We start from the raw sequence: 115,343 nt of genomic DNA, 5'->3' as shown, positions 1-115,343 counted from the left end.
AAAATTAAATTCTCGCTTAAACTCTCTCTTGAACTACTTCCTGCAATTGATATGAACCTCCATCCTGTTGGCGAAATCCTTGATAACCACGTTCTGCTAATTGCGCTATGTTCTAGCCTAACTGCTCAAATTCTGAAGCTATTTATTGAGTTAGCTCAGTTTCGTAAGGTGAGATTTAAGGTGCTATTTGAAACAGGTGGTATGCCTAGCTCTCACTCAGCGTTAGTTTCGGCTCTAGCCACAGGTATTGGGCGCACTCAAGGATGGGATACGCCTCAATTTGCGATCGCAACCGTGTTTGCTTTTATCGTGATGTACGATGCCGCAGGTATCCGCCGCGCCGCAGGTAAGCAAGCTAAGGTTCTCAATCAAATCATGGTGGAAGTTTTTGAAGAAGAGCATGATCCACTCAAGGAACTGTTAGGACATACACCCGCTCAGGTTGTGGCTGGCTCAATTTTGGGAGTCTTGCTGATGTGGTGGTTTTTGTAAATTTGCCGTCTTGATTATTATTCTTTCGTTTTACTCGTTGAGATAATATGAATATCCACATTTTTGAGTAATCGTAAAATCCTTTGCGTCAGCGATCCCTTAAACAAAATCTGCCAGCGTGACTTTTGGCTTTCACCCATCACAATTTGGGTAATCCGATAGTTTTGAGCCGTTTCCACGATCGCTCTTAAAGCATTGCTATCTCGCACACGAATAAAAGTACCGTCAAACTCTTTACATAAACGTTCACAAGTCTCGATATGTAAGCTTTCAGCTTTGGTCAAAAAGCGATCGGGATCATCGACAAATAAGATATAAAGCTGGGCGTGCATATAATTAGCCAGTCTTGCCCCCCTGCGTAGCAACTGAAGGGAATTGGGATAAGTGGAAACGCAGACTAAAATCCTTTCGTGAATATTACAAACGAGGTTCGTTGCCGAACCTGACTGATCGTGAGCTTCTAGATCATCTTCGATATTGTCAGCAATTTCCCTTAGTGCTAGTTCTCTTAGAGCAATTAAATGGCGACGCTGAAAAAAGTTGTTTAGCGATTGATCGATTTTTTCAGGCGCGTAGATTTTACCTTCCCGTAACCGTTCCTGAAGGGTTTCAGGCGTAACATCAACCACCACCACTTCATCAGCATCTTCTAAAATGCGATCGGGGATGCGCTCGCGCACGATCACCCCTGTAATCTTGGCGACCGTATCATTTAAGCTCTCAATATGTTGAATATTTACAGTGGAATAGACATCAATTCCTGCTTCGAGTAGAACCTCTACATCCTGATAGCGCTTTTCGCGATCGGTATTGGGGACATTAGTATGGGCTAGTTCATCGACTAGAGCGAGTTGTGGTTGCCGCTTCAGGATTGCATCGGTATCCATTTCTGTGAGCGATACTGATTCCCAATTAATCTGTTGACGGGGAATTAGCTCTAAACCTTGAGCTTTTTCCGCAGTTTCAGCCCGATTGTGGGTTTCGAGTAAACCAATTACCACATCAATACCTTCAGCTTTTAAACGATGCCCTTCCTCCAGCATTCGATAGGTCTTGCCTACCCCCGGACTCATGCCAATGAATATCTTATGTTTGCCGCGCCGATGGGTTTTAATCATAAAGAATCTAAAGCCAAGTTAAGCTTTAAAACATTCACACCATCTTCACCAAATATACCGAGAAAACGGCGATCGCTATTTTGATCGATTAGCTGCTCGAGTTGGCTAGGTTCAAGTTTACGGACTTGAGCAATTCTGGTAATTTGCGCCTTTGCAGACTCAGGAGTGATGTGGGGGTCAAGACTAGAGCCAGAAGTATAGACCAAATCAGCAGTTGGAGAGATTCCTGATTGTTGGAGTTTAGATATATCCGTTTTAATTCTCTTTAGCAAGTCAGGATTGCTTGGCGCGAGATTGCTTGCACCTGAAACACCTGTTTTGAGAATATTCGCTGTATCTGCTTTCGGATCAGCGGTGCTGTAGTTGGTAGTACTGGGGCGGCTGTGGAAATAGCGATCGCTTGTAAATGGTTGTCCGATTAGAGACGAACCGATAACTTGCTCTTGAGCATTGCGGATGAGGCTACCATTGGCTTGATATGAGAGGAATGGCAACTGTGCGATCGCTAGCATTCCTAAAGGATAGATCACAGCAACGAGTACCCAAAGGACAATGGTGACGCGGATAGATTTAATGATTTCGTTCATAATTGGGGGATTGGTAATTGGGGATTGGTAATTGGCTTTTGGCTTTTAGCTTTTGGCTTTTAGCTTTTGGCTTTTTAAAGTTTGTTAGCTAACAGCTAATCGCTAACAGCTAACAACCCAAAACTAAAACTTCTCAGGCTGAAACATGACGACAAATAGATAAATTGAGAAGGCAAAGGTGACAATTCCTAGAAGTCCTAGAGCATAGGCTTGGAATTTAGTGAAGCTTTCGGCATTGGCGGCATAGACCGCAGGAGCAATGATGAGATTAAAGCAGATCGCTAGAAACAGATAGATAGGATATTTCTGTTTAAGAGAGTGTTGCCAGAGATCGCTAAGATCGTCTATGGGGAAGCTTGGAGAAATGTGGGAAGTAGTTTTTTTCATAGTTGTGGAGACATTTTTTGTATTAGGCAATTGGCAGGAGAATATCAATGAATTTGATGGCAATAAATGGAGCGATTACACCACCTAGCCCATACAGCAAAATGTTCCGCTGTAATAGCTGATCGGCAGTAAGAGGTCGGAATTTTACGCCTTTGAGCGCAAGGGGAATTAAGGCAGGAATAATTAAGGCATTGTAAATTAGAGCCGAGAGAATTGCCGATTGGGGACTTTTTAGACCCATTACATTTAGAGTGCCAATCCCTGCGGTGGCAAAGATGGTGGGGATGATCGCGAAGTATTTGGCGATATCATTGGCGATCGAGAAAGTGGTCAATGCGCCACGAGTGATCAGTAATTGTTTACCGATCGCTACAAGATCAATCAACTTAGTCGGATCGCTATCCAAGTCCACCATATTTGCAGCTTCTTTGGCAGCCTGTGTACCTGAGTTCATGGCAACACCGACATTTGCTTGGGCTAGGGCTGGTGCGTCATTGGTTCCATCACCTGTCATGGCAACTAGCTTGCCCTGAGACTGTTCTCGACGAATTACTTCGATCTTGTCTTCGGGTGTGGCTTCAGCGATGAAATCATCAACTCCCGCTTCTTCGGCAATCACCGAAGCTGTAATCTGGTTATCACCTGTGAGCATGATTGTGCGGACACCCATGCGTCGTAGTTGATCGAAACGTTCGCGCAGTCCTGATTTGACAATATCTTTGAGATAGATCACACCATAGAGATCGCCACCCTGACAGATTCCCAAAGGTGTGCCGCCCAGTCTTGAGACTTTCTCATAGGCTGCTTCAAATTCTTCTGGAACATTTCCAGAACGCGATCGCACAAAGCCACGAATCGCATCCACTGCGCCTTTACGAACTTCGATACTTTCGGGCAAATCCGTTCCACTCATGCGAGTTCGAGCTGAGAAATCTACTCCTTTAGCTTGGTTGCGATCAAATTTGACAACGGCTCCTGATTGTTCCGCGAGTTGAACTATGGAACGACCTTCTGGAGTTTCATCAAAAATGCTTGCAGCAAGAGCAACCGTGGCAACTTCCGCCAGAGTATGTCCATTCGCAGGGATAAATTCATCAGCGAGGCGATTGCCCAGCGTGATTGTGCCAGTTTTGTCTAACACCAGAGTATTGATATCACCGCAAGCCTCAACGGCGCGACCTGATGTGGCGATTACATTAAACTGAGCGACACGATCCATGCCTGCAATACCGATCGCGCTGAGCAATCCGCCAATCGTGGTAGGAATCAGGGCAACCAATAGAGAAACTAAAATTGCGATCGTGGTGGGTGTATTTACATAATTAGCGATCGGCGTAATTGTGGCGACGACAATTAAGAATACCTGAGTTAGCACCGTCAGCAGCACCGTCAATGCAATTTCATTCGGTGTTTTAGAGCGCTCGGCTCCTTCAACTAGGGCAATCATGCGATCGATGAACCCCTGTCCGGGGTCAGCCGAAATCTTGATTGTTAATTCATCGGAAACTACGCGCGTACCGCCTGTAACTGAACTGGAAATATCTGTACCAGCTTGCTTGAGAACGGGAGCCGATTCGCCTGTGATCGCGGACTCATCGACTGAGGCTAGTCCCCCAATCACCTCACCATCGGCAGGAATCATTTCCCCGATCGCTACTTTGATTAAGTCACCACGCCGCAATTCTGTAGAACTAGTTGGCTGAATTGTGCCATCGGGAAGCATTTTACGAGCGATCGTGTCCGATCGCGTTGTGCGTAATGAGTCGGCTTGCGCTTTACCTCGTCCCTCAGCGATCGCCTCAGCAAAGTTGGCAAATACTACCGTAAAGAAGAGAATTATCGTAATTGAGCCGTTGAGAATTCGCTCCTGAGTGGGGTCGCCTTTAACTGTTCCAAAGAGATTGGGATCGATTGTAACTAGCAAAGTCACAATTGTACCGACCCAAACCATAAACATGACAGGATTTCGCACCGCAATCTTGGGATTAAGTTTACGGAAAGCATCACGAACAGCACGTTGATAAAGTCCCACCATTGAGGCTTTGGGCGTATGTTTACGCGAGTCGCGAGTGCCGCTAGGCATCGATTTGGTTGAATTATTCATACGCCACCTCTAGCAATCAAAAAAGCTTCAGCTACTGAACCAAGAGCCAATACAGGAAAGAAAGTCAATGCACCCATAATTAAAATCACGCCTGCGGTAACGCTCGTAAAAAGAACAGTATCGGTACGCAATGTTCCTGTTGTCATCGCCACAGGTTGCTTACGCGATATGCCATCGGCTAACAGCAATAAAGCAATTAAAGGAATATAACGCCCACCCAACAAACTAACGGAAGTGCTGAGATTCCACCAGAGCGTATTATCCGCTAGTCCTTCAAATCCAGAGCCATTATTTGCGGCTGCCGAAGCATATTCATAAACCACCTGTGAGAGTCCATGAAATCCTGAATTGCTAATTCCAGCTAACTGATCAGGAAATGCTAAGGCGATCGCACTGGGAATGAGAATAAAAATAGGATGGATTAACAAAATCAAAAAACTCGTCAAAACCACTTCATTCTTCTCAATCTTGCGCCCTAGAAATTCGGGAGTTCGACCCACCATTAAGCCAGTCACAAATACTGCCAAAATCGAATAGGCAAATAGATAAGCAGTTCCCGTTCCTTGCCCACCCCATATAATTTGTAGAAACATATTCGATAAAGTTATAAAGCCGCCGCTTGGCATTAGGGAATCATGCATTGAGTTAACCGCACCAGTCATCGTTCCCGTTGTCGTCACCGTAAATAATGCCGATTGCGCCCAACCAAAGCGAACTTCTTTTCCTTCTAGATTGGGACTTTGCGAACCTAATACTGCATTTACTAAAGGATTGCCCTGATATTCGCCAATGGCAGCTACAGCAATAAAAATGACATAAAGAGTGAACACCATGCCAAATATCAGCCATGCTTGCTTGCGACTATTGGCAATTTCGCCATAGGCAAAAATCAACGCTGTAGGTATGGAAATCATTGTCAAAATCTGAATCAGATTTGTGAAGCCATTGGGATTCTCAAAGGGATGGGCAGAATTAGAACCAAAAAAACCACCGCCATTTTCGCCGAGTTGCTTAATGATCTCAAAATGCGCCACTGGACCGATCGCGATCGCCTGACTGATATTTGCATCTTCTAAAGTTGGAACAATTACAGGCGCTGACAAGGTTTCAGGAACACCTGCGGCGATAAAAATTATTGCTCCAACAATGCTAATTGGTAATAGGATTCTCGTAATCGCCTGAGTTAAATCTCTATAGAAATTACCAAGCGATCGCCCAGTTAAACCTCGAATAAAGGCGATCGCTACCGCAATTCCAGTTCCCGCCGAGGTGAAAAATAGAAATCCTAAACCTAGCATCTGGGTAAAGTAGCTAAGGGTAGTTTCACCAGAATAATGTTGTTGATTGGTATTGGTAATAAAGGAAATCGTCGTATGCAAAGCGAGATCCCAACTAGGAGCGCTCAAGCCTGTCGGATTTAGCGGTAAGGCTCCCTGAAACATGAGCATCAGGAATAGCATGATTGCCATTACTAAATTGCTATACAAAATCGAACGGGCATATTGCCAACCTGTCATTTGCGTTTGAGAATTAACTCCACTAAGAGTAAATATCAAACTCTCCAGTGGGTTCAAAGCTCTATCCAGTAAAGTCTTTTGTCCTAAGAAAACCCTTGCGATGTAGCGCCCAAAAATCGGGGCGATCGCTACAATCAGCACCAGCGTAATTCCTATCTGAATCCATCCTTGTAGCATGGAAATTTCTGCTTCCTTTTGAGTCGATGAAGTATCAAGCAATTGCTGTGATAGTCAAATCATCAACCTATTTCTCTACTCTGACAAGGTATATCTTTTTGTTTAGAATCCTTGTGCTTACTTAAGCATAGGTTTTAAACACTTTCGAGATTGCGCTGTTTAGATAGCGTTTAGATGGTGTTTAGTTAGCGATCGCCCCGCCATTTCATGGTTAAGTGCACAGGCGATCGCTAAATCTATATTTGACTTATTATATAAAATTTTATATAATTTACTAGTATTTTAGGTATATGTAATTCAAAACTATGTCGATCAAGTTTTACGAAAGTCCGTTTCATGCGATCGAGGAGCCTGAAGTCGCTAGTAAGTCAGTTTTGAAGGCTGACTTGACGATCATGATTCGAGACATAATTGAAAATAAAGGTTGGACTCAAAAGGAAGCGGCTGAAAGGTTAGCGGTTACTCAGCCGCGTGTATCTGATATTGTGAATGGAAAAATTGATAAATTTACTTTGGATATGCTTTTTTCAATGTTAGATAAGCTCGGATTTAGGACTGAGTTTACTTTTAGCAGTTTAGAAAGTGCTTCTATTAAAATCCAAACAAGAGGTTTAGCTAAAGTTGCTTAGTTGTTTTTTGATGATAGCCATCACTTGACTATAGTTGCTAAAATATCTACTAACTAAACTGGCTTTTAATCAAAATATAATTACTGGTAATAAAGACTATGAATAAAAGAAACAGCTATTTCTTTTTGCAAGCTGAAAAGAACTCATCTAATTCAGATTTCATAAATGAAGTTGAGGATTACGCAGAAACTCGCAAGAAACAATTCTACGTTATTGATAGACCTTTGGGTGATAGTAAATACTCTTATAAAGACACAAACCACTTAATAGTTTTAACGCCAAGTACCAAGATACTCTTGATTAACTTCGGTTCACCAAATAGTTCATTTGAAGAATTTTGTGAAGATTTCCTTGAAGATCTTGCCGCAATTGCAGATAAGTACAGATACAAAGATATTATCGGAAGGGCTAGATATTGGAAAGAGAATCTTATTGCAGAACATGATTATACGGATGAAATGCTTGATCTCGATATGTTTATTGCTGAGAATTCTGTTATAGATAGTAAGCAAAAGCGAAGCATTGAACTTCTAATATCTCTTTTAACTGGAAGCATCAATGATGTAGAGAAAGTAAAAGCAAATATCCCTGATAATATTCTTGATAAGATTAAACAAAAAATAGTCCTCTTTGATGGTGAACAGACACGCTTTATCTATACAAAACCAAACAAAAAAAGGATTTTGATTCAAGGACTTTCGGGAACTGGAAAGACGGAGCTATTACTTCATAAGCTTCGGGAGTTATACACATCAAGTAAAGAAAATAGAATTATTTTTACTTGTCACAATAAAATACTAGCCGACAAACTTCGTATTCGCATACCTGACTTCTTCGATTTTATGAAGGTTGAAGAGCAAATCCAATGGGAAAAAAGATTGTGGTGCGTTCATGCATGGGGATCTCACGCTCAAGCAAATTCAGGAACATACAGTTATATTTGTAAGTACTATGGGATAACGTTTCTGCCTTGGTCGAGAACTCAGCCATTTGATTACGTCTGTAAGCAAGCTATATCTCAGTTGACTGAGCATAAGTTAAGTGAATTTGGTTATGCCTTTGACTATATGTTAATTGATGAAAGTCAAGATTTTCCCGAATCATTCTTTGACCTATGCGAAATGGTAACAAAAAAATCTGTCTATATAGCTGGTGATATTTTTCAAAGTATTTTTGATGTCGTAATTATTTCAGATATTGACCCAGATTATCTTCTAAGTAAATGTTACAGAACAGATCCTAGAACACTTATGTTTGCTCATGCAATTGGGATGGGTCTATTTGAGTCTCCACCAATTAGATGGTTAGAAGAAAATGAGTGGACTGCCTGTGGCTATCTTGTTGATTATAATCAAGAACATACTCAGATCACATTAACTAGAGAGCCTTTGAGCAGATTTGAAGACCTTAAGCAAGAAGGGATTCCAAGTGTTTCAATTGTAAAAACTGGGGTAAGCGATAACGAAAATGAAGTTGTAGCCATAATCAGAATCTTAAATGAGATTAAACAATCTCATCCAACAGTATTACCAAGTGATATTGGAATCATCTTTATTAATTCAGGTTCGCAAACTTATGCAACAGCAGATTATTTAGAGCGTGCCATCCCAGAATCTCTTGGCTGGAAAGTTAATAAAGCCTACGAGACAAAACAAGCTTCACAGGATGCAATATTTATTAGTAATCGTAACAATGTCAAAGGGCTAGAGTTTCCGTTCGTTATTTGTGTAACAGGCAAAATCATGAGCGCTCTAAATTACCGAAACTCTCTTTACATGATGCTTACACGCTCATTTATTCAGTCATATTTGCTTGTTTCTGGTGAACTAAATGAGCCTAATCTTCTTCAATGTATTGAAGAATGTCTAGAGACTATAAATTCCAAGGGATTTCTTTCAGTCGATGTACCTTCTGATGATGAAAAGAAAAAGCTCCGTATGCGAATTAACTATAACGATACTAATCTCTCTTATATTGACTACATATACCAAGAGTTTGAGAAACAAAATGTACCCCAACCTTTACAAAAACGTCTGTATGAGACTGTTAAGCTTATGACTGGAGAAAATATTGACTACAACAAGTTTCCAATTGCAGATCTCATAATGGATCTCTACCAAAAGATGAACAAAGATGAACTAATTAGTACTTAGCATGAAGCGCCATAATTTTGATATTGGGAACTGGGAGCTAAGCAATTTCTTTTCACCTATTAGAGATAAGCGTGATGTTATTCTTCTTTTAATGAAGACAGTCAAGCTGATTAATTCAAAAGTACCCGTTGATCCGAACCGTAAGGGGGGCGAAATTACTCTGCTTGTCTCGAAAATGAGTAGGTTATTCTTTGAATCTGAGGCAAAAATATTTTCAATTCGCTTCCCATTTGTTATTAGAGAAAGTGAAGAAGACCTTTCTATTAGTTCAGTATATGTTGAGAATATAGACAGTACAGTGACTTCTAGCGTTATCTCGATATTCTCATCAGAATTTGATTTTCCAGATATCCTTGATTTTGCTGAGTATATTGATACCAATGCAAATACAGATAAGCAAATCTGGCATTTAGTTAGAGAGCTTCTTTTCTTTGAAGATGGCTATATAAGGTTTGATCATGATCCTAAAAATGCCAATGCTACATATCATCCATTGAACCATTTTGATGTCTTTTATACTGATCAATGCTCCTTTAAAGTTGGTACTCATAAGAAGCTATCAATTGAGGATATGATTGATGTATTAGATCGGGAAACACCATGTCGCTATCTTACTTAGGAGCAATCTCTAGGGAGGGAATAAGCGATTAATTAGAATAGAAATAATCCTTTAAAAAGATAGAACTAACTACAACTCAAAAAAATGGAAAAAGTAATCACCAAAACTAATATCAAACAACAAAATAGTGATTTTCAATATTGGCAGCAACAAACGCCCCAAAAGCGACTAGAAACCCTTGAACAAATTCGCCAAGAATACCATCAGTACAAATACAATGCTCAACCAAGATTTCAAAGAATTTATACAATTATTAAACGACAACCAAGTTAATTATTTAGTCATCGGCGGCTATGCCGTTGCCGTACATGGACATCCACGATATACCAAAGACATCGATATTTGGATAGAAATCAGCGAAGAGAACTCACAAAAAATAATTACTGCTTTAGCAGAATTTGGCTTTGGTAGCTTAGGACTGACTGCCCAAGACTTTCAAGAACCACATCAAATTATTCAACTCGGTTATCCTCCTAACCGAATTGACTTAATCACCAGTCCAGATGGCATTGACTTCCAAATCTGTTACGCATCTAAAATAGAAGTAATGCTTGACGATATAGCCGTTAAATTCATCGATCTTGATAACCTTAAAAAGAATAAATTAGCATCTGGCAGACTTCAAGATCTAGCAGACTTGGAGAATCTTCGCTAGAGGAGTAAATGAGCGCTATTTAATTAATTTTTGAGAAAGGCAAATGGTTGTGGGAAATTCGACATACATGGCTAAACAAGCATCACCTTGGCGATCGCCTACATTTTGGATGATTGTAGGATTGATTTGGGCGGTGATTGTTTTAGAATTCTCTACACCGCCAGACTATGTGATGGGTTATCTCTACATCAGTCCGATTCTGATCGCTAATTCCCAATTGAGCCGTCCTAGTACCTTTCTGTTCACACTTGCATCGGTGGTGTTGACGCTCATCAATATCTGGATTCCTTATCATCAGACAATTCAGGTTTCCATGATTGTCAATCGCTTGGTGACTATCTTAGCTCTAGTCGTGACCGCGATCCTCTGCGATCGCAATCGACAAACACAGCAAATTTTAGTGCAGCAACAAGCCAAACTTCAAGCGCAAGAGAAAATCATGAATGTGCGCGAAGACTTTGCCTCTACATTAGCTCATGATTTAAAAACTCCCTTACTTGGTGCGATCGAAACTCTCCAAGCTTTTGATCGTGAACAATTTGGAACTATTGATGCTAAACAAAAAACTGTGGTGAACATGATGATCCGTAGTCATCAGAATAGTTTGCAACTAGTGGAAACTCTCCTTGATGTCTATCGCTATGAAATAGAAGGCTTACAATTACAATTAGAACCAATTAATTTAGCCATTCTAGCGGAAGATGTGGCAACTTCACTTTTGAGTCTCTCTACCAGTCGTCGCGTTTATTTGAACCTACATTATGGAGAATCAGACTTTCGCAAATTCCTGTGGGTGAATGGTGATGCCTTCCAATTGCGGCGAGTTTTTACAAATTTACTGACCAATGCAATTAATCATTCTCCGCGAGGTGCAAAAGTAGAATTAGTGCTAGAAACCCAATCTTCGCACCAGATTGTCCAAGTAATTGATGTTGGTGCAGGGCTTAAGCCTGACGAGCAGCCGCACTTATTTGAGCGATTCTATCAAGGGCAGAGCGATCGCTTAGCTACTGGTTCTGGGCTAGGCTTGTACCTAACTCGCCAGATTATTGAAGCCCATGGCGGTACAATTTGGGCAGAAAATCGTATTCCCAATGGCGCAATCTTTGGATTTCGTCTGCCAGCTTTGCCCTATTCATCCCATAACATTACCTAAACGACCGCCACACCGAAGTTTATTCTAAAAAAATGACCTTAGATCACCTCAAAATCCTTTTAGTTGAAGACGACGAACTCTTTCGCCTCGGTCTACAGGTGCGCTTGCAACAGGAAACTAAAATTGCAGTTTTAGCAGAAGCAAATGATGGAGAAACAGCGATCGATCTTGCTAAACAGCAGCCCTTTGATCTCGTGCTTCTTGATATTGGTTTACCAGGGTTGGGTGGACTAGAAACTTGTCGCCAAATCAAGATCAATCATCCGAACTTACCAATTTTAGTACTCACTTCACGTAATGAGCGATCGCTTATTTCCCGTTTAGTCACCGCAGGCGCACAGGGTTACTGTCTTAAGGGAGTTGCTGCCGAGACGTTAATTCTGGCAATGCGATCGGTGATTGCTGGGGCTTCTTGGTGGGATGCTACTGCTACCGCTGAAATCCAGCATACTTTTCAAAATCAATCTTCTGAACTTACTTTAGATGATTCATCTGGAGCAAAAATTGATACTTTGACGCGAAGAGAAAAAGAGATTCTCGTTTTAATGTCTGAATACAAGACCAATCAAGAAATCGCGGAGATCCTTTATATTTCGTCAGGGACAGTAAGGGTGCATATTCATGCAATTTTGCATAAGTTAGGAGTAAGCGATCGCAAACAAGCGATCTCAATTTATTTCAATAATGGCTGCTAATTACCGCGCACTAGCATTATTAAAAAGCAACTTACTTTCTTTATCCCAATTACGATACATCCAGATTACGGTGTACCAGTTCATGTAAATACGGAATATTTCCATGGCGACTTCGGACTTGCCTTGATCGCATAGCCATGTTAACAAGGGCTTGAGAGTGCGATCATTGAGCGTGCCGCCAAGAGTCAAAATTCCCCATAGAGCTAAATGCAACCAAGTTTTTTGAATCATTAACTTCACTTCCCATGTGGGATGCTTCTGATAAAAGATAATGCTCATCCTGCCGCGTTGTTCTTCAAGATCTAGCAAGCGTGGCATTTTATCGATGGAGAACGGTGCATGGTAATGAAATGCGATCGCACCTGCACAGGTCACCCGCTTGAGTCCTAACTTTTTGACGCGCATCCCTAGCTCAAAGTCTTCCCAACCATACTGAAAGAAGCCCGTATCAAATTTTCCTGCTTCTATTAGCCATTTACGTGCGATCGCTAAATTGCAGGTATCAAATAGAGCCGCCGTAAAATATGGCACAGCCGATACAGGCTCAGAATCGGGAGCTTCAAGGTTACTAGTATCGATAATGCGTCCGTAACTATAAACTTTTTCGCCTTGGGCAAGAGCTGCAGTATGAGCTTGAAGATATTCAGGATTAACCGTAATGTCACTATCAACAAAGGCAATATATTTACCGATCGCAGAGTCGATGCCATAATTGCGAGCAGTGGCGGCAGCGGCATGGTCTTGAGTCAATAAGCGCAAATGGGGATAGCGATCGCAGTTAGACCGCAAAAATTCCACTGTACCATCCGATGAACCATCATCAATGACCAGAATTTCGTAGGGTTCAGTTATGGTTTGCTTTTCTAATGCTGCTAGACACTTTTGCAAAATAGGAAGACGGTTATAGGTTGGCACAACCACAGACCACAACATTTCCGACACAATCTTCTCCTAAATACTTTGCCGCCCGCTATCTTTTGAATTATAGCTGTAGCCAGTTATGTTATGACAAACCCAAAACCAAAAATAGAGTTGCAACGTGAAGCGTCGCAACTCTATTTTTGGTTTTGGATAAAATCACCAAAAAAGGGACGCTAATCGTCCCTTTTTGATGTTGTAAGAATAAATTATTCAACAACTTTTTCTTTGAATTGCTTACCAGCTGAAAATGCAGGAACGCGAGTAGCAGCAATGACCATTTTTTCGCCAGTGCGAGGGTTACGACCTTCACGCTCTTTGCGTTCACGCGCCTCGAAAGAACCGAAACCAACTAAAGTAACGCGATCATCTTCAGCTACAGCATCAACAATTGATTCGAGGGCAGCAGTAACGATCACTTCAATATTTTTCTTAGATACATTTACCTTTTCGGCGATCGCATCTACTAATTCACCTTTATTCACAGATGTAGCTCCTATGTGGCTTGAGATTAAGACTTGATTTTTTAGAGATTGCAGTCATTTAGACGGAATCAATACTACAGCACCTATGGCAGCCGTCAAGCGCTTTTGACAAAACTTTTGAAATTTGTGGCTCAGAGCAAAGCAATCAATAGGTATTTACTCTATTGCGATCGACTTTGATTAACGCACAGCCCTACTCATATACTCGCCCCAAACCTTTGCCGCAACTGCACTTGAGCCATTAGTCACTCCCTCATCATTACCCAGCCAGACGGCTGTCACCAAATTGCGACTTGGCACTGCACCAATAAACCAAAGGTCCCGTCCTTCATCGGTAGTTCCTGTCTTGCCGATCGCCGCTGCTTGAGGAATCGCGGCTGAACTGCCTGTGCCATTTTGGACGACACCACGCATTAACTCGACCATCGTATTTGCCACCCCTGCATCAATGACCTGACGGGGCTGGATAAAAGCATTGGCATCGAAAATAACCCGACAGGTTTTACGATCTTTCGGATTTTGACAATCGGCACTGTCAAGGATGCGGCGGATGGCGTGGGGTTTAATATACTTCCCCTCATTAACGACGGTGGCATAGGCTCCTGCCATTTCGAGGATCTTTACCTCATTGCCCCCCAATACCATATTGCTCGAAGGATCAAGATTGGCGGTGATCCCCAAGTTCTTAGCAGTCTTGATCACATTATTTAGCCCTGCACTTTCGGCAACTCTTACGGCTACAACGTTTTCAGATAGGGCAAAGCCCCGATACATATTGACTGCGCCACCACCACCACGGCAACCCACAATTCCCGATAGAGGGCTACAGGAAAAGGCAGTATTGGGAGATATACCTTGCTCTAGAGCCGAGGCATAGCTAAATAGCTTAAAGGTGGAACCTGGTTGACGTAATGCTTGGGAAGCACGGTTAAATTGGCTCGCCTTGTAATCAACGCCACCAGTCATCGATAACAATGCACCATCGCTGGAGTTGACAGTGACAATCGCACCTTGGCTAAATCCAAAGCTGCCACCATCACGATCTACCGCGTCGCGTAAAGCTTTGTCTGAGGCTTGTTGCATGGCTAGATCGAGATTGGTCTCGACGATTAGATTTCCCTCTCGCGCAAAGTTATCACCAAGAATTTCCTGTAACTCCTCAAAGACATAGCTGTAGTAATAGGGGGCAACTGAGCCTTGGAGGTTAGTTTTCGCCGCTTCGTTGAGAATTAAGACCGATCGCCTTGCCCGTTCTGCATCCTTGTCGGTGATCATGCCCAACTCTGCCATGCGGTTGAGAATGCGATCGCGATATTCGATCGCTAAATTTTTATTTCTAAAGGGATTAATCGTTTCAGGAGAGGGCAGTAACCCAACCAGAGTTGCAGCTTCAGAGAGTGTTAATTCTGAGGCTTCTTTATTAAAATAGAGTTTGGCGGCATCTTTAAATCCATATACCCCGTATCCTGTATAGGCTCGATTGAGATACAGGCGCATGATCTCATCTTTGTTGTAGGTAAAAGTGAGCTTAATGGCGGCGGCGGCTTCGCGCCATTTGCGTCCCGCCGAGTCATCTGTACCCACATAGGTTTTACCCAACAAGTTGCGCGATAACTGCTGCGTAATTGTGCTAGCCCCTTCTAGTCTTGTTCCCCGACTACTGACGTTGGTAACTAAGGCTCTGGCGACACCCACAGGGTCAACGCCAATATTCCAATAAAAGGAAGTATCTTCAGATGCAATAACTGCTTTGGGAATAAATTGCCCAAACTCAGCGAGGGTTGAGTATTCGGTGTGATTGGCGATATCTGTGGGATCAAGGCGCTTGATTCCATCTCCTGCAAACACTTCTACGGGGCCTTGTTGAGTGACGGGCAAGGGTTTGAGTGACGGCACGCGACTGAGTTCGTAGCCGATTGCCAATACAAATAAGCCTACGATCGACCCTACGCCTATGCCTGCATACTGCACATAGCGAACGTACCAAGGTGGCGGATCAATATAACGAATACTTGCCGCTTCGGCGAGTTCGGGGGGGCCAAGCGTAATTTTCATTTTGTGACGCATTGGCACGGATTTTAAGCGTTGTTTATCACGATAAATACCGTTGGTGGAGTCTTGGTCTTGGAGAATAAATTGTGCTTTTTTCTGAGTGCGATCGCGAACTAGTTGGGCATGAATTTGGCTAACGAGTGGTGTCTGCACGACAATATCGCATTTACCTGTATTGCGTCCTAGCACATAGCGATCGCCAACGAGGTCATAAATTTCGGGTTTATCTTTTTGCGATCGACGTACTTCTAGCTTGGGAACTCGCTCTTTGGGGTTGATCTTTAATACGCCATTAACCACCTGCGTCAGTTGATTGAGCTGGGTCATCAACTTGGATTTAGGCGGCTTGGGCTGCGATTGCGGTTGTGGTGGTTTTGACGATTTCATAGATGGCTAAGACGTATTTTTGGAGAGCGTGGTTTCCAGTAGTCAAGACAAAGATGATAGGATGGAAAAGTATAAATCTCAATGTAAAAGTAATTTATACAGAAAATAAGGGGTTAACTTATGCGAACAATCACCTTACAAATTGATGATAGCGTTAGCGACAAATTTCTATGGTTGCTTGACAGATTCTCGAGAGATGAGATTAAAATTTTAGACCAATCTGATTATGCCAGTGATGACGAGTATTTGAGGGGAATTGAGGGAATGGTTCAAAGTATCAAAGCCGCCCGTGCTGAACCCATTGAACAAGGTATAACCATAGATAATCTAGATTGGTAATGTACAAAGTAATTTTCATGACGCAAGCTCAAAAAGATGCTAAAAAGCTTGCTTCCAGTGGACTCAAAGCAAAAATCCTGCAACTTATCAAAATAATTGAAGAAAATCCATTAAAGTACCCACCAGACTATGAGTTATTGAAAGGAGATATGAAAGGGTTAATCAGTCGCCGTATCAATAAACAACATCGGGTAGTTTACGAAGTATTTGAATCAGAAAAATTGATCAAAATCTATCGAATGTGGTGTCATTATGAATAGTGATAGCCGACTTGCATCTAGCGATGTCATAAAATGGCAATATGGCTAGCAAGAAAAAAAGTGAATTAAAGGGCAATAAATCCCTTAAAAAGTCGTTCCGTAAATCCCTATCGATATTTCGCTATGGCATCAAGGCATTAGGTCTAGTCTGGACTACTAGCCGAGCATTAACCATTGCGATCGCAATTTTTACATTGGTAAATGGGTTGTTACCTGCGGCGATCGCCTATGTGGGCAAATTGATCGTCGATAGCGTCGTCTTAGCGGCGAATAGTAGCTTAATTAGCGATCGCAATTCAGCACTGAGCTATGTAGCGATCGAAGCAGTTTTAATTATGGGATTAGCGGCTTCGCAAAAGGGCTTAACCGTCTGTCAATCGTTGCTGCGGGTTTTATTAGGACAGCGCGTTAATGTCTTAATTTTAGAAAAAGCGCTCACCCTCGACCTTGCCCACTTTGAGGACTCCGAATTTTATGACAAGATGACACAGGCGCGATCGCAAGCCTCTAGTCGTCCCCTTGCCCTGATTAGCCGCACCTTTGGCTTAGGACAATCTGCCCTAACCCTGATTACCTTTAGTGGTTTATTATGGAACTTCTCAATTTGGGCGGTAATTGTGTTGGTATTAGCCGCGATTCCTTCCTTTATTGCCGAAACTCGATTTTCAGAACATGCGTTTCGATTGTTTCGCTGGCGCTCGCCTGAAACCCGCCAACAGCATTATCTAGAAACATTACTGGCAAGAGAAGACTATGCCAAGGAAGTCCAACTTTATCAATTGGGAGAAATGCTTTTAGAGCGCTATCGAAATATATTTGATCGGCTCTACGATGAAGATCGCAACCTCACCATCCAAAAGGGATTTTGGGGCTATTTATTGGGATTATTGAGTACGGGCGCATTTTACGCAGCCTATGCTTGGATTGTGATGGAGGCGATCGCAGGGCGTATTAGTCTTGGGGAAATGACCATGTATCTAGTCGTGTTCCGCCAAGGGCAAGCCACTTTTTCCGCCGCATTAACTTCCATTGGTGGCATGTATGAAGACAACCTCTATTTAGCCAATCTCTACGAATTCTTAGAACAGCCAATTCCCCAATCTCAGGGCAGGATGATTCAAGGAATTGCCCTAGAGGGAATTAGATTTGAGAATGTTTCCTTTTGCTATCCCGACAGCCAAGAACCAGTGTTAAAAGATATTTCTCTGCATCTCAAACATGGCGAAAAACTGGCAATTGTGGGCGAGAATGGTTCTGGTAAGACTACATTAATTAAGCTGTTAACTCGTCTCTATACGCCTAGTAGCGGTCGCATTCTCTTAGATGGCATTGATTTAAACGATTGGGATCTGGATACATTACGTCGCAGAATTGGAGTAATTTTTCAGAACTTTGTGCAGTATCAATTCACCGTCGGAGAGAATGTCGGAGTCGGTGATGTGGAACGCCTCAATGATGCTCAAGAATGGGACGTTGCATCGGAAAAAGGCATGGCAAAACCCTTTATCGAAAATATGCCCCTCAAATTTGGGACACAGTTAGGAAGATGGTTTAAGGGTGGTCAAGAGCTTTCGGGCGGTCAATGGCAAAAGATTGCGCTGTCACGAGCCTTTATGCGATCGCAAGCGGACATTCTCGTTCTCGATGAACCAACTGCGGCGATGGATGCCGAAGCAGAGATGAACATCTTCAATCATTTCCGTTCGCTCACTAAGGATCAGATGGTAGTGTTAATTTCCCATCGTTTTTCCACAGTCCGCATGGCAGATAAAATTGTGGTGATGGCAAATGGTCGAATTATCGAGCAGGGCAGTCATGAACAGTTATTGGCAGCAGATGGACGCTATGCCCATCTTTTTTCGCTGCAAGCAGCAGGTTATCGTTAATCTCCAAATCATAAAAACTTGATGTGGAGTCAATGGGGATCAATGAATTGCTCTTACTATGTTTTAAGTAATTCAGCATAAGTAACACTAAAACCTAGAGATTTGGGCTGCCCGCTACGCGGGCAGCCCAAACAAAATTGGTTTTTAGTTTTTAACTATGCTGAGCTACTAAGAAACTGCTGTATTAAAAAACAATGACTCAAGATTTTAATTGGAAAAAGCTGCAAAATGGCTCAGATATTCGTGGTGTGGCGATCGCAGGTGTTCCCAATGAAGAGGTTAACCTCACACCCATCGTTGCCAAAATTTTAGGTCAAGCCTTTACCACTTGGCTATCTCAGCAATTAAATAAACCCACCAGCGAACTATTAATCTCTGTGGGTCGGGATAGTCGGCTATCAGGCTCCGAACTAATGAAAGCAGTAATGACAGGGATTAATTCCCTTGGTACTCGCGTGTATGATTTTGCGATCGCATCCACACCTGCCATGTTTATGAGTACGATTACCGATGGCTTTAACTGCGATGGTGCGATTATGCTCACCGCCAGTCATTTACCCTTTAATCGCAATGGCTTAAAGTTTTTTACCGCGCAGGGTGGGCTAGAGAAAAAAGATATTACGGATATTCTCAATCTTGCTGAAAAAAATGAATTTGCGATCGCCGATGCTCAAGGAAATATCACTGAGCATGATTTTATCTCGATCTATGCTCAGCAATTTGTGGATAAGATTCGTGTTGCCGTCAACCATCCTGAAGATTATGCACAACCATTAAAGGGCTTAAAAATTATCGTTGATGCAGGTAATGGTGCTGGCGGATTCTATGCTAATAAAGTCTTAGAGCCTCTGGGTGCAGATATCACAGGCAGTCAATTTCTTGAACCCGATGGTACGTTTCCCAATCATGTTCCCAATCCTGAAGACAAAGTAGCGATGGCTTCCATTTGTGAAGCCGTAATTAAACATCAAGCGGATTTTGGAATTATTTTTGATACCGATGTTGACCGCAGTGCAGCAGTTGATCAATACGGTAAAGAGCTAAATCGTAATCGACTAATTGCTCTTATTTCTGCAATTGTTCTCAAAGAGCATCCCAAATCAACTATTGTCACTGATTCCATCACTTCCGATGGATTAGCCAAATTCATTGCCGAGGATTTGCAAGGTGTACATCATCGCTTCAAGCGTGGTTACAAGAATGTGATTAACGAGTCAATTCGACTGAACCATTCAGGGCAAGAGTCTTGGTTAGCGATCGAGACTTCAGGACATGGCGCAATGAAGGAAAATCATTTCCTTGATGATGGTGCTTATTTGGTAAGTAAACTCTTGATTGAATTAGCGAAGTCAAAACTGGCAGGAAAATCGCTCACGGATTTAATCATTAATTTGCAAGAACCGATGGAGAGTGAAGAGTTTCGGATCAAGATGCTAGTGGAAGATTTTAAAACTTTAGGCGAGAGTGTGATTAAAGATTTGCAAACCTTTGCCAATACTCAAACTGACTGGCAAATTGTCCCCAATAACTATGAGGGTATCCGCGTTTCCTGCACTTCTGACGATGAGAATGGTTGGTTTCTACTGAGGCTCTCATTACATGATCCTGTGATGCCTTTAAATATTGAATCAAATATTCAAGGTGGCGTTGATAAGATTGCGAATCGGTTATTCACTTTCTTGCAACCCATTGATGGCTTAGATCTTTCTACATTCCAGAAATAAAAGAAATAAAAAAGAAGCGGCACAATGTGCCGCTTCTTTTTTATAAAAGACTCGAGGAAAAGAGGCTAGCAATACATACCATACTGACCACCCACATCGGCGATCGCAACCAAGGCAAATCGAGAATATAAAACAAACTAAATAAAAACCTTGCGGCTAAAAATGCCAACACATAAAGAGAGGTTTTGTCAGAAGCAACATTGGTCACATAAGCCGTGAGTGCTGCTGCCGCAAATAGGGCAAAGACTTCAAAGGAGTTTTGATGCGCCCATGTGGCACGTTTGGCATAGTCGGGTAAGCGATCAAACATCGCTCTAGGCGCACTCATATCGATGCCAATGCTTACTCTTGCATAGGCAACTACCGCATAGGGCAAATAAATCAGCCCTGCTGCGATCGCAATTCCATAGAGCAGTACCTGTGAAGGCGGAATAGGTAAATTCATCGTTGATTAAATTAAGATTGACTTAATAAAGTTAATTTTTGTTAACTTTAATCCTACATGCTAATGTTTTCTGAAAGCACTGCTTTGCGATCTTTACAACCCATGACCTCACTCCAATTTACGATTCATCCTGCCACCATTAGCGATGTCCCTGCTATATTTTCCCTAATTGAGTCACTTGCCGATTACGAAAAACTGTCAGATCAGCTCACAGGTAGCATTGAGGCTTTACAAGTCGATTTATTTGGCGATCAGCCTTGCATTGAAGCGATTGTTGCAGAAGTAGAATCCTCTCAGGTTGTCGGATTTGCCTTGTTTTTTACGAGCTATTCCACATTCTTAACCCGCCGTGGCATTTATTTAGAAGATCTGTTTGTCTTGTCGGAATATCGCGGCATGGGGATCGGCAAAGCCTTGATTGCGAAACTAGCTCAAATTGCCATAGATCGCCAATATGGACGATTTGAGTGGTCAGTTTTAGATTGGAATGAACCTGCGATCGCATTTTATAGACGCATGGGTGCAGAAGTGCTTCGCGATTGGCGTATCTGCCGAGTTATGGGTGAGGCCCTCACCAATATGGCAATGAATCTCAAAACTGAGAATAAATCTGAAGCACAGGAAGAAATCCTTTGCCCCCATTGTCTGCGGACTGCTAGCAATGGCATCAAGTGCCAAGGTATTTGTGTGGCAGATAGTGGCTATTGATCGCCATATAGCTGTTCAGCAAAACCTAAAAGAGAGGTGCGGCGCTTCACGCCGCACCTCTCTTTTAGGTTTTGGTTTTATCCTAACTTAACTGGCTGTAGCTATATTAATTAACAACAACCTCATTGCGATCGCGATCTTGCCAAGGAGTTTCGGCAAAGAGCGGATTAAATGACTTAGGCAATCCCCATTTATTTACAAGAACTTGTAATACGCGCTCTTGCGATCGGTGAAAAGCATCAATATCCCCCTCACCACGATTGACGATCGCAAACCAAATTGCTCCATGCTCTTGGGTTTGGACAATACCTGACAACGCACTCACATCCGAGAGCGTCCCCGTTTTCACAATTGCACCTTTCGTAATTTTGCGACCCTCAATCGTGCCACAGTCACAATTGCCAAGGGGATATAAATCGGCAAGGGTCAGCCCTTCCAATTGAGCGCGATTATGGATTTCCATCAAAATCGCCACACTCGCACGAGGGGAAATTTGATTAGCTTGACCCAAGCCTGAGCCATTAATTAATTGAATTTCTGAAATGGGCATACCCGTAGCACTAGCGGCGATTTGTGCCACCTGTCTTCCTCCGCCCAATTGAGCCGCAAGCATCTCAGACATCGCATTATTACTAAACGTATTCATTCGTTTGAGCAATTGCCACAGCGGTAATGAGGAATGCTGAATCACTAATTTACTAGTAGAATCATTGGCGATCGCGAGGTTACGGACTATTCTCGTATCACCCGAAATCATTACCTGTGGCTTGGGTGTTCCTATGGGCATGGCAGCATATTGTTGACTCACTTCGCCTTCCCATTGGCTACTATCAAGGGCAACACGCAATAGATCCGCAGATTTCTGTAAATCAGTTTCAAAGTTCATCGCAAAGTTACCAGTGACGATGAGATTCCCGCTAACGCGCTTAATGCCTAGCTGATTGAGTTTATTACCGAGGGCGATCGCTTCTTCCCAAACAAATAAGGGGTCGCCACCACCTTCAATAATCAAATCCCCTGCGAGAGTGTCCCCCGTCAATTTACCCGTTGTCCTGATTTTGGTAATAAAGCGATGATTTGAACCCCATGTTTGCAGAGAGGCAAGTGTCGTCGCATTTTTTGTGAGCGAGGCAGATGGTAAGGCTCGATCGGATAGACGACCTGCGGCGATAGTCCCATCATTGGACTGAATCCATACCCCCTGATTGGGATTAGTTAGCCCTGCTTTCTGGAGATCGGCGAGCATTGCCTCAATTGCTTGTTTGGCGACAGGGTTGGCTTGGGTGACATCTGCTGCAAAAACAGGGCGATTTGCATAGCTCATCACCGCACGGGGAACTGCCCCCACCTCGCGCCCATCGAGTACCTGAGTCGAAACCGATAGCAACAGAGCGCCCACAAAACTCCATGTTGTCATACACAAACTCACAACTAAAAATAAACTAGCAATAAATATGCCTTCAAGCACAATCATTCTAGTCAAACATGGCGCTTTCCAGTTGTTGCAAGGCAATCTCTAGATCATCATTAACGATCGTAATGTCAAACTCAGAGGCGGCGGCTATTTCCAATTCGGCATGATGCAATCGTTTGACAATTTGTTCATCACTGTCGGTACTGCGATCTCGAAGTCGACTCTCTAACACAAGCATCGAAGGTGGGGCAATAAAAATTCGCTTGGCACTGGGAAATGATTGCGCCACTTGTCGCGCCCCTGCCAGTTCAATTTCTAAAAGGACAATTCGCCCTAGAGCAATTGCCTGATCAATCGCCTGTCGTGGTGTACCGTAAAGATTCCCAGCATATTCTGCCCATTCTAGAAACTCGCCATCATCGCGTTTCTGCTCAAATTCGGCACGGCTCCAAAAAAAATATTCCCGACCATGCTCTTCTCCAGTACGCGGCAATCGGGTGGTTGCCGAGATTGAAAAGAGAATGCGATCGGGATAGCGTTCTAGTAGTTTTTGGAGGAGAGTTCCTTTGCCAACTCCGCTGGGGCCAGTGACAACGATTAATCTGCCTTCTGATTGACCTTCACTCAACGTTTTGTAAATTCCTGTGAAATTGATAGCGCTTTACTTAGGATTCAAATTATATTTTAAAATCCTTGTAAAGCAAGGATTTTAAAAATCTGGTTAGTCAGGTGGTTAGTCAGCAGCACCTTCTTTACTGATCACAAAACGATTCGCAACAGTCTCAGGTTGGATTGCCGATAAAACTACATGACTAGAATCGGTGACAATTACAGCTCTGGTACGTCTGCCATAAGTGGCATCTACTAACTTGCCATGTTCGCGGGCATCGCTAATGATGCGCTTGATTGGTGCAGATTCGGGGCTAACAATTGCCACAACTCGGTTTGCGGAAACAATATTGCCAAAGCCAATGTTGATGAGCTTAATATCCATAATTTTATCGATCTAGAATCGACTTAGAGGTGATGTAGCTTCATTTTTTCAAGCATTATCTCATTAATGCGGAATCTCCAACTATTTGCGATATATTTCGTCACGTAACACTTTTTCTATCGAAGTTTGTGCTGTTCAATACGCAGTTGGCGCAGATTTTTGCACTTGTTTAGACTGGTATAAGCAAAAGAAAAGGGACGCTCTGTGTCCCTTTTCTTTTGGATGTCTAGAGATTTAGATATTGGATGACTGTGTTCACATCTTTATCGCCACGACCAGAGCAGTTAATGATAATGCGTTGATCGGGAGTGAGCTGTGGACAGAGCGTTTCGAGATAGGCGATCGCATGGGATGTTTCTAATGCAGGAATAATTCCTTCCAAGCGAGATAGACGTTGGAATGCATCTAGAGCCTCTTGGTCAGTCACGCTGTAATATTCAGCACGACCAAGATCCTTGAGATAGCTATGCTCAGGGCCAACACCAGGATAATCGAGGCCAGCGCTGATCGAGTGGGCTTCTTGGACTTGTCCTTGGTTGTCTTGCAATAGATAGCTCATTGCACCATGGAGTACGCCAACACGTCCAAGGGTCAGGGTTGCGGCGTGGAATTCGGTATTTGTGCCTTTACCTGCGGCTTCGACACCAATCAAACGCACGGTTGGTTCATCCACAAATTCATGAAATAGCCCCATCGCATTGGAGCCACCACCAACACAAGCCAACAAAATATCGGGTAGTCCGCCCCACTTTTCTTGACTTTGACGACGGCTCTCTTTGCCGATCACAGCATGGAAGTCACGCACAATCATTGGGTAGGGATGGGGGCCAGCCACAGATCCAAGAATGTAATGGGTATCGACAACATTGGTTACCCAGTCACGAATTGCTTCGGAAGTGGCATCCTTGAGAGTGCCAGTGCCAGCTTCAACGGGACGGACTTCTGCTCCCATTAATTTCATGCGGAATACATTGAGGGATTGCCGCTCCATATCCTGCACACCCATGTAGATCACACATTGCAAGCCGAATCGGGCGCAAACTGTGGCGGTGGCGACACCATGCTGTCCTGCGCCTGTTTCCGCAATTACGCGCTTTTTTCCCATGCGGATGGCAAGGAGAACTTGAGCGAGGGCATTGTTGATTTTATGTGCGCCAGTGTGATTCAGATCTTCACGTTTGAGATAAATTTGAGCAGTGCCGTAGTGCTGCGTTAGTCTTTCAGCAAAATAGAGTGGGCTAGGTCTGCCGACATAATCGCGTAAATATCCATCGAGTTCGCGATTAAAGTCGGGATCATTTTTGTAATGATAAAAAGCCGTTTCTAGCTCAGTGAGAGCACTCATTAGGGTTTCGGGGACATATTTGCCACCAAAGATCCCGAAACGTCCGAGGGCATCGGGACGATTGCTGGTTGATGCAGTATTTGGGGCAGTGGGTTGGGGAGCGATTGGCGTTGTGGTCATTGCGGTGAGTCTTGGTTGGAGCCTAGTTGGCAATACTTGTTGTCTTCTTGCTAGGATAACAAAATGAAGGGTTTTCCGATCATTGATCGTTTTCCACCTTTCAGTGTCCCTAAACCAGTTAAGCGCTATGGGTAACTCATTTTCACAATCAAATACTTTGAGTCGTCGCTATGAGTTACCAACTTGCTTGCTAGAGGTCTGGACTGAGCGCTCGCCTTTGTCCGATTGGCAATCGCAGGTGGTGGCGCAAAATCTGCATTTTCGATTGCAATTAGCCCATGGTCGCAAGGTCATTAAGGGCAACCAGCAACAAATTTTGAACTTGATTGAGGCGATTACTGCTTACTGCGATCGCTGGCTAGCTCAAGATGAGTTGGTGAGTCTCAATCATGATATTAATATCCCCAAACTGCCCAAACTCAGACTTTCAACGCTACAACTATTTGATTTATACGAAAGTCTAGAGCTTTGCGCCAATGAGTTTGTGATTTTGCCTAGTCTGGTGCTAGAGGTGCGCCGCCTCAGTCCTAATTGGCTCAAGGTTGTGGCAGGTGCGATCGCAATTATTGGTTTGAGCATTGGCGCAATTCGGCTAGTCTCCCGTGAGCAACCCAGTTGGCAAATGGCGGTGACTCCTGCCGCCTCGGAGCAACCCCTTGGGCAACCCCTTGAGTCAATTCCTCCAGTTGCAGTTTTAGAACCCAACATAGCTGCAAAATCTGAGTCAAAATCTGCCCCGAAGGCAGAAATTAAAACAGGAAGACAAGAAGTATCTCCCAGCGCGGCACAGCCTAATTTTGCGATCGCACCGATTACTCCAGCTACTCCAGCAGCACCGACTCCCTATCGACTTGAGCAATCACCATCAGCGACCCAAGATCTGGATGCTAAAAATAATGCGGCTCAAAACAATCAAGTTGCGTTAGCTACTCCTGATTTGAGTCGAGGACGTGAATCTACGGCGGACTCGTCAGCTTTGCCTTCGGTTGCAACCAGTGCCACAAAGCCGAGTCCATCATCGAGCATTGTAGGAACTATCGCTAATGACAAACTCCAAATGGATAGAACGATTGCCCTAGAATCTGCGCCATCTGCTCCTGCCGCCATTAATCCATCTTCGAGAATGGCAAGTCCCTCAACCCTTGGGGCTAGTGGTAATGCACCAAATAATCAGGTAGCACTCACCACAAATATCAAAGTTTTACAAATCCAGTCGGCATTGCCCAATGAAGTCAATACAGCCTTAGTTAAATATCTCCAAGAACAACGCTTTACGACGATCGCAGGAGTGGTTGCCCTTGATTTGGTGGCGACCAATGATCGAATTAGTCAGATTGAAATTGATCGCCAAGTGACTACGCTAGAAGATAAAACTGCGATCGCAAAGTTAGAAAAGTTATTACAGCAATGGCGTTCACCTCAAGCAGTTACAGGCAAAATTCGCCTAGTCTTACAGTTTTCATAGATGAAATATATGTTTTAAAATGGGAAAATAAATTCTCAATCATGAATAATTTACCTAATCAGGAAGGCGATTCCGAGCGTATCGAGTCTAGCAGTGTCAATATTCGTGAAATGAATATTGACGATATTGCACCAATTTTTCACTTAGGTGAACAATTATTTACGAGTGACCTATACCCCTATCTATACCGCACATGGGATGAGTGGGAGGTGATCGGTATGTATAACACCGATTCAGAATATTGCTTAGTCGCAGAAATTGATGATCAGTTAGCGGGTTTTGTCCTTGGCACAATCATCAACAAAGCTTCATGGAAATATGGTTACATCACTTGGCTAGGTGTTAGCCCCAACTTTCAGCGCCGAGGCATTGCTGATCGCCTTGTTGATAAAATCATTGAGCGGATGATTGAAGACAATGTTCGCTTGATGCTTGTTGATACTGATCCTGCGAATACTCCAGCAATTAATTTCTTTAACCGTAAAGGGTTTGGCAATGCTAGAGAACATGTATTTTTATCGCTCAATTTAGCCAAGCATGAATATTACGGCAGACTAATCAATTACGAACGCGATAAGGCTGAGCGTAACCGCCCAAAGCTACGGAAACGCACCTGATTTGGCTAGCAAATATAACTATAAGAGAAGACGAGTGGCGGCACGAAGTTCAGTCACTCGTCTTAAATATCTAACAAATGAGGGTTGGTTCCGCAACTAAATATCTTAGTGCTGTCTGGCAATCCTTCTGAATCTGGGCTTTGAGAAAATCAAGTGAGTCAAATTTCTGCTCAGGACGAATAAATTGAACTAGGTTGACGCTTAGTTCTTGACCATACAAGTCTCCTTGCCAGTTAAACAAATGTACTTCTACAGAACGCTGAGTACCATCTACTGTTGGTCGCAGACCAATATTCATCACCCCGAAAGCTGGTGCTGAGGCATTGCCTTGGTTAACCTGTACTTGGACAGCATAGACTCCATCACGGGGTAAGCATTTTTGAGGTGGCAGTTCTAGATTTGCAGTGGGGAATCCAATCGTGCGCCCCAGTTGCTTACCGCGGATGACCTTACCAACCAAATTGTATGGACGACCCAACAGGGCATTGGCTAGGTCAATTTCGCCTTGGGCTAGTGCTGTGCGAATGTTAGAACTACTAATCCTGACAGGTGCTTGATCGGTAATACCCACATTCATTTTTTGTTCAGGAATAACTGTGAGCCGCTCGCCCCAAATATTTTTTAGATCGTTAACATTGCCTTGTCTTTTTCGCCCAAAATGAAAATCAAAACCAACACTGATTAACTGGACTTGCATGGAGTCAATCAGTATTTTTTGCATAAAATCGGCGGCACTTAGCTTCGCAAGCTCTGCATCGAAGGGCAGCAACACTAATTGCTCGACACCAAGAGATTCTAATAAAGCCACTTTTTCATCGAAGGGGGCAAGTAGCGATCGCAATTTACCGCTAAAAAATTCTTGGGGATGGGGCGAAAAGGAAACAACGGTACTCGTTAGCCTTGGATTGCGATCGCCTAGAGATTGAGGCAAAATCGGCGCGATCACATGGCGATGTCCTACATGTACGCCATCAAAGTTTCCGAGGGCGATCGCAGTAGGACGAGAAATTTGGGTTGGGTCAAAAATTACTCTCACGCTTAACATTTTGACACAATAGAACCAAAAAATTGTAGTCATGCAATGTAATTGCAGTTACTTTTTGTGGTGGCGCAAAGCTACCGTAGCGTCAGACAAACTGTTCAGAAGTTTTGCAATGTGAGTGTGATGGGTAGTGGTGAATAATTATTGGAGAAAATAGAGGACGATCGCCCAGACACCATTTATTCGTTTTTTTATGAATGTCGGCACTGGACAGTTAAAGTGTGATCAACGTATTTGCGCCTTTTTTGTCGGAATGAAATGGGCATTTCAGCGCTTATCCTCGATTAGCTGACCAGTGCCCCAGCGATCGCCTAGCTAGTGTGGTTAAAATAAAATCATGCTATCAACAGTTTATGAAAGAAATTCGATTTAGCGAACACGCTCGATTAAAAATAAATGTTTTAGCAAGTCGTGGCGTAATTATCGATCTCGATTTTGTTACTGAAACAGTGCGATCGCCAGATAAATTAGAAACTGGAGAAGAAGATAAACTGATAGCGCAACAAACTCTAGACCCAAGTTTAGTGCTTCGAGTTGTTTATCGAGATTTTGGCTCATTCATTTTAATTATCACCCTTTATCCTGGTAGGAGATCTAGATATGAAAAAGATTAGCTATAGCAAAGATGTTGATGCGCTCTTGATTGAAATCTCTAATGATGCGATCGCCTATGCAGAAGAAGATGGTCAAGTGATTTTGCATTATTCACCAGACGATAAGCTGGTTCTAGTTGAAATTCTGGATTTTCGTCGCTTTATGTCTAAGGATTCTGTAGCTGCTATGTTAGCTGCTTAATGATTGTGTTGGAGATTAATTGTGAGAAAAACAAACGGCAATCGCCTATCCATCCCATAAACAGCGATTGTCTATTCAATCACCAGATTAACAACTCAGATCAGTAAGTCTCACAAGTAGTAAAAGCGATCGCAATTTCCTCCATTACCCTTAACTCTTCCCAAATATCTTAGGCTAATGAGAAAACGTCAATAGCGATCGCTCTAACTGGTTTTGCTTGGCTGTGAAGCATTAGGCGAATTTGTTCTGTTGTTTGGCGGCTAAAGGTTTGTTCTCCGCATTGACTGCAAACTTTTGTGGGAATATGCTCGACTAAAACGGGTTTGCCTGAAATATAGAAAATTTCATCAATCAGTTCGTTGTGAATTTCATTTGAGCCGCATACATGATATTTATTCATTTTATTTTCTCCCTGTAAATTGAATCCATTGATTAGGATCTACCTTTCATAATGGAATTTACAACTAAATAATTGTCAGAGCATCTTCATTAATCCTATAAACCAAGCGATGCTCATCAGTAATTCTCCTTGACCAACATCCCTTTAACTCATATTTAAGCGGCTCAGGTTTACCAATACCACTAAAAGGATTGCGTAAGATGTCATCAATCAAGCCAACAATTTTGCCGTAAACTTTCTTATCTTCCTTTGCCCAGTTATTAAAATCCTGAAACGCTTGCGGCTCAAATACTATATTTCTCATGCCATTCTTCAGCCGAGAACGTTACCAATCCTTCACCCTTTTCTACATTGGCGATCGCTTCTAATAATCTTTTGGCATTAGCAGCATTGGAGAGCAAATACTCCGTTTCGTCTTGATGATCAACCAATAAAATCACCTCAACTTTTGTACCTTCTATTAACTCTGGAGTATAAAGTTCAATTTTGCCATCTTTGCCCACAGTTCCTATTTGCTTAATTGCTGTTACCATTGGCTTCACCTATCCATAGTATTTGCATTATAACGGAAAATGCTTGGATTTACATGAAATTTTAGTCTTGTGTATCACATGGTAAATCTCGTAAGTAGTAAAAGCGATCGCAATTTCCGCCAGCACCCTTATCTCTTCCCAAATATCCCGCCAATGGCGAAGAAAGCTCGATTAAAATTTCTTTAGTGGAATCAAGACTAACGTTAGCACCTTGTTTTCTAGCGTTGTAATGAGTCCGAATTTCGATTGGGCTAGGATATTCAGAGTCTGCATCTTGAAGTTCCTTAACTGTTTGAACAATCCGAGATCGTATTTTAATTTTGCCTTCAACTTTCTGGATATACTCATCAATCTTGTCGTCAATTTGCCCTGCTTGCAAATAATCTTTGAGTTCAAATAGATTGATCGCACCATCATATTTAGCTTTGAGTTCAACGAGTTTTTGTAATGTCATAGCTTTGATAATGCTTACTTTCCATTCGTGAGCGGCTGTAATTACATCTTTGCTGACTTTACCAGCACCAACAATTAGTTTCTTAGATTCTAAAAATCTTTCTCTACCTAATCTCATACCTCCAAGCTTAAGTAATTCTTCAGTTGTGCGACTAGGAACACTTTTCCCTGCTTTGCATTCTCCTGTTAATGGATAAGGCTTTGAACAAAATAAATCTAATCCCCCTGCGCCTCCTTTGTGAGCCTCATCAATTGTAAAACCTAGAAATTCTAAGCTTTGTTTTGCGATATTTTCAAAATCTGTACCTGCTTGCCAGTTATTTCTACCTGTATCCGTCTCAATACTGCGATCGCCATACTTAGAGATATCTTCTATCCAGCTTAGATCTTTGATATTGAGCCAAGTTTTTTTTGTCTCTTTTGTTTTATCTTCATCATTATTATTTAGAAATTCTTCTTTGAGTTGCAAAAAAATTTCATTTTGATCAATGATTGTGTCTTCACTTTCTAAAGTAAACTCTGGCACAATAGTTAGCTCTAGCTCTTTTGTCTCATTTATAAGTTTATTAAAATCATGATCACTAATCACAGAAAACAGTTCATTGATATTAACTATTTCTGACAAAGGTATAAAATTACCTGTGGATTGATATACAACTTGTAATGAATTAGGTAATTTATAAGTTCGCAATGATGTCAGGAAAATATTTTTGCGCTTCTGGAAAATTTCGGTAATTTCTTCTATTGATATACCTATTAAATTTGACAATCTTGGTATTGAGAAATCTTCACCAATAGCTTTGCAATCTGTACACTCTGCCCAGTAATCAATATCTATAAAATCTAATTCTTGAGATTGTATATCTGGATAGAGTGCAAAACAACGATTAGTTACAACAAACGTCTTAGATAAGCAGTTGATAGATTTACCATTCACCAGTAGCTCTAAGTTTTTCTGTGGTAATCTTAGAGCGTTATTAATAGATACCATGCTAATTTCCTACAATAGAAATATATTTGATCATCTTAGAAAACTCTCTAGATCAATACTGCTATCATCAGTAATATCTAAAAATACAGGACTTTCTTCGATTTTTGGCTTGTCTTCTGGGGAGTCAGATTCAATGTCTTCGGCAGTAATTACACTAGATGGATCGCTCAAAATCTCTCTAATCAATGGATTATTAAAGGCAATTCCAGAGTTTGTAATGTACTCTAAAACATCAGTTTGATTGACTCCATAAGTCTCATATTTATCATAGACAAACAGAATAGCTAAAAGTGGTTCAATTTCCTCATTTTTCAAATGAACATATTCTCCTCCCATATCATTAACTAACCAGCCTAAATAAGTAAGTGCTTCCCATTTCTTCTTGAATTGTCGCTCTGGTGAACGAATCAAACAACCTCTTGTTAGGTTAAAAGTTTCATACGAAACCAAGCGCCACAGTTTCGCCCATACAGTACCGCCATGAGTTTGCTGGACTACGCCTACACCGATCCGTTGTTCTACTCCATCTTCAACAGCAATAATTCTAAATTGCAGAGCGCCTTTGTTTTCAGCTAGTGGTCTAACTTTATCTTCAACATCTGTAATCAGAACATTTTCAACTGTCTGTCCCTTTAGTGTTGTTAGACTTAGATAGATTGCCTTAGCGATCAGATCACTGTCATCCAGCCAGTCTTTCTCTTTGTCATTTTCAAGAATAGATTTTTCACGCTCATAGGCTTTCTGTAATACCTCTTGAGGGTCAATAACTACATCAGATATAACAAAATTGTCACGACACCATTTTAATAGTTGTCTGATGGTTGGTCTTTCATTGCCCAAAGATCTTAATTTCTCTTCTTCAAAAGGAAATACAGGAGTTGGAGGGACAAGGTTATGAGACTGATAAAAATCCTGAAGCCAGAGAGCAACAATCCTAACAACAGTTTCACCATCCGCATACTTTAGTTCAATAGGTTCTTTATATTTTGAAGATAGCCTATCGCTTATTCCAATTAAAGACGCTCCCTTAAACAGGTCTCGCAAAACAGCAGGAGGTATTACAGATAAAATAACTACTCCTTTCGTTACATCAGACTGTTCGATAGCATCAAACAAATCTTTGACTAATCCTCCGACAACTTGCGACTTAAAATAGCCAGACTCATTGACTTCTAACCCTTCTAGCTCATCAAAACAGACCATAATAGGATTGTAGTCCGAAGCAAGACTAATAATTTGTAAAGAAGCACTTAGCGCATCTGCTTCTAGGAGTTTAATTTCCTTGGTTGAGTTGGGTAGTCCTAATTCTTTTGCTTTTGCGTCAGCCAACTCTTTACCTGCAAGCCATCTAATCGCAAAAGGTGCGTGGGCAGAACTTCCCAATGTCCATAGAATTGCTCTAACAATGTCAGGATCGCTTACTTTTGGCTTTACGTTGAGAATTGCATTGGTAAGTCTATCAATCAGATCATGATTTCTTCCCAGTGCTTGAGGAACCCTCTTGACCAGATCCAATGCTGTATTCTGTTGAGCAACAACTTGGTTAACCATTGCCGCCGCTAATTCCTGCCATTGGGTAACGCCATGACCATTAGACTGCTTAAAACTGTCTGCTAGAATCTGGCGAAATTGATAATGAATCAGGTTTAAATCACCATACTTGTTAGCGTAAACAAAAAAAGCTTTGTTTTCTGCTTGTAATCCTCGGCGAATTCGTCTAATTAAATGACTTTTACCAACGCCAATTTCAGCACTAAAGGCAAGAGATGTTACTTTAGGCTTACCAGAACGAACTTGCTCAATTGTCTCAAATACGGCATCCGAAGCATGGGCATTTAAAGTCGTCAGATCGGGAAAACTACCATTCCAAATATCTTGCCCTGTGATGATTGGTGGTACGTCGAATGGATTATTTTTCTTGATGAGCGCATTAAGTTCCTCAAGAGATGACGCTGTAGACATTACAAACCTCTTTAAATTATTTTTTATTTGGCTACATTAGCCCAGAGCAATATTCATTTACAAAAGTTTGGCGTAGTAACGCAAACCGCCGAGTTCGGTCGTGATCGAGTCTTCTTCCTTGTCTGGCGTGAGGTCTGTAACTAAACCAGTTACAAGTTGCAAAATTTCATTTGATTGCATTTCTAGCATCCAGTCGTTAAACTGAGTACGAGTGACGCGCTCACCGATCGCCCGTCTAATCCGATAAATAGGGACAAGATTATCAAAGTTGTAATCACGGTTAAGTTGATCGTAAGTTTCTAAAGCCACAACCTTAAACTCATCGTAAGACAAGATCTTCGGCGCAGACTCAACATCCGCAACCTCACCCGAATTTTGCTGAAACCATCGCAAAGCTGCATTAGCCAAACGACTGCTGACTAACGTTGCCCCTTGAAAACTAAAATCAGGCGATCGCAACCCATCAGCCAAACTTTGCAAACCCGCATCCGTCAGTGAATACTTAGTAGACGCAGTGATCGCCCCACCATCGATCAAAGCTTGCAAAGCATTTTTATACTCAGCTTTCTTGACATCCTTATCCTTACCACTAAAAGACGGTAAGACCTTGCCCTTATTCACCATGCCCTGACCTGCCCCCAAATCCCATAGATTTAGAAGCAAACGAATCTCAATATTGTTAATAGACATCTTGAATATACTCTTGATTGATTTTTAGGGCTATTCCCCAGAAATTTGTAAAATTTGCCGCAACATGAAACCTAAAACGCCACACCTACTATTTTTAGGATAATACTTTTATGTCCTTTTTTCTAAATTTTCTAAGGATTAAAAGCTTTTAAAATAAGTATAAACTCACGAAATTAATAAATTAGTTGATGTGATAATGAATCCTACAACTTGCAATCTTGTAATCTGATAGAGAAGTAATTATGCTGGATTTACAGAAATTGATGGGACAGATGCAAGGCATGTCTGAACAATTGCAAAGAGAAGCCCAGCAATTGACCGTCAAACTCGATCGCGCTGAAACTGTTTTCCAGCAAGCTACCGTCAACCAAGCCAAACTTTGTCAACATAGCCAACAGTTTCGCGATCGCAAAATTTTTAATTGTGCCGAACCCGTCGAGCATCTGTCGCAAAGACAGGAAATCATACCCATAACTACACCACATATTGTCGTCGCTACCGATGGTTCACAAATTGCACCGAGCCGCCATGAAATTGCCTATTGCTATTTAATTAATATTGGTAGAGTCGCGATTTTCTACAATTCGGGAATCTATCCCTTACTCGATCATCTTCCTGAAGTATTTTATAAAACTGAAGATCTCTATAAGGCTCGACAATGGGGCATCCAGACTGAGCAATGGATGACTTTGCGGCGGACAGTTGCCGAAAATGTGGCGCTGGTAAATCTAGCAATCGAAACACGATCGCGATCACCTTTACCAATGCTCGCCTTTAGCGATGGGGCATTAATTCATTGGGAACTTGATGATATTCCTGCCGAAGCGCGATCGCAATTGTTGCCAGACATCATCGCTGCATGGGACAACTTGAAATCGCAACGAATTCCCCTTGCAGGCTATATCAGCGCCCCCCGTGCGACGGAAGCAACTAATTTTTTGCGATTACAACTTTGCCCCTTTGAGCAACCTGATTGCGTGACCTATTGCGCGGCTAATCCCTTAGATGTTGCGCCTTGTAGCCAACTTCAGCCTTTGCGCGATGGCGCATTGTGGCAGCGTTTATTAAAAGTGGGCGAGTGCAGTCCGCTTTGGCAAAGTCAAGCGCGGATTTTGCAAGAATATGGAGAACATCATATTTATTTTTGTTATCTCCATGTCGGTACAGAAATAGCAAGAGTGGAGATGCCTGCTTGGACAGCCCTAGATGCAGGATTGCGATCGCAAGCTTTACAGATCATCCTCGCACAGGTACAAAAAGGCTATGGCTATCCTGTCGCCTTAGCAGAAGCCCATAATCAAGCGGTGGTAACAAGTAGCGATCGGCGGCGCTTTTTTGCGATCTTGGAACAACAAATGGTGAAGTCTGGGTTACGCAATGTGACGACTTCCTATAAGGAGTCACGGAAGCGTAGTAGCATTGCTTAAGTAGTTCAAAATCAAAATCGGAGCTTGCGCTAATTACTAGTGTTTAGCACAAGTTTCAGAGCAGATTCAGAGGCTTGTAATCATGAATAGTAAGCAGACTTCTAGTACACGTAACATTGCTTTAGTCGGTTCTTATCTGAGCGGGAAAACGACACTTTTAGAAAGTCTTCTCTTCGTAACCAAGACTATCTCTCGCAAGGGTAAAGTAACCGATAAAAACACAGTGGGGGATAGTTCCACCGAAGCTCGCGATCGCAGTATGAGTGTGGAGGTAAATGTTGCCAGCATCGATTATGAAGGAATTCACTTCAATTTGATTGATTGCCCTGGTTCGGTGGAATTTCTCCAAGAAACCTATCATGCACTGATGGGGGTGGATTTGGCGATTGTGGTCTGTGAACCAAATGGAGATCGCGTCAATACAATTGCCCCATTACTAAAATTCCTTGACGACTGGAAAATTCCCCACCTGATTTTTATCAACAAAATGGATCGGCTGACTGGGGATACCAACCATGCCCAAGCTTTGCGATCGCAATTGGCAGCTCTCAAAACCGTCTCTAGTCGTCCCCTTGTCGCCCAACAATATCCGATTAGCTCTGGCAACGACTTGATTGGTTTTATTGACCTCGTAACCGAGCAAGCCTATCAATATCACGTCAATGCTGCTCCCGATGCGATCGCCTTATCCGAGGAACTGGCAGCACAGGAACAGGTGGAACGGGAAGCCATGCTAGAAACCATTGCCGATTTTGATGATCATCTCTTAGAAGAATTGCTGACGGAAATTAAGCCTTCCCAAGCAGAAGTGCTTGCCGATTTGCAAAAGGAACTGAGCGAAGACCAGATTGTACCAGTCTTTTTTGGGGTTGCTGAGCAAGATTTTGGGGTGCGTCCATTGCTCAAAGCCTTGGTGATCGAATCTCCTCAACCTGAAGCCACAATCGCCCACCGTCAGCAACTTGCTAGTTATGTACCCACTGATGCTGCTGCGCCTGTCGCCCAAGTCCTGAAGACTTACTACACACCACAGGGTGGCAAGCTCTCACTGGTACGTCTGTGGCTCGGCAAGCTCACCGATGGCACGGTACTGAATGGTAGTCGTATTGGCGGCTTGTATCGACTCATGGGTGGGCAACAGCAGCCCATCACCAGCGCCGAGGCGGGCGATATTGTGGCAGTTGCGCGATTGGAAGGTGCAAAAACTGGCGATACCTTGACCACAGGACAAAATATTGAGCCACTTGCGATCGCAAATTCCCTAGAGCCAGTATTTGCTTGGGCAATTGCTGCCGAAAAGCGTAATGACGAAGTGAAACTCAGCAACGTTCTCAACAAGCTCTGTGAAGAAGATCCTGCCCTGCGGTGGGAGCAACGCACGGAAACCCATGAAATTGTGCTCTTGGGACAGGGCGAAATCCATTTACAAGTTGCCCTTGATCGAATGCGGCGCAAATATAACTTACCAATTAGCCAACATGCACCCCAAATTCTCTACAAAGAAACTATCCGCAAATCCACCAATTCCCACGGTCGCTATAAGCACCAATCGGGCGGACATGGACAGTTTGGGGATGTTTATCTCGATATTCAACCATTGCCAAGGGGTGAAGGCTTTAAATTTGCGGAAACGATTGTTGGTGGCGTTGTGCCACGCCAATATATTGCGGGTGTCGAGACAGGTGTCCGCGAATATTTGCATAAAGGCATCTTAGGGTTTCCCATTGTCGATATTGCGGTCACTTTGACTAATGGTTCCTATCATTCCGTTGATAGCTCTGAGCAAGCTTTTAAACAGGCGGCAAGACTGGCGATGCAAGAGGGTATGGCTACCTGTGAGCCAATTCTCCTTGAACCGATCAATCTTGTAGAAATTTCGATTCCCACAGAATATACATCCAGTGCCTTGCGTTTGGTAAGCGGTCGGCGCGGACAGATTCTCGGCTATGAGTCCAAAGCTGGCTGGCAACGTTGGGATAAGGTTTCGGCATATATTCCTGAAATGGAGATGCAGAGTTTAATCCTCGAATTGCGATCGCAAACCATGGGTGTGGGCTTCTTCAGTAAAACCTTTGATCGCTTGCAGGAAGTTCCCGAAAAATTAGTCAGTCAGGTTGTTTCCGCCAGCTAAATAGCTTGTACCGTCCGTCTAGCTGACGGTACAAGCTATTTAGCTACTAGGTTGCAATTCTTCCATTGCTTCCATGACATGGGTTGCATACATCAAGGCTGGCCCTCCACCCATAAACACCGCTACTCCTAAGACTTCGATAATTTCTTCTTTCGTTGCCCCTGCCTTCAGCGCAGAATTGGTATGAAAACCGATGCAGTCATCACAATGGATTGCCACTGCGATCGCAAGGGCAATGAGTTCTTTAGTTTTGCCATCAATCACACCATCGGTAGATGAAGCTTTGCTGAGAGCATAGAAGTTTTTCATTACTTCTGGTAAAGCGCTAGAGAGCTTGCCAGTTTGGTTACGCACTCGCTTCATTTGATCGGTATAAGAAGTCTTGGCAATAGATTCAGACATAACACACCTCTCATTGAATCCTATGACTTGATGACTTGCAGATTCTATCTATAACCTTATTGTCTTCTAAATTGCCTCTAAACGTCAGATTATCAAGATGTGTGACATTAATTATTTTCGTTTGTAAATGTGGAGTAGTCTAAGGATGAGCCTATACATATTTAAGCTCTATTAACTTCATAAACTTACACAAATAGCTTTTCAGTAATTTAGCTACTAATCTTATACAGATAGGCTTAACACCCTAACGTCCCTTATCTGTTAAGGGCATGAGTGGAATGTTTTTTGTGTAAGAACCCATTTAAGAATTACTTTATCTATAAATTCTGATTATCTATAGGTGCGAGTTTTCTATTTTTGCTCGGAGGTGAACTGAGTATGGACTGGAAACCCATTCACAAGCCCCAATCAGCAGGATCTACGCCGCCCAACTTGTCAGACTACGATACAGTGCGGCGTGATTTTTCTTGGGAAACGATCGCGAAGGAATTAACAGGTGCAAGCGATCTCCGTGGACTCCATCGAAATATTAATATTGCCGATATTGCGATCGAGCATCATGCCACAGAAGCTATAGCCCATCGCATTGCCCTGCGTTTTATTGATAAGGATTGGACAATTAGCGACTTTACCTATGGCGACCTGAAGGCGCACAGTAATCGCTTTGCTAATGTTTTGCAAGGCTTAGGTGTGACCAAAGGCGATCGCGTATTTGTCTTGGCAGGAAGGATTCCTGCGTTGTACATCGCCGCTCTTGGTGCATTGAAGAATGGCAGCGTTTTTTGTCCACTGTTTTCAGCCTTTGGTCCCGAACCAATTTATCAACGCATGGATCGCGGTGATGCCAAGGTGCTGATCACCACCAAATTACTTTACAAACAAAAAGTCGAGTCTTTGCGATCGCGATTACCCAAGTTGCAATACATTTTGTTAGCTGATGCGGAAGAAGATGTTGATGATGGCTTGCTGTCATTACCAAAACTGATGCAATCCGCATCGACGGAATTTCGCACCGTCGTGACAGAACCAGAAGACATGGCATTGCTACACTTTACCAGTGGCACAACGGGAATGCCGAAGGGGGCAATCCATGTGCATCAAGCGGTCTATATGCACTATATGACTGCTAAATATGTCCTCGATCTGCACCCCAATGATATCTATTGGTGTACTGCCGATCCAGGGTGGGTGACGGGAACTTCCTATGGCATTATCGCGCCGTTGACCCACGGCATCACCAGCATCATTGATGAAGCAGAATTTGATGCCGATCGCTGGTATAAAATTTTGGAAACCCAAAAAGTGACGGTCTGGTATACCGCTCCGACTGCGATTCGGCGCTTGATGCGAATGGATATGGAACCACGTCAACAGTATGACTTGAGCCATCTCCGTCTCGTTTGTAGCGTTGGTGAGCCGCTCAATCCTGAAGCTGTAGTCTGGGGTCAAGAAAAACTAGGTTTACCAATTCACGATAATTGGTGGCAAACGGAAACAGGCGGCATTGCGATCGCAAATTACGCGGTAATGGATATTCGCCCTGGTTCGATGGGTCGTCCTTTGCCAGGAATGGAAGCAGCCATCGTGCGGCGACATGAAGATGGCACGATGGAAATCATCGATAAACCGAATATTGATGGCGATCTTGCCTTGCGAACTGGATGGCCGTCGATGTTTCGGGGCTACCTCCATGATGATGCTCGCTATCGTAAGTGCTTTGTCAGTGACGTTCTGAATGATTCTGTAAGCGAAGCTACGGGTGACTGGTATATCACAGGTGACTTAGCGATGCGTGATGAGGATGGCTACTTCTGGTTTGTCGGACGTGAAGATGACATCATCAAAACCTCTGGACATATGGTTGGTCCTTTTGAAGTAGAAAGTGCTTTGATGGAACATCCTGCCGTTGCAGAAGCAGGAGTAATTGGGAAACCAAATCCCACAATTGGCGAATTGGTAAAAGCCTTTGTATCCCTAAAACCTAGCTATCAACCCAGTGAAACCTTAAAGCTTGATTTAATCGGGTTTGCCCGTAAAAAACTTGGCTCGGCGATCGCACCCAAAGAGATTGAATTTCAAGACAACTTGCCAAAAACCCGCAGTGGCAAGATCATGCGGCGCTTGCTCAAAGCCCGTGAGTTGGGCTTACCTGAAGGCGATTTATCGACATTGGAGACAAACTAATGAAGAGTAAAAATGCTGTGGAGCCGCCTGTGGCAAAGGCTCCCATAATTGATCCCGATCAGAGTCAGCATTTACGCGATCTGCTCCAGCAAATGTTGCGGATTCGGCGCTTTGAAGATCGCTGTGCTGAACTGTATAGCGCCATGAAAATTCGTGGTTTTATGCATCTCTACAACGGTGAAGAGGCGGTTGCTGTCGGTGTGATCCAAGCTTTAAAACCAGAGGATGCAATTATCGCCACCTATCGCGAACATGGACAGGCTTTGGCGCGAGGAGTATCCATGAATGCGGTGATGGCGGAAATGTTTGGCAAACTGGAAGGCTGCTGTCGTGGTCGTGGCGGATCGATGCATCTATTCGATCAGGCTAGCCGCTTCTATGGTGGTAATGCGATCGTCGCCAGTGCCTTGCCCATTGCCGTTGGTCTTGCCTTAGCCGATAAAAAGATGGGTAGAAACCAAGTTACCTGTTGCTTTTTTGGTGATGGAGCCGCCGCCGAAGGTGAATTCCATGAAGCCCTGAATTTAGCCGCCCTGTGGCAAGTTCCTATTCTATTTATTTGCGAAAACAACCAGTACGCTATGGGTACGGCGATTAGATTTTCGCACTCCGTGAATAACTTTCCCGAAAAAGCCCGTAGCTATGGCATCGATAGCCAATCGGTCGATGGTATGGATGTATTAGCAGTGGAAGCGGCGGCTCAAAAGGCGGTGGCGGCAGTGCGCGAAGGAGTCAAACCATTTTTCTTAGAATGCGTTACCTATCGCTTCCGCGCCCATTCTATGTTTGATGCTGAGCTATATCGTGATAAAGCTGAAGTGGAACAATGGCGACAACGCTGCCCGATCGCAAATCTCACCCAAAAACTGCAAGCTCAAGGGTTACTAAGTGATGCTGACCTCACAGCCATGCAAGAAGCCATCGATCGCGAAATTGAAACTGCGATCGCCTTTGCCGAAGCTGGTACTTGGGAACCCGTTGAGGACTTGACCCGCTTTGTTTATTCCGAATCGAGCGATCGGCAGGAGGTTTCAGTATGAACGCATTTACGGATATGTTTATGGAAACAGAACCCAAGGTCAATCCTGAAGCTCCCAAAACCATACATATCACCTATCGGGAAGCCGTACGTGAAGCGATGCGTGACGCAATGCGTAAGGATGAACGGGTATTCCTCATGGGTGAAGATGTGGGGCGCTATGGTGGTGCTTTTGGCGTGAGTAAAGGATTGCTGCAAGAATTTGGTTGCGATCGCATTATCGATACCCCCCTATGCGAATCAGGATTTACAGGTGCAGGGATTGGTGTAGCACTAGGCGGAATGCGTCCGATTGTGGAAATCATGACCGTGAACTTTAGTTTGCTCGCCGCCGACCAAATTCTCAACACTGCTGCTACTTATTTGCATATGTCAGGCGGCATGTTAAATGTGCCACTGGTAATCCGCATGGGTACGGGCGGCGGTAAGCAACTAGCCGCCCAACATTCCCACAGTTTGGAATGTTGGTATGCCCATATCCCCGGCATTAAAGTCCTCGTCCCTGCGGTGTTAGAAGATGCTAGAGGAATGCTCTGGACAGCTCTGCAAGATCCCGATCCTGTGCTGATATTTGAGAATACTTTGCTCTACAACATGGAAGGCGAAATTGCCGCCGATGCAGGAGCCGTGGACATCGATCGCGCTTGTGTACGTCGGGTTGGTCGTGATATCACCTTGATTACCTACAGCATGAGTCTATTTAAAGCCTTAGAAGCCGCCGAAACCCTTGCTCAAGAAGGTATTGACGCAGAGGTGATCGACTTGCGAACTTTGCGCCCCCTCGACGATGCCACAATTGTTGCTTCGATCGCTAAAACCCATCGCGCTCTGCTCGTAGATGAAGGTTGGCGCAGTGGCAGTATCTCGGCAGAAATTAGCGCAAGGATTATGGAACAGGCTTTTTATGAACTCGATGCGCCCGTTGAGCGTATTTGTGCGGTAGAAGTGCCAATTCCCTATGCCCATCACTTAGAGCAAGCGGCTCTGCCCCAAGTTGAAACGATTGTCAAAACTGTACGCAAAATGGTGAGTAAACATGGCTGATTTTTGTATGCCTAGTCTGGGCGCAGATATGCGAACAGGAACGCTAGTGGATTGGAAAGTCAAGCAAGGCGATCGCCTCAAACGTGGCGACATCATCGCTGATGTGGAAACCGACAAAGGGATTATGGAGATTGAAATCTTCATGGATGGCGTGGTTGAAGAGTTATTGCTAGAGACAGGGACAAAGGTTCCTGTGGGAACGGTGATGGCAAAAATCCACACTGAAGAGACTGTCAAAAATGAGGTTGTACCAGTCACTTCTTCAGCACCTTCTATACCTGCACCAAAAGAAATCTCTCAAGAGGTTTCTCAATCAACACCTGCACCTGCGATCGCAAAATCCGAACGTCTGCGCGTCTCTCCGCTTGCACGAAAACTAGCTACTGAATTGGGAGTTGACCTCACGACGGTCAAAGGTACTGGTGCTGATGGCGCAATTGAGAAAGCCGACATCGAACGGGCGGCGACTTTGCAAAAACAACCCGTATCTGCACCATCGCCAACTGTTATGCCGCCTGCCGAGAAACCTGCTGCTAAATCCACTTCTACCAGCGATTTTCAATCAGGAATGCGGCGAGCGATCGCGGCGGCGATGTCCTTAGCAAATCGGGATATCCCCCATTACTATTTGGAAACTCGCATCGATATGAGCCATCCCTTGCAATGGCTAGAAGCAGAAAATCAACGGCGATCGATTAAGGATCGGATTTTGCCCGTAGTCTTGTTGATTAAAGCCGTAGCCAAGTCCCTAGTGGATGTTCCTGAACTCAATGGCTATTGGGTCGATGATCATCTGCAAGTGCAGGAAGGTATTCATATTGGTTTTGCGATTTCCCTCCGTCAAGGTGGATTAGTCACCCCAGCGATCCACCACGCCGATCTAAAAAATCTTGACGAACTGATGACCGCGATGCGCGACCTGATCGCCCGCACCCGTAGCGGTCATCTCCGCAGTTCTGAGCTATCCGATGCCACGATTACACTTACCAATCTCGGTGATATCGGCGTAGAGAAAGTCTATGGTGTCATCTATCCGCCACAAGTGGCAATTATTGGTTTCGGCAAGATAGCGGAACAACCTTGGGCAGAGCATGGCATGGTCGGCGCTCGTCCTGTCGTGACTGCAACGATCGCAGGCGATCACCGTGCCACCGATGGCATGGTTGGCGCGAAGTTTCTACAAGCTTTAAATGCTCATTTGCAAGCAGTGGAAGCACTGTAATTAACTAGAAAATAATAAGAGGTGATTTCTCTATGACTATTACTAGCGAACTCCAAATTAAAGAAACCATCGGTAATCTATTGGGCAATATTGCGCCAGAAGCCGATCTCGATAGCCTTGGTGAGGACGAAGATATCCGCACCACTTTAGGCATTGATTCCTTTGATTTTCTAAACTTGTTAATTGGCCTCAGTGAGGCATTTAGCATCGAAATCCCCGAAGCTGACTACGGTAAATTGATTTCCCTAAAAGACATGATTAGTTATATTCAACGCAAATTGATTTAAGGTTGAAGTCGTTCTATTTTTGGCAGTTATGCTAATATATTAGTGGAGTCGTAGTAAACTTCTTTCACCATCAACCGTAGTAGTGATACTCCTTCTAAAGAGTAGAGCTAGACCACAATCTGGTAAAGAGACCGATGAGAGAAAATCGCTAACTTCTCCATTCCGAGTTCGCTTTAGATTGATCAATGGAGGTTATTCTGAAAAATCAAAACGACGGTTAAAGGACTATGTTCAGAGAGCATAGTCCTTTAATTTGTTTGAGCGCAAATCGCTGTAGACCGTGATTAGACCGCAACAGGGGAAAGTAATTCCGCAACTCGATAAGCAGATGCAATCGCACCCTCATGTAAACCATCACCAAGATAAGCCCCTGCATGATAGGTTTTGTTTTCACCATTAGTCTTTACAACTTCATCACGGTATCGAAAAGCAGCCGTAGTATAGAGCGGTGTATGATGTGCCTGTTTATGAATTAGTCGTTCTTTGGCAATTAAATCTTCCAGTTGAAATGAAAGAAAATAATGCTCTGGAGCTGTAAATCCACAAAGATCATTTAAGTAACTGTTGTATCCCCACTGATGATCGGTTTGGAAAAAGTCAAATTCGGAAGGATTATGAATGTCATGGCGATCATAAATGGATGAATCACAATGCACAATCGTATGCATATGATTCGCTTGCCATGCCGAAAACCGTCTGACCTCCGCTTCGGTGGGATCGCTCAGTAGCGCCAAGACCTGATCGGGTGGTGTCGCAAATACGACGCGATCAAATTTCTGTACTTGATCTTGCGATCGCAAAATACTGACACCATCATGACTGCGGGAAATCGATTGGATATCAGCATTTAGGACAACTTCGCCCTGAAAACGTTGGAGCATCTTCTCAATATAAGAATAAACGCCACCTTCCACCCTAAGCCACTTGACGGCAATATAATCGCGCAACATTGGCATAGCTAGTTCGGCAGGAAAATCGTCAATCAGCTCAAAGGGCATGGAATAGCTGTACATAGTCAATAGTTTCAGCCAAATATTACTGATGCTGTGATTGTGAACATACTTTGACATCGGCTGATCATAAAAGTCTTCCATCTCGGCAAATCTGGCTTCTAACCACAATCCCACGGAACTTGCATGAACTAGATCAAATCGGAGATATTCCAATAATTTTTGAAAACCCTGATAATTTTTATCAATGGTCGCGCCCGACAAAAAACGACTGCCATCCTTAGGAAATAGAGCTGAACCAACATTAATCGGTTTTAGCTCAACGCCTAGCTCCTGCATCAGTTTCACAAAGCTGTGAAATACGGTGGGAAACTCTAAAACACCACATTCCAACATGCGATCGCAATTCGATAAATTTGGCTGCACATTTTTGGTTAAGGTGCGAATGTGACCGCCCAACATCGGTTGTCGTTCAAAGACTGTGACCTGATGTTGTTGCTGATCGAGCAAGTAAGCGGTAGTCATACCGCTTGCACCACCACCGATGACCGCGATTTTCATAGCTAGACTCCAAATTACTTGTTTTTGAGATTACTTCCTCCGCTATGCGGAGGAAGTAAAGTATTAAGCTGTTAAAATTGCATCGCCCGATAATCTCTGATACAGCAGCGCTCCTGTCCAAAAGGTGGGCGCAAATCCGGGATAACCCGATGATGCATTACAGAAATAGAAATTCTTAAGCGAAGTTTCATGATTTAACCGCCCCAAACCCATATTGCGAGGCGTGAGACTAGAGCCGTAGGAATTACCTTGGGGACAACCACAAAAACGCTCATTAGTAGTGGGGCTACCCGTGACATGAAAGACCAGATGTTTCCTGAAATCAGGGATATATTGCTTCTCGACGACATCCACAATCGAATCAAAAATTTCCTGTTTCTTCTGATTGTAGGCTTTGCGATCGCGATTCAGTAATTGCTGAAAGTAGCCATAATTGGCAACGGTCAAAAATTCTACAATCTGGCAATCCTCTGGACAGTCGCCACCCACTTCCGTCAATAAAGTTGGTGTGGTAATCGCAAAGCTAGGATTAGAGAAGTCATGATGTTCATACATCTGCGTAAAGGACTCATTTAAACTCTCATGCCCCGAATGGAAAACATTCCAATTTCCAAATCCGTAGTTTCGCAGATCCAGATCTTTGACCACACAGTAAGCCATGTAGTTCGATGGCGAATAGTCATAATTGAGCTTTTGACGCACCGACTTCGAGAACTTTTCCTCACCTATCATTTTGGCGGCTTTTTTGGGGTCAATATTGCAGATGACATTCTTACCTGTAAATTCTTGACCTTCATGAGTGACGAGATTCATCGCCTCCACACCCGTAACACTGCGATCGCAAACCTTAAAACTAATCACCTCATGATTCAGCAACACTCGTCCACCGTGGGATTCAATCACCTTAACCAGTGAATTAATCACATGCTCAAAATGCTGTGTCGGATAAAATGCCCCCGACTGATAGCCCTTAAAAAGCGCGACCCAAGCATAGAAAGACAGTTGATTCGGAGGCAGTAAAAAATCTGGCCATTGCAGCGCCAACAGCGTTTGGGCAGCCTGTGGCAGTTGAAATTTATCAAATACATCTTGCAGCGTACTATTGAGATACTGAATTGCGCACAGCACTTCACGGGCATGTTTAAGCAGTTGCATCGGTCTCACAGGTGGCGCAAGATTTTTAAGACCAATGCTCGTCTTCTCCACTTCATGCACAAAACCACGAATGCGATCGCCAGCCTCTGGAAACAATTTAATCAATCGCTGAATCAATTCCTCAGGCTCAGACGGAATATCTAGGGCATAGCCCTCCATCCGCATATGATCAAAGCCATGAGGGTCATATCGCTCAAAGGTTACCTCTTGGTCTAGCCCCAATTTCTGGAGTACCCGATTTACCGTCTGACCTTCGCCACAATCCCAAACATAGTGAAATTGAGCATTGAAAGTATATTTCTTTGCCAGTGTAAAAGTATGCCCAAATCCACCAGGATGCTCATGGGCTTCTAGCATTTGCACACGCTTACCAGAATTTGCCATCAAAGCCCCAAAAACCAGCGCTGATAAGCCACTGCCGACAATCAAGTAATCGTAATCCGATCTCATATCCGATCTCATAACGAACTCCTTGCACTTCAGTTATTTTCTCGTAGCAATCTCCATAGTCTATAGCGAAGATTTTGTTGTGATCGCCGTTGGCAATTTCTTCACAACAACAAAACCCAAATTTTAAGAAGTCATTGCTGGTGACTGTGTATACCCCAGTGGCTTCTGACAGCTAATGGAAATCTCTGGATATCACTACAATAACTTTTACATTTCTTTATCACAAAGCTCACAAAATGTAACAAAATATAAACAAATCAATTTCAAATTATTGCATTTACTGCCCAAAATCAACCACTGCAATGGTTGTCTGGTATTAAATAGTGAATAGGTATAAATCTTTAATTGCCAATTGTTACGGTATGTAACAAAATTGACATCATATAACCAAACGCAATATATATCCCCCCAAAAATCAGGACAGTAATTTAAGGAGACTGCATGTTCACTTCTATGCCACCGATCGCAACCGTATCTGGTAGACGTATTATTCCCGAAAACTTACAGGGTCGGGTTTTAATGAAGTTGGTGTATGTGGTGCTTGAACCTCAGTACCAGAGCGCCATGTCGGCGGCTGTCAAGTCGATTAATAAAAATAATCCTAACCTAGCGATCGAGGTAAGTGGATATTTAATTGAAGAGCTACGCAGCCCTGAAAATTATGAGGCATTTAAAGAAGATATCGCGGCAGCAGATATGTTTATCGCCTCGCTGATCTTCATTGACGATATGGCAACCAAGATTGCCCAAGCAGTGCAACCCCACCGCGATCGACTAGCTGCCTGCGTTGTATTTCCATCCATGCCAGAGGTAATGCGTCTCAATAAATTGGGCAGCTTTAGTATGGAAAACCTAGGGCAGTCCAAAAGTGCGATCGCACAATTTATGCGGAAGCGTAAAGAGAAGTCGGGCAGTTCTTTCCAAGACAGTATGCTCAAGGTCGTACAGACTCTGCCCAAAATCCTCAAATACATGCCCATGGAAAAAGCGCAGGATGCTCGTAATTTCATGCTGAGCCTGCAATATTGGCTAGGCGGATCAACCGAGAACCTCGAAAACTTCCTGTTGATGCTTGCTCAAAACTATCTGCCCACCGCCAAAGAACGCGCCAAGGAAAATGGATACGAACGGGTACAGATTAAAGATCCCGTCACCTTTCTTGATATGGGGCTGTGGCATCCCCTCGCTCCTAAAATGTTTGAGTCCACAACCGAATATCTAGATTGGTTCAACAGCCGTACCGATATTCCTGACGAAATGAAAGATCCTCTCGCACCATGCGTGGGTCTGCTAATGGCAAGGACTCACCTAGTCACAGGCGATGACGCGCATTACGTGGCAATGGTACAAGAACTAGAATCCCTTGGTGCAAGAGTAATTTCCGTATTCAACGGAGGCTTAGATTTCTCGAAAGCAGTGGAAGAATATTTCTACGATCCCCAACAAAAAGATCGCGCAATCGTTGATAGCGTTGTCTCCTTAACTGGTTTTGCCCTCGTTGGGGGGCCCGCAAAGCAAGATCATCCTAAAGCGATCGAAGCTCTCGCCAAGCTCAACCGCCCCTACATGGTGGCACTACCCCTAGTTTTCCAAACTACTGAAGAATGGCAAGATAGCGACCTTGGTCTGCACCCTGTACAAGTTGCCCTGCAAGTTGCTCTACCCGAACTCGATGGCGGACTTGACCCCATCGTTCTCTCTGGTCGTGATAGTGCCACAGGTCGCGCCCATGCCCTCGGCGATCGCGTCGAGACTATCGCTAACCGTGCAATCAAGTGGGCAAACCTGCGCCGCAAACCTCGCCATGAGAAGAAGTTAGCAATCACCATCTTTAGCTTCCCTCCCGATAAGGGTAATATCGGAACTGCCGCCTATCTAGATGTTTTCTCTTCCATTCATAAGGTTGCGGAAGCATTGCGCGATAACGGTTATGACATTACCGATCTGCCGAAGACTTCCCACGAAATGATGACGGAAATCTTGCATGACCCTGAAGCAATGGTTGGTAGCCCCGAATTGAACATCGCTTACAAGATGCCCGTCAGTGAATATGAAGCCAACACTCCCTACGTTGATGCGATTACCGAGCAATGGGGAGCTGCTCCTGGACATCTCAACTCCGATGGACAGAACCTACTGATCTTCGGTAAGCAGTACGGAAATCTATTCGTAGGTGTGCAGCCCACCTTTGGCTATGAAGGCGACCCCATGCGCTTACTCTTTAGTAAGTCCGCATCTCCTCACCACGGCTTTGTCGCTTACTATACCTACCTCAACCATATTTGGGGAGCCGATGCCGTTCTCCACTTCGGTACTCATGGCTCAATGGAATTCATGCCTGGCAAGCAAGTCGGTATGTCTGGTGATTGTTACCCCGATAGCCTGATCGGTGGATTGCCTAATATCTATTACTACGCAGTTAACAACCCATCAGAAGGCACGATCGCTAAACGTCGTGGTTATGCCACAATCATCAGCTACATCACTCCTGCGCCCGAAAATGCAGGCTTGAGCCGCAACTTGCAAGAACTGAGTGAATTGATTGCGTCTTACAAAGACTTGCGTACAGGTGGTCGTGGCGTGCAGATTACCAACACGATCATGGACAAGGTAAGGTTGGTCAACCTAGACAAAGATGTGGCACTTCCTGAGCAAGATGCCAAGGAAATGTCTCTCGAAGAACGTGATAACGTCATCGGTCAGGTTTACAACAAACTGATGGAAATCGAATCCCGCGTTCTGCCATGTGGTCTGCATGTGGTTGGCGAACCTCCGAAAGTGGAAGATGTGACCGATGTTTTGACTAGCATCGCCAGCTTCGATCGCCCTGAAGACAACATGAAATCCCTTCTGCGAATTATGTGTGAAGCGATCGGTCGCGATATCGAACAGCTTTATAAATCCAGTGACAAGGGCATTTACGCTGATGTGGAACTCTTGGCAAATATTCGCAAAGCCGCTAATCAAGCCGTTGGTGCATTGGTCAAAGCCAAGGCGGATGACGATGGCAGAGTTTCCAAGCTCTCGGTTCTCAACTTCTTCCGCATGGGCAAAACTGAACCTTGGATCGAAATTCTCCAAGAAGCGGGTTATGGCAATGTCAATAAAGACGACATCAAGCCTCTATTTGAGTTCCTTGAGTTCTGTCTCAAGCAAATCGTTGCCGACAACGAACTGGGCGGATTGATTAAGGCTCTTGAAGGCGATTACATCCTGCCTAGTCCCGGTGGTGACCCAATTCGTAATCCACTCGTGCTGCCCACTGGCAAGAATATGCACGCGCTTGATCCCAACTCGATTCCCACGAGTGCCGCAGTCCAAGCAGCGAAAGCCGTAGTCGATCGTCTGTTAGAGCGTCAACGTCAAGACAATAATGGCGTTTATCCCGAAACGATCGCTGTCGTCCTCTGGGGAACCGACAACATCAAGACCTACGGTGAATCCCTTGCCCAAGTTCTCTGCATGATTGGCGTGAAGCCCATGCCCGATGCTCTTGGTCGCATCAACCGTCTAGAAATGATTCCCCTCGAAGAACTGGGCAGACCTCGCGTTGATGTCGTGGTTAACTGTTCTGGCGTATTCCGTGATTTATTCGTGAATCAAATGGACTTGATCGATCGCGCCGTGAGAATGGCAGCCGAAGCTGATGAGCCTTTGGAAATGAACTTTGTCAGGAAACATGCGATCGCCCAAGCGGAAGAGTTTGGCTTAACCATCAGTCAAGCTGCAACTCGCGTATTCAGCAACTCATCGGGTTCCTATTCCTCTAACGTTAACCTCGCTGTGGAAAACAGCACATGGGAAAACGAAGAAGAATTGCAACAGATGTATCTATCGCGCAAGTCATTCGCCTTCGGTGCTAACGTCAGCAACACGCAACAGCGTCAGCTTTACGAAGCCTCACTGAAAACTGTTGACATGACCTTCCAAAACTTGGATTCGTCAGAAATCAGTCTCACCGATGTATCTCACTACTTCGACTCTGACCCCACTAAGCTCGTTGGCAGTCTGCGTAAAGATGGTAAGAAACCAGCCTCTTTTGTTGCGGATACCACTACTGCAAACGCCCAAGTTCGCACCCTCACCGAGACAGTTCGCCTCGATACCCGCACCAAGATTCTCAATCCTAAGTGGTATGAGGGAATGCTCAAGAGTGGTTATGAAGGTGTGCGCGAAATCTCCAAGCGCCTTGTCAACACAATGGGCTGGTCGGCAACGGCTGGAGCAGTAGATAACTGGGTTTACGAAGATGTTAATGATGTCTATGTGAACGATAAAGAGATGTGCGATCGGCTCAAAAATCTCAACCCCAACTCGTTCCGTAAAATTGTTGGAACTTTGCTAGAAGTCAATGGTCGCGGCTATTGGGAAACCAGTGAAGAGAATCTGGATAGATTGCGTGAACTCTATCAAGAACTCGAAGACCGCATTGAAGGTGTAGAGTAAAGTAAAAAAAGGGGATAGTACAATTGCACTATCCCCTTTTTGCTACTCTTACCAATAAAATTCTTATAAAGAACAAACATGCAGCTGTCTGACAATGCAAAACAAAAAAATTATCAATGAGCATATAGAAAACTATTTAGATTACTACTGCAAATTATCTTACTCACCAAGTTTTGCAATTTTACTAAAAGGTGAATGGGGGGCAGGTAAAACTTGGTTCATCAACAAATATTGTGAGAAGCTAAAAAAAAGAGAGCAAAAGTATATATATGTAAGTCTTTATGGTTTAGCGAGTCTTTCTGATATAGATGAACAATTTTTCAAGTTGTTACATCCTATATTGTCATCAAAAGGTATGGCAATAAGTTCAAAAATAATTAAAGGCTTGCTTAAGCTAACTTTTCAAATCGACTTAGATTCAGACAAAAAAAATGATGTTTCTTGGAATGTTCAAATTCCAGATATTAGTCTTCCTGATCATCTTAATAATATAGATAATAGTATTTTAATATTTGATGATTTGGAAAGATGTAGCATAGATATAAAAAATTTATTAGGCTATATTAACTATTTCGTAGAAAATCACGAAATGAAGGTGTTTATTATTGCTAATGAGGATGAACTTGCCAAAAATGATAGTTATAAATTTATAAAGGAAAAGTTAATTGGTAAGACCTTCAATATATCTCCTGATTTTGATAAAGCTTTAACAAAATTTATAGACAATATAAAGGATTCAAAATCCAAAAGATTTTTACTTGAGAATAGTGAATTAGTAAAAGATGTATTTAATAGATTATGCTGTAAAAATTTAAGGATTTTAAAGCAGACTGTAATAGATTTTGATAGGATTTTTGCTAGCTTGCCAGACAAAATTAAAAGCAAGCCAAAGTTATTGAATGAAATCTTAAAAACAACTATAACTTTTTCTGTCGAAATTAGATTTGGGAGGCTTCACCCACAAGAAATATATAGATTGCAAGATGATTTCATAAATAAACAATCTGATTCAATAAAATCAGATTTACATAATGAAGAAACTCAAAAAACCTCAATTTACTCTGAACTTAACCTTTTTAATGTATTTCCAAGCCTGAAGTGGTGGCAGACATTTTTTGATAAAGGAATCATAGATAGTCAAGAATTAGAGCAATCAATACTAAACAGTAGTTACTTTCAAGATGAGAATCAGCCTGACTGGATTAAACTATGGCATTTCAGCAGTCTTACAAATGAAGAATTTAATGATTTATTAAATAAGATCGAGTCAGATTATATTAATAGAAATTTCTGTGATATTAGAATTGTCAAACATATATTTGGTTTGTTTTTGCTGTTTTCTAAGGCTGGGTTATATCCAAAATCCACTCAAGAAATCTTGGATTCTGCCAAAAAATATGTTGATGATTTTAAATCCAAGGATCAAGTTAACGAATTGTTAAAATCTCTCACTTCTTTTAGCGGTACGCTGATAGATGATTCTGGAGCATTCATGGGGTTGGGATATCAAGAAAAAGAATCTAGTGAATTTAAAAAGTTCAATATTTATCTTAATGAAGTTAGAACAAAGGAAAATATTGACAAACTTCCTATTGAAGCAAAAAAATTACTTGATATAATGAAGATTGATGTATTTAAATTTCATAGAATGATATGTATAGATAGCCATTCTAATCAGGATATATGTGAACATACATATTATGATGTCCCGATCTTAAAATATATCTCTCCTCAAGAATTTATAGACACTCTTATGCAAATCGAGCGTAAGGATCAAAGATATATTTTTTGGTCTATATGTGATAGGTATAAGTATGAAAATTTTCACCAAGACTTAATTGAAGAACTAGATTGGCTTAAATCTATTCAGACTCAATTGTACAAAACAGCTAATTCTAAGGAAGGGACTGTGGATGGCTATTGTTTGAAGTTATTAAATGAACATTATTTAGATGGTTTGATCAAAAAAGTAGACAAGAAAAAGATTCAATTTGAAATAGTAAATCCCTGAATAATGATTCAATGGAAATTTCTGAATCAGAAAAAGCTTCCCTTAGATCGAGGTTTGATTTTTTGGCAAATGATGATCGGGTTTGTATGTGTTGGGTTACGCTCACTGTTTAATGTTGAGAGGCGATCTCGTTTATGGGTGGTGAGATGGTGATCGCGGTTTGATTTGAGGAAATAGACGATCAGGTTTGTGGGTGTTGATGGTGCGATCGCTGTTTAGTTTTGAGGGAATAGGCGATCGGGTGTTGGGTGTTGAGGGTGCTTGCTATCGCTGCTTGATTTGAGCGAATAGGCGATCGGGTTTTGGGTGATGAGGGGCGATCGCTGTTTGATATGGGGAACTTGCGATCAGGTTTTGTGGATGGTGTTGAGTCGATCATCGGCATCGTATTCTTGAGTATGGTTATCTACAGAAACAGCTGCTTACCATTGGATCTGGTGCTGTAAAATCGACAATTAAGCAGATAGGTCGCCACGTTAAAATTTCGGGGATTCAATGGAATCAGCAAAATGTTACTCAAGTTTTGAAACATCGCTGCGCTTATCTCAATGACTATTTCTATTAACCTAAGTATTTATACTTAGCACCTAACTTAGATACTCGCTTCCCATACGACGCAACCATTGGAAGTGGGATATACACCCTGCCCAAAAAGATTTATGTTGATTGTATTTGACTCCAAAATCTTGACAGGTTTGTTCAACTATTTGTGAAATTGCAGGATAGTTGACATGACAAATGTTAGGGAATAGATGATGTTCCACTTGAAAATTGAGACCACCTAGTAACCATGTAGCTACAGGGTTATTTCTCGAAAAATTAACGGTGGTTTCAATTTGATGAATTGCCCAATCATTCTCAATGACTCCAGATGTAACTACTGGAATTGGGAAGTTGGCTTCTTCAACCACATGGGCTAGTTGGAAGACAACGCTTAGGACGATACCTAAGGTTAAGGCAACTAAACCATAGCTAGCTAAGACGATTGGCAAGGAATGAAATAGTAGGGGAATTGCAAATGCGATCGCAAAAAATATCAATTTCCCAGCCCAAAAGATGATCAGATTGCTCCCCTTGGGGCGCGGAAAATTGCGATCGCCAATTTTGCCAGTCACCAAACTATAAAAATCATCGTAAAAATGCCACTTGATCGCCAATAGACCATACAGAAACCATAAATAATAATGCTGCCAGCGATGAAATGCTAGTCTCGGCTGAGTAGGTGCGAGTCTGCCAAAAATACCTACTTCTAGGTCAGGATCGTAACTAATAATATTGGTGTGGGTATGGTGGAAAACATCATGTTTCCAATGCCAAATATAGGAACTGCCACCAATTAAATCTAAACTCAACGCCATTAACTTATTCATCCATAGCGAATGGGAGTAAGCATGGTGTGAGCCATCGTGCTGAATGCCAAACCCAATACCTGCGGTGATCACACCAAGAAGAATGCAAAGGGGAACTACTTGCCACCATGTCTGCGCTGCAAAAACCAGTACAGCATAGGTGCTAAAAAAACTGGATAGTAGGATGATTGTCTTGAGATACATTTGCGGACAATCGCGCTCTTGGAGATTAGCATCTTGCAAAAAGCCATCAACCCGCCTTCTTAGCTCTGCCTGAAATCCATTATTTTTCGCAAATTTGATTTTGGGGATTGCTTCTGCCTGTTGATCAACTACAGAAGGAGGGAAGTTCTTTGACTCTTGCATTATTACCGTTGCTAATAAAATATGATTTGCAAAGCTTTAAAATATCAACTATCCAAACTTTGGGGACATGCTGCGCGTGCGCCACAGGTTTTAGCTTTAGTTTTTAATTATGCCTAGATATCTATTGTAATTTGTCCGAATATCCCTACATATTAAAACAATCCAAAAATAATCCAACCTCAAGAAAAAAGAACCGCATCTAGTGCGGTTCTTTTTTCTTGATTTGGTCTATAACGCAGCTTCTTTTTTGAGCTTGTCGCGATCGCTGATCTTGGTAGCAGGAGTCTGAAGTGCAAAATAGAGCTTGTTTAAGGCACTGAGATAGGCTCGGGCTGACGCAACAATAATGTCAGTGTTTGCCGAATGCCCAGAAAGCGTACCTGCGTCGGGGTGTTTGAGGCGAATTGTCACTTCACCAAGGGCATCAATACCTGCGGTAACTGATTGCACCGAGTATTCAATCAACTGGTTAGGTACATCGACAATGCGGTTAATTGCCTTGTAAATCGCATCAACGGGGCCAGTACCAACGGAGGCATCGGTGATTTCGCTGCCATCGGGCATAACGATGGTGACTGTCGCTGTGGGAATGGCACGATCGCCGCAGCTCACCTGTACCTGCTCGAGCTTGAATGCTTCAGGGGCATGACGAATTTCATCGTTCACGATTGCCTCTAAATCGCGATCGCTAATTTCCCGCTTCTTGTCGGCAAGCTCCTTAAAGCGCACAAAAGCAGCATTGAGTTCCTGTTCCGAAAGCTCAAAACCAAGTTCTTTGAGGCGCGAGCTTAAAGCATTACGCCCTGAGAGTTTGCCAAGCACAATCAAGTTGTCGGTTAACCCAATGGACTGAGCATCCATGATTTCGTAGGTGAGGCGATTTTTTAATACGCCATCTTGGTGAATACCAGATTCATGGGCAAACGCATTTGCCCCGACGATGGCTTTATTGGGTTGCACCAACATGCCTGTGAGATTGGAGACAAGGCGCGATGTCTTGTAAATCTGCTTGGTGTCAATATTGCAAAGTGGCGCAGTCGATTCCGCAGGACGACCAAGATAGGTGTTGAAATAGGAGCGCCGCACATGTAACGCCATCACCAATTCTTCGAGAGCGGCATTACCCGCACGTTCGCCAATACCGTTAATTGTGCATTCCATTTGACGTGCGCCATTTTTAGCTGCTTCAAGGAAATTGGCGACGGCTAATCCAAGGTCATTATGACCATGCACGGAAATGATGGCGCGATCAATATTAGGCACATTGTCCTTAATACCCTTAATCAAGACTCCAAACTCAGCAGGAGTTAAATAGCCTACGGTGTCAGGAATATTGACTGTTGATGCACCTGCGGCGATCGCCGCCTCTAAAACTTGATACAGAAACTCTGGATCAGAGCGCCCTGCATCCTCAGGGGAAAACTCAACATCAGCAACCTTTGACTTGGCATAGGCAACCATTTCCGGCACGATTGCCAACACTTCAGCGCGAGTTTTGCGAAGCTTGTATTCCAAATGAATATCAGAAGTTGCAAGGAAGGTATGAATGCGTCCTTTAGCTGCGGGTTTGACAGCTTCGGCAGCCGCATCAATGTCAGATCTGGTGGCACGGGCTAAACCGCAAATTGTGGGGCCATTTTCTGTACCAACGAGCTTGGCAATTTCTTGCACGGCATGAAAATCACCTTTACTCGCAAAAGGAAAACCTGCCTCGATGATGTCTACACCAAGTCGAGCTAGTTGCTGCGCGATTAATAGTTTTTGTTCCACGTTCAGAGTTGCGCCAGGGGACTGTTCACCATCGCGCAAAGTGGTATCAAAAAAGATAATGCGGTCTTGAGCAACCATAGACTCGTGAGATGTTGTAGACATAATTTGTTAATTCATGAATGTTTGTGGTGCAAACGTAACTGTAAAGTTTACCTGTTTTAGCTTAGTTCAATTTTTTAGATAGCTATTTGGCTAAGTTGTAGCGATTGCCACAAAAATTGATACTAGTGCAATCTTAGCCTGTTTTTTTTAAATGGTAAACCAATTCGATACTTGTTGGTATGAGCTTTTACAGACCAAAACGAAAAGCAAGTATCACAAAAGTGATACTTGCTTTTCGTTTTGGTCGCTATTTTTGGTGTTGAAATCTATTCGTCAGATACTTCAATAATCTCAGTAGTTGTATTACCTTCACTATCCTCGGTTACAGTCACCTGATTCCCCTCCGAGTCAACGGCAGTTACTGCCGTATTACCTTCAGCATCAACACAGGCTGCAACCGCAACCTCTCCATCTGAAGAAGCTGCACATTCAGTCTGGGAATAGGCGGCAAGACCAAATCCACACAAAGCTACTAAACTGATCGAGGTACTGATTGCAACTGAACGAATCACTGTTAGAGCATTTTTCATAATTTTTGTCGATTGCTAAATCGCCTTAAACGTTAGCGGTATCTTACCCTCATTTATTTATTCTGATAACATGCTTCTCTAAAATATTTGAAGAACTATTGTGCTAGGCTATGGCATCTGTTGTGCAAGATTTGCGATGCCGCGCATGGAATCTTTACCTGAATCATCACAACCTTTGGGCGACATTGTTAAAAGCGATCAGGAAGCCCTCAATATTTATGATTTAGTGGCAGAACTACCTGAATCTGATCCACACAATCAACTCACATGGTCAGATGTCGGAATTGTGCTTAGCATTCCGCTAGTTGGGGGACTAGCAATATTTGGTTTGCTCTATCTCTACAATCCTGCGTCGATTAGCTGGCTTGCTCCTTCCGACGAGGCTCCTACGTTCTATTCAGACTCTCTATGGAATTTGCCTAAAAGTATTCCGCAAATTCAATCAGAATTGGAGCGCAGTCAACTAAAGCTGGGCGAAAACTATAGCCTCAAAACAGGTGAAATTCTTTATACGGTTTTAGAAACTGAAACTCAAAATATTCGGGAAATTCGTATTTATCAGCCTGTTAGGGAGCGTACAGAAGAAAAATTACTACTCGTAAGTACCACTACGATCGCAGGTGTTGATGAATATTTTGTGCGATCGCCAAAGTTGAAATATCTGACTGAGCCAGTTCCTGCGAGACTAAGACCAAATCGGAATCGGCTACCGCTCAAAAAGTTATCCCTGATCAATAATCCACCATCACAATTTGACGGGCTATGGTTTACCACATCGGGCAACGTTGATGGGATTGCCTATGGACAGATTTACTATTTTGCAGTTGGTAAGCGATCGCAATTGATCGAGCTTGAGCAATGGACAAGTCCCGCAGGTGAGCTACCCAAATGGCGTAAGCTGTTATCAACTTCTCCGACTCAGTTAGTCGTCAATCAAAGTCAGGGATTTGAGCCATCTTTTTTAATTTTTCATCCTGAAGATATCAGTGCTGACTCCGTTCGCAAAATGCAACTACGGCAGTCAAACCTAAATGAGGCTAAGGGACAGCCAAAATCCTATCAACAGGCTTTGGTGATGGCGAGTGTGGGACTTTGGTCACCAGCATTGGCTAAGTTTGATCAGGCTTTAAAAGAGTTGCGATCTCAAAACCAAGAAATCTCGCCTTTTTTACAGGAACAGTATGAGTTGATTTCTGTTCATGCCCAAATCACAACTCAGCAAACCCAGCAAGCAATTTCTAATTTGGGTGATAAGGCTTTGGTGTATATCATTGATGGTCGGTGGCAAGAAGCGGTGGCCATTGCCAATGATCCTGCCTATAAAGGCGATCGGATTGCGGAAATGTTGCGGAAGTATCATCCCCATATTTGGCAGCGCGTCATGACCATGCTCACAATGTCTAGTGATCAGGACATTAAGCTATGGGGAGGCTTAGTGGTTTTGCATCGGGAAGGGTTGCGTCGTGCCGAAACTTGGCTGCGATCGCAAAAAGTTAATCCTAAGGATTCCGATCCGTTGTTGCAAAGACTTGACCTCGCACCGATCACGATTCAACCGCGTCAGTTATTAGGCACGGTTTCCTATATTGGCAAAACTGCGGGCAATGATTGGTTTTTGCCCCCACCAAAATTAGAGCCAAATCAAGCATGGTATGAGGTCAGCATTGATCTGATTAAAGATGGTGACCTATGGCGGAATGCTCCCTATAGGGAACTTAGTGATCGCTCATCAACCTTGTTGTGGAGAACCTTGGGGCTATCGCTGAACAATAACTTGGGAGTTGTGATCTATGATGCCTATGGCAAGTCGCAAGCCTTATCGTTAACAGCTGAGTCATTGTGGGTTAGCGCCGATGGAAGACTGAAAGTCTTAGCATCAGGAGAGGCGAGTCTTTTACCTTTACTCAATCGCAGTATCCTAACTCCCCTCGTTACCAGTGGCGGAGCCTTTATCCCACCTGACGGTATTACCGTTGATTGGCGAACCTTGTCACCATCAACCATCGAGAGGATTGTTCGCTCAATATATCGAGAACTGCAACGCAATGGACAGGTTTCTCTTAGTATCGAAGAATTTAGTGTATTAGTTCAGGAACAGTGGACATTATCCGCCGTTGATCTTGATGGGTTGGGCAAACTTGAATACCTGTTGTTGTTAGATCGCGAGCAGGTTGATTTACAAGATCGTCATTATCCCGTTGCGATCGTATTTTCCAGTGATGGCGCATTATTATTTAGCGATATCAGTGGCGGTAGAATCTGGATGGGGATATTACCGAGTTCACAAAAAGGTCAAATTTTGACATTTAGGAATAGACAATATGAAATGTGGAATTTCCGTTAGTTCCATTCGTAAATAAGCAATCCGCTATTGATTTTGTCGCGAATCATCTGACGCATCATGGTGATTTCTTCAACGAGGACTTTGCCATCATTTTTGATCGCTCGATCAACTAGCTCCATTTCATACTTACTAATTTTGCCATCAGCAGCTACTCGATCAATTACTGCTTGCAGTTTTTGCAAGCTTTGCAGCTCCTCAGCAGTTAATTCTTTACGATTAGGATGTTCAATTAACATTGTTTTGAACCCAAACTCATCTGGTCGCAATATCATTGCAATATTACGATCGTAGCTCATTGAAATTTGTTTGTCGAGAACTCTAACAGCAAAATTTGTAGCAAAAAGATGAGTTCCGCAACTGGTCTTCTTGGGCTTTACAATATTGTCAGGGGATCAACATCGATCGCAATTCTGACTGCCTTAGAGTTAACTAACATTCTTAATTCTTCTAGGCTGGGGACATTGGGCAAAACATCAGGATTGAATTTGAGCAGAATCTGCCAACGGTAACGATTCGCAACCTTGGCAATCGTGGCAGGAGTTGCTCCTAAAATATCCCAATCATTCTCTAACTGTCGCAAATATTCTGCTAATTCGTGGGCTGATTTTTCCACCGTCGTCGCACTCTCACTACTGAGATGAATTAACGCCATCTGCCCCATTGGTGGATAACGCAAAGCCTCACGCATTTCCAATTCGCTTTGCATAAATTCTTCTAATTGATAGGTTTGCACGGCTTGAATGGCGGGATGTTCGGGCGTATAGGTTTGCATGATTACTTTGCCTTCTTCCTCCCCACGACCTGCTCTGCCAGCAACTTGGAGTAAAGTTTGGGCGGCTCGCTCCCCTGCGCGATAGTCCGAAAAATTTAATAATCCATCCGCCGAAACAACACCCACCAGAGTTACTTGGGGAATATCTAAACCCTTGGTTAACATTTGTGTTCCCACTAATAAATCAGCTTCTCCTGAACGGAATTGATCGATGAGTAATCGATGTTGATCCTTGTTGCGGGTAGTGTCACTGTCAAAGCGAATGAGACGAATATCGGGGAATAGTTTGGCAAGTTCCTGTTCCACTTTTTGAGTTCCACTACCAAAGTGCTTGAAGTATGGTGAGCCACATTGGGGACAGGATTTGGGCTGAATGATGGTGTAGTTACAGTAATGGCATCGCAAATGAGCGGATTTGGGTTGATAGGCGGTAGGTGAGATCGGATCGTGATAGGAAAGAGATACATCACAGTTAGGGCATTCGGCGACGTAGCCACAGGAGCGACAGGAAACAAAGGTGCTATGACCGCGCCGATGGATAAATAGAATTCCTTGCTGTTTGGCTTCGAGCATAGCTGCGATCGCAATTTGCAGTTTACGACTCAAAATCGAATAATTACCCGCCTTAAATTCATCTCGCATATCGACTATTTCGATCGGAGGCATGTCCTTATTGCCGATGCGATGGGGTAGTTCGAGATAGATAGATTGTTGCTGTTGATGGGCGTAAATAACCTCAGCGGAAGGTGTTGCCGAGCCAAGTACAAGCGGAATCTGCTCTAATTGCGATCGCCATTCGGCAATTTTGCGAGCATGGTAGCAGGGTTGCGGTTGATCTTGCTTGAAGCTGTTGTCATGTTCCTCATCCATCACAATCAGTCCCAAATTTGTGAGGGGAGCAAATACGGCCGAGCGTGTACCGATCACGATTTGAGCTTCACCTGTGAGCATCAGTCTCCATGTATCAAAGCGTTCTCCTTCAGACAGTTGGCTATGATAAACATTCACCTTCGCATCACCAAATCTAGCGCGAAAGCGATCGGTGAGTTGGGGGGTCAAGCCAATTTCAGGAACTAACACTAGCGCTGATTTGCCAGATTCGAGTACAGGTGCAATCGCTTGGAGATAGACCTCAGTTTTGCCCGACCCTGTGACTCCATGCAAGAGAAAATGGGAGGCAGTTTGATTTGCGATCGCAGTCAAAATTTGTTGTAGTGCCGCATCTTGATCGGGGGTGAGATTTTTAGCACAATCGCGGGTAACTGTGTGACTTTTGCCCCCTAACCGCAAAGATTCTCGCTTGGATATTGCTAGATATCCTTTATTTGCCAAATTTTGGATCGTGGTCGCGGTAGTCTTTGCAAGTTTATACAATTGCGTTTTTAAACATTCCCCACCCTGATGTTGCATAATCGTCAAAATCTCGGCTTGTCTTTCTGTTAATTCGCCATCAGCCGCCTTGAGTAAAATAGCGACATCTTCATACTTAGGTTGCGGTCGATGGGGCATTTCTAAAACCGTTTCAATCCATGCTAAGTTCTGCAATTCCTTTAATCCTGAACTCGCATATCTGCCGAGCTTTTGATAAATATAGCGGCGGCTAATTCCCTTGGGATTATGGGTATGCTCCTGTAAGAAATCCCAAACCATTTGGGCAGCTTTTGAGATTGACCTCACCCCTAAACCTTCTCCCTCTGGGAGAGGAGAAAAAGAATCCTGCTCCCCCTCTCCCAGAGGGAGAGGAGGGGGGGGAGTGAGGAGTTGTTTTACTTTAATCCGATAGTGAGAATGATCTAATAACTTCGGTGGCAGGGCAGTTTTGACAGTCTGCATCACGGGTGTACGATAGTAATCGGCTGTACGAATCAGCATTTCCCAATAGGTCTTTGGGAAAATACCTGTGCTAATTACTGTGCTAACTGACTTGATTTCAGTTTTGGGATCGACAATTTGGGAAGTATAGGAAATATCCAAGGCAATCGCACCCACATATCTTTGCCCCAAGGGAACGCTGAGAATATCACCAACGCGAATATCCATATCTTCTGGAACGCGATAGGTTAGCAAGTCATCAATACCAATACAATCAACCAAGACGCTGACATAGCGATCGCAATGAATGTTTAGAATTTGAGCAGAGACTGTCATATATTTGATTGTTTGATTGAGCTAACCTAAGACAAATTATGAATCCCAACCAATCGGAACCTTGGTTACAAGAAGAACTATTACAACATATTCAGTTGTTACTTTATAGCTTTCATCATTGGACAGGCACTAATTTATTACCAGACTGCGATCGCAAATCCCCTCTAGAAATTGCCAATGAGCTATTTAATGCTGACTTTGTAGTGGTTTCCCATGGTACTCAAGCTGATCCGATTTTGAACTATGGCAATCAACAAGCATTAAGCCTTTGGAAAATGGATTGGCAAACTTTCACCGCCACGCCATCGCGCTATACTGCCGAGCCAATAGAACGTAGTGAAAGAGAACAACTCCTCGCGCAGGCAAAGTCTCAGGGATATATCAGTAACTATCGCGGCATTCGGATTGCCAGCACAGGTGAACGTTTTTATATCGATCAAGCCATTATCTGGAATGTTGTCGATCCGCAGGGCAAGCTGTTGGGGCAAGCCGCCACATTTCGCCACTGGGAAGCAATAGATACAGCACAAAACACTGACTGAAAAACCAGATAAATTTTTGAAAGCGCCGCTTCGCGGCGCTTTCAAAAATTTATCTGGTTTACTTAAAATTGTTTACAATCGAATAGGATGCAATAAAATAGCCACGCAACGCATTTCTAAACAGATCTCAAGAACAAATCTTAAATATAGAACTATGATCGTCGCAATTCCAGAACCACTCAAAACTATCGTCACCTTTGCCCATCCATTGCTGATGCTTATCGCCTTATTTTTGACATTGTATGCGGGTTACGTTGGCTGGCAATATCGCAGGATTCGCAGCACTGAAGGTGAAGAGAAAAAAACCTTAATTTCTAAGCGTTATAACGTTTTGCATCACAACCTTGGCTCGATCTTTTTGTTGTTGATGGTAGCTGGTGCGATTGGTGGCATGGCGGTTACCTATAACAACAATGGCAAACTTTTTGTGGGGGCGCATCTGATTGCAGGTTTAGGTCTAGTGTTTCTCGCGGCCCTATCTGCGGCTTTAGCGCCAGTGCTGCAACAGGGCAAAGAATGGGCGCGGGTCACACATATCACTGTCAATACCGTTTTAATTGGTATTTTCGCTTGGCAAACACTCACGGGTTGGGAAATCGTACAGCGCATTTTAGAGCAAATGTCTAAAGCCGCTTAAATCGCGTATTAAACACTGATTAGGATTCCTTTGGTATTCCTAGAGAAGTGCTGACAGAGTTGATATACTCAAAAGGTCGCCCTAGATCGCCTTTAGAAACGATCGATTTAACAACAGGAGAAAGTCATTTAGAGTGAAGTATCAAGCCCGTATATTTGTTACCTTACGTCCATCGGTTCTCGATCCCGCAGGTACAGCAGTACAGTCTGCCCTCAAGCAAATGGATTATCACGTTGACTCAGTTCGCATCGGCAAGTATGTGGAGATTGTGCTTGATGCTGCTGATGAAACTGAAGCATCTCAAAAGCTTGATGAAGCCTGCGATAAGCTGTTGGCAAATCCTGTAATTGAAAATTATCGCTTTGAATTAACGGCGATCGCACAGGAGCGCAAAGCATGAAATTTGGCGTTGTCGTTTTTCCGGGTTCTAACTGCGATCGCGATATTGCCACTGTTACCAGTGGTATTTTGCAACAGCCAACCAGACTGATTTGGCATAGTGATACAGATATTAGTGATTGCGATGTCATTGTTGTGCCGGGTGGCTTTAGCTACGGCGACTATTTGCGTTGTGGTGCGATCGCCAGATTTGCCCCAGTCATGCAATCTTTGCAAGAACATGTCGCTAAGGGCAAATATGTGATTGGCATTTGTAACGGGTTCCAGATCCTAACTGAATCTGGCTTGTTGCCAGGTGCGTTAGTTCGTAATCGGGATTTGCACTTTATTTGCGATCGCGTACCTTTACGAGTTGAGCGCAACGATTTACCGTTCACCCAAAAATACCAAAAGCAGCAAGTAATTACCCTACCAATTGCCCATGGAGAAGGCTGCTACTTTGCGGATGCCGATACCCTCAAAGAACTTGAAGATAATCAACAAGTTGTATTTCGTTATTGCGATGCCCTTGGTAATGTGAACAACGAATCAAATCCCAATGGTTCGGTGAGCAATATCGCTGGCATCTGTAACCAACAAGGCAATGTGATTGGCATGATGCCTCACCCTGAGCGTGCTGCTGAGGGGCTTTTAGGTGGTACTGATGGCAAGCCACTATTTGCAGGATTACTTGAGGGCTTGTTAGTCAATGCCTAGCCTATATCTCATTCGGCATGGCATTGCTGAAGACAGAGAAAATTATGAAGATGATACGCAACGTCCCCTCACTGATGAGGGGCGCAAAAAAACGAAGCAAGTTGTGAAGCGTCTTTATGATTTAGGTCTACGTTTTGATCTCATGCAGACTAGTCCATTACTTCGCGCTCAACAAACTGCGGAAATTTTTGCCCATACCTTTAGTAATTGCCCTATTGAAAAGTCCTTAGAGCTTGCTCCTGAAGGAAACTTTGAGGCATGGCTAGGATGGTTTACTGATTGGATCAGTAACCATCCTCAGCCTCACCGAGCTGCTTTAGGGCTGATTGGGCATGAACCTGATCTGACCACTTGGGCCGAGATGTTGATTTGGGGAGAGTCTAAGGGCGCATTAGTCTTGAAAAAAGCAGGTATCATTGGCTTGGTTTTACCTAATGAGCAACCTTGGGTCGGTAATGGAACCCTTTTTCTGTCAATTCCACCGAAGTTATTGATCTAGCCAGAGCATATGGATAACCTGAATTCCAAAACTTACGAAATACTAAGTCAAACGCAACGGCAACGGGTCAGTGATGGTGCGATCGCAAACATATTCGATGCCTGTCCATCAGCGTCACGCAAATTAATCCTAGTGCTGCCCCAGCTCGGTGACTTTGATAGCCTTGAATATATTTGGTGGATCCAGCGAGAGATTGACCGCATCAAATCCGAAGGAATTGTCATTCGGGCGATCGGCATTGGTAATCGCCAATCTGGACAATATTTTTGCAAATTTACAGGCTTTGACGAAAATTGCCTATTCATTGACCCCACAGGCGAGTTACATCGCCAATTAAATCTCTACACAGGATTGACAACCAAATTTCCGTTCCTCTCAGCAGGACAGAGTGCTTGGGTAAACTTGATGTTGATGTGTGCAGGCATTGGCAGCCAAGGCACATTAAAGGAAGTATTTCGTGGCTATCGCGGCGATCGTCATGCACCACAACTAATTGGCGATCAAGAAACCATCAAAGCTGCACCATTGCCACCCTTAAAAGGCTCATTCTTTCAGTGGGCAGGTGGTAGCGGATTTCAGCGCCCTTTCGAGCTAGCCACACTCCGCCTCAGAAATATGGCAGAGGTGTTGGGCAATTGGCAAGCCTATGTGCCTGATGCGTCATACATGACGCAGCGCGGCGGCACATTCCTATTTGACACAGACAATCATTTAATCTACGAACATCGCGATCGCGGCATTTTAGGATTTGCCGCTAATCCCAGTTACCCACTCTCATTTTTGTTCACTCCATAAAAGCCTTTAAAAGCAACGCGAAGCGACTTTATAAAGGCTTTTATAATTCCCCATTAACAGCTTTGCTTAACTAACTCTTTGACTCATAGTCAGGAGCATAGGCTTGAAGTAGGTTACTAAGCTGTGATAGCACTGAATCTTTGTTGATCGAGCCAAACGTGGAACGATCGGGGAAAAATTCAGGACGATCAATATTGCGATCGATCGCTTCTTTAACCTGCTGGGTAATTAAATGTTGTAGATCAGCCATAGCACGGTCACGTTGATAATTCGCCCCCTGCTCTGTGGTGGCATATAACGGTGGTAGGCGATTAAGGGCATAGGCGGCAATATCTCCTAAGTCCAGCACCTTATTGCTACTAGCTTCAATTTCAGCAACTCTTGCTACTGCCTCGCTAAGTACCAGTTCTTCCATAACATTAATAAATTGCTTACGCGGTACGGCAACCACTTCTCCCGTAAGCAAAGAACCCATTAATCGATCAAGTGCCATGTACTCTTCGACGGACAGTTCAAAGGCACTATCACAAATTCTCCCCACTTCAGCTTCCATTGCTGGAGTTAGGTAGCCATCTTGCAGAGCTTGCTCAACAATCGACTCAATACTGGTCTTTTCTTGCTTTTCCACTGTTATCTCTGTTAATAACGCAAATCTAGGGTACTTCGATGGGAATAATTGTGTACTCAGGCAGAGACATTTGGAAATGATCTTTTTGGCTGAGCATAATTACCAGTCTAGCGACAGTTTGAGGCTTAACTGCTAAATCACTCCAAGGAATAGCAATTTCCAAGCATGTCTCAAACCCAATCTTTGTATGAGTCGCGATTGTTTCCCACCGAAAATCTTCGGTTGACTCTTGAAGCTGAACTGACCTATCGGCAAAATCGATCGCAAGATGATGGCGAAATAGATAATTGAGCGGCGATACGTCAGGTATATCAAGAAGCTTGACTGGGCTATTGGGATGAATCCTATTAGGATAAAACCACAATAAATTTAGTTTACTTTGAGCGATGCTGTCTAGATTACTAAATTCTAGGCGTAAGTAGCAATAAAAATGATCGTATCCATACCAAAGTCTCTTAACAGGGGCATTTTGGTGCATTGCCCCACGCGCCCCACTAATTTCAATTTTGCCTGCTCCCTGCCAATCGTCATTTTCAAATCTGCCATTAATAATTGGATTGATTAAACCTGTAGGACGATCATTAGTCGAAACATCGTGCGGCTCAAGGGGATAGAGCAAAGCATGGGGCACAGGCTCATTGAGGGCGCGATAGATTACCTGCAAATGCTCACGAAATAAGCGATCAAACATCGCATCATCGTTGGAGCTATGCCCTTCGCCAAACCACCAGAACCAATCAGAGCCTTCAGCCGCCATCAAGCTTTCCCATGCTTCGGGATTATTTTCAGGGGTCGCTTCGGGATGCATTGCTAAGACTTGACGTGCTTCGGCAAGCATTTCCCAAGCACGGTTTTTGACAGGATCACCAATCCATGTGGTGAAGCTAGAGTCAATCCATGAACCGCTATGCAGTTGATGGGGAGGGATTTTGTCTAGAGGGGGATATTTCTCTAAATATTCAGATGGCGTAACTAATTTCAGATTGGGATTTTGAGACAGCGCTTCGTAAAGTGTTTGTAAGAATGGGTTGCCATCCTGTGGGTAAAATTCCCAACAGTTTTCGCCATCGAGGGCAATAGTAACTAGCCAAGGCTGTCCTTCAGGATGTTCAGCAAGATATTCATTTTGTTGTTGCTGAATCTTGAGCAAGCGATCGCAAAGGTCATCACTAGCAGCTTTGGGTAGTAATGCACCATAGCTAAACCCAATCAGGTCAGAGAGGAGACGGTCGCGAAAAATAATTGACAGGTCGCCATGGACTGTTTCGAGGCGATAGGGTTGATATAGCAGGTGTGGCGCATCAATTGCGCCGCGCTCATCGCGACGGAAATAATGTCCAAGACTCCAACCTAAGACCCCCTCATCAGAACAAAGCCACGAAAAACCTTGCTTAGAAATATGGGGCAAAATAGCAGGGCTAACCGATTGCTCTGACGGCCATAGACCTTGAGGATCACAGCTAAAGTGTTGACGATACAGTTCTTTGGCTTTTGCCAGATGCATTGTAATGTCTGGCTCGTGCCGAAAACGTTGGTTGGGCAGATACATTTGCGGTACGGCGATTCTACCTGCTTGGGTATCGGCAAGTAGCGGCATAATCGGGTGATTGTAGGGCGTGGTGGTGATTTCTAACTGACCATTACGCTGCATTTGCCGATGTTGGGGCAGAATTCGAGCAATAATCTCGCGTTGTTTGCTATAGATTCTTTGGCGATCGGCGAGGGTAAATTCTTTGCCGCGATTGTACCATTCAGCAATTTCCTGATCCTCTTCCCGAAACAGAGGATCAATCCATGCCAAGTTATGCCATGCCAAAAGATCGCTAAAGTCTGGTGCTTGCCAATTATTCACGCACCAATCAATGCCATAGGCTTGCTTTTGGGCTAGCAGGTCAGCATAGCGAGGGTAAGGCTCGATCATCGTCTGATGATTAGCATCAAAAAAATGTTCGACGATAAAATGTTTTTGCGATCGCGATAATGTATCGACTGGCGTTAGAGTCAGAGCTAAGTAAGGATCAAATGCTTTCCCCTCCACATAATCCTGTAGTTGCAAGATTAACGATGGCACTAAATTAATGGTTTGATGTAATTTCGGGTATCTTGACAACATCAACGCTAAATCTAAATAATCTTTTACGCCATGCAGTCTCACCCAAGGCAGATGATACTTGCCCGCGATCGCGCTTTTGTAAAGAGGTTGATGTTGGTGCCAGATAAATGCGATATGTAGAGGAGATGACATAGGATGACTGGCGATATGACTGGCAATACTTCTAGAAATTGTGACACACCTACTCCTAGTTCAATCCAAAGACTTTCTGTAAAAGTATGGAAGATTAGCCTCAGTTTTTGTTGTAGTCTCTGTTTAATGGGCTGTAAGCCTGCTGCATCTGATCAGCCTCAGACAACTCAGCCTCAGACAACTCAGCCTCAGACAACTCAGCCTCAGACAACTCAGCCTCAGACAACTCAGCCTCAGACAACTCAGCCTCAGACAACTCAGCCTCAGACAACTCAGCCTCAGACAACTCAGCCTCAGACAACTCAGCCTCAGACGACAACATCACCAAGCACACCAATAGTCACGCCAACAGTGACATCACAAACTAGACCCAAACCAGCCTCAGAGCTAGCTCAATACTTGCCTATTACTGCCATTGCCACCATTGCCGATCGCGAAATCCAACTGGAGGTAGCGAATACGCCCCAAGAGCGGGAAAAAGGCTTAATGTTTCGTCTGCCATTACCCGACGATCGTGGCATGTTATTTCCTTTTATACCTGCACGTCCTGTTGCCTTCTGGATGAAAAATACTCCATCCCCCCTCGACATGATTTTCTTGCTTGATGGAGAAGTCAAAGCGATTGCAAGGAATGTGACCACCTGTGTAAGCGATCCCTGTCCAATTTATCCTGCGGGCGGAGTAATGGCAGATCAGGTGATTGAGGTCAGGGCAGGACTAACACAGGAAATAGGTTTACAAGAAGGCGATCGCATTAATATCAAATTCTTGTTGCCAAAAAATCAATGATCCCTATAATCTACAAATCAAGCCCCAAGAATCGGGCGGCGGCGCTGAGCGCCGCCGCCCGATTCTTGGGGCTTATGTCCTAAGCAAAACTTTTTTTGCTATAAATAATCCTAATTTATCAAAAATGTTCAAAACTACTTGGTATTTTCTGCTTGAAAGTGTTACAAGTACCAGTGGTGGATCTTGAGTGAAAGAAGAGTTAAACAAATGACAGCCAGCAGAGCGAGAATGTCTGAACCACAAAGAGCGCCTCAGCCTCTCGATCGCAAGGGCAAACGATTGCCCAAATCAGATCCTAATCGCAACGTTAAGCGGTTACCACGTACTAACTCGTTCCCCCTGCCAATATGGCTGAGGGCTTTAATAGTCACTCAAAAGATTTCTATTACTACAACTGTATTGCTCGCCTGTACTGCTTTTGCCATCTATGGTTGGACTGTCTACGCCCATGAGCAATGGAATCAACAGTACAAAAAGCTGGAATTGCTCAAACGCCAAGAGCGCCAGTTAACTAATGCTGCTGGCTCTTTTAATAATGAGATGCTGCAATCCATTCAAAAGAAGCCTGGTGATTTAGTCCGTGAGAGTCCATCAAAATCTTTGTTTTTAGAATCTGCCCCTTTACGTCCCAAACGTGAAGTACCTTCTACGGTTTCTGATGCAGATTCGAGCAAACCTAACGAAAGTTTTGGCTATTAACGACAGCGCTTTGCGCTTTAAAACAAAAAAGGGAGGCAATGGCTCCCTTTTTTGTTTTATGTATTGAGGAATACGGAATTGCAAGGTCATTGCATAGTATTTAATTGTATAGATCGTTCTATTTGATTCAATTTTCGATAGAAATCAACAATTAAAAAATATGACCACAACTGCTACTGCTTCCGTAATTACCCCACTTCGCCCCGTTAGCAAGGATGGCTTAGAAGCACTTGCCGCCAAAGCGCAGTCCAACCCCAATGTTATCGGGACATTAAAAGTAAAAACTGTTTGTGAAGGACAATTTCGCAATTTGACCTATGTCCGCGATTTACCTGAGCATGTCATTGACGAGCCACCAACATTGCTCGGACAAGATACTGCCCCCAATCCTTCCGAAGCTCTGCTCGCCTGCCTTGGTTCTTGCCTTTCCGTTGGCATTCATGCGAACGCTGTTATGCGTGGTATTACCCTCTCCAAACTAGAATTGCATCTCGAAGGTGATATCAACATCACAGGTGTTTGGGGTATTGGTGATTTATCGAAAAAGCGTTTAGGCTTCAGTGCTGTGCGCGTGAAGGTGGATATTGAATCTGATGCCACAAAAGAAGAACTCGCTGAGCTACTTGACCATGCTAACTACTGGTCTCCAGTTGCGAATACATTCCGCAATCCTGTGGATATGGAAGTTTCTCTAGCATAGGAGCAGTAAAATACGCCACGCTAAGCGTGGCGTATTTGGAATGATACAAATTACTAGGACGGAATAGAAGGAAGGAAGTAATGCAGGTTAGTGAAACCAGATTCAAGGAAGATCAAGGAACTTTGCTCACTGATGCAGATTTAATGGAAAGTCTTAAAACTGCGATCGCAAAACAACTAGCGCCCGATGTCAGCAAAATAGATCTGCAAGGTATTTATCCTGAAGCATTTTTAAGACATATCGGCAGTTTGGGTGCCTATGGACAGGCGGTCAGCCCTACCTATGGCGGTACTGGCCGTGGCGTTTTACCCGCATTAAAAGCAATTGAAATGGTGTCAGAGACCTGCCTCAGTACAGGTTTTATGGCTTGGTGTCACAATGCCTGCTCTTGGTATTTACAAAATACTGATAATTCCTTTTTACGTGAACAAATCTTGCCCCAAGTCGCAACGGGGAAATTCTTAGCGGGAACGGGTTTATCCAATCCGATGAAACACTTTGCAGGCATAGAGAAAATTAAAATCATCGCCACACCCTGCGAAGGTGGTTATATTCTCAATGGTACTTTACCTTGGGTCTCTAATATTGGTGATCAGCATTTGTTTGGGATATCGGCACAAATAGAAGGAACCGATCAATACCTGATGGCGATCGCACAGGGGGGGATGCAAGGGCTAGAACTAAAACAAGATGTTCATTTCATTGCTCTAGAGGGTACAAACACCTTTAGATGCCTATTCCGTAATGCTTTTATTAGTCATGACTGGATATTAGCAGATCCTTGCGATCGTTATGTGGAATACATCAAAGCAGGATTTATCTTGATGCAAGTGGGGATGGGGTTAGGGTTAACTCAGAACTGCATCGATTTGATGCGTCGCGTTGATAACACTAAGCAGCATGTGAATCAATACCTTGATGATCGTCCTGACGACATGGAAAGTGAATTGGAAGCTTTGAGACTGAAGTCCTATCGATTAGCGGAAAAGATTGGGCATGGACAAGAGATTGTGAGTAAAGAGATTTTACGCGAAGTGGTGCAAGCAAGAGCAACAGCTTCAGAATTATCACTACGATCTTCGCAATCCTTAATGCTCCATGCAGGTGCGATCGGATATGTCCATGGCAGTGTTTATGATCGTCGTTTACGAGAGTCATATTTTGTGGCGATGGTTACTCCTGCGCTTAAACATTTACGCAAAGTATTAGCGGGTATGTCTTAATTAAAAATATTTCAAAAATATTTCATTTTTATACAACAAATAATATCTGTAGACATCAAAGATTTGATTGTTTATTTAACTAGCTAAAATTCTTGATTTTTTAAAAGAGTTTTAGCCTATTTTTGCTGCATATTTTTTAATATTTAATCATTGATAAAAGTCAAATACAAATGCAATTAATTAATTGCATTTGTATTTGACTTGGTATCTGAATCTATCTCTCCAAATTCTCTGTAAGATTACAGTCTGATTTGACAAGTCGTATAAATTTATTAAAAAACTTGTGTTTCAAAAACTGATAGCCATCGTCTGGCAATTCATTTCGTATATATCTATACCGATTTGATTACAGCTAAATTGCTAGAGTGATAACAATTAAATTTATTCTTGTTTTTTGTTGCCAACTGAATCACTTTCAATAGACGAGAAATCCTACTTTCTGTAAATACTAGCTATAACTAATCATGACATCTAATTTGATAGAACAGATGGTCGCTTCAGCGATAGGGAATCATTTAACTACAGGCAATATTTCTGGTTATTCCAGCAATCAAATAAACAATCTAAATTGGAACGCTTGCCCCTGTGGTGCAGACCACAGTGTTGATCAGCATCAAAGTGTAATGGAGGGAATGCCCACCGATCCTGCGGAACTGGTAAATGATTTGATTCGGATGGGACATTATTCCGAGCGCGCCCAATTGATGGCGCAGTCTTGGGAAACCAATGCGATGAAAGCTGATCTATGGCAACTTTTAGAGCAGGGTTCGCTATCTAATGCTTCTGAAAGTCAAAAGCGAATTTGCTATGACCTAATTAAAATGGCTGGTGGTGTTGAGGAAGCCTTTAGCGCGGCTTTTGGTCCCCAAGCACAGGAGTTTTTTACCGATACATTACAATCTAGTACCTTCCGTCGTCGCGAATTTTTAATTAAAGTCGCCGCCGCCGCCGCCGTTGTTACTTTGACTGGTTGCCCCTCTGCGCCCCCTGAAACTCCTTCCAAAGAAACAACGGGTGGAAATACAAATACCCCTGCCACAGATGTCGAGAAGTCCAGCTTGAAAGTGGGCTTTTTGCCAATTACTTGTGCCACTCCGATCATTATGTCAGAGCCTTTAGGCTTTTATACTAAGTACGGTTTGAAGGTCGAGTTAGTCAAAATGCCTAGCTGGGCAGCAATTCGGGACTCAGCGATCGCAGGCGAATTGGATGCTTACCATATGCTCTCGCCCATGCCAATTTCGATGTCATTAGGTTTGGGTTCTACGGCTTTTCCTGTGAAACTTGCCAGTATTGAGAATGTCAATGGTCAAGCGATCTCAGTTGCCAATCAGCATTTGGGCAAGGTTAAAGAGCCAAAGGACTTTAAGGGCTTTAGTATTGGCGTTCCCTTTGCCTTCTCAATGCACAATTTGCTATTGCGCTACTATCTCGCCTCTGGTGGACTTGATCCTGATAAGGATGTACAGATTCAAGTGATTCCACCGCCCGATGCGATCGCAAAAATGACCGCAGGACAGTTAGATGCTTTCTTGCTCCCTGATAACGTGGTACAGCGTTCTGTATTTAACAAGATTGGTTTTATCCACTTATTGACCAAAGATATTTGGGCGGGACATCCTTGTTGTGCCTTTGCCGCAAGCCAAAAATGGATTGATACTAATCCTAAAACTTTCCGCGCTATCAATAAGGCGATCATTGATGGAGCTGGTTATGCTAATGACCCCAAGAATCGAGAAGAAATTGCCAAGGCAATCGCAGGTAAAAACTATCTCAATCAACCTGAACCAGTCTTGAAAGCGGTATTAACTGGCAAGTTTGAAGATGGACAGGGCAACACGTTAGATGTTCCCGATCGCATTGGTTTCGATCCCTATCCTTGGAAGAGTTTTGCCAAGTGGATTTCTTCGCAGTTTGTACGATGGGATCTTATGCCCAAGGAGAAAGCAGATTACAAGGCAATTGCTGAGAATATCTACATGACCGATCTTGCCCGTGAGCTAGCGAAGGAGCTAGGACAAACACCACCAACGGAGACGGAGCGAACGGAAAAATTGAAGTTTGACTCTTTCGATCCTGCTAAACCTGAAAGCTACATTGAGGAACAGATTAAGCAGTTTAAGGTGTAACTTCCTTGTCTCTCTAAATTCCACTTAACAAGTGGGATTTAGAGGCAGAAATTCACAGATTGAAATATTAATTCAAATATTCAGAAACCTTGAGAAACCTATGGACTATTCTCCGCCAATGACAAAAAGGCGATCGCAATCTAACCCAATCATGATGATTGCCAAGAATTTATTGCCCAATCAAGATATACAGGCGTTTGTACTATTTCTCTTTATCCTTGCCTCAATCCTAATTTTCTGGGAAGTTGGCGCAAATGCTGGCTGGTTTTCGCCACTGATGCCCTCGGCATCACAGACTTTGAGCGACTTTTGGGGATGGATTTCTAACCCATTTTACGTCAAAGGCACTAATGATCGTGGTATCGGCTGGCATTTGATCACCAGTCTCCGTCGCGTTGCCATTGGCTTTACCTTAGGCGCTGCGATCGCAATTCCATCGGGCGTACTCATTGGTCTATTTCCCGTTGTTGCCAAAGCCGTCGATCCTTTCATCCAAATTTTGAAGCCAGTTTCGCCACTCGCTTGGTTGCCGATTGGGTTGGGACTAATCAAGGATTCCGAAAGTACCGCCATTTTCGTGATCGCCATTACCAGCCTATGGCCGACCTTAATTAACACCAAATTTGGTGTCAGTAATGTTGACCCCACCTACATCGATGTGACCCGCACCCTTGGTGCATCACCTTGGCGCACAATTACGAAAGTAATTTTGCCTGCGGCGGCTCCCAGCATTGTCTCAGGTATGCGAATTAGTGCAGGGATTGCATGGTTAGTAATTGTGGCAGCGGAGATTTTAATCGGTGGTACAGGCGTGGGTTACTTCGTTTGGAATGAGTGGAATAACCTCAGTATTACCAGCATTATTACGGCAATCCTCTTAATTGGTGCGATTGGTTTAATTATTGATCGTCTGTTTGGATTGCTGCAACATTGGGTGTCATTTGGAAGAGAAGTATGATCGTGTCATCTATAGAACAAGAATTTGCGAACACAGCGACAAAGCAAGCACAGATTTCCATTCGCGATGTGTCAATGGTCTATCGGGGTCGCAGTGGTTTGATCAACAAACTAACCCGCCGCACCTCCAAGGATTATGTCGCCCTAGCCGATATCAACTTTGATATTGCCCCTAATACCTTTGTCTCAATCATTGGCCCTTCTGGTTGTGGCAAGTCCACATTGTTAAGTCTAATCGCGGGTCTAACCACACCCAGCAGTGGTTCAGTCTTGATCAATGGCGTAGAAGTCCATGCTCCCGGCCCCGATCGGGGCGTAGTATTTCAGAACTATGCACTCATGCCTTGGCTCACGGTTGCGGAAAACTTACATTTTGCGATCGAAACGGTTTATCCAAACATGTCCCTTGCCGATCGCAAAAGTCGCGTTTACGAATATATCGAACTAGTCGGTTTAAAAGGTGCAGAGAAAAAACATCCCCATGAGCTTTCGGGTGGCATGAAACAAAGAGTGGGTATTGCCCGCGCTCTTGCGATCGATCCGCAAATTCTGCTAATGGATGAACCCTTTGGCGCTCTTGATGCCCTCACAAGAGGATTTTTGCAAGACGAGGTGGCGCGTATTTGGGAACAAAAGCGTAAAACTGTGGTGATGATTACCCACAGTATTGAAGAAGCATTACTGCTTTCCGATAAGATTGTGATGATGAAGCGGGGCCCTGCCGCAGGGATTGATGAAATCCTTGATGTATCTTTCCCCCGTCCTCGATCACGGGAAAATCTTGATCAACAATCGGGATATCATGACCTCAAGGCGGAAATGGAAGAGCATCTCATGCGTGAAACCCGTGCTGTTGAGGCAGCCAGAATCTAGGGTATATCTAAAATTTGCTTTGCAAATTTCCCTAGACTGATTAAATACCAGTTCAAACCAATTAAATATAGAAAATAGAACCTTCAAAATATTATGACAGTCGAATTTCCATCCTTTACCCAAACTCTATTAGCTGCAAAAAAAGCCAAAGGCTTGAGTTTTGCCGATCTAGAAATGCTATTAGGTCAAGATGAGGTCTGGATTGCTTCCCTTTTTTACGGGCAAAATAGCACCAATGTTGAGCAAGCAACCAAACTCGCGGATGCCTTGGGTCTGGGTGAAGATATTGTTACTGCTTTGACTTCCTACCCTAGCAAAGGACTGGGGCCAGTTGTACCAACCGATCCTTTGATTTATCGCTTCTATGAAATTATGCAGGTCTATGGCTACCCCATTAAAGAAGTCATTCATGAGAAGTTTGGCGATGGCATCATGAGTGCGATCGATTTTACTCTCGACATCGACAAAGTAGAAGATCCTAAAGGCGATCGGGTGAAAGTGACGATGAATGGCAAATTCCTTCCTTACAAAAAGTGGTAACATTTCCTGAAGTTGCTTGACTCTAAGATACAGAGAGAAGTGCTAAGCACTTCTCTCTGTATCTTGATAATCGCTATACCTAATATACAAATCAGTTAGTTTATGGCAAATCTCAAACGTACCCGTGAAGATATTCTCACCTCATCAATCGATCTGGTGCATCGTCAAGGATTGCAGTCTACAGGTTTAAAGGAATTATTTGCAGCTACTCAAGCTTCATCGGGTAGTTTTTATAACTATTTCCAATCTAAAGATGAATTTGCCCATGCTTTAATTGATTTTCAGTGGCACAAAATCAGAGAACATGCTTTTTTGTCGGCCTCTCAGATTACTGACGATCCCATCCAACGACTTCTGTTAACCATTGATAAAATTGAAGCTAAACATCTTACTGAAATTAACTGTGCAGGATGTTTATTAGGGAATTTAATTGTTGATTTGGCTGAATATAATGATGCGTTTCGGAAACATCTCCAACAGGTGTTTGATGAATGGCAAAATTTATTTGCTCAGATGTTGCGAGATGGTCAGGCGCAATTATGCGATCGCAGTGATCCTGATTTACTAGCTGAGCAAATATTGACAATGATCGAGGGTGTATTACTAATTGCTAGACTTTACGATCAACCAGAGCGATTGCAACGTGGGTTTGCGAGTATTCGTCAGCTAATCAAAGATTCATTAAAATGAAGTGCGATGCAAAGCATCGCACTTCATTTTAATGGCTTTAGGAAATTAAGGGAATGGTTGCGCTGCGCGTAAATTGTTCGTAAGCTGATTCCAAATTGAGAGGATATATTGCCTTAAAAGTGTAGTCTTTGTAAGTATCAGGAAGTTTTGCAAATTTTTCCAAAACTTGCTCCTTAGACAAAACTTGACTCTTCCATTCTAAAGCCTGACGCTCTAGCCAATTGAAATAAGCTTGCTGAGCCTGTACACCAGTCACATCGGTGACATCACCATGTCCGGGAACAACCTTAGCCTCGGGGAAAGTGGCAATCAAACGGTATAAACTGCCTTGCCATTGACGTAAATCGCTATCAGCCGTATAGGGAATGCGCTTGTTAAAGACCATATCGCCTGTAAATAGCACCTTCGCATCAGGTACATAAGCAACTAGATCAGTACCCGCAGAATGTCCATCGACACGCTCAATGCGAACACTACGATCGCCCAACCAAATGTCAGTTTGACTATTAATAATTACGGTTGGTGGCGTAATGCCAGAGGTGTTATTTTTGCCGCTTTGAATGTATTCGCGAATTACACCACGACCAAGTACAGGTACTTCACGCTTGATAAAAGCAATATTGCCCCCCGTGTGATCAAAGTGATAATGCGTATTCAAAACATAACGAATTGGCTTATCGGTTATCGATTTCACGGTGGAAATGAGTAACTCGGCTAGCTCAGGGCTATGAAAGGGGTCAATGACCAATACACCGTCACTACCAATGATAAAACCACTGTTGCAAATGGCAACCATGGGGCTAGCAGGTGGAAAGTCTGTGCTGGCGATGAGTGCATAAACTCCTTGAGCAACCTCTTGCAGTTGTAATCCTGCTGTTTGCAGACTAGCTGCTGAGGAGGTGGTTGCAGGTTCAGCTTGGGCATAAACTTGAGGTTGCTGATTTTGAGCATCGACAGGCATGGCTGCTTGTCCAAGCAATATAGTCATTACTGTGGCGATCGTCGCTAACAGTAATGCCAACAAATATTTAATTTTTAGCTTTTTCAGCATTGTCATTTCCTATAGCTAAATTTTGAAGCTGTGACACTCCCAAAACAGTTTAACAAACGAAGCTATAACCAAATTGCAACCTATTGATGCTTAGGGAAATTTTTGAGAGTATGGCTTCGCTACACTCTCAAAAATTTCTCTGGGTTTTGGCTGTATCTAAGACCCGTAATCCAAAAAGGTTGCAATGCAGCGCATAGCAACCTCTAGGGGCATCATACATTTGGCTATAGCTAAATTAAAGCCTAGGTACTGAATTTTATTGAGTTTTCAAATGGAAACTTAGAGTTTTACTTCAATGTCAACGCCAGCAGCTAGATCCAGCTTCATGAGCGCGTCGATTGTCTTTGCAGAAGGCTGATAAATGTCGATGATTCGACTATGGGTACGAGTTTCAAAATGTTCGCGAGAGTCCTTATCTACGTGGGGAGATCTGAGAACACAATAGATACGACGACGAGTTGGCAGAGGAATTGGGCCGACGGCAGCCGCATTGGTACGATTAGCAGTTTCGACGATTTTTTCGCAGGATGAGTCTAGCAGGCGATGATCGAAAGCTTTAAGACGAATCCGAATCTTTTGTTGTTGAGGTGCCACAGTCTTAGGAATTTATTCGGGTAAAATTTTCAGCGTTTCTCATGTTAGCACTGCAACACCCTAAAATCAAATAAAATCAAAATATAGCGATCGCCATCGGCATCAAGACCAAAGCACTACTTCAACTAAATACTATGACGCTGATTAAAATTCTTCCAGACTGGTTTTTGCCTGAAAGTCAAGCTACGTCAGAGTCAGTTTATCTAAATCGGCGGCGATTTTTAAAAAAGGCAGGGTTAGGGAGTCTCAGCATTATGGGTCTGTTGGCGGGTTGTCAAACCCCCGAAGAAAAACAAGCCATGATCAAACAGAAATTATTAGAGGAACGCCTCAAACCCTTCACAGCGTCGCGAAATCTTAGCTTTACCCTCGATCGTCCACTCACTAATGAATATAGTGCGGCTGCCTATACTAATTTCTATGAGTTTAGTGCTGATAAAGAGGTGTGGCAGTATGTCAAGAAATTTCAGCCCCATCCTTGGACGTTGGAAGTATCAGGTTTAGTTGCTAAGCCTCAGAAATTTGCGATCGAAGATTTGATCGCCAAAATGCCAATTGAGGAGCGGCTATATCGTCATCGTTGTGTGGAAGCATGGGCGATGGCTGTACCTTGGATGGGTTTCCCTTTAAAGCGATTGATTGATCTGGTAGAGCCGAAGGCAAATGCAACGCATGTCAAGTTCACCACCTTTTTTAAACCTGAACAGGCAAGAAGACAAATTTTGCAAAGTGAGCCTTGGCCCTATACCGAGGGGTTAACTATGCAAGAAGCAATTAATGATTTAGCTTTTCTGGCAGTGGGTATTTATGGACATGAGCTACCAAAACAACATGGTGCGCCGATTCGCTTAGTTGTGCCTTGGAAGTATGGCTTTAAAAGTATTAAGTCGATTGTGAGTATCGAATTTAGCGATCGCAAGCCTGCAACATTTTGGAATACACGTATTCCTGAAGAGTATGACTTTACAGCGAATGTCAATCCTAATATTCCTCATCCGCGTTGGTCACAGGCAAGTGAAAGAATGCTGGGGACAAATGAACGCTATGCGACGCAGATTTATAACGGCTATGGAGATTATGTGAAAAGTCTTTATTAAGTCTCTGGTCAAGCTTTTTGAGAGCCTGTTAAGCTTTAGGCAGCAAATTTATGGAGAACTTGGAAATTTAAAACTATGCCGAAATCGTTATTTATTTCTCGGAGCGAGTATAACAATTTTCAAGCAAGCGAGATACAGAGCGTTGTTTCCCCGCCGAAGGCGGGGAAACAACGCCGTACTTCACTAGTTGGGGAAACACTATATAGGAGCAAATATAAATTTGCGATCGCAACGGCACTTAGTATTTGTGTCGGATCGTTAATTGCTGCCGATCCGATCATCGCCAAAAATAACGCAATTGATCTCAATGAAGAATGTGAAATATTAATAGTCGGTGGTGGCGTAGCAGGTACAGCCGCCGCCTATGAGGGATTACTCTCAGGGCGGACTGTCTGTATGACTGAGATTACGGACTGGGTGGGTGGACAGATTACAGCACAGGGTACATCTGCCTTAGATGAAGCAAAAAAACAACGCAACCTTTGGTTTTTTCCGCAGGGCTATACCGAATTTCGCAAGCGCATTGAACGGCAATATGGCAAATTGAACCCTGGGGATTGTTGGGTAAGTGTGTCCTGTTTTTTACCGAGTGATGCTCAAGCAATTTTGGTGGGAATGCTGCAAGAGGCAGAACGCAAGGGGAATGGCAAATTAAAATGGTTCCCGAATACCGTGATCAAGAATTTGGAGATGAGTGCTGATGGCAAGTTGATTGATGCTGCGATCGCAATTCAGCATCGTCCTGCGCCAAACACTCCACCCCTGAATACTGAGCCACTGTCTAGCATTATCGAAGATGCCTACCGTTACGAAGATTCAGCTCGATTACATAAGCAAACGATTCGCTTTGCGCCTTTATCCAAAGAAAAATCGCGTAATTGGTTTGTGATTGACTCCACAGAAACAGGCGAAATTATTGCCCTTGCCGATGTGCCTTACCGTTTGGGTATCGATCCGCGATCGCATTTAAATCCCTCGTCACCAGTGCTAGATAACGATAAATACTGCACTCAAGGCTTTACCTATACCTTTGCGATGGAACAGACGGCAGAGCCACAACCCCAGCAAAAGCCCAACTTTTACGATCGCTATCTCCCCTATTACGGTTCTGACCCTAAGCCGAACCTCGCCAACTTTGACACAATCTTTACCTATCGGCGGATCTGGAGTACCGAAAATCCTCAAGTACCCAATCCTCCCAAAAATCGCTTTGGGGTGTCGGGCATGAAGGCAGGGGATATCTCCATGCAGAACTGGGTATGGGGCAATGACTACAGACCAGGGACAGATAAGGACAATCTGATCTATTCAAGAAATCAATTATTACGATCGGGACAGCTTGAACCCAATGGCTGGATGGGAGGATTGCGGACAGCAACCCTCAAGAGTGGTGAGGAAATTGCCCTAGGTTTCTATTATTGGCTCGTGGCAGGTACAACGGACTCGCAACAAAAAACGGATTGGAAAAAGCCATTCCCCAACCATCGCCTCTTAACAGGACTAGATTCACCGATGGGAACGAAACATGGTCTATCCAAATATCCCTATATTCGCGAATCCCGCAGGATTATCGGTCGTCCTTCCTATGGCTATCCTGAAGGCTTTACGATGGCTGAGGTGGATGTTTCGCAGGTGGATTTTAGCGCTGACTTCTATCGTGAAAATCTTCCTGAAACCAAGTATCGAGATCTATGGCGATCGCTGGCAGGTTTAGGCACAACCGAAGCAATTAGAAACAATACGCCACCCGAACAAATTAAACGCCGCACCCGTTCAACAATTTATCCCGATGCGGTAGGTATTGCTCAGTATTACCTTGATTTTCACCCTTGCCTCAGCGAATATCCTGTGGAAACGGCGGGCAATACTGAACGCGAAGGGGTGCGAAATGGTCATGCTCCCGCTTTTCCCGGACAAATTCCATTGCGATCGTTAATTCCGCAAAGGGTTGACAATTTGATTGCATCAGGAAAAAATATCGCCTTTAGCTATATTGTGGCGGCGGGTTATCGGGTGCATTCCTATGAGTGGTCAGTGGGAGCCGCTGCAGGGACGACGGCATCCTTTGCCCTATCAGAGGGAATACTTCCCTATCAATTCGTGGAAAATTTACCGAGAGTAAGTCCGCAGTTGATGCAATTGCAGCAAAAGCTATCTCAAAACAACAACCCGATCGCATTTCCTAACACTTCAATTTTTAATCTTGATTGGGCGGATTGGAAAATCTGGTAAGTAGTTCAGCCTAAAACGGATGATCTTGCGCCGCCTGCTACGCGGCCAGCGCAAGATCATCCGTTTTAGATCTGGTATAAAATCGAATTTGTGGTTAGCTTAACTGTAAGTTAACGATAAACGTGGCAAGTTATTAGCTAAATATTCTCCAGCACATTTGCAAGATTGCCAAGTTAAGTACAAATAACAGCATGGAAACTGAAAACCCCAAAATAGTAACTAGCGAAAAATTTCTTTTGGCTAAGCTGGCAAGCTTGGAAGAAGAAATCCAAGAGTTAAAGACTCAAAATCGTCAGTTGCGGGATCAATTGGTCACAAAAACAATCCAAGGGGAACAGTTAGTACAGGCTAATAATTCTTTGCAAACAGAAATTCTCGATCGCCAGCAAACAGAAACGGCTTTACGTTTACTTTTAGATCGACTTTCGAGCGAAAAAAATGATCTCGAAATTATTCTTGATACAACTACCTGCCATAGTGACACCATCGAAGCGTTGTTGTATGACAAGGCATTGTCTTTAGCCCATGAAGTAACCATTGATGGCTTAACGCAAATTGCCAACCGTCGCGCCTTTGATCAACGGATCACTCAAGAATGGCACAGACTCGCTAGGGAGCAGTTACCCATTTCTCTACTGCTATGTGATATTGACTTTTTTAAACGCTACAACGATCGCTATGGACATCCTGCGGGAGATGAGTGTTTGCGAGCTGTGGCTAAGTCCATTGAATCCTGTATTTGTCGCCCTGCCGACTTGGCAGCCCGTTATGGCGGCGAAGAATTTGCTGTCATTTTGCCCAACACCTTAAGTCAAGGAGCAATTTTTATTGCCGAAAAAATTTGTCAGGCTGTCTATAACTTGGGCATTGCCCATGAGTCATCTTTTGTTAGCGATCGCATTTCGATGAGTATTGGCATATCGACATTTTTGCCTACGGAATCCGTTGATGCCAAGGTTTTATTAGAAGCTGCTGATAAGGGTTTATATTTAGCCAAAAACCAAGGTCGCAATCGTGCCGTATTTAGCAGCGTTGGTTAGTTATCCCAAATAAAGAGATAGCGTAGCCATTTCTTTATTTAGAATTAGTTGCGATCGCAGTTTCCAGCTTTACCTCATTGACACAATTACCACTAGTCTCAAATTCCGCAATATTCGCAAGGGTGGTTTCCGCAATATTCGCCAGAGCATGACTAGTAAAAAAGGCTTGATGCCCTGTGACGATCACATTGGGAAAGGTCAATAACCTCTGAAAAACATCATCTTGAATTACCTCATTAGATAAATCTTCAAAAAATAAATCTGCCTCCTGCTCATACACATCAATACCAAGGTAGCCAATTGCCCCAGATTTCAAGCCGTCAATAGCGGCCTGTGTGTCAATTAATGCTCCTCGACTAGTATTGATCAGCATCGTTCCTGTTTTCATTTTTGCGATCGCAACAGCATCAATCAAATAACGCGTATCAGGAGTCAATGGACAATGGAGTGAAATAATATCTGAACTTGCCAAGAGTTCGGGCATCGATACATATGTCATACCCATGGCTAAACAAGCGGGGTTTTGATAGGCATCATATCCAATTAGTTTGCACCCAAATCCACGCATAATCTGAGCGAAAATTGCACCAATTCGACCAGTGCCAACAACTCCCACCGTTGATCCATATAGATCAAATCCCAATAAACCTTCGATCGAAAAGTTTCCTTCTCTAACACGGTTGTAGGCTCGATGGACTTTACGATTGAGCGATAGAACCAGTGCGACGGCATGTTCGGCAACGGCATAGGGGGAATAGGCAGGTACACGCACGATCGTTATGCCCAAATTAGCGGCAGTAGCTAAATCCACATGGTTAAATCCTGCGGATCGCAAAGCAATTAACTTTGTGCCACCTTTAGCCAAAATCTCTAGCATTTCGGCATTGAGATAGTCATTGATAAAAATACAAACTGCGGCAAATCCTGCGGCGAGAGAAACGGTCTCATTGCTGAGGTGACATTCAAAAAAGACTATTTCGTGTTGATATGTGCCATTTGCGGTATTAAAAGATTGGCGATCGTAGGGTTTTGTATTAAAAAAAGCAATCTTCATAATTCAATAGCATCAATATTTTTTGCCAACAACAAAGGCTCGCCAAGCGAGCCTTTATTGTTGATGTTTAGCTTATAAACTAACTACCGACATGCACAACATTCAGAGTTGCTTTAGCAGGATCGTATGGTTCTAATTCCACGTTAACGGGTTTTACATGCCAGATCTCGTCACAGTATTCCTTGATTGTGCGATCGGATGAGAACTTACCAGAGCGAGCAACGTTGAGAATCGACATCGTTGTCCACTGCTCGACATCCTTGTATGCCTCGCCAACTTTATCTTGACAATCTGCATAGGCTTGATAATCTGCCAATAGCATATAGTCATCATGATTGAGCAAGGAGTCCACCAGAGGCTTAAACAAGTCTTTGTCTCCGGGGGAGAAATAACCCATCGCCAAGCGATCAAGTACATGACGCAATTCTTCATTGCTTTCGTAGTAATCGCGAGGTTTATAGCCATCAGTTTTCATCTTTTCGACTTCTGCGGCAGTCAGACCAAAAAGGAAAAAGTTTTCTTCGCCGACTTCTTCACGAATTTCGATATTCGCTCCATCTAAAGTACCGATGGTCAAAGCGCCATTCATGGTGAACTTCATGTTGCCAGTACCAGAGGCTTCTTTACCTGCGGTGGAAATTTGCTCAGAGAGGTCTGCCGCAGGATAAATTAATTGCCCAAGGGAAGCGCTGAAGTTTGCCAAGAACACAACCTTGAGTCTCCCATGGACATCAGGATCACGATTAACCACATCAGCAACGGCATTGATCGCTTTGATGATCAACTTTGCCATGAAATATCCAGGAGCCGCCTTGCCACCAAAAATAAAGGTGCGTGGGGTCATTTGGATATGAGGATTTTGCTTGATGCGTAGGTACAACGCGATGATGTGCAGCAGGTCGAGGTGTTGACGCTTGTACTCATGGATGCGCTTAACCTGAATATCAAAGATCGAGTTGACATCAACTTCCACACAGTTGTGGGCCATGATGTAGTCCGCAAGTTTCTGTTTGTTAGCTTGCTTGATTTGCCGCCAGCGCTGACGAAAATCACTGTCATCGACAAAGCTTTCTAGCTTGCGAAGTTCATCGAGATGCTTCAGCCAAGTGCCGCCAATCTTTTCACTAATCAACTCGGACAAGGCAGGGTTCGCCAGCAACACCCAACGACGAGGAGTAACGCCATTGGTTTTGTTGTTAAACTTCTCTGGCCAAAGTTTGTAAAAATCACTAAGCACATCTTGCTTCAGTAATTCAGTATGCAGCGCCGCTACACCATTAACAGCATGACTACCGACGGTAGCAAGGTTTGCCATCCGCACCTGTTTGCCGCCATTTTCCTCAATAATCGATAGACGCGCTAGCAACTCCTCATCATCAGGATACCAAGTCTGCACATCTTGCAAGAAGCGATGATTGATTTCGTAAATGATTTCCAAATGACGAGGCAAGAGGCTTTCAAATAGAGGTACACCCCATTTCTCTAGTGCTTCGGGCATGAGGGTATGGTTTGTGTAAGCAAAGGTGCTTTGGGTAATCCGCCATGCTTCATCCCAAAAGAGTCCATGCTCATCAACTAGCAAACGCATCATTTCCGCAATGCTGATCGCAGGGTGGGTATCGTTGAGCTGCACCGCCGCATGTTCGGGAAGATTATCAAGGCGACCATATTTTTTGAGATGGCGACGGATGATGTCTTGTAGTGAGCAGGACACAAAGAAGAATTGCTGCTCTAGGCGCAACTGCCGACCTTGGGGGGTGTTGTCGTTGGGGTAAAGAACCTTGGAAATGGTTTCTGACTTAATCTTAGTGGCAACTGCACCGTCATAGTCGCCAGAGTTAAAGGCTTGGAAGTTAAAGTCTTCGCCTGCTTCTGCTTTCCAGAGACGTAAGGTATTGACGGTATTAGTTTGATATCCGGGGACAGGAGTATCGTGGGGAATGCCCTCAACGGTGAAGCTAGGAATCCACCGAGTATGCGGACGACCACGATCGTCGTTGTAGATTTCGGTATGTCCGCCAAATTTGACTTGGACTGTGGATTCATAGCGAACAACTTCCCAAGGGTTACCGCAGCGCAGCCATTTGTCGGGAATCTCCACCTGCCAGCCATGCTGAATCGATTGGTTGAAAATACCAAACTCGTAGCGGATGCCGTAGCCCATTGCAGGAATTTCTAGGGTGGCAAGGGAATCAAGGAAACAGGCGGCTAATCGACCCAGACCACCATTGCCAAGACCAGGATCGGGTTCTTGTTCTAAGATTTCGGTAAGGTCAAGTCCAGATTCTTTGACGGCTTGGGCGATCGATTCATAAAGATCGAGGTTAATTAAGCTATTACCAAGGTGTCGCCCCATCAAAAACTCGGCGGAGAGGTAATAGACAGTTTTAATATCTTGTTCGTGGTAAACCTTGAGTGTTTGCAACCAACGCTGCAACAGGCGATCGCGTGTAGTGTACGACAGCGCCATGTAGTAGTCGGTGAAGTTGGCGAGAATAGCAAGTTTGCCTTGTATATAGAACAGGTTGTCGGCAAAGGCACGCTTGAGGGTTTCGATACTTAGACCTGTGCGATCGTCTTCTACCGTAATATTGCTGGTTTGATTAGCAACATCTGTTTGCATAGAATTATTCCTGAATGGTTACTTTGTCTTATTGCCGTTCTGCTGACCCTAAGGCGGAGGGTAATGCCCTTGTCCTATCCAAGCATAAACTTTGAAATGTTGGGCATTTATTAACTGATAATTTATGTTTTAGTGATGAATTCTTGATGGTTCCCTGACATTAGCTTAGATTTGGCTAAAAAAATCTAATGAAATCAGCTTTTGAAAATCAGCACAATATGATCCCATAAAAGGGCAATCAGGTGGAAGAAATTGCGATCGCAATTTCTTCCACCTGATTGGCTATGCCGATGCTAAAAATGCGATCGCTTCGACATGAGAGGTTTGGGGGAAGAAATCAATCGGCTGTAATCGGGTAAGTTGATAGCGCCCACCTTCACATAACATTTTGAGATCCCGTGCCTGTGTCGCAGGGTTGCAACTTACATAAACCAGCCTTGCAGGAGGATTACTACGGAGATAGTTAATCACTTCAGGCTCGCAACCCTTGCGGGGGGGATCAAGAATGACGATATCAGGATGGAGATCGAGTTTGGTGATTAGCTCCTCAACTTTACCAGTATGAAAAACGACGTTATCAATACCATTGAGTTCAGCATTAAGCTTGCCCTGAGCCGTTGCCTGTGGCTGTATTTCAATCGCGATCGCCTGTTTGACTTGCTCTGCTAAGGGTAACGCAATTGTACCGATCCCCGCATAGGCATCAAGGAGAACTTCCGTTCCTTCTAGATTGAGTTCTGCTTCAATGATTTTCAACATCTGCTCCGCTTGCTCGGTGTAAATCTGGAAAAATGTATCGCCGCGCAAACGGAAAGTTAGTCCCGCAAATTTCTCTAATAAATAATCTCGTCCTGCAATACAACGGCTATCGCGCCCAAAAATTGCATTGGTTTTATCAGGGTTGCAATTGAGGATCACCCCAACTACTTTGTCATAGCGTTCCAACCAAGTTTGAGCAAATACACCCAAATTCGGAACATCCCAATCTCTACTCACAATGGTGATCAGAATTTCACCTGTTGACCTACCAATGCGAAGTCCTAAATGGCGCAGCAGTCCAGTATGGGTGTTTTCGTCATAGATTTCCCAACATTGGTTGTGAATATCCATTTTCAATTCTGCCAACATCGGATCAAGACGCTCGTCTTGGGCAGGACATTGATTAAGATTGACGATTTTGTGACTTCCCTTTTGGTAATAGCCCGCTTTAAGGTTGCCATCGCGCCCAGTGGCAAGGGGATAGGTAACTTTATTGCGATAGTGCAGGCTATCGGCTGCACCAACTATGGGCGACAGAATTTCTTCTAGGGCATCGGAGTCAAATCCGCCAATGCGCTGCAATGCTTGGAGAACGATATTTTGTTTGGTTCTGAGCTGGGCGGAATAGCTAACAGCTTGCCATTGGCAACCACCACATTTATCGGCAACGATGCAACTGGGACGCACGCGATCATTAGATGGAGTCAGAATTTTTTCGATACTGGCATGGGCAAAGTTCTTTTTGACAAACTCTAATTTGGCGGCAATGCGATCGCCAGGGACGGTATTGGGGACGAAGATGGCGATATTTTCATAGCGACCCACCCCGTCGCCACTATCGGCGAGGTCGTCAATGGTGAGCGTGATTTTTTGTCCCTGTTGCAGCATGATTTCCTAAATTCTTGGTGAAAACTAATCTGTTCCTCCCCATGACCAGTATGGATTCCCATTTCGCACTTCTTGGTTGAGGATGACAGTTGTTTGATCATTGGCATCATACATCGCTGTCGTGTCTAAAATTAAGAAGACTTGCCCACCCACAAAGCGCATCCTTAGGTAAGAATGCCCTGTAAAGTCTTCACCATAGGCTTTGGAAATGCCTGCGGTGGCTTTGCAGCTAGCATACTTGCGATTGAGTTTGGCACTCCAAGTCACACTAAAATCATCGGTTGCCGCAATTTGAAACTTACCCGCTAGCCAACTTAATTTGGCATTGCCATCAATGGTATAGCCACCCTCGCGATAGGGGCGTGACTGCGAGTTGATGGTCACTGTCTCAGGGCAGACTGCGGCAGCAGGACTATCATTAGTGGGATAAACTTTGAGAATTAGAGGCTCTGCCAGCGCTTGGCTAGACATTTGTCCGACGGTAATTGAGCTGCTCGCAACTATTGCGAGCGCAAATACCGCTGCTACACTTCTAAACTGCCTGTACATAATTTATTGACCTTAGGGTTTTACAATTTGAGAAATTGTCGCTTAGCTTCAATTTTTCTTAGTTTTATTTTGATGGAAGACCATGCTCATTAGATTGTTCCAAAAACAAGATCGCGATCAGATTGCCAAATTATTTCATGACACAATTCATGAAGTGAATATCCGTGATTATTCGCCTGAGCAAATCCAAGCATGGGCTCCCGATGACATCCACTTTTGTGACTGGGAAGAGGATTGCCATAGTAAATATACTTACGTTGCCGAAGAAGGAACAGAAATTGTTGGCTTTGCTCAATTAGAAGCGAATGGTCATATTGATTGCTTCTTTTGTCACAAAAATTATCAACGTTGTGGGGTTGGCACAAGGCTATATCGAGCACTGGAAGCAAAGGCTTTAGAGTTAGGAATCGCATGGCTATCGGTTGAGGCAAGTATTACTGCTAGAGCCTTTTTTAAAAGTAGAGGGTTTGCGGTTGTTAAAGAGCAGCAGGTATTTTGTCGAGGCGAAAAATTAACCAACTTTGCCATGGAAAAATCCCTGACAAAATATTTAGTCAAGTCTGAACCGTTTGTGGTTGCAACTTTCTATCATTTTACGAATTTAGAAGACTATCAATTGATGCGTCCCATCATTAAAGATTTTTGCGATCGCAATGAGTTAAAAGGTGTAATTCTGTTAGCGCAGGAAGGGATTAACTCTACGATTGCAGGTAGTCGGGAGGGCATTGATGCGTTGTTAAATTATTTGCGGTCTGATCCACGCTTGCAAGGTTTAGAACATAAGGAAAGCTATAGCAACGTAATGCCCTACCAAAAATTGCGGGTACGTTTAAAAAAAGAATTAGTTAAGTTTGGTGTCGATGGTATTGATCCTAGTCGGGAGGTTGGTACTTATGTAGAACCTAGGGATTGGAATGCGTTGATGGCTGATCCTGAAGTAGTTGTGATCGATACGCGCAATATCTATGAAGTGGAGTTTGGGACTTTTCAAGGTGCAATTAATCCCAATTTAGATTTCTTCCATGAGTTTCCGCAGTATGTGCAGGATCAATTGCTTGAGAAAAAATCTCAAAAGATTGCCATGTTCTGTACAGGTGGCATCCGTTGCGAAAAAGCCAGTGCCTATATGTTGGCACAAGGGTTTCAGGAGGTTTATCACCTCAAGGGTGGGATTCTCAAGTATTTGGCAGAAGTTCCCCAAGATGAGAGTCTGTGGCAAGGTGACTGTTTTGTATTTGATGATCGCATTGTGACTAATAACTAACTGATGTTATGTAGAAGTTTCTACAGCCCTCACCCCTAGCCACTCTCCCGTAGGAGAGGGAACAAGAAATATTGGCTTTTCTCCCCTTCTCCCTAGGGAGAAGGGGCTGGGGGATGAGGGTCTCACCTAACTCTTAGGGGGATTCACTATGTAGCAAATCAAGTTTTGCTTAGATATCAAAACCCAGAAGGCTAGTTGAAATTGCCGTGGGAAATTTTGTGTTATATTTTAAAAAATGAAACGATTATGAAAAGTAATCATGCGCCGTCAACTGTTTCCCCGTCAAAGTTTTACCCTAATTAAAAGCTCTGCCACCGTCATGCTGAGCTTGCTAGTGGTGATTGGGCTGAGTGGTTGCAATTCTCCATCCTCGACAAACGAGCAAAATTCTACTCAAAATTCCACTCTTCGCAAAGATCCTCAAAATCGCAAGGTAATTTTGACCACGTTTACTGTCCTTGCAGATATGGCACAAAACGTGGCAGGAGACAAAGCCATTGTTGAGTCAATTACTAAGTTCGGCTCAGAAATTCATGGCTATGAACCCACACCCAGTGACCTTCAGAGGGGGCAAGCAGCAGATTTAATTTTAGATAATGGTTTGGGGTTAGAACGCTGGGCAGATCGCTTTTACAACAGTTTACCTAAGGTCGAGCGAGTCACCTTGAGCGAGGGTATTCAGGCAATTGATATTACTGAAGATGCCTATCAGGGCAAACCCAATCCCCATGCATGGATGTCACCTCGCAATGCTCTGATTTACGTAGAAAACATTCGTAGAGCCTTAACTAAAATTGATCCCGCTAATGCTGACACCTATGCCGCTAATGCAAAAGCCTATAGTCAGCAAATTCAGGAAATTGACAATAAATTAAAAACTGCGATCGCAGTGATTCCTGAAAATAAGCGCTATATCGTCAGTTGTGAGGGTGCATTTCCCTATCTAGCAAGGGACTATGGATTAACAGAAGTCTATATTTGGTCAGTGAATTCTGATTCATCAGGTACGCCTCGGCAAGTGCAACGAGTGATTGACACCGTGAGAACTAAGCAAATCCCTGTCGTTTTTTGTGAAAGTACCGTTAATAATCAATCGCAGTTACAGGTAGCCAAGGAAACAGGGGCAAAGTATGGCGGTGTATTTTACGTGGATTCCCTTTCTCCTCCCGATGGCGTAACCCCCACCTATCTCAAATTATTGGAATACAACGTTAATACTCTGATTGCAGGACTCCAAGGTAAATAATATGCCTAACCCAAATATCAATCTATCCTCAACAACACCGAGCATTGATGTAGAAAATGTAACTGTTAGTTACCATGGCAAAGTGGCTCTACATAGCGCTTCATTGCAACTTAATGCAGGCACAATCTGTGGTCTAGTGGGCATGAATGGCGCGGGTAAATCGACCTTGTTTAAAGCGGTGATGGGCTTTGTCAAACCTATGAGCGGCAGGGTCTTAATTCATGGTCTGCCCGTTCGCCAAGTTCAAAAACGTAGCCTTGTTGCCTATGTGCCGCAAAACGAGGAAGTAGATTGGAACTTTCCTGTCAGCGTCTATGATGTGGTAATGATGGGGCGCTATGGCTATATGAATATTTTGAGAATGCCGCGATCGCAAGATCGTCGAGCTGTGCGCGAAAGTCTAGAGCGGGTGGAAATGTGGGAACTTCGCGATCGGCAAATTGGTGAGCTATCGGGAGGGCAAAAAAAGAGAGCATTTTTTGCCCGTGCCTTGGCACAACATGGCAAGGTTTTGCTGCTAGATGAGCCATTTGCAGGAGTCGATGTTAAGACCGAAAAGATGATGATTCATCTATTAATGGAACTCCGTCAAGCGGGCTACACGATTTTAATCTCTACCCATGACCTCGATTCCATCACCACATTTTGCGATCAGGTGGTACTAATTAATCGCACGATTCTCGCCTATGGTGAAACCTCAGAAGTGTTTACCGAAGAGAATCTTTCGCGTACCTTTGGGGGTTCGGTTGTGGATTTATCCCACGCTAAAAGTTGTCTCGTCCACAGTCATTTAGAGCATCCTTCGGAACAAGCATCACAGGAATAGAAGCATATGGATCTAGTCAATTGGTTTACCGCACCTTTGCAATATAGTTTTATGGTGAAGGCAATCTGGATCAGTGCTTTAGTGGGGTTGGTCTGTTCCGCACTATCCTGTTTTATGATCTTAAAGGGTTGGGCATTGATGGGAGATGCGGTGTCCCATGCGGTCTTACCAGGGGTCGTACTTGCCTATGTACTGAATATTCCCTTTGCCATTGGTGCGTTTGTATTTGGGGTTGGTTCTGTAATTGCGATCGGTTTTATTAAGTCCAATACACGGATTAAGGAAGATACCGTAATCGGTTTGGTATTCACAGGGCTATTTGCCTTTGGTGTCGTCCTCGTCTCTAAAATTAAAAGTACCGTTGATCTCAATCACATTCTGTTTGGAAATGTCTTAGGAATTGCCGACAATGATATTGTACAGACGGTAATTATTAGTGTAATTACCCTAGTTATATTGGCGATTTTACGCAAAGATTTGATTCTGTTTTGTTTCGATGCCACCCATGCCCGTTCGATTGGTTTAAATACCACCTTTCTCTATTACATTTTGCTGTCCTTGTTATCCCTCACTGCTGTAGCAGGATTGCAAACCGTCGGTATTATTCTGGTGGTGGCTATGTTGATTACCCCAGGGGCAACCGCCTATTTGTTGAGCGATCGCTTTGACCACATGATGTTGATTGCCATGGCTTCAGGGGTATTTTCGAGTGTGATTGGTACTTATATCAGTTACCACATCGATGGATCGACGGGTGGGTGCATTGTTGTTCTGCAAACCTTGTTATTTCTAGCGGCAATGATTTTTGCACCGAAGCACGGCTTGTTATTGCGATCGCAAAAAAATCGCTAAACAAGGGGCTTCAGCCCCTTGTCTTTGATATTAGGCTTGGCTGTGATAAGCCTGAACCATTAACTGCTTCAAATCTGCAATCAAAGGATAGCGAGGATTTGCACCCGTACATTGATCATCAAAGGCTTGATCCGCCATATCTTCCACATGCGCCATGAAGAACTCCTCGCCCAGACCTTGTTCAGCAAGGGCATCCTTGATCGTGGCAGGAATATCGACCTGACGCTTGAGATCTTCCACTGCGGCAATCAATCTTTCGATTTTCTCATCTTCATTTGTACCACCCAAATTTAGATAATCCGCAATTCTGGCATAGCGCCATTTGCTATTGGGGTACTTATTCTGCGAGAAGATAGCTTGCTTGAAGGGAACATCGGTGGCGTTATAACGAATCACATGACTAATCATCAGTGCATTGGCTAAACCATGGGCAATGTGACAAGTACCACCCAACTGGTGGGCGATCGAGTGGCAGACCCCCAAGAAGGCATTGGCAAAGGCTAAACCTGCAATTGTGGCGGCATAATGGACTTTTTCCCTTGCTTTGGGATCATTCGCTCCATTTTTGTAAGCACTGGGTAAATATTTGAACAACAAACGAATTGCCTCCAGTGCCAATCCATTTGTATATTCGGAAGCCAACACGGACACGTAGGATTCGATCGCATGGGTGAGCGCATCAATACCACCGTAAGCGGTCAGACGCTTAGGCATGTTCAGCGTTAGCTCAGGATCAACAATTGCCATATTCGGAGTCAAGGCATAATCAGCAAGAGGATACTTGATTCCCGTTTTCTCATCGGTGACTACGGCAAAAGGTGTTACCTCTGATCCTGTTCCCGATGTCGTAGGGACAGCAACTAGCATTGCTTTTGCGCCCAAAGGTGGCAACTCATAAACCCGTTTGCGAATATCCATGAATCGCATTGCCAAACCTTCAAACTCAATTTCGGGATGTTCGTACATTAACCACATGATTTTGGCAGCATCCATCGGCGATCCCCCACCAAAGGCAATAATCACATCGGGCTGGAAGCTATTGCAGATGTTTAATCCCTTACGCACTGTGGCGAGGGAGGGATCGGGTTCGACATCATAAAAAGTATAGTGAGCTAGTCCAATTTCTTCCAGACTATCGGTGACTTCCTTCGTTAAGCCCAGTTCAAATAATGGACGATCGGTGACAATCAAAGCGCGTTTTTTGCCTACGAGATCCCGCAGTGCCACAGGCAAACAGCCAGATTTAAAATAAATCTTTGGTGGAATCCGAAACCACAGCATATTCTCCCGACGTTCGGCGGCGGTTTTGACATTGAGTAAATGATGTGGTGTAACGTTGGCGGAAATAGAATTACCACCCCAAGAGCCACAACCAAGGGTCAGTGATGGATCAAGGCGGAAGTTATAAAGATCACCGATCGCACCCTGTGACGATGGCGTATTAATTAACACTCGCGAAGTTTCTACTTTAGATTCAAAATAGCGAATGTGCTTTTGATTGTTAGGGGCTGTATATAGTACCGATGTATGCCCATGACCACCAAAGAGAATCAGTTCTTCGGCTTTGGTAACTGCCTCATAAAAATCCTTGGTGCGATACATAGCTAGAATTGGCGATAATTTCTCATAGGCAAAGGGTTCGTCTTTGTCGATCGCCGTGACTTCACCAATCAAAACCCTCGTATTGTCTGGAATCGAGAATCCTGCAACTTCCGCAATTTTGATCACCGATTGCCCAACAATTTCGGCATTCAAGCGCCCATCGGTCAAAATTACTTTGCGAATTTGATCACGTTCTTCTTCGTTGAGAAAATAAGCACCCCGTTTAATAAATTCTTCTCTAACGGCTGCATATACCGCCTCGACAACGACCACAGACTGTTCAGAGGCGCAAATTGTGCCGTTATCAAAGGTTTTACTGAGAATAATTGAACTAACTGCCATTTGGATATGGGCGGTTTCATCGATGATCGCGGGAGTGTTGCCAGCACCCACCCCAAGGGAAGGATTTCCCGAAGAATAGGCAGCTTTAACCATCCCCGGCCCCCCTGTCGCCAGAATTAGTTTGATGTTTGGGTTCTGCATCAAAGCTTGGGATAGTGGCACAGTTGGTTCATCAATCCAGCCAATAATGTCGGGAGGCGCACCTGCGGCAACGGCAGCTTCCAGCACAATTTTGGCGGCAGTAATTGTACATTGTTTAGAGCGGGGATGGGGTGAAAAAATGATGCCGTTGCGGGTTTTCAGGGAAATCAGAGCCTTAAAAATAGTTGTGGAAGTGGGATTGGTGACGGGAACGATCCCCGCTAAGATGCCCACGGGTTCGGCGATGCGCTCATAGCCAAAATGCTTGTCTGATTCAATTACACCGCAAGTCTTATCATTTTTATATTTGTTATAAATCATTTCTGAAGCAAAGTGATTTTTAATCGCTTTGTCTTCGATTACGCCCATCCCCGATTCTTTGACAGCAGCTTTGGCTAAGGGAATCCGTGCTGCGTTGGCTGCCAGTGCGGCATGTTTAAAAATGCGATCAACTTGCTCTTGGGTAAAACTGGCAAACACGGCTTGAGCCGCTTTGACTCGTTGAATTAAGAGTTCTAATTCTTCATTATTTGTAACTTTCATTCTCAATTCCCTTGATATTTTCTTGTTGTAATTACTAAGCCCCCCCTATTTCCCTTTTATATTGGGGATTGAGGAGAATCTTTACAATGCTTAAATGATTAAAGATCTTTAAGAAAGAGCCTACTCAGCAAACATTTTAGCTAAGGTGTCAAGCACCAATCTTTGTTCATCTTGATTAATTCGCCCCAATTTCTTGACCAATCGAGTTTTATCAATAGTACGGATCTGATCTAGAACTATTTGCCCATTTTTACCTTGAAACTGACAATTGATCCGACTAGGATATGCTTTCCCTTTTGTTGTCATGGGGGCAATTATGACTGTGGAAATATGCAGATTCATTTCATCAGGGGAAATAATAAGACAGGGGCGTGTCTTCTGAATTTCACTACCAATGGTGGGATCAAGATTAACCAAGGCAACGTCAAATCTTTTAATTACCACTCCCATTCAGCTTGATCCCATTCAGTTGTACTAATTTCATCTAAAAGCACATCATCATGGTTTTGAGACATCTGGGCAAAGGCTTGATCCCATCCTGCGCGGGGATGTCTGACTTGGCGAATAGTTAGATGATCTCCCTCAACTTCGATCTCGACTTCTGTATGAATACCACTTTGCTCTAGGAGCAATTTAGGAATACGTACACCTTGAGAATTTCCAATTTTGACAATTCGAGTTCTAATAGCTGTACTCATAATGTGGATTGTGGTTAGTAATTACATTGTATTTACCAGCAAATAGATTGTCAAGAATGCTGTAGATGTTGATGAGTGGATCTGTGGGAGCGATCGCGCATCCACTGCCAAGAAACTAGATTAATCAGCAGCCCAATCGCGAAGAGAATTGCCATGAGTGCGATTTGATATAAATCGGTTTGCACCATGATATCCGCGATCAGATGGGAAAGATTTAGCATGGTATAAAGCACTGTAAAACTAAAATGGATGACGCGATAGCTCCTAGAATTAGTAAAAACAGTACCGATAATTGCCACCATTGGCAGTACGAAGAAGCTTAGCATCAACCACATAATGGGAGCAATCTCTGCCATATTGTGAGACTGGGATGTAATGATATTTAGCCCGTGAAATAGGGGCATTAATCCTAGTTGAGTATGGAAGAGTAAACCTAGCAGAAATACAACCCAAAGGGTAATGATCTTCTCTTGATATTGTTGATGGTGTTTGTGCAGCATAATCCCTTGCCTCCTAACAATTCGATTTTATTGGGAGCAGGTCATCAAATCCCAACTGCACCAAGGGCATTGATTCCGCGATCGCAAAATATATTCACGGTCTGCTGTACCAGTTCGGGCGGCGCAGGTGGTGTGTCTTTGAGGGAATAGGGTAATCCCAACTGTTCCCATTTATATTCTCCCATTTTATGAAATGGTAGGACTTCTAATCTTTCTACATTTTTGAGTGTGGCAATAAAGTCAGCTAGTTGATTGATGTTGTCAATGTTGTCGGTGAGGTGAGGAACTAGCACAAACCGAATCCAAACGGGCTTGCCAATTTCACTGAGATATCTTGCCATTTCTAGGGTTGGCTCGATGGAAACACTAGTAACTTTGTAGTAAAGTTCGGGAATGTAGGACTTGATATCCAGTAAAACCAAGTCGGTTTCTGCGAGTACGGGTTTTGCATTTGCGATCGCACAGTAACCCGATGTATCAAGGGCTGTGTGCAAGCCCATTTGATGACAGCGCTGAAATATTTCCCTAGTAAATTCTGGCTGCATCAGTGGTTCGCCACCACTGACCGTTACCCCACCTTTACGAATAAAAGATTTACATTTTTTGATCTCATCAATTAGATAATCAACGGTGACTTCTTTGCCATCATGGGCATTACGGCAGTCTGGATTATGACAATAAAGGCAGCGCAGGGGGCAGCCCTGTGTAAACACAATAAATCTGATCCCCGGCCCGTCTACTGTCCCAAAAGTTTCGATTGAATGAATACGTCCAGTTTGAGAAGTCATCAGGATTCTCTATGATTTTATTCTTTCTATTTTACTACGAAATTCTGACTGACTTTTTATTGGTAAATAGCTCGGCATATTCATAGACAAAACCCAGATTATCGTGCCGCCCGCTACGCGGGCGGCACGATAATCTGGGTTTTAAGTGACCTACTTAATAGACATTACTCAACAGTCAATGTGCGAATATGGCACATTGATAAGCGCATTGGCTTATGACAAGATTAACAACTAGTAACAAGATATTTACCGAAAGATCAGACCTTGATCAGACCTTGATCAGACCTTTTCTGACCTAAAAGCATGAATTTTTCTATTAAGGTGCAGCTACGTGTCCCTTTAAAGACTAAAACAAGAAATTCTTTAGAGATTTGCACAATCTATTTGCTGCCCCCCAACGACAGGAAACCCCATGACAACTATCCCCCAAAAACAAGGCTTTCTAGCCGCTTCAGCGATCGCAGCGATGGCTGGTGTTGCTCTCAGTATTCCCAATGCAGTCAGTGCCGCTAATCTTGCGACTTACGATTTTGAGTTTAAGTTTGCTAATAATACTAGTGGTAGCGGCTATATCACTCTTGATAAGGACAATAAATCTTATAGTGAGTCTACAGATGATTATGATTATTCCTTATGGGGACAAGCGCAGTGGTTAGACTTTAGCTTTGCCTATCTTGGTACAACCTATACTAAAGCTGATGTACCTAGTTCTTACCTTCAATTGTACGAATTTCCAACTAGTTCACCATTCTACCCTTCCAACGGTAGTTTTCTAGCTGGCATCCAGATACTTGCCAACGTTGGCAATGAATATAAATCTTTTATTGGAAGTGCGTCTTTGAGCTTTAATTACGGCCAAATTGACAACAATCTCGACACTTTCGGTCCATTCAGCCTGACTGAGAGAAGACCAGTACCTGTGCCTGCATTTGCTTTTGGCATTGTGGCGGCGGGTGGATGGATTGCCTCGAAGCAATTGCGCCGCCAGACAAAAGCGGTTAAGCAAGAAGTTGCTGTCTAAAGACATCTGCAATTATTTTCCATAAAATTTTATCGTAGGGGCAATTCATGAATTGCCCCTACGATAAAATGTGAGATTCAAACTGTTTTTTCTAAATCCAAAAGAGAGAGTTGCAACGCGAAGCGTTGCAACTCTCTCTTTTAGGTTTCTAAAGCTCCTAATGCTTTCAAAGTATCAATTTCCGCTTGAGTCAAGCCTCTAACATCGTTGATGATCATGCCTCTATAGGGAGAGAGCGATCGCAGGGTTTGTAAACATTGCCCTGTGGGAATATCCCAGCATTGAATCGTCTCATCCCAACTGCCACTAATTAGCGTTTTAGCATCCTGACTTATCGCTAGTGACGCGACCCAGTGACCATGCCCCTTTAATGTTTCAAGACAATTTCCTGTTAACACATCCCAAATTTTGACAGTGCGATCGCTACTGCCACTAATTAGACGATCTCCATTGGGCGTGAAAATCAGCGAGATAACAGGGTGATAATGCCCAGAAAATAGGCGTAAACATTCACCTGTCGCTATGTCCCATAGCTTAATCGAGTGATCATCGCCACCCGTTGCTAGATACTGTGAATTGGGGCTGATCTCCATTGCCCACACACGATTACTAGAATCCGCCTCCCAAGTATGTAGACACTCACCTGTTTCTAGATGCCAATATTTTACGAGCTTGTCATAGCCACTGCTAAAGAGGGTTTTGCCATCGTGATTAAACCGAACCGATAGGACAGAACTTGGATGACCTTGCAAGGTTTGTAAGCATTCACCAGATTCTAGATTCCACAACTTAACAGTGTGGTCATAGCTACCACTCGCTAAGAATTTGCTATCGGGACTAATGGCAATTCCCCAAACCCAACTACGATGTCCTTGAAGGGTTTTGATGAGTTTTCCTGTATGAGGATTCCAAAGTTTAACCGTGCGATCGGCGCTGCCACTGGCGAGAATTTGTCCATTGGGGCTGAAGGCAACAGAGAGAATGCGATCGCAATGTCCGCGTAGTATTTGAAAAGGTTGCAGATCAGTTTCTAAACTTTGGGGTGCATTGATATCAACATTCCAGAGTTTAAGTGTTTGGTCTTCATGTCCACTAGCAAGTAAGTTCTGCTGATGATCATAGGCGATCGCATAAATAGCATTGCTATTGCCTTGCAGGGTTTTGATACATTTTCCCCTCTGAAGTTCCCATATTTTAATCCCGTGGTCATCACCACCACTAACCACTAAATTTGCTTGGGGATGGAAAGCAACTGACCACACGCGATTGGTGTGTTTGTGCATCGTGTCCAGACATTTCCCTGTGGCAACATCCCAAATCTTGACAGATTGATCATAGCTACCCGTCACTAGGCGATCGCCTTGAGGACTAAATTCTAGAGAAGTGACAACAGAATTATGTCCTAGCAAGGTTTTTAGACATTCGCCCGTTTGCCAATTCCATATTTTTACAGTGCTATCAAAACTGCCACTGGCTAAGGTTTTGCCATCAGGACTAAAGGCGATCGCTTTCACCCAATATTGATGCCCTTGCAGAGTTTGCACACATTCACCCGTCTCCAGATTCCATAACTTGATCGTGTTATCTTCGGCCGCCGATGCTAAAAGCTGACCATTGGGATGGAAGTCCACCGACCAGACACAGGCATTATGTCCTGCTAGGGTTTGCATAGACTCGCCTGTGACCATATTCCAAATTTTCACAGTGCGATCGGTGCTACTACTAGCAAGGAGTTGACCATCAGGGCTAAAGGCAATTGCCGTCACAATGTTGATATGTTCGTCTAGGGTTCGGAAACATTCGCCATTATTTGTATTCCACAGTTTAATCGTATGATCCTGACCGCAACTAGCGAGAATTGGCGACTTGGGACTAAAAGCAACGTGCCAAACCCAACTATTATGTCCTTGGCAAATAAATAGTTGCTTGCCATTAACAGCGTCCCAAATCTGAATTTCGCCATTGGTATCACTGCTAGCAAGGGCAAGTCCATCGGGGCTAAAGGCAACGCTAGTAATGCCGCCAAAGGTCGCCGCAAACAGGCAATCTCGAAAATGCGCTTGAGTAAAGTTGACCCGATGTAAAGTTTGCGATCGCAAATCACAGTCCCGAATCATCAGCCGAGAGAAGTCATAGCCCGTTAAATCAGTTCCCAAATGCACCAGTAAATGAAGGAGGTTTGCACCGCCATAATTGTCTGCGGGCAAGGGGCTTAAGCCTCTTGCCCCATAAACGTTAAGAGCATTCGCCTCATTTTGAAAGGTCGTAATTAGTCTTCCTAATTGATACTCAACCTGTTTCTTAGAGACAAGATTATTTTGTAATTGCTGAAGGATCGGCTGCACAATTAATTGAATTTGACTATCCCGAATGTAATCCTTCGCTTGGGCTTGAACTAAAGCATGGGTTAACAAATACTGCGACGATTCGGTAACTATTTCTTGACAGATTAGTTTAGTTAATCGATCCGTTACATATTCCATCACCACAGGTTGCTGAGTAAATCCATGGCGATCGCGTTCAATCAAGTTACAGTTCACCAAAGACTCTAAAACTTCCATTAACTGCAATTTAGATGTTAATGGCGTAAAAGCACTATGCAAATCTGTTAAAGAAATACTCTCGCGATGAATCACCAGCCAATACATGACTTGATTTTGAAGGTCTGACAATCTCTTTAATTGTTGAGATAGCAGATTGTTAATCCCATTAAATAGAGTGATGCCACTGGCTAAAAAATAATTAACATTACCTGCATACAAGTCACGAATGGAAGTAGCGGCGATCTTTAGAGCTAAAGGATTACCACTATAACAATCAACTAATTGCCGAGCTTCGGCATCGGAGATTGATAAGCCTTTGAGGTCTAGGATAGTTTTCGCTGCCTCAAGTTCCAATCCAGATAGAGCAAGCGTCCTTACTGCTAATCCATCACCCTCAAGTGCTGTCACCTCTGAGGGTTTTTCGCGACTGGTAATCAGCACACAACTTTGATGACTAGTTTCTCCCACTCGCCACAAAAGTTCGCCATAAGCTTCGTAGCTATCAAGATAAGTACCTGTCGCTTGACCATGGTGCAACAACGTATCGAAGTTGTCCAAAATCAGCAAACATCGATACTTGCGGAAGTATTCGATTAAGCAAGTAATCTGCTCATGGGAGTTAGTCGGTAAAGTCGTAATTTGCTGCTGTGACAGAATCTTCAGACAGTCTCCCATCTTGTCGCTGAAAGTAGGTGCATGGCGTAGCGATCGCCAAATCACATAATCAAATTCGCCTTGCAATTGTTCAGCAATCTTCACAGATAAGGAGGTTTTACCCATCCCGCCCATTCCCAGAATCGTCACCACCCGACAGCGATCGGCCAAAATCCATTCTCTAAGAGTTTCTAATTCCTGAGTTCGTCCACAGAATTTAGCAACATCAATCGCTTCCCCCATGTGAATCTGACTTGTCTCTGAGTTTGCATTTAAAGCCGCTTGCTGCTGAGCATATCTCTCCAATACTCCACGCAGATTATTTTTGGTGACTTTTTCGTTTAAAGCTTGAGACAGCGCTCGCCATAATCCTGAGCCAACATCTCTGATATATCCAAGATCATAGCCCTTTTCAATAGCCATATCTGAGTATTTATTACCGTCCCAAGATTGACTCAATACAAGTTTTTGAACTTCTTTTAAGTCTCCATTGCCTAGTAATCGCGTGACTAGCGCGATCGCCTCATTTTTTGTCATTTTTCGCCTTAAATCTCGACTGATACTTACACTATCGCTAGAAAATCCTCATTTGTCAAAAAAATTTACATAAATATGCCGAAAACATCCGACCTTGATCCGACCTTTTCTGACCTTTGAACCTTGTATTGCTAGTTAAGCTCAGATGATGTCTTTAAAAATTAAACAACAAGTAAAGTAATTAAATATGTTAATGCTTAATAGAGAACCAATTTCCTCCATAAAATCAGGCCCACAAAGATGTGTTTATGGGAAAACTGCAAGTGACGAAATAATTCTTCCATTAGATTTTGTTCTATATGAATTAGATGCTACTAGTGACGTAATCATTCAAAAACTTAGAAATATCCCTGAAATTGGTAGTACTGTAGGTGCTGATGTGAAGACACTTTGGGGATCTCCATTTGGTAACATCAAGAGTTATGCCAGCCCGAGTGTTATTGGCTCGGTTAATCCTGTGGTATTAGTTAATCCCACCATCAAGTCAAGTCAGGTAAAAAAGATTCCTGACGTAAAAAAAATCGCTGATCATAATGATTTAAAAGATGGTGATCAGGTTTCAATTGAATATATTGATTCAACTTTAAGCTTAATACCAAGTGGAGTTGATGGTCAACTGAATATAATTGGTAATGCTATAAAATCTGCAATATTTCTGACCCCAATTCTAAATGTAGATGCTTATTTAGTTACTTTTAATAGTAATCTACAGGAAAATTCTCGCGGAGCAAGAGTGGTTTTGAAGTCTACAGGAGAACTTGTGGGGATGCTAATCTTCACTTCTAACTCTGGAGGTGTCTGTAATGCATTGGTTTATCCCGCACACTTGATTTCGTAAGGGAAAGTCAAAACTAATTTTCTAAACTACACGATCCATTTCAACTCTAAAGTCCCACCCTATTAGTAATCACTAACATTAATCTAGATATCAAACCATGCTCCAATATACATCTACAAAGAAGTTATCTTTCCTGTCATGCTTTTTGTTAATGGCGACATTCAATTATTCAGCTTTAGCTCAACAGGAGCCTGAAACGAATGTCCCTAGAGCTATTCGTCTGTCTTTAATAAACGGCATAATTGAGCTTGCTAAAAATCCACAACAAGCAAAAGCTAAAATTGAGCTTATTTGGGATGTCTTACCTGAAGGAACAATACTTCCAAAACAGAGTCGAAATGAGTTTGTAAAACCAATTGTCATCAGAATTCCCAATCGTGACTTGGGAGATCCAAAGATTTGGACTAACAATTTGAGTTCTGAAGAAAAAAATATTTTATTAAAAGCGTTGTATCCAGATGATAGCTCTAGAATATCCGACCTAAGTCAGTTTCGTAACGACACCTCAAGCAAAAATTTCGAGAAATACTGGCTTGCAGAGGACTTAGCCGAAAACCTTATCAATGGTAAAGATGTAGATGCATCAAACTTTTTCAGTTTATTTAGAGATCACAAGATATTAACAAACGTACTCAAGAGTCAAGGAATTGAGTATTTTCTGACTCTTAAACAAGAAGAAGAAGTTATTCAAGAAGGATTTCCAAAAGTATCTGATCAAAATATTATTTGGGAAATTAGTATTTATCAATTTCCAGTCGGGTCAACGCCTTCTGATTCAGGCGGTTCTCCTGTACCAACAAAGTTTTATTATCGCTATACGATCAAAGCGAAGATTGAACCTATCGATATTACAATTGCTAAGCCTAAAGGCAGAGAAATCAATGCCGAAGTTGCTATCAGATTCAAAAATGGAGGAGCATTAGGCTTGTCTCAAAGTGGAGGAGCTGAATTTCTCTACAAAGATATTGACAAAATCACACTGACACCAACAAAAGCATACGAAAAAGAACTAAGCAAAATACAAGAAGAAAAAGCAGGAAACCAGCTAGATCAAACTTTGAATTTCATTGGTATTGGAGGACAGCAAATTGGGGATTTACTTTCTCGAACACTTTTTGAAGGTGATACAAACTATTCAATCATCAGTGGCGGATTATTTGGTCGAGATAAGGTTGAATTACTTGTCGGGGCTAACCTCGAACTTGCTAAATGGGAGCCTTTGACATTGGGTGTTTTGTTTGGTGTTGTGCCTCAAGCGCAAACATCTCTGTACATCGGACCTAGTTTACAGGCTTCCATTTTTACGCTTTCTGGTGGTGCTCGTATTTCTGACAATAATGTAGGTTCCACAAGGGTAGATACTGCGGGGGTAATTTCTATAGATTTGTCTCGATTAATAGGACTTACACCACAGACTAAACCAATTCAACTTGCACAGGATAATGCGGGTGGCGGCTGGGGAAATGTAAGCGATGAACTAACCAAAAACTTAGCTGTTAGTCGATTTTCACTTAAAATGGGAGAATCAATCAAATCGCAAGATATTCCTAATGAATTCGGATTTCAACTTCAGAAAGTCAAAGAATGCTCAGGTGCTGATACAACTAATAAAACAATTGTTGACGTAAGAATCGGACAATTTCGCGAACAAGGAAAATCTGATTTTTCTGTCAATCCTCTACAGTTTTTTCCTCAAGGTATTTATAGATTTGAGCCTAATTCAAATGCTCAAGGGCTCGAATTTATTGATCCCTCAACTGATGAAGATATAAGTAGGAATGAAATCAAATTTTGTTCTGTTCCAAAATTAACTGCTCTTCAACTTCGTGCTTTAGTAATTGAGAGACTACCTTCCGTTCGATTTTCTCTTGCAATAGATGAATCTATTAAAGAACCCACAACTAAACTTGAAGAGCTTAAATTTGAGTTTCAACAAATAAAAGACTGTGAAAAGAAAGATGTAAGAGAGAAAAATGTAAGGGTAGGCATAAACATTAAAGACTTCAAACTTGAGCAATCTAAATCTGTAGTAGAACTCTTACAGTTTTTCCCAAAGGGAATCTATAAGATTCAAGATACGTCTGGAATTGAGCTTAAACTTGCTAATTCTGAATCTACTGAACAAAATGAACTTAATATGTGTTCTCTCACAAACACACCAACCATTCAAAAACTTTCTCTAAAAAAATCTAAATAACCATAATCCCAAGATTTAGCAATACAGTTTGTTTCTATTATATTTGGAGGTAAATTCTATGACACGTGGCATTGGTCAGTTAATCAGGGATAGGTGCTAAAACGCTCATTTCATGACGATAAAAAGCAGGCAAATCCCTCGTCGATTACGCTTTAGCTCACCAGTGACCATGACTCTGAAAAACTTTCCAAGTAATCGCATCATCACAAAGAAATGGCTATGCCATTTCTTTGTTTGAAAATCCTTGCTGTTTTTTTGTTTCAATTCATAAAAGTGTGACTACACTTTTATGAATTGCGATAACTGACCAATGTCGAGGCTTTGTGTATTACAAGAGATTTTTTGAAAGGATTGCTTTGTCAGCCTTTCAAAAAATCTCTTGGTGTTTAAGAAAGCGTAAATCGCTGCAATGTTTAAAAAGTGCTGCTTAGCGACACTTTTTAAACACTATACCCGTTCATGGAACGTGCGTTTAATCACATCGAGTTGTTGCTCACGGGTGAGCTTGATGAAGTTCACAGCATAGCCTGATACTCGAATCGTTAGCTGGGGATAGTTTTCAGGATGCTCCATTGCATCTAGTAAAGTATTGCGATCGAGGGCATTGACGTTAATGTGATGTCCACCATCGTGGAAATAGCCATCGAGTAAACCAACAAGATTGTTAGTGCGATCGCATTCCTGTCTACCCAAAGCCGTGGGAATGATTGAGAAAGTATTAGAAATACCATCTTGGCAATCGCCATAGGGCAGTTTGGCAACCGATGATAGAGAGGCGATCGCGCCACAACTATCGCGTCCATGCATAGGATTTGCTCCAGGAGCAAAGGGTTCACCAGCCCTACGTCCATCGGGAGTATTACCTGTTTTTTTGCCATAGACAACATTGGAAGTAATTGTCAACACGGACTGGGTGGGAGTGGCGTTGCGATAGGTTTTATGTTTGCGAATTTCATCCATAAACCTCGACACCAGACTAACGGCAATACTATCAACGCGGTCATCGTTGTTGCCATACTGTGGGTATTCACCTTCGATGAGGTAATCTACTGCCAAGCCATTTTCATCACGAATCACCTTGACCTTGGCATATTTAATTGCCGAGAGAGAGTCGGCAACGACAGACAGACCAGCAATTCCACAAGCCATGGTGCGATAGACATCGCGATCGTGTAATGCCATTTCGATGCGCTCGTAGCAATACTTGTCATGCATGTAGTGAATGACATTGAGCGTGTTGATGTAAAGCTTAGCGAGCCATGCCATCATTTGCTGCAATCGCTCATTGACTTCTTGATAATCGAGATAGTCTGCGGTGATCGGCGCAAAGTGGGGAGCGACTTGCATACCAGTTTTTTCGTCTTTACCGCCATTGATCGCATAGAGCAGGGTCTTGGCAAGATTGACCCGCGCTCCAAAGAACTGCATCTGTTTACCAATTCGCATGACCGATACGCAACAGGCGATCGCATAGTCATCACCATAGGTGGGACGCATCAAGTCGTCATTTTCATACTGAATGGAACTGGTATCACTGGAAATTTTGGCGCAAAATTGTTTGAAGTTTTCGGGTAGACTTTCTGACCACAGTACGGTCAAGTTAGGTTCAGGGGCTGCGCCGAGGTTAGACAAGGTGTGCAAGAATCGATAACTAGATTTGGTGACCAAAGTGCGACCATCGGCGCTCATGCCACCGATTGCCTCAGTAACCCATGTGGGATCGCCTGAGAAGAGGTTGTTGTAGTCGGGAGTCCGCAAAAAGCGCACCATTCGTAGTTTCATCACGAAATGATCGATTAACTCTTGCAGCTCAACTTCTGCGATCGCACCTTTGCGAAGATCACGCTCGAAATATATGTCTAAAAACGTTGATACACGACCAAGGGACATCGCAGCCCCATTTTGTTCTTTGACTGCACCTAAATAGCCAAAATAGACCCACTGAATTGCTTCCTGTGAGGTCATGGCAGGTCGCCCAATATCAAAACCGTACTTCGCTGCCATTTCCTTTAGTTCAAACAAAGCGCGAATTTGTTCTGATAGTTCTTCTCTTAGGCGAATTGTATCCTCGTCGATCATATCGAGTTCGAGGGAATCCTTCTGGTTCTTTTTATCATCGATCAGGCGATCGATTCCATAAAGTGCCACCCGACGATAATCGCCAATGATTCTGCCGCGTCCGTAAGCATCTGGTAAACCTGTGATGATCCCCGATTTCCTCGCCTTCCGCATTTCGCTAGTATAGGCATCAAATACCCCGTCATTATGGGTCTTGCGATATTTAGTAAAGATTTCTTCGGTTTGGGGATCAAGCTCATAACCGTAAGCCTCTAGCCCTGCCTTGACCACACGAATACCGCCATAGGGCATGATCGCGCGTTTGAGAGGTTTCTCAGTTTGCAGTCCGACAATTTGTTCTAATTCCCGATTGATATACCCCGCATCATGGGCAGCGATCGCCGTTGGCAATTTTGTATCAACATCCAATACCCCCTTTTCCCTTTCTAGTTTCATCAATTCTAAAACTTCATGCCAAAGCTCCTTTGTCCTTGAGGTTGGGGCGCTTAAAAAGTCAGCCGAACCTTCGTAAGGAGTGTAATTTTTTTGGATAAAGTCTCTAACATTAACTTCTGTTGTCCAACTACCTTCTGTAAAGCCCTGCCATTCTAGATACATTGCTTTAATCTCCAAAATTTTTGCCGAAAGAACAAAATTATTTTGTCTTCAAGTTCTATTATAGATTTATCCACAAGTTCCCAAGATAATGCCAGTAATGTCCTTACAAAAGTTAATCAGACATTAAGTAGTTCAGAATAAATAACCTTAAAACCCAGAATCGTGAGTCGCCCGCAAAGCGGGCGACTCACGATTCTGGGTTTTAAGTAAGCGCAAAGGGCTGTATCAAGAGCGGGTATCAAGAATATCCTTGGCCATTTTTAAGAAATAGTCGGGATTTGTAGATGGATCGTCTTTTTTACCATTGCTACGTGCCGAACCATTGGAATCAATTGTTTTTTGAGCAATTTCGCGATCGGAAAGAACTACAGGTGTAATATCGAGCGTGTTTGAATTGGGGGGTAAAGTTTCAGTTTGGATGGGGGGTAAGGTTTTGGGACTGTAGAGCAGATATAAAATGCGATCGCCTTTTTCCCATGACATATCCGCAGGAACGATTTGTAATTGTCCTTTACGCTCAAATAGTAAGGGCAGCAATATTCCCGCATTAAACATCGTATTAAAACTCTGTAATTGCTCAGCCATTTCTACTTCAGTTAAGCGAAATTCACCCACACGGACTTCCTTCTGAGTGACATATTGATTCCAAGTTTTAATGGGAACGCGATCACAAAAAGCCTGCTGCACGATATTTTCGGTAGCACTCTCTGCATCAGCATCTCTGGGATAAACTGCTAATACTTGTGTGGGTTTAAATTCCTTAGCAACCAGTTGGGCAATCACCACATTCACATCTGTATTTACTGTCATTGCCAAAAATGTTCCCACCGAGTCTAGCCCTGCCTCCGCCAGAGCCTTGGCATCTAGACCATTACTGACAAAAGTCGGAATGCCATATACTTCCGCCTGTTTGCATAGCTCCGCACTTGTATCCACCAAAGCCACGCGCTGACCATTGGCCTGAAATAACCTTGCCACGACAATACCAATCGCGTTACTGCCCACAATGACGATACCAGAAATATCAGGTTGATTAAGCCCTAACAGTTTGGCAACAAATTTTGCCGATAGCCCCTGTAAAAAGACTGTCATAGCAATGGTGAGAAACACTAGCGCCTTAATCGATTCGCCACCATTCACGCCCCGTTCCGTTAACAAAATCGCAAATAGAGAAGCCACCGAAGCCGCAACAATTCCCCTTGGCGCACACCATGAGATAAACACCTTTTGCCGCCATGTGAAGCTGCTATTCCATGTACTGACAATCACATTGAGCGGACGGACGATAAACATCAAAAAGAGAACTGTCTGGACTCCACCCCACCCAAGAGCAAAAATACTTGGAATGGACAGATTTGCCGATAGCAAAATGAATAGGACAGACACCATCAAAGCCACAATTTGGCTCTTAAATTTGAGGAGGTCACGACTATTGGGAATATCGGAAGCCCTTAGAACCAAACCCATCAATACCACTGCGGTTAAGCCCGATTCGCTCTGAATTTCTTGAGCAATGCCAAAGAGTCCGAGGACTGCCGCCACGACTACTGCACTTTTGGTATCTTCAGCAAGGAAAGTTGCTCGTTGCAAAAACTTACCCAACAACCAACCTGCGATCGCCCCCAAAACGCCACCAACCCCCAGCCGTAGTCCCAAATCACTAACGACAACAAAGGCGCTGGAAGTGGGTTTCAGGGCAACGTCCAGCACAACCACCGCCAAAACCGAACCAATCGCATCGATTAATACGCCTTCTCCCTCGAGGATTGTGGCAAGCCGACGATCCACTCCCACTTCTTCGAGAATTGGATTAACTACGGTTGGCCCCGTCACCACCACCAGCGCTGCATACAAAAAGGCGATCGTCCATGGGAATTCGCTCAGCCAGTAGGCGGCAATTCCACCGCCCACTAGGGTAATTAGAGTTCCAATCGTAATTAAATTGCGGAGACTTGCTGAAACCTTACCCAGCTCCTTGAGTTGTAAATTTAGCCCACCGTCAAATAAAATCAACGCGACAGAAATGGAAACAATAGCTTCTAATCCATCACCTAGTAAACGCGGTTGGACGATATTTAAGCCATTCCCCCCCAGTGCTACCCCAAAAATTAGGAGAAAGACGATACTCGGCACACGAAAAAAATTGGCAATTACCCGCGCCGAGATACCTGCCACGATCGCAATAATAATGATTAGAGAAAGAGAGCCTTCCATAATTATCTAGTTTTGCCAGCTTTGCAAAGTACGACTGGCAAAACCGTTCATTCCAATGATACTGACAGCGTAACGTTAAACTGCACCTCAAAGGGTTGCTTTTTATAATCAAGGCTCCACATTTCTAGGGTACAGGGATCATTGGTTTGGGTGGGGGTGAGTTGAAGTGAGCAGCTACGGGTGCGAGGATTACAGACTACGCGAATAGCGGCAATTGCCCCGATTTGGCGACGATCTAGAGCAGTGGCGATCCGCAAAAAGGTACTGGCTTGGCGTACAAATAATTTGAGGCGCTCACTATCCAATCTCTGAAAGTTGTCATGTTTTTTCTTCGGCTCACTTTTGCGGTGGTAGCGGGCAAGATTAGCGATCGCTTCGATTTCGGACTCGGTATAGCCCAATAAATCACCGTTACGAATTAGGTAATAGGAGTGCTTATGGTGGGCATCATGGCTGATGTGGTGACCTGCGTTGTGCAGCATGGCTGCCGCCCAAAGTAAATGCCGTTCATCTTCACCCCATTCATGGAAAATCCCCTTAGTTTGATCAAATAGGCTGAGGGCGTGGTCAGCAACGGTTTTGGCATATTGGGTATTAATGCGATATTTTTCAGCAAGTTTCAGAATACTGCGATCGCGAATTGTACTTTGATAGCGCCAACCATCTTCGATATAACCATGGCGAATCATCCAATCAACGACTAGCCCCTCGCGCAAGGCGCGTTGACAGAGCGTAATTTTTGGTACACCCAACAAGCGCATCGTTTCCAGAAGCACTACCGCCCCAGCCAAAATAATCTCGGCTCGCTTTTGGCGCACCATGGCAGTGCGTTCCTCTAGATTTGCCCTGCGTAACCGCCAGACAATATTTTCGAGATCAGCAAAGGAAATGTCATAGCCTTGCAGAGGACTAGGAACAACGCCTGTTTTTTCTTTAGCATGTAAGGTAATCAGCGTTTCAATTGTGCCTGATGTTCCGATTGCCTTTAATGACTTGATGTTGTGTTTATGTAATAGCGATCGCAAATCATCGGTAGGGCGCTCAATGGAACCCAACACAAATCCTAAGAGCCTTTCGTAATCGGTTTGCGAGATGGGATCGCTTTTGACAAACAAATCGGTTAGTCTGACCGCACCAATTTTGCTACTACTCAAATGCATCGGATCGCGACCATCCCCCAAGATCATCTCCGTTGAGCCGCCACCAATGTCAATCAGCAAATGTGGCTCATCCTTAAGCTCCATCGCCGAAATCACACCCAAATAAATACGTCGCGCCTCTTCTTGTCCTGAAATCACCTCAACATGCAAGCCTATTTCTTCATAAATGCGGCGAATAAATTCTTGCCCATTTGGGGCTTCACGGGTAGCACTAGTCGCCACGGCAATGATTTCATCCACTTTAAAGGTGCGACAAATTTCTTGACATCGCCGCAAAGCATCTAGTGAGCGCTTCATGGCATCTTCAGTCAAATTTCCTGTCTGAGCGCAGCGCTCACCTAGCCGAACAGTGGCTTTTTCTGCTTCAATAACACTGAAACTAGGAATCGAAGTTTGAATTTCCACAATCACCATGTGGATAGAATTAGTCCCCACATCGATCGCTGCTAAAGTTTTGACATCTGAAGTCATGGGCTGTTTCCACGAAAATATCTTAAGTCATCGTAAATGAAAAGCTGTCAGAATAATAGAACATACAGTTAGGTAACCCTGTAATCTGCATGGTATTGAGGCAGTCAGTGAGCTTATGGCTCTATAAATGAGTGTTATGGGAAATAAACAAGTAATTTTAGTTATTGATGATGAGCCAGCAAATTTTGATGTGGTCGAAATTTTGCTGTTTAAAGAAGGCTATGAATTGCACCACCGCAATAGTGGAGAAACTGCGATCGCAGCCTTAGAAACCATCAATCCCGATTTGGTCTTACTTGATGTGATGATGCCGGACATGGATGGCATTGAGGTATGTCAGCACCTCAAAAATGACCAACGATGGCAACATATTCCGATCATTATCATCACCGCACTATCGGATAAAGAAGACCTTGCCCGTTGTCTAGATGCGGGAGCCGATGATTTTATTAGCAAACCAATCAATAGTCTTGAACTAAGGGCAAGAGTGCGATCGATGTTGCGGATTAAGTCGCAATATGAACGGATCCAAAACACGATGCTACTGCGGGAAGAGATGATGCAAACTATCGTCCATGATCTCCGTAATCCCCTCATTGGCATCCTGTTGGGATGTGAATCTCTCAAGGGCTTAGAAATGCCTGATCGAGCAAGAAAAAGAATTAATCAGATCAACAACACTATCGATCAGATGCGTCTGCTGATCAATGATATTTTAACGATTGGGCGCATCGAAGCCAATCGCCTTGTTCTCAATCTCACTAAAATTGACATTGTTGATCTCACTCAATCTGTAATCAATGATTTCGAGATCATCGCGACTAGTAAACAAATTCAACTTTTAAGCAAATTGCCGACCGAGCCGACATTTATCTATGGTGATCTCAATCTTATGCGTCGGGTATTAGATAACCTTGTCGATAATGCAATTAAATTTTCGCCACAGCACAGTTCAATTACGCTCACAATCGAAAAATTGCCTGAAAATCCTGCCCGTCAGAATCTGATCAAAATTCAAATAATTGATCAGGGTGTCGGCATTAGTCCTGAACAGAAGCAAGTGATTTTTGAAAAATATGAAGTTGGTAATATTATTCTTGGTATTTCCCAAATTGGTTTAGGTCTATCTTTCTGTAAAATGGCAATTGAAGCGCATCAAGGAGAAATCAGCGTAACTAATAATCAACCCAATGGGGCAATTTTTACAGTCCTGCTAGGTTCTGACGACCCCAAATAATCCCGAATAATGCTCAGTGCTTTAATGCCATGACTCGCATCCTAATTATTGAAGACGAAGAACTAATTCGCGAATCCTTAGAAGATTTACTACTAGCGGAAGGCTTTGAGGTGATTACTGCCGATAATGGGCAGCAGGGGATAAATTTAGCCAATCAACAACAACCACATCTCATTCTCTGTGATGTGATGATGCCAATTCTTAATGGCTATGAAGTGCTATCTCAACTAAGACAAAACAAGGAACTGGATCATGTGCCTTTTTTGTTTTTGACCTCGCTAATCGATCGCCAAAGTAGTCGTAAGGGTATGTCATTGGGGGCTGATGACTATTTAGAAAAGCCTTGCACTAAGGATGAATTATTAGCTGCGATCGCAGTTCGCTTAGGGAAACAGGAGGCGATTAAAGTCAGTATAAAATCGCAAATGGAAGCCCTACGGACTAGCATTGCTCTGTCACTACCCCACGAGTTTCACACTCCCCTCTCTGGCATCATGAGTTTGGCTGAGCTAATGATGATGCAGAGTGAAGATTTACAACCTGCGGAAGTCTATGAATATGCCGAAGATATTCATCATTCCTCAAAACGGTTACAACGGGTAATTCAAAACTATCTGCTCTACAGTCGCTTAATTGTGACGCGATCGCGAGGGGAAACGCGATTTACTGCCGAAGATCCCTGCAATAGTCAGATTCTCATTCAAACCCTCGGTGAACGGCGTGCCAAAATGTACGATCGCCTCGAGGATTTAGAGCTAGATCTGGTGGATTTTGAAATTTTGATTGCTGCGGATGACCTAATCAAGATTGTTGATGAACTGATCGATAATGCCTTCAAATATTCGGTCAAAGGTAGCAAGGTAAGACTGAGTAGCCATATTAGTGATCATGTCTGGCTTTTCAATATTCAAGATTATGGGCGCGGCATTAGTAAGCAACAAATCTCTAGTATTGGTGCATTTATTCAATTTAATCGCCAGTTTTATGAGCAGCAGGGGATGGGGTTAGGCTTGTCCATCGCCCAAACCCTGATTGAGTTTTACGGAGGTGAGCTAAAGATT

Annotated in this window: 99 protein-coding genes and 2 pseudogenes (2 of these 101 cut by a window edge); 55 read left to right on the top strand and 46 right to left on the bottom strand. The window is 43.4% G+C overall.

The genetic code is table 11. From position 1 onward, the window contains the following. Positions 1-8, top strand: partial view of a geranylgeranyl diphosphate synthase CrtE gene (gene crtE, locus H6F41_RS01010; protein ID WP_190401597.1) — the 3' portion only. Its footprint begins 904 nt before the window's first position; the window shows 8 of its 912 coding nt (coding positions 905-912); the start codon falls outside the window, past its left edge; it ends in the stop codon at positions 6-8. 43 nt (positions 9-51) lie between these two features. Next, positions 52-492 carry a divergent PAP2 family protein gene (locus H6F41_RS01005; RefSeq protein WP_190401596.1) on the top strand — a complete coding sequence of 147 codons (441 nt, stop codon included), beginning with the start codon at positions 52-54 and terminating at the stop codon, positions 490-492. Between the two features lie 17 nt (positions 493-509). On the opposite strand, the gene H6F41_RS01000 is transcribed toward H6F41_RS01005, so the two are convergent. The 5 genes from H6F41_RS01000 to kdpA all read right to left on the bottom strand — a co-directional run bounded on the left by H6F41_RS01000 (position 510) and on the right by kdpA (position 6,382). After that, a complete protein-coding gene (locus H6F41_RS01000) occupies positions 510-1,610 on the bottom strand; it encodes a universal stress protein (RefSeq protein WP_190401595.1) in 1,101 nt (366 codons plus the stop codon). Further along, positions 1,607-2,197, bottom strand: a complete 591-nt coding sequence (gene kdpC / locus H6F41_RS00995) for a K(+)-transporting ATPase subunit C (protein WP_190401594.1) — start codon at positions 2,195-2,197, stop codon at positions 1,607-1,609. The genes H6F41_RS01000 and kdpC overlap by 4 nt, the downstream gene beginning before the upstream one ends. Positions 2,198-2,320: 123 nt before the next feature. After that, positions 2,321-2,584, bottom strand: a complete 264-nt coding sequence (locus H6F41_RS00990) for a potassium-transporting ATPase subunit F (protein ID WP_190401593.1) — start codon at positions 2,582-2,584, stop codon at positions 2,321-2,323. 22 nt (positions 2,585-2,606) lie between these two features. Next, on the bottom strand, positions 2,607-4,688 hold the full coding sequence (gene kdpB / locus H6F41_RS00985) for a potassium-transporting ATPase subunit KdpB (RefSeq protein WP_199288603.1): 2,082 nt from the start codon (positions 4,686-4,688) through the stop codon (positions 2,607-2,609). Continuing rightward, complete coding sequence (gene kdpA, locus H6F41_RS00980; protein WP_190401592.1) at positions 4,685-6,382, bottom strand: potassium-transporting ATPase subunit KdpA; 1,698 nt, start codon at positions 6,380-6,382, stop codon at positions 4,685-4,687. The genes kdpB and kdpA overlap by 4 nt, the downstream gene beginning before the upstream one ends. A 305-nt stretch (positions 6,383-6,687) precedes the next feature. On the opposite strand from kdpA, the gene H6F41_RS00975 reads away from it, so the two are divergent. From H6F41_RS00975 to H6F41_RS00950, 6 genes are all read left to right on the top strand, one after another. Then, a complete protein-coding gene (locus tag H6F41_RS00975) occupies positions 6,688-7,011 on the top strand; it encodes a helix-turn-helix domain-containing protein (RefSeq protein WP_190401591.1) in 324 nt (107 codons plus the stop codon). Positions 7,012-7,109: 98 nt separating this feature from the next. Further along, positions 7,110-9,164, top strand: coding sequence for a DEAD/DEAH box helicase (locus tag H6F41_RS00970; RefSeq protein WP_190401590.1), 2,055 nt, complete (start codon positions 7,110-7,112; stop codon positions 9,162-9,164). A gap of 1 nt (position 9,165) precedes the next feature. Further along, complete coding sequence (locus H6F41_RS00965) at positions 9,166-9,783, top strand: hypothetical protein (RefSeq protein WP_190401589.1); 618 nt, start codon at positions 9,166-9,168, stop codon at positions 9,781-9,783. Between the two features lie 217 nt (positions 9,784-10,000). Continuing rightward, a complete protein-coding gene (locus H6F41_RS00960) occupies positions 10,001-10,438 on the top strand; it encodes a DUF6036 family nucleotidyltransferase (RefSeq protein WP_190401588.1) in 438 nt (145 codons plus the stop codon). Positions 10,439-10,505: 67 nt separating this feature from the next. Beyond that, positions 10,506-11,594 carry a sensor histidine kinase gene (locus H6F41_RS00955; protein WP_190401587.1) on the top strand — a complete coding sequence of 363 codons (1,089 nt, stop codon included), beginning with the start codon at positions 10,506-10,508 and terminating at the stop codon, positions 11,592-11,594. Positions 11,595-11,626: 32 nt separating this feature from the next. After that, positions 11,627-12,289, top strand: a complete 663-nt coding sequence (locus H6F41_RS00950; RefSeq protein ID WP_190401586.1) for a response regulator transcription factor — start codon at positions 11,627-11,629, stop codon at positions 12,287-12,289. Here H6F41_RS00950 and H6F41_RS00945 read toward each other — a convergent pair whose 3' ends face one another. From H6F41_RS00945 to H6F41_RS00935, 3 genes are all read right to left on the bottom strand, one after another. Next, a complete protein-coding gene (locus H6F41_RS00945) occupies positions 12,290-13,222 on the bottom strand; it encodes a glycosyltransferase family 2 protein (RefSeq protein ID WP_190401713.1) in 933 nt (310 codons plus the stop codon). It abuts the gene before it with no gap. A gap of 194 nt (positions 13,223-13,416) precedes the next feature. Beyond that, positions 13,417-13,692: an HU family DNA-binding protein gene (locus tag H6F41_RS00940; protein ID WP_190401585.1), complete on the bottom strand. Its 276-nt coding sequence runs from the start codon at positions 13,690-13,692 to the stop codon at positions 13,417-13,419. Between the two features lie 180 nt (positions 13,693-13,872). Beyond that, the gene (locus H6F41_RS00935; RefSeq protein ID WP_190401584.1) at positions 13,873-16,131 is read right to left on the bottom strand and encodes a transglycosylase domain-containing protein; all 2,259 of its coding nucleotides are present in this window, start codon (positions 16,129-16,131) and stop codon (positions 13,873-13,875) included. Positions 16,132-16,251: 120 nt separating this feature from the next. Between H6F41_RS00935 and H6F41_RS00930 the strand changes: the two genes are divergently transcribed. The 4 genes from H6F41_RS00930 to H6F41_RS00915 all read left to right on the top strand — a co-directional run bounded on the left by H6F41_RS00930 (position 16,252) and on the right by H6F41_RS00915 (position 20,340). Then, positions 16,252-16,470: a hypothetical protein gene (locus tag H6F41_RS00930; protein WP_190401583.1), complete on the top strand. Its 219-nt coding sequence runs from the start codon at positions 16,252-16,254 to the stop codon at positions 16,468-16,470. Continuing rightward, on the top strand, positions 16,470-16,730 hold the full coding sequence (locus tag H6F41_RS00925) for a Txe/YoeB family addiction module toxin (RefSeq protein ID WP_190401582.1): 261 nt from the start codon (positions 16,470-16,472) through the stop codon (positions 16,728-16,730). Before H6F41_RS00930 ends, H6F41_RS00925 begins: the two co-directional genes overlap by 1 nt. Positions 16,731-16,771: 41 nt before the next feature. Then, complete coding sequence (locus tag H6F41_RS00920; RefSeq protein WP_190401581.1) at positions 16,772-18,616, top strand: ABC transporter ATP-binding protein; 1,845 nt, start codon at positions 16,772-16,774, stop codon at positions 18,614-18,616. 194 nt (positions 18,617-18,810) lie between these two features. After that, entirely contained in the window at positions 18,811-20,340 is a 1,530-nt protein-coding gene (locus H6F41_RS00915; protein ID WP_190401580.1) for a phosphomannomutase/phosphoglucomutase, read from the top strand. A gap of 40 nt (positions 20,341-20,380) precedes the next feature. On the opposite strand, the gene H6F41_RS00910 is transcribed toward H6F41_RS00915, so the two are convergent. Continuing rightward, positions 20,381-20,785, bottom strand: coding sequence for an MAPEG family protein (locus H6F41_RS00910; protein ID WP_190401579.1), 405 nt, complete (start codon positions 20,783-20,785; stop codon positions 20,381-20,383). A 102-nt stretch (positions 20,786-20,887) separates the two neighbouring features. Here H6F41_RS00910 and H6F41_RS00905 point away from each other — a divergent pair, with 102 nt between their 5' ends. Beyond that, complete coding sequence (locus H6F41_RS00905) at positions 20,888-21,493, top strand: GNAT family N-acetyltransferase (RefSeq protein WP_190401578.1); 606 nt, start codon at positions 20,888-20,890, stop codon at positions 21,491-21,493. A gap of 106 nt (positions 21,494-21,599) precedes the next feature. Here H6F41_RS00905 and H6F41_RS00900 read toward each other — a convergent pair whose 3' ends face one another. The 4 genes from H6F41_RS00900 to trpB form a co-directional block, all read right to left on the bottom strand. After that, positions 21,600-22,967 (bottom strand): D-alanyl-D-alanine carboxypeptidase, encoded by a 1,368-nt coding sequence (locus tag H6F41_RS00900; RefSeq protein ID WP_242022870.1) that lies wholly within the window; start codon positions 22,965-22,967, stop codon positions 21,600-21,602. A gap of 1 nt (position 22,968) precedes the next feature. Beyond that, positions 22,969-23,535: a guanylate kinase gene (gmk, locus tag H6F41_RS00895; protein ID WP_199288602.1), complete on the bottom strand. Its 567-nt coding sequence runs from the start codon at positions 23,533-23,535 to the stop codon at positions 22,969-22,971. 105 nt (positions 23,536-23,640) lie between these two features. Further along, complete coding sequence (gene remA, locus H6F41_RS00890) at positions 23,641-23,901, bottom strand: extracellular matrix/biofilm regulator RemA (RefSeq protein ID WP_190401577.1); 261 nt, start codon at positions 23,899-23,901, stop codon at positions 23,641-23,643. Positions 23,902-24,127: 226 nt separating this feature from the next. Next, on the bottom strand, positions 24,128-25,366 hold the full coding sequence (gene trpB, locus H6F41_RS00885) for a tryptophan synthase subunit beta (protein WP_190401576.1): 1,239 nt from the start codon (positions 25,364-25,366) through the stop codon (positions 24,128-24,130). 127 nt (positions 25,367-25,493) lie between these two features. Here trpB and H6F41_RS00880 point away from each other — a divergent pair, with 127 nt between their 5' ends. Next, positions 25,494-26,831: an after-VIT domain-containing protein gene (locus H6F41_RS00880; RefSeq protein ID WP_190401575.1), complete on the top strand. Its 1,338-nt coding sequence runs from the start codon at positions 25,494-25,496 to the stop codon at positions 26,829-26,831. 41 nt (positions 26,832-26,872) lie between these two features. After that, complete coding sequence (locus tag H6F41_RS00875) at positions 26,873-27,448, top strand: GNAT family N-acetyltransferase (RefSeq protein ID WP_190401574.1); 576 nt, start codon at positions 26,873-26,875, stop codon at positions 27,446-27,448. 70 nt (positions 27,449-27,518) lie between these two features. Here the strand turns inward: H6F41_RS00875 and H6F41_RS00870 are convergent, their stop codons facing one another. Next, entirely contained in the window at positions 27,519-28,526 is a 1,008-nt protein-coding gene (locus H6F41_RS00870) for a bifunctional riboflavin kinase/FAD synthetase (protein WP_242022861.1), read from the bottom strand. Positions 28,527-28,843: 317 nt separating this feature from the next. On the opposite strand from H6F41_RS00870, the gene H6F41_RS00865 reads away from it, so the two are divergent. Both H6F41_RS00865 and H6F41_RS00860 read left to right on the top strand, forming a co-directional pair. After that, positions 28,844-29,104 (top strand): DUF4258 domain-containing protein, encoded by a 261-nt coding sequence (locus tag H6F41_RS00865; RefSeq protein ID WP_190401573.1) that lies wholly within the window; start codon positions 28,844-28,846, stop codon positions 29,102-29,104. Further along, positions 29,091-29,285 (top strand): DUF2283 domain-containing protein, encoded by a 195-nt coding sequence (locus H6F41_RS00860; protein WP_190401572.1) that lies wholly within the window; start codon positions 29,091-29,093, stop codon positions 29,283-29,285. The genes H6F41_RS00865 and H6F41_RS00860 overlap by 14 nt, the downstream gene beginning before the upstream one ends. A 169-nt stretch (positions 29,286-29,454) precedes the next feature. Here the strand turns inward: H6F41_RS00860 and H6F41_RS00855 are convergent, their stop codons facing one another. From H6F41_RS00855 to H6F41_RS00830, 6 genes and pseudogenes are all read right to left on the bottom strand, one after another. Beyond that, the gene (locus H6F41_RS00855) at positions 29,455-29,685 is read right to left on the bottom strand and encodes a YgiT-type zinc finger protein (RefSeq protein WP_190401571.1); all 231 of its coding nucleotides are present in this window, start codon (positions 29,683-29,685) and stop codon (positions 29,455-29,457) included. A 39-nt stretch (positions 29,686-29,724) separates the two neighbouring features. After that, positions 29,725-29,989, bottom strand: a pseudogene (locus tag H6F41_RS00850) (Txe/YoeB family addiction module toxin). Further along, positions 29,970-30,218, bottom strand: a complete 249-nt coding sequence (locus H6F41_RS00845; RefSeq protein ID WP_190401570.1) for a type II toxin-antitoxin system Phd/YefM family antitoxin — start codon at positions 30,216-30,218, stop codon at positions 29,970-29,972. The pseudogene H6F41_RS00850 and the gene H6F41_RS00845 overlap by 20 nt, the downstream one beginning before the upstream one ends. Before the next feature lie 61 nt (positions 30,219-30,279). Further along, the gene (locus tag H6F41_RS00840) at positions 30,280-31,662 is read right to left on the bottom strand and encodes a DUF1802 family protein (RefSeq protein ID WP_190401569.1); all 1,383 of its coding nucleotides are present in this window, start codon (positions 31,660-31,662) and stop codon (positions 30,280-30,282) included. Positions 31,663-31,692: 30 nt separating this feature from the next. After that, complete coding sequence (locus tag H6F41_RS00835; protein WP_190401568.1) at positions 31,693-33,624, bottom strand: ATP-binding protein; 1,932 nt, start codon at positions 33,622-33,624, stop codon at positions 31,693-31,695. Between the two features lie 57 nt (positions 33,625-33,681). Then, positions 33,682-34,314: a hypothetical protein gene (locus H6F41_RS00830; protein ID WP_190401567.1), complete on the bottom strand. Its 633-nt coding sequence runs from the start codon at positions 34,312-34,314 to the stop codon at positions 33,682-33,684. Between the two features lie 242 nt (positions 34,315-34,556). Between H6F41_RS00830 and H6F41_RS00825 the strand changes: the two genes are divergently transcribed. Both H6F41_RS00825 and H6F41_RS00820 read left to right on the top strand, forming a co-directional pair. Then, positions 34,557-35,741 (top strand): DNA double-strand break repair nuclease NurA, encoded by a 1,185-nt coding sequence (locus H6F41_RS00825; RefSeq protein ID WP_190401566.1) that lies wholly within the window; start codon positions 34,557-34,559, stop codon positions 35,739-35,741. An 82-nt stretch (positions 35,742-35,823) separates the two neighbouring features. Next, entirely contained in the window at positions 35,824-37,872 is a 2,049-nt protein-coding gene (locus tag H6F41_RS00820; protein ID WP_190401565.1) for an elongation factor G, read from the top strand. A 39-nt stretch (positions 37,873-37,911) separates the two neighbouring features. On the opposite strand, the gene H6F41_RS00815 is transcribed toward H6F41_RS00820, so the two are convergent. Continuing rightward, positions 37,912-38,274 carry a carboxymuconolactone decarboxylase family protein gene (locus H6F41_RS00815; protein ID WP_242022859.1) on the bottom strand — a complete coding sequence of 121 codons (363 nt, stop codon included), beginning with the start codon at positions 38,272-38,274 and terminating at the stop codon, positions 37,912-37,914. A gap of 378 nt (positions 38,275-38,652) precedes the next feature. On the opposite strand from H6F41_RS00815, the gene acsA reads away from it, so the two are divergent. The 5 genes from acsA to H6F41_RS00790 are packed head-to-tail and all read left to right on the top strand — an operon-like array spanning position 38,653 to position 44,050. Beyond that, positions 38,653-40,458 carry an acetate--CoA ligase gene (acsA, locus tag H6F41_RS00810; protein WP_190401564.1) on the top strand — a complete coding sequence of 602 codons (1,806 nt, stop codon included), beginning with the start codon at positions 38,653-38,655 and terminating at the stop codon, positions 40,456-40,458. After that, entirely contained in the window at positions 40,458-41,498 is a 1,041-nt protein-coding gene (gene pdhA / locus H6F41_RS00805; RefSeq protein ID WP_190401563.1) for a pyruvate dehydrogenase (acetyl-transferring) E1 component subunit alpha, read from the top strand. Before acsA ends, pdhA begins: the two co-directional genes overlap by 1 nt. Before the next feature lie 20 nt (positions 41,499-41,518). Beyond that, entirely contained in the window at positions 41,519-42,541 is a 1,023-nt protein-coding gene (locus H6F41_RS00800; RefSeq protein WP_190401708.1) for an alpha-ketoacid dehydrogenase subunit beta, read from the top strand. Then, positions 42,534-43,763, top strand: a complete 1,230-nt coding sequence (locus H6F41_RS00795) for a dihydrolipoamide acetyltransferase family protein (protein WP_190401562.1) — start codon at positions 42,534-42,536, stop codon at positions 43,761-43,763. The genes H6F41_RS00800 and H6F41_RS00795 overlap by 8 nt, the downstream gene beginning before the upstream one ends. A 32-nt stretch (positions 43,764-43,795) precedes the next feature. Continuing rightward, positions 43,796-44,050, top strand: a complete 255-nt coding sequence (locus tag H6F41_RS00790) for an acyl carrier protein (protein ID WP_190401561.1) — start codon at positions 43,796-43,798, stop codon at positions 44,048-44,050. A 284-nt stretch (positions 44,051-44,334) separates the two neighbouring features. Here the strand turns inward: H6F41_RS00790 and H6F41_RS00785 are convergent, their stop codons facing one another. Together H6F41_RS00785 and H6F41_RS00780 are read right to left on the bottom strand one after the other, a co-directional pair. Further along, positions 44,335-45,561, bottom strand: a complete 1,227-nt coding sequence (locus tag H6F41_RS00785; RefSeq protein ID WP_190401560.1) for an FAD-dependent oxidoreductase — start codon at positions 45,559-45,561, stop codon at positions 44,335-44,337. A gap of 63 nt (positions 45,562-45,624) precedes the next feature. Then, positions 45,625-47,166 carry a phytoene desaturase family protein gene (locus H6F41_RS00780; protein ID WP_190401559.1) on the bottom strand — a complete coding sequence of 514 codons (1,542 nt, stop codon included), beginning with the start codon at positions 47,164-47,166 and terminating at the stop codon, positions 45,625-45,627. A gap of 441 nt (positions 47,167-47,607) precedes the next feature. On the opposite strand from H6F41_RS00780, the gene H6F41_RS00775 reads away from it, so the two are divergent. Both H6F41_RS00775 and H6F41_RS00770 read left to right on the top strand, forming a co-directional pair. Next, positions 47,608-51,612 carry a magnesium chelatase subunit H gene (locus H6F41_RS00775; protein ID WP_190401558.1) on the top strand — a complete coding sequence of 1,335 codons (4,005 nt, stop codon included), beginning with the start codon at positions 47,608-47,610 and terminating at the stop codon, positions 51,610-51,612. Between the two features lie 94 nt (positions 51,613-51,706). Beyond that, on the top strand, positions 51,707-53,623 hold the full coding sequence (locus H6F41_RS00770) for a P-loop NTPase fold protein (RefSeq protein ID WP_190401557.1): 1,917 nt from the start codon (positions 51,707-51,709) through the stop codon (positions 53,621-53,623). A gap of 181 nt (positions 53,624-53,804) precedes the next feature. On the opposite strand, the gene H6F41_RS00765 is transcribed toward H6F41_RS00770, so the two are convergent. Further along, the gene (locus tag H6F41_RS00765) at positions 53,805-54,002 is read right to left on the bottom strand and encodes a hypothetical protein (RefSeq protein ID WP_190401556.1); all 198 of its coding nucleotides are present in this window, start codon (positions 54,000-54,002) and stop codon (positions 53,805-53,807) included. Between H6F41_RS00765 and H6F41_RS18855 the strand changes: the two are divergent. Then, positions 54,000-54,188: pseudogene (locus H6F41_RS18855) on the top strand (ISKra4 family transposase); the annotation flags it as partial. The gene H6F41_RS00765 and the pseudogene H6F41_RS18855 sit on opposite strands and share 3 nt — an antisense overlap. Positions 54,189-54,210: 22 nt before the next feature. Here the strand turns inward: H6F41_RS18855 and H6F41_RS00760 are convergent. The 3 genes from H6F41_RS00760 to H6F41_RS00750 form a co-directional block, all read right to left on the bottom strand. After that, positions 54,211-55,338 (bottom strand): fatty acid desaturase family protein, encoded by a 1,128-nt coding sequence (locus H6F41_RS00760; protein ID WP_190401555.1) that lies wholly within the window; start codon positions 55,336-55,338, stop codon positions 54,211-54,213. Between the two features lie 228 nt (positions 55,339-55,566). Further along, positions 55,567-57,210: a 2-isopropylmalate synthase gene (locus tag H6F41_RS00755; protein ID WP_190401554.1), complete on the bottom strand. Its 1,644-nt coding sequence runs from the start codon at positions 57,208-57,210 to the stop codon at positions 55,567-55,569. Positions 57,211-57,476: 266 nt separating this feature from the next. Continuing rightward, complete coding sequence (locus tag H6F41_RS00750; RefSeq protein ID WP_190401553.1) at positions 57,477-57,740, bottom strand: hypothetical protein; 264 nt, start codon at positions 57,738-57,740, stop codon at positions 57,477-57,479. 145 nt (positions 57,741-57,885) lie between these two features. On the opposite strand from H6F41_RS00750, the gene H6F41_RS00745 reads away from it, so the two are divergent. Continuing rightward, positions 57,886-60,084 carry a hypothetical protein gene (locus tag H6F41_RS00745; RefSeq protein WP_190401552.1) on the top strand — a complete coding sequence of 733 codons (2,199 nt, stop codon included), beginning with the start codon at positions 57,886-57,888 and terminating at the stop codon, positions 60,082-60,084. Here the strand turns inward: H6F41_RS00745 and H6F41_RS00740 are convergent. Together H6F41_RS00740 and priA are read right to left on the bottom strand one after the other, a co-directional pair. Then, positions 60,081-60,380, bottom strand: coding sequence for a hypothetical protein (locus H6F41_RS00740; RefSeq protein WP_199288601.1), 300 nt, complete (start codon positions 60,378-60,380; stop codon positions 60,081-60,083). The two genes, H6F41_RS00745 and H6F41_RS00740, sit on opposite strands and share 4 nt — an antisense overlap. 77 nt (positions 60,381-60,457) lie before the next feature. Beyond that, the gene (gene priA / locus H6F41_RS00735) at positions 60,458-63,004 is read right to left on the bottom strand and encodes a primosomal protein N' (RefSeq protein ID WP_190401551.1); all 2,547 of its coding nucleotides are present in this window, start codon (positions 63,002-63,004) and stop codon (positions 60,458-60,460) included. 38 nt (positions 63,005-63,042) lie between these two features. Here priA and H6F41_RS00730 point away from each other — a divergent pair, with 38 nt between their 5' ends. The 6 genes from H6F41_RS00730 (at position 63,043) to H6F41_RS00705 (ending at position 66,572) form a co-directional block, all read left to right on the top strand. Continuing rightward, a complete protein-coding gene (locus H6F41_RS00730) occupies positions 63,043-63,546 on the top strand; it encodes an MEKHLA domain-containing protein (RefSeq protein WP_190401550.1) in 504 nt (167 codons plus the stop codon). 154 nt (positions 63,547-63,700) lie between these two features. Continuing rightward, positions 63,701-64,183, top strand: a complete 483-nt coding sequence (locus H6F41_RS00725; protein WP_190401549.1) for a DUF4079 domain-containing protein — start codon at positions 63,701-63,703, stop codon at positions 64,181-64,183. 133 nt (positions 64,184-64,316) lie between these two features. Beyond that, positions 64,317-64,583 carry a phosphoribosylformylglycinamidine synthase subunit PurS gene (gene purS, locus H6F41_RS00720; protein WP_190401548.1) on the top strand — a complete coding sequence of 89 codons (267 nt, stop codon included), beginning with the start codon at positions 64,317-64,319 and terminating at the stop codon, positions 64,581-64,583. Continuing rightward, complete coding sequence (purQ, locus tag H6F41_RS00715) at positions 64,580-65,278, top strand: phosphoribosylformylglycinamidine synthase subunit PurQ (RefSeq protein ID WP_190401547.1); 699 nt, start codon at positions 64,580-64,582, stop codon at positions 65,276-65,278. The genes purS and purQ overlap by 4 nt, the downstream gene beginning before the upstream one ends. Then, entirely contained in the window at positions 65,271-65,777 is a 507-nt protein-coding gene (sixA, locus tag H6F41_RS00710; RefSeq protein ID WP_190401546.1) for a phosphohistidine phosphatase SixA, read from the top strand. Before purQ ends, sixA begins: the two co-directional genes overlap by 8 nt. Before the next feature lie 9 nt (positions 65,778-65,786). Further along, positions 65,787-66,572, top strand: a complete 786-nt coding sequence (locus tag H6F41_RS00705; RefSeq protein ID WP_190401545.1) for a peroxiredoxin-like family protein — start codon at positions 65,787-65,789, stop codon at positions 66,570-66,572. A 70-nt stretch (positions 66,573-66,642) separates the two neighbouring features. On the opposite strand, the gene H6F41_RS00700 is transcribed toward H6F41_RS00705, so the two are convergent. Both H6F41_RS00700 and H6F41_RS00695 read right to left on the bottom strand, forming a co-directional pair. Further along, complete coding sequence (locus H6F41_RS00700) at positions 66,643-67,200, bottom strand: late competence development ComFB family protein (protein WP_190401544.1); 558 nt, start codon at positions 67,198-67,200, stop codon at positions 66,643-66,645. Positions 67,201-67,225: 25 nt separating this feature from the next. After that, positions 67,226-69,445, bottom strand: a complete 2,220-nt coding sequence (locus H6F41_RS00695) for a glycoside hydrolase (protein ID WP_190401543.1) — start codon at positions 69,443-69,445, stop codon at positions 67,226-67,228. A gap of 3 nt (positions 69,446-69,448) precedes the next feature. On the opposite strand from H6F41_RS00695, the gene H6F41_RS19460 reads away from it, so the two are divergent. The 9 genes from H6F41_RS19460 to H6F41_RS00645 all read left to right on the top strand — a co-directional run bounded on the left by H6F41_RS19460 (position 69,449) and on the right by H6F41_RS00645 (position 78,045). Further along, positions 69,449-70,234 carry a DUF192 domain-containing protein gene (locus tag H6F41_RS19460; protein WP_242022857.1) on the top strand — a complete coding sequence of 262 codons (786 nt, stop codon included), beginning with the start codon at positions 69,449-69,451 and terminating at the stop codon, positions 70,232-70,234. Between the two features lie 207 nt (positions 70,235-70,441). Continuing rightward, positions 70,442-70,933 (top strand): hypothetical protein, encoded by a 492-nt coding sequence (locus H6F41_RS00680; RefSeq protein WP_190401542.1) that lies wholly within the window; start codon positions 70,442-70,444, stop codon positions 70,931-70,933. Between the two features lie 160 nt (positions 70,934-71,093). Continuing rightward, entirely contained in the window at positions 71,094-71,633 is a 540-nt protein-coding gene (locus H6F41_RS00675) for an OsmC family protein (RefSeq protein ID WP_190401541.1), read from the top strand. An 80-nt stretch (positions 71,634-71,713) separates the two neighbouring features. Next, on the top strand, positions 71,714-72,856 hold the full coding sequence (locus H6F41_RS00670) for an acyl-CoA dehydrogenase family protein (protein WP_190401540.1): 1,143 nt from the start codon (positions 71,714-71,716) through the stop codon (positions 72,854-72,856). A 464-nt stretch (positions 72,857-73,320) separates the two neighbouring features. Beyond that, entirely contained in the window at positions 73,321-74,985 is a 1,665-nt protein-coding gene (locus tag H6F41_RS00665) for a CmpA/NrtA family ABC transporter substrate-binding protein (RefSeq protein ID WP_242022856.1), read from the top strand. A 151-nt stretch (positions 74,986-75,136) separates the two neighbouring features. Continuing rightward, positions 75,137-75,943, top strand: coding sequence for an ABC transporter permease (locus H6F41_RS00660; protein WP_408962526.1), 807 nt, complete (start codon positions 75,137-75,139; stop codon positions 75,941-75,943). Then, positions 75,940-76,815, top strand: a complete 876-nt coding sequence (locus H6F41_RS00655; RefSeq protein ID WP_190401538.1) for an ABC transporter ATP-binding protein — start codon at positions 75,940-75,942, stop codon at positions 76,813-76,815. The genes H6F41_RS00660 and H6F41_RS00655 overlap by 4 nt, the downstream gene beginning before the upstream one ends. A 93-nt stretch (positions 76,816-76,908) precedes the next feature. Then, positions 76,909-77,355, top strand: coding sequence for a cyanase (cynS, locus tag H6F41_RS00650; protein ID WP_190401537.1), 447 nt, complete (start codon positions 76,909-76,911; stop codon positions 77,353-77,355). A 102-nt stretch (positions 77,356-77,457) separates the two neighbouring features. Beyond that, a complete protein-coding gene (locus H6F41_RS00645; protein WP_190401536.1) occupies positions 77,458-78,045 on the top strand; it encodes a TetR/AcrR family transcriptional regulator in 588 nt (195 codons plus the stop codon). A 37-nt stretch (positions 78,046-78,082) separates the two neighbouring features. Here the strand turns inward: H6F41_RS00645 and H6F41_RS00640 are convergent, their stop codons facing one another. Next, on the bottom strand, positions 78,083-79,096 hold the full coding sequence (locus H6F41_RS00640) for an MBL fold metallo-hydrolase (RefSeq protein ID WP_190401535.1): 1,014 nt from the start codon (positions 79,094-79,096) through the stop codon (positions 78,083-78,085). A gap of 279 nt (positions 79,097-79,375) precedes the next feature. After that, the gene (gene rpsJ, locus H6F41_RS00635) at positions 79,376-79,690 is read right to left on the bottom strand and encodes a 30S ribosomal protein S10 (protein WP_009625825.1); all 315 of its coding nucleotides are present in this window, start codon (positions 79,688-79,690) and stop codon (positions 79,376-79,378) included. 134 nt (positions 79,691-79,824) lie between these two features. Here rpsJ and msrP point away from each other — a divergent pair, with 134 nt between their 5' ends. The 3 genes from msrP (at position 79,825) to H6F41_RS00620 (ending at position 84,059) form a co-directional block, all read left to right on the top strand. Then, positions 79,825-80,787 carry a protein-methionine-sulfoxide reductase catalytic subunit MsrP gene (msrP, locus tag H6F41_RS00630; RefSeq protein WP_190401534.1) on the top strand — a complete coding sequence of 321 codons (963 nt, stop codon included), beginning with the start codon at positions 79,825-79,827 and terminating at the stop codon, positions 80,785-80,787. A gap of 75 nt (positions 80,788-80,862) precedes the next feature. Then, on the top strand, positions 80,863-83,019 hold the full coding sequence (locus tag H6F41_RS00625) for an FAD-dependent oxidoreductase (protein WP_199288600.1): 2,157 nt from the start codon (positions 80,863-80,865) through the stop codon (positions 83,017-83,019). Positions 83,020-83,210: 191 nt separating this feature from the next. Further along, complete coding sequence (locus tag H6F41_RS00620; RefSeq protein WP_190401533.1) at positions 83,211-84,059, top strand: diguanylate cyclase; 849 nt, start codon at positions 83,211-83,213, stop codon at positions 84,057-84,059. 34 nt (positions 84,060-84,093) lie between these two features. Here H6F41_RS00620 and H6F41_RS00615 read toward each other — a convergent pair whose 3' ends face one another. The 4 genes from H6F41_RS00615 to H6F41_RS00600 form a co-directional block, all read right to left on the bottom strand. Further along, entirely contained in the window at positions 84,094-85,113 is a 1,020-nt protein-coding gene (locus tag H6F41_RS00615) for a 2-hydroxyacid dehydrogenase (RefSeq protein WP_190401532.1), read from the bottom strand. A 79-nt stretch (positions 85,114-85,192) separates the two neighbouring features. Beyond that, positions 85,193-87,736 (bottom strand): glycogen/starch/alpha-glucan phosphorylase, encoded by a 2,544-nt coding sequence (locus tag H6F41_RS00610; protein ID WP_190401531.1) that lies wholly within the window; start codon positions 87,734-87,736, stop codon positions 85,193-85,195. A 282-nt stretch (positions 87,737-88,018) separates the two neighbouring features. Then, on the bottom strand, positions 88,019-89,383 hold the full coding sequence (gene rlmD / locus H6F41_RS00605; RefSeq protein WP_190401530.1) for a 23S rRNA (uracil(1939)-C(5))-methyltransferase RlmD: 1,365 nt from the start codon (positions 89,381-89,383) through the stop codon (positions 88,019-88,021). Positions 89,384-89,407: 24 nt separating this feature from the next. Next, positions 89,408-89,854, bottom strand: coding sequence for a hypothetical protein (locus H6F41_RS00600; protein ID WP_190401529.1), 447 nt, complete (start codon positions 89,852-89,854; stop codon positions 89,408-89,410). 160 nt (positions 89,855-90,014) lie between these two features. Between H6F41_RS00600 and trhO the strand changes: the two genes are divergently transcribed. The 4 genes from trhO to H6F41_RS00580 all read left to right on the top strand — a co-directional run bounded on the left by trhO (position 90,015) and on the right by H6F41_RS00580 (position 94,120). Then, a complete protein-coding gene (gene trhO, locus H6F41_RS00595) occupies positions 90,015-91,196 on the top strand; it encodes an oxygen-dependent tRNA uridine(34) hydroxylase TrhO (RefSeq protein ID WP_190401528.1) in 1,182 nt (393 codons plus the stop codon). 259 nt (positions 91,197-91,455) lie between these two features. Next, a complete protein-coding gene (locus H6F41_RS00590; RefSeq protein WP_190401527.1) occupies positions 91,456-92,442 on the top strand; it encodes a metal ABC transporter substrate-binding protein in 987 nt (328 codons plus the stop codon). 1 nt (position 92,443) lies between these two features. Then, entirely contained in the window at positions 92,444-93,268 is an 825-nt protein-coding gene (locus H6F41_RS00585) for a metal ABC transporter ATP-binding protein (protein WP_190401526.1), read from the top strand. 6 nt (positions 93,269-93,274) lie between these two features. Further along, the gene (locus H6F41_RS00580; RefSeq protein ID WP_190401525.1) at positions 93,275-94,120 is read left to right on the top strand and encodes a metal ABC transporter permease; all 846 of its coding nucleotides are present in this window, start codon (positions 93,275-93,277) and stop codon (positions 94,118-94,120) included. 30 nt (positions 94,121-94,150) lie between these two features. On the opposite strand, the gene adhE is transcribed toward H6F41_RS00580, so the two are convergent. The 5 genes from adhE to pflA all read right to left on the bottom strand — a co-directional run bounded on the left by adhE (position 94,151) and on the right by pflA (position 98,734). Next, positions 94,151-96,748, bottom strand: a complete 2,598-nt coding sequence (adhE, locus tag H6F41_RS00575) for a bifunctional acetaldehyde-CoA/alcohol dehydrogenase (RefSeq protein WP_190401524.1) — start codon at positions 96,746-96,748, stop codon at positions 94,151-94,153. 120 nt (positions 96,749-96,868) lie between these two features. After that, entirely contained in the window at positions 96,869-97,198 is a 330-nt protein-coding gene (locus H6F41_RS00570; RefSeq protein WP_190401523.1) for a type II toxin-antitoxin system PemK/MazF family toxin, read from the bottom strand. Continuing rightward, on the bottom strand, positions 97,186-97,446 hold the full coding sequence (locus H6F41_RS00565) for an AbrB/MazE/SpoVT family DNA-binding domain-containing protein (protein WP_190401522.1): 261 nt from the start codon (positions 97,444-97,446) through the stop codon (positions 97,186-97,188). The genes H6F41_RS00570 and H6F41_RS00565 overlap by 13 nt, the downstream gene beginning before the upstream one ends. A 50-nt stretch (positions 97,447-97,496) precedes the next feature. After that, positions 97,497-97,946 (bottom strand): hypothetical protein, encoded by a 450-nt coding sequence (locus H6F41_RS00560; RefSeq protein ID WP_190401521.1) that lies wholly within the window; start codon positions 97,944-97,946, stop codon positions 97,497-97,499. 44 nt (positions 97,947-97,990) lie between these two features. After that, on the bottom strand, positions 97,991-98,734 hold the full coding sequence (pflA, locus tag H6F41_RS00555) for a pyruvate formate-lyase-activating protein (RefSeq protein WP_190401520.1): 744 nt from the start codon (positions 98,732-98,734) through the stop codon (positions 97,991-97,993). 412 nt (positions 98,735-99,146) lie between these two features. Here pflA and H6F41_RS00550 point away from each other — a divergent pair, with 412 nt between their 5' ends. After that, positions 99,147-99,755, top strand: coding sequence for a hypothetical protein (locus H6F41_RS00550; RefSeq protein WP_190401519.1), 609 nt, complete (start codon positions 99,147-99,149; stop codon positions 99,753-99,755). A gap of 140 nt (positions 99,756-99,895) precedes the next feature. Here the strand turns inward: H6F41_RS00550 and H6F41_RS00545 are convergent, their stop codons facing one another. Next, positions 99,896-103,489, bottom strand: a complete 3,594-nt coding sequence (locus H6F41_RS00545; protein ID WP_190401518.1) for a WD40 domain-containing protein — start codon at positions 103,487-103,489, stop codon at positions 99,896-99,898. Positions 103,490-103,682: 193 nt separating this feature from the next. Here H6F41_RS00545 and H6F41_RS00540 point away from each other — a divergent pair, with 193 nt between their 5' ends. Both H6F41_RS00540 and H6F41_RS00535 read left to right on the top strand, forming a co-directional pair. Beyond that, positions 103,683-104,327: a hypothetical protein gene (locus H6F41_RS00540; protein ID WP_190401517.1), complete on the top strand. Its 645-nt coding sequence runs from the start codon at positions 103,683-103,685 to the stop codon at positions 104,325-104,327. Positions 104,328-104,478: 151 nt separating this feature from the next. After that, a complete protein-coding gene (locus H6F41_RS00535; protein WP_190401516.1) occupies positions 104,479-106,524 on the top strand; it encodes a hypothetical protein in 2,046 nt (681 codons plus the stop codon). Between the two features lie 447 nt (positions 106,525-106,971). Here the strand turns inward: H6F41_RS00535 and pflB are convergent, their stop codons facing one another. The 3 genes from pflB to H6F41_RS00520 all read right to left on the bottom strand — a co-directional run bounded on the left by pflB (position 106,972) and on the right by H6F41_RS00520 (position 113,045). Further along, on the bottom strand, positions 106,972-109,200 hold the full coding sequence (pflB, locus tag H6F41_RS00530; protein WP_190401515.1) for a formate C-acetyltransferase: 2,229 nt from the start codon (positions 109,198-109,200) through the stop codon (positions 106,972-106,974). A gap of 225 nt (positions 109,201-109,425) precedes the next feature. Beyond that, complete coding sequence (locus H6F41_RS00525) at positions 109,426-111,414, bottom strand: cation:proton antiporter (RefSeq protein ID WP_190401514.1); 1,989 nt, start codon at positions 111,412-111,414, stop codon at positions 109,426-109,428. Positions 111,415-111,461: 47 nt separating this feature from the next. Further along, positions 111,462-113,045: a Ppx/GppA phosphatase family protein gene (locus H6F41_RS00520; protein ID WP_190401513.1), complete on the bottom strand. Its 1,584-nt coding sequence runs from the start codon at positions 113,043-113,045 to the stop codon at positions 111,462-111,464. Positions 113,046-113,181: 136 nt separating this feature from the next. Between H6F41_RS00520 and H6F41_RS00515 the strand changes: the two genes are divergently transcribed. Both H6F41_RS00515 and H6F41_RS00510 read left to right on the top strand, forming a co-directional pair. Continuing rightward, the gene (locus H6F41_RS00515; protein ID WP_190401512.1) at positions 113,182-114,282 is read left to right on the top strand and encodes a hybrid sensor histidine kinase/response regulator; all 1,101 of its coding nucleotides are present in this window, start codon (positions 113,182-113,184) and stop codon (positions 114,280-114,282) included. 29 nt (positions 114,283-114,311) lie between these two features. Beyond that, on the top strand, positions 114,312-115,343 hold the 5' portion of the coding sequence (locus H6F41_RS00510) for a hybrid sensor histidine kinase/response regulator (RefSeq protein WP_190401511.1). It continues 78 nt past the right edge of the window; only the first 1,032 of its 1,110 coding nucleotides appear in the window; it begins with the start codon at positions 114,312-114,314; its stop codon lies off the right edge, out of view.

The sequence above is a fragment of the Pseudanabaena mucicola FACHB-723 genome (genome assembly GCF_014696385.1).
In the GTDB taxonomy this organism is placed as follows: Bacteria; Cyanobacteriota; Cyanobacteriia; order Pseudanabaenales; family Pseudanabaenaceae; genus Pseudanabaena.
This window is presented reverse-complemented; position numbering and strand designations above follow the sequence as displayed.

What these genes read in the sequence shown, in the direction of transcription:
- H6F41_RS00620 (WP_190401533.1), top strand. Translation starts at nt 83,211, where the DNA reads ATGGAAACTGAAAACCCCAAAATAGTAACTAGCGAAAAATTTCTTTTG.
- H6F41_RS00615 (WP_190401532.1), bottom strand. Translation starts at nt 85,113, where the DNA reads ATGAAGATTGCTTTTTTTAATACAAAACCCTACGATCGCCAATCTTTT.
- H6F41_RS00865 (WP_190401573.1), top strand. Translation starts at nt 28,844, where the DNA reads ATGAAAGAAATTCGATTTAGCGAACACGCTCGATTAAAAATAAATGTT.
- H6F41_RS00695 (WP_190401543.1), bottom strand. Translation starts at nt 69,445, where the DNA reads ATGTCATCTCCTCTACATATCGCATTTATCTGGCACCAACATCAACCT.
- H6F41_RS00860 (WP_190401572.1), top strand. Translation starts at nt 29,091, where the DNA reads ATGAAAAAGATTAGCTATAGCAAAGATGTTGATGCGCTCTTGATTGAA.
- H6F41_RS00655 (WP_190401538.1), top strand. Translation starts at nt 75,940, where the DNA reads ATGATCGTGTCATCTATAGAACAAGAATTTGCGAACACAGCGACAAAG.
- H6F41_RS00965 (WP_190401589.1), top strand. Translation starts at nt 9,166, where the DNA reads ATGAAGCGCCATAATTTTGATATTGGGAACTGGGAGCTAAGCAATTTC.
- H6F41_RS00535 (WP_190401516.1), top strand. Translation starts at nt 104,479, where the DNA reads ATGGCGACATTCAATTATTCAGCTTTAGCTCAACAGGAGCCTGAAACG.
- H6F41_RS00760 (WP_190401555.1), bottom strand. Translation starts at nt 55,338, where the DNA reads ATGCAAGAGTCAAAGAACTTCCCTCCTTCTGTAGTTGATCAACAGGCA.
- H6F41_RS00730 (WP_190401550.1), top strand. Translation starts at nt 63,043, where the DNA reads ATGAATCCCAACCAATCGGAACCTTGGTTACAAGAAGAACTATTACAA.
- H6F41_RS00990 (WP_190401593.1), bottom strand. Translation starts at nt 2,584, where the DNA reads ATGAAAAAAACTACTTCCCACATTTCTCCAAGCTTCCCCATAGACGAT.
- acsA (WP_190401564.1), top strand. Translation starts at nt 38,653, where the DNA reads ATGGACTGGAAACCCATTCACAAGCCCCAATCAGCAGGATCTACGCCG.
- H6F41_RS00800 (WP_190401708.1), top strand. Translation starts at nt 41,519, where the DNA reads ATGGAAACAGAACCCAAGGTCAATCCTGAAGCTCCCAAAACCATACAT.
- H6F41_RS00875 (WP_190401574.1), top strand. Translation starts at nt 26,873, where the DNA reads ATGAATAATTTACCTAATCAGGAAGGCGATTCCGAGCGTATCGAGTCT.
- H6F41_RS00795 (WP_190401562.1), top strand. Translation starts at nt 42,534, where the DNA reads ATGGCTGATTTTTGTATGCCTAGTCTGGGCGCAGATATGCGAACAGGA.
- H6F41_RS00770 (WP_190401557.1), top strand. Translation starts at nt 51,707, where the DNA reads ATGCAAAACAAAAAAATTATCAATGAGCATATAGAAAACTATTTAGAT.
- H6F41_RS00745 (WP_190401552.1), top strand. Translation starts at nt 57,886, where the DNA reads ATGGAATCTTTACCTGAATCATCACAACCTTTGGGCGACATTGTTAAA.
- H6F41_RS00775 (WP_190401558.1), top strand. Translation starts at nt 47,608, where the DNA reads ATGTTCACTTCTATGCCACCGATCGCAACCGTATCTGGTAGACGTATT.
- H6F41_RS00915 (WP_190401580.1), top strand. Translation starts at nt 18,811, where the DNA reads ATGACTCAAGATTTTAATTGGAAAAAGCTGCAAAATGGCTCAGATATT.
- H6F41_RS00670 (WP_190401540.1), top strand. Translation starts at nt 71,714, where the DNA reads ATGCAGGTTAGTGAAACCAGATTCAAGGAAGATCAAGGAACTTTGCTC.
- H6F41_RS00790 (WP_190401561.1), top strand. Translation starts at nt 43,796, where the DNA reads ATGACTATTACTAGCGAACTCCAAATTAAAGAAACCATCGGTAATCTA.
- H6F41_RS00930 (WP_190401583.1), top strand. Translation starts at nt 16,252, where the DNA reads ATGCGAACAATCACCTTACAAATTGATGATAGCGTTAGCGACAAATTT.
- H6F41_RS00765 (WP_190401556.1), bottom strand. Translation starts at nt 54,002, where the DNA reads ATGATCGACTCAACACCATCCACAAAACCTGATCGCAAGTTCCCCATA.
- msrP (WP_190401534.1), top strand. Translation starts at nt 79,825, where the DNA reads ATGACGCTGATTAAAATTCTTCCAGACTGGTTTTTGCCTGAAAGTCAA.
- H6F41_RS00680 (WP_190401542.1), top strand. Translation starts at nt 70,442, where the DNA reads ATGACAGCCAGCAGAGCGAGAATGTCTGAACCACAAAGAGCGCCTCAG.
- H6F41_RS00580 (WP_190401525.1), top strand. Translation starts at nt 93,275, where the DNA reads ATGGATCTAGTCAATTGGTTTACCGCACCTTTGCAATATAGTTTTATG.
- H6F41_RS00950 (WP_190401586.1), top strand. Translation starts at nt 11,627, where the DNA reads ATGACCTTAGATCACCTCAAAATCCTTTTAGTTGAAGACGACGAACTC.
- H6F41_RS00905 (WP_190401578.1), top strand. Translation starts at nt 20,888, where the DNA reads ATGACCTCACTCCAATTTACGATTCATCCTGCCACCATTAGCGATGTC.
- H6F41_RS00705 (WP_190401545.1), top strand. Translation starts at nt 65,787, where the DNA reads ATGGATAACCTGAATTCCAAAACTTACGAAATACTAAGTCAAACGCAA.
- H6F41_RS00640 (WP_190401535.1), bottom strand. Translation starts at nt 79,096, where the DNA reads ATGCTGAAAAAGCTAAAAATTAAATATTTGTTGGCATTACTGTTAGCG.
- H6F41_RS00785 (WP_190401560.1), bottom strand. Translation starts at nt 45,561, where the DNA reads ATGAAAATCGCGGTCATCGGTGGTGGTGCAAGCGGTATGACTACCGCT.
- cynS (WP_190401537.1), top strand. Translation starts at nt 76,909, where the DNA reads ATGACAGTCGAATTTCCATCCTTTACCCAAACTCTATTAGCTGCAAAA.
- H6F41_RS00525 (WP_190401514.1), bottom strand. Translation starts at nt 111,414, where the DNA reads ATGGAAGGCTCTCTTTCTCTAATCATTATTATTGCGATCGTGGCAGGT.
- H6F41_RS00600 (WP_190401529.1), bottom strand. Translation starts at nt 89,854, where the DNA reads ATGTCTAGCCAAGCGCTGGCAGAGCCTCTAATTCTCAAAGTTTATCCC.
- H6F41_RS00625 (WP_199288600.1), top strand. Translation starts at nt 80,863, where the DNA reads ATGCCGAAATCGTTATTTATTTCTCGGAGCGAGTATAACAATTTTCAA.
- H6F41_RS00970 (WP_190401590.1), top strand. Translation starts at nt 7,110, where the DNA reads ATGAATAAAAGAAACAGCTATTTCTTTTTGCAAGCTGAAAAGAACTCA.
- priA (WP_190401551.1), bottom strand. Translation starts at nt 63,004, where the DNA reads ATGACAGTCTCTGCTCAAATTCTAAACATTCATTGCGATCGCTATGTC.
- H6F41_RS00845 (WP_190401570.1), bottom strand. Translation starts at nt 30,218, where the DNA reads ATGGTAACAGCAATTAAGCAAATAGGAACTGTGGGCAAAGATGGCAAA.
- H6F41_RS00725 (WP_190401549.1), top strand. Translation starts at nt 63,701, where the DNA reads ATGATCGTCGCAATTCCAGAACCACTCAAAACTATCGTCACCTTTGCC.
- H6F41_RS00835 (WP_190401568.1), bottom strand. Translation starts at nt 33,624, where the DNA reads ATGTCTACAGCGTCATCTCTTGAGGAACTTAATGCGCTCATCAAGAAA.
- pdhA (WP_190401563.1), top strand. Translation starts at nt 40,458, where the DNA reads ATGAAGAGTAAAAATGCTGTGGAGCCGCCTGTGGCAAAGGCTCCCATA.
- kdpA (WP_190401592.1), bottom strand. Translation starts at nt 6,382, where the DNA reads ATGCTACAAGGATGGATTCAGATAGGAATTACGCTGGTGCTGATTGTA.
- H6F41_RS00665 (WP_242022856.1), top strand. Translation starts at nt 73,321, where the DNA reads ATGACATCTAATTTGATAGAACAGATGGTCGCTTCAGCGATAGGGAAT.
- H6F41_RS00755 (WP_190401554.1), bottom strand. Translation starts at nt 57,210, where the DNA reads ATGTCTACAACATCTCACGAGTCTATGGTTGCTCAAGACCGCATTATC.
- trhO (WP_190401528.1), top strand. Translation starts at nt 90,015, where the DNA reads ATGCTCATTAGATTGTTCCAAAAACAAGATCGCGATCAGATTGCCAAA.
- H6F41_RS00900 (WP_242022870.1), bottom strand. Translation starts at nt 22,967, where the DNA reads ATGATTGTGCTTGAAGGCATATTTATTGCTAGTTTATTTTTAGTTGTG.
- H6F41_RS00925 (WP_190401582.1), top strand. Translation starts at nt 16,470, where the DNA reads ATGTACAAAGTAATTTTCATGACGCAAGCTCAAAAAGATGCTAAAAAG.
- H6F41_RS00660 (WP_408962526.1), top strand. Translation starts at nt 75,137, where the DNA reads ATGATGATTGCCAAGAATTTATTGCCCAATCAAGATATACAGGCGTTT.
- H6F41_RS00960 (WP_190401588.1), top strand. Translation starts at nt 10,001, where the DNA reads ATGCTCAACCAAGATTTCAAAGAATTTATACAATTATTAAACGACAAC.
- H6F41_RS00945 (WP_190401713.1), bottom strand. Translation starts at nt 13,222, where the DNA reads ATGTTGTGGTCTGTGGTTGTGCCAACCTATAACCGTCTTCCTATTTTG.
- H6F41_RS00780 (WP_190401559.1), bottom strand. Translation starts at nt 47,166, where the DNA reads ATGAGATCGGATTACGATTACTTGATTGTCGGCAGTGGCTTATCAGCG.
- H6F41_RS00645 (WP_190401536.1), top strand. Translation starts at nt 77,458, where the DNA reads ATGGCAAATCTCAAACGTACCCGTGAAGATATTCTCACCTCATCAATC.
- H6F41_RS00935 (WP_190401584.1), bottom strand. Translation starts at nt 16,131, where the DNA reads ATGAAATCGTCAAAACCACCACAACCGCAATCGCAGCCCAAGCCGCCT.
- H6F41_RS00820 (WP_190401565.1), top strand. Translation starts at nt 35,824, where the DNA reads ATGAATAGTAAGCAGACTTCTAGTACACGTAACATTGCTTTAGTCGGT.
- adhE (WP_190401524.1), bottom strand. Translation starts at nt 96,748, where the DNA reads ATGAAAGTTACAAATAATGAAGAATTAGAACTCTTAATTCAACGAGTC.
- H6F41_RS00610 (WP_190401531.1), bottom strand. Translation starts at nt 87,736, where the DNA reads ATGCAAACAGATGTTGCTAATCAAACCAGCAATATTACGGTAGAAGAC.
- pflA (WP_190401520.1), bottom strand. Translation starts at nt 98,734, where the DNA reads ATGACTTCTCAAACTGGACGTATTCATTCAATCGAAACTTTTGGGACA.
- H6F41_RS00870 (WP_242022861.1), bottom strand. Translation starts at nt 28,526, where the DNA reads ATGACTACAATTTTTTGGTTCTATTGTGTCAAAATGTTAAGCGTGAGA.
- remA (WP_190401577.1), bottom strand. Translation starts at nt 23,901, where the DNA reads ATGGATATTAAGCTCATCAACATTGGCTTTGGCAATATTGTTTCCGCA.
- H6F41_RS00570 (WP_190401523.1), bottom strand. Translation starts at nt 97,198, where the DNA reads ATGGGAGTGGTAATTAAAAGATTTGACGTTGCCTTGGTTAATCTTGAT.
- H6F41_RS00540 (WP_190401517.1), top strand. Translation starts at nt 103,683, where the DNA reads ATGCTTAATAGAGAACCAATTTCCTCCATAAAATCAGGCCCACAAAGA.
- H6F41_RS00675 (WP_190401541.1), top strand. Translation starts at nt 71,094, where the DNA reads ATGACCACAACTGCTACTGCTTCCGTAATTACCCCACTTCGCCCCGTT.
- H6F41_RS00515 (WP_190401512.1), top strand. Translation starts at nt 113,182, where the DNA reads ATGGGAAATAAACAAGTAATTTTAGTTATTGATGATGAGCCAGCAAAT.
- H6F41_RS19460 (WP_242022857.1), top strand. Translation starts at nt 69,449, where the DNA reads ATGACTGGCGATATGACTGGCAATACTTCTAGAAATTGTGACACACCT.
- trpB (WP_190401576.1), bottom strand. Translation starts at nt 25,366, where the DNA reads ATGACCACAACGCCAATCGCTCCCCAACCCACTGCCCCAAATACTGCA.
- kdpB (WP_199288603.1), bottom strand. Translation starts at nt 4,688, where the DNA reads ATGAATAATTCAACCAAATCGATGCCTAGCGGCACTCGCGACTCGCGT.
- H6F41_RS00585 (WP_190401526.1), top strand. Translation starts at nt 92,444, where the DNA reads ATGCCTAACCCAAATATCAATCTATCCTCAACAACACCGAGCATTGAT.
- H6F41_RS00740 (WP_199288601.1), bottom strand. Translation starts at nt 60,380, where the DNA reads ATGAGCTACGATCGTAATATTGCAATGATATTGCGACCAGATGAGTTT.
- H6F41_RS00955 (WP_190401587.1), top strand. Translation starts at nt 10,506, where the DNA reads ATGGCTAAACAAGCATCACCTTGGCGATCGCCTACATTTTGGATGATT.
- H6F41_RS00880 (WP_190401575.1), top strand. Translation starts at nt 25,494, where the DNA reads ATGGGTAACTCATTTTCACAATCAAATACTTTGAGTCGTCGCTATGAG.
- H6F41_RS01005 (WP_190401596.1), top strand. Translation starts at nt 52, where the DNA reads ATGAACCTCCATCCTGTTGGCGAAATCCTTGATAACCACGTTCTGCTA.
- H6F41_RS00590 (WP_190401527.1), top strand. Translation starts at nt 91,456, where the DNA reads ATGCGCCGTCAACTGTTTCCCCGTCAAAGTTTTACCCTAATTAAAAGC.
- purQ (WP_190401547.1), top strand. Translation starts at nt 64,580, where the DNA reads ATGAAATTTGGCGTTGTCGTTTTTCCGGGTTCTAACTGCGATCGCGAT.
- H6F41_RS00545 (WP_190401518.1), bottom strand. Translation starts at nt 103,489, where the DNA reads ATGACAAAAAATGAGGCGATCGCGCTAGTCACGCGATTACTAGGCAAT.
- sixA (WP_190401546.1), top strand. Translation starts at nt 65,271, where the DNA reads ATGCCTAGCCTATATCTCATTCGGCATGGCATTGCTGAAGACAGAGAA.
- H6F41_RS00560 (WP_190401521.1), bottom strand. Translation starts at nt 97,946, where the DNA reads ATGCTGCACAAACACCATCAACAATATCAAGAGAAGATCATTACCCTT.
- H6F41_RS00825 (WP_190401566.1), top strand. Translation starts at nt 34,557, where the DNA reads ATGCTGGATTTACAGAAATTGATGGGACAGATGCAAGGCATGTCTGAA.
- H6F41_RS00910 (WP_190401579.1), bottom strand. Translation starts at nt 20,785, where the DNA reads ATGAATTTACCTATTCCGCCTTCACAGGTACTGCTCTATGGAATTGCG.
- rlmD (WP_190401530.1), bottom strand. Translation starts at nt 89,383, where the DNA reads ATGCTGCAACAGGGACAAAAAATCACGCTCACCATTGACGACCTCGCC.
- H6F41_RS01000 (WP_190401595.1), bottom strand. Translation starts at nt 1,610, where the DNA reads ATGATTAAAACCCATCGGCGCGGCAAACATAAGATATTCATTGGCATG.
- H6F41_RS00975 (WP_190401591.1), top strand. Translation starts at nt 6,688, where the DNA reads ATGTCGATCAAGTTTTACGAAAGTCCGTTTCATGCGATCGAGGAGCCT.
- pflB (WP_190401515.1), bottom strand. Translation starts at nt 109,200, where the DNA reads ATGTATCTAGAATGGCAGGGCTTTACAGAAGGTAGTTGGACAACAGAA.
- H6F41_RS00830 (WP_190401567.1), bottom strand. Translation starts at nt 34,314, where the DNA reads ATGTCTATTAACAATATTGAGATTCGTTTGCTTCTAAATCTATGGGAT.
- H6F41_RS00815 (WP_242022859.1), bottom strand. Translation starts at nt 38,274, where the DNA reads ATGTCTGAATCTATTGCCAAGACTTCTTATACCGATCAAATGAAGCGA.
- H6F41_RS00565 (WP_190401522.1), bottom strand. Translation starts at nt 97,446, where the DNA reads ATGAGTACAGCTATTAGAACTCGAATTGTCAAAATTGGAAATTCTCAA.
- H6F41_RS00855 (WP_190401571.1), bottom strand. Translation starts at nt 29,685, where the DNA reads ATGAATAAATATCATGTATGCGGCTCAAATGAAATTCACAACGAACTG.
- H6F41_RS00840 (WP_190401569.1), bottom strand. Translation starts at nt 31,662, where the DNA reads ATGGTATCTATTAATAACGCTCTAAGATTACCACAGAAAAACTTAGAG.
- H6F41_RS00750 (WP_190401553.1), bottom strand. Translation starts at nt 57,740, where the DNA reads ATGAAAAATGCTCTAACAGTGATTCGTTCAGTTGCAATCAGTACCTCG.
- H6F41_RS00550 (WP_190401519.1), top strand. Translation starts at nt 99,147, where the DNA reads ATGACAACTATCCCCCAAAAACAAGGCTTTCTAGCCGCTTCAGCGATC.
- H6F41_RS00920 (WP_190401581.1), top strand. Translation starts at nt 16,772, where the DNA reads ATGGCTAGCAAGAAAAAAAGTGAATTAAAGGGCAATAAATCCCTTAAA.
- kdpC (WP_190401594.1), bottom strand. Translation starts at nt 2,197, where the DNA reads ATGAACGAAATCATTAAATCTATCCGCGTCACCATTGTCCTTTGGGTA.
- H6F41_RS00520 (WP_190401513.1), bottom strand. Translation starts at nt 113,045, where the DNA reads ATGACTTCAGATGTCAAAACTTTAGCAGCGATCGATGTGGGGACTAAT.